The 88,292-nt window shown below is 44.0% G+C and carries 81 protein-coding genes, 3 tRNA genes and 1 pseudogene; 41 read left to right on the top strand and 44 right to left on the bottom strand.

Annotation, left to right across the window (positions count from 1 at the left end; genetic code table 11):
* Positions 1–123: 123 nt before the first annotated feature.
* Genes ABZD21_RS06335 through ABZD21_RS06325 form a run of 3 tightly spaced genes read right to left on the bottom strand, consistent with a single transcriptional unit; the run spans position 124 to position 3,865 of the window.
* Positions 124–1,512, bottom strand: a complete 1,389-nt coding sequence (locus tag ABZD21_RS06335) for a bifunctional UDP-3-O-[3-hydroxymyristoyl] N-acetylglucosamine deacetylase/3-hydroxyacyl-ACP dehydratase (protein WP_372773759.1) — start codon at positions 1,510–1,512, stop codon at positions 124–126.
* Positions 1,513–1,530: 18 nt separating this feature from the next.
* Positions 1,531–2,577 (bottom strand): UDP-3-O-(3-hydroxymyristoyl)glucosamine N-acyltransferase, encoded by a 1,047-nt coding sequence (gene lpxD / locus ABZD21_RS06330; protein ID WP_372773758.1) that lies wholly within the window; start codon positions 2,575–2,577, stop codon positions 1,531–1,533.
* A gap of 37 nt (positions 2,578–2,614) precedes the next feature.
* Positions 2,615–3,865 carry an HD domain-containing protein gene (locus ABZD21_RS06325; RefSeq protein WP_372773757.1) on the bottom strand — a complete coding sequence of 417 codons (1,251 nt, stop codon included), beginning with the start codon at positions 3,863–3,865 and terminating at the stop codon, positions 2,615–2,617.
* 208 nt (positions 3,866–4,073) lie between these two features.
* Between ABZD21_RS06325 and rimP the strand changes: the two genes are divergently transcribed.
* The 3 genes from rimP to infB all read left to right on the top strand — a co-directional run bounded on the left by rimP (position 4,074) and on the right by infB (position 8,916).
* Positions 4,074–4,535 carry a ribosome assembly cofactor RimP gene (gene rimP / locus ABZD21_RS06320; protein ID WP_372773755.1) on the top strand — a complete coding sequence of 154 codons (462 nt, stop codon included), beginning with the start codon at positions 4,074–4,076 and terminating at the stop codon, positions 4,533–4,535.
* Between the two features lie 12 nt (positions 4,536–4,547).
* Positions 4,548–5,783 (top strand): transcription termination factor NusA, encoded by a 1,236-nt coding sequence (gene nusA, locus ABZD21_RS06315; protein WP_372773753.1) that lies wholly within the window; start codon positions 4,548–4,550, stop codon positions 5,781–5,783.
* A 112-nt stretch (positions 5,784–5,895) separates the two neighbouring features.
* Positions 5,896–8,916: a translation initiation factor IF-2 gene (infB, locus tag ABZD21_RS06310; RefSeq protein ID WP_372773752.1), complete on the top strand. Its 3,021-nt coding sequence runs from the start codon at positions 5,896–5,898 to the stop codon at positions 8,914–8,916.
* Positions 8,917–9,228: 312 nt separating this feature from the next.
* On the opposite strand, the gene gcvH is transcribed toward infB, so the two are convergent.
* A complete protein-coding gene (gcvH, locus tag ABZD21_RS06305) occupies positions 9,229–9,609 on the bottom strand; it encodes a glycine cleavage system protein GcvH (RefSeq protein ID WP_372773751.1) in 381 nt (126 codons plus the stop codon).
* 220 nt (positions 9,610–9,829) lie between these two features.
* Here gcvH and tsaE point away from each other — a divergent pair, with 220 nt between their 5' ends.
* The gene (gene tsaE, locus ABZD21_RS06300) at positions 9,830–10,252 is read left to right on the top strand and encodes a tRNA (adenosine(37)-N6)-threonylcarbamoyltransferase complex ATPase subunit type 1 TsaE (RefSeq protein WP_372773750.1); all 423 of its coding nucleotides are present in this window, start codon (positions 9,830–9,832) and stop codon (positions 10,250–10,252) included.
* Between the two features lie 56 nt (positions 10,253–10,308).
* Positions 10,309–11,517: an alanine dehydrogenase gene (locus tag ABZD21_RS06295; protein WP_372773749.1), complete on the top strand. Its 1,209-nt coding sequence runs from the start codon at positions 10,309–10,311 to the stop codon at positions 11,515–11,517.
* 99 nt (positions 11,518–11,616) lie between these two features.
* Here ABZD21_RS06295 and pulA read toward each other — a convergent pair whose 3' ends face one another.
* The 7 genes from pulA to ABZD21_RS06260 all read right to left on the bottom strand — a co-directional run bounded on the left by pulA (position 11,617) and on the right by ABZD21_RS06260 (position 19,046).
* Positions 11,617–13,554: a type I pullulanase gene (gene pulA / locus ABZD21_RS06290; RefSeq protein WP_372773747.1), complete on the bottom strand. Its 1,938-nt coding sequence runs from the start codon at positions 13,552–13,554 to the stop codon at positions 11,617–11,619.
* Positions 13,554–14,093 carry a hypothetical protein gene (locus tag ABZD21_RS06285; protein ID WP_372773745.1) on the bottom strand — a complete coding sequence of 180 codons (540 nt, stop codon included), beginning with the start codon at positions 14,091–14,093 and terminating at the stop codon, positions 13,554–13,556. Before ABZD21_RS06285 ends, pulA begins: the two co-directional genes overlap by 1 nt.
* 90 nt (positions 14,094–14,183) lie before the next feature.
* Positions 14,184–14,933 (bottom strand): LytR/AlgR family response regulator transcription factor, encoded by a 750-nt coding sequence (locus tag ABZD21_RS06280; RefSeq protein ID WP_372773743.1) that lies wholly within the window; start codon positions 14,931–14,933, stop codon positions 14,184–14,186.
* 7 nt (positions 14,934–14,940) lie between these two features.
* Entirely contained in the window at positions 14,941–15,981 is a 1,041-nt protein-coding gene (locus ABZD21_RS06275; protein WP_372773742.1) for a sensor histidine kinase, read from the bottom strand.
* A gap of 5 nt (positions 15,982–15,986) precedes the next feature.
* Positions 15,987–16,691, bottom strand: coding sequence for a LiaI-LiaF-like domain-containing protein (locus tag ABZD21_RS06270; protein ID WP_372773741.1), 705 nt, complete (start codon positions 16,689–16,691; stop codon positions 15,987–15,989).
* 80 nt (positions 16,692–16,771) lie between these two features.
* A complete protein-coding gene (locus tag ABZD21_RS06265) occupies positions 16,772–17,176 on the bottom strand; it encodes a hypothetical protein (protein WP_372773739.1) in 405 nt (134 codons plus the stop codon).
* Positions 17,177–17,348: 172 nt separating this feature from the next.
* A complete protein-coding gene (locus tag ABZD21_RS06260; protein WP_372773738.1) occupies positions 17,349–19,046 on the bottom strand; it encodes a glutamine--tRNA ligase/YqeY domain fusion protein in 1,698 nt (565 codons plus the stop codon).
* 264 nt (positions 19,047–19,310) lie between these two features.
* Here ABZD21_RS06260 and folB point away from each other — a divergent pair, with 264 nt between their 5' ends.
* Together folB and ABZD21_RS06250 are read left to right on the top strand one after the other, a co-directional pair.
* Entirely contained in the window at positions 19,311–19,664 is a 354-nt protein-coding gene (folB, locus tag ABZD21_RS06255) for a dihydroneopterin aldolase (RefSeq protein WP_372773736.1), read from the top strand.
* Between the two features lie 64 nt (positions 19,665–19,728).
* Positions 19,729–19,802: transfer RNA gene (locus ABZD21_RS06250), tRNA-Cys, on the top strand.
* Positions 19,803–19,884: 82 nt separating this feature from the next.
* On the opposite strand, the gene ABZD21_RS06245 is transcribed toward ABZD21_RS06250, so the two are convergent.
* From ABZD21_RS06245 to rbr, 6 genes are all read right to left on the bottom strand, one after another.
* Positions 19,885–21,087, bottom strand: a complete 1,203-nt coding sequence (locus ABZD21_RS06245; protein WP_372773734.1) for a formylglycine-generating enzyme family protein — start codon at positions 21,085–21,087, stop codon at positions 19,885–19,887.
* Between the two features lie 378 nt (positions 21,088–21,465).
* Positions 21,466–21,654 (bottom strand): 4Fe-4S binding protein, encoded by a 189-nt coding sequence (locus ABZD21_RS06240; protein ID WP_372773732.1) that lies wholly within the window; start codon positions 21,652–21,654, stop codon positions 21,466–21,468.
* A 24-nt stretch (positions 21,655–21,678) separates the two neighbouring features.
* Positions 21,679–21,978: a thioredoxin gene (gene trxA / locus ABZD21_RS06235; RefSeq protein ID WP_372773730.1), complete on the bottom strand. Its 300-nt coding sequence runs from the start codon at positions 21,976–21,978 to the stop codon at positions 21,679–21,681.
* Positions 21,965–22,195, bottom strand: a complete 231-nt coding sequence (locus tag ABZD21_RS06230) for a DUF6132 family protein (protein WP_372773728.1) — start codon at positions 22,193–22,195, stop codon at positions 21,965–21,967. The genes trxA and ABZD21_RS06230 overlap by 14 nt, the downstream gene beginning before the upstream one ends.
* Positions 22,196–22,284: 89 nt before the next feature.
* Positions 22,285–22,947, bottom strand: coding sequence for a Crp/Fnr family transcriptional regulator (locus ABZD21_RS06225; RefSeq protein WP_372773727.1), 663 nt, complete (start codon positions 22,945–22,947; stop codon positions 22,285–22,287).
* A gap of 67 nt (positions 22,948–23,014) precedes the next feature.
* Positions 23,015–23,590: a rubrerythrin gene (gene rbr / locus ABZD21_RS06220; RefSeq protein WP_372773725.1), complete on the bottom strand. Its 576-nt coding sequence runs from the start codon at positions 23,588–23,590 to the stop codon at positions 23,015–23,017.
* Positions 23,591–23,792: 202 nt separating this feature from the next.
* On the opposite strand from rbr, the gene ABZD21_RS06215 reads away from it, so the two are divergent.
* The 13 genes from ABZD21_RS06215 (at position 23,793) to ABZD21_RS06155 (ending at position 39,406) form a co-directional block, all read left to right on the top strand.
* Positions 23,793–24,215: a SufE family protein gene (locus ABZD21_RS06215; RefSeq protein WP_372773723.1), complete on the top strand. Its 423-nt coding sequence runs from the start codon at positions 23,793–23,795 to the stop codon at positions 24,213–24,215.
* Between the two features lie 12 nt (positions 24,216–24,227).
* Positions 24,228–24,533, top strand: a complete 306-nt coding sequence (locus ABZD21_RS06210) for a metal-sulfur cluster assembly factor (RefSeq protein WP_372773722.1) — start codon at positions 24,228–24,230, stop codon at positions 24,531–24,533.
* Between the two features lie 78 nt (positions 24,534–24,611).
* Positions 24,612–25,586: a tRNA epoxyqueuosine(34) reductase QueG gene (queG, locus tag ABZD21_RS06205; RefSeq protein ID WP_372773720.1), complete on the top strand. Its 975-nt coding sequence runs from the start codon at positions 24,612–24,614 to the stop codon at positions 25,584–25,586.
* On the top strand, positions 25,583–26,068 hold the full coding sequence (locus ABZD21_RS06200; RefSeq protein ID WP_372773719.1) for a YdeI/OmpD-associated family protein: 486 nt from the start codon (positions 25,583–25,585) through the stop codon (positions 26,066–26,068). Before queG ends, ABZD21_RS06200 begins: the two co-directional genes overlap by 4 nt.
* A gap of 59 nt (positions 26,069–26,127) precedes the next feature.
* Positions 26,128–26,200, top strand: a tRNA-Gly gene (locus ABZD21_RS06195).
* A 226-nt stretch (positions 26,201–26,426) separates the two neighbouring features.
* Positions 26,427–28,439: an alpha amylase C-terminal domain-containing protein gene (locus tag ABZD21_RS06190; RefSeq protein ID WP_372773717.1), complete on the top strand. Its 2,013-nt coding sequence runs from the start codon at positions 26,427–26,429 to the stop codon at positions 28,437–28,439.
* 149 nt (positions 28,440–28,588) lie between these two features.
* Positions 28,589–29,590 carry a GSCFA domain-containing protein gene (locus tag ABZD21_RS06185; protein ID WP_372773716.1) on the top strand — a complete coding sequence of 334 codons (1,002 nt, stop codon included), beginning with the start codon at positions 28,589–28,591 and terminating at the stop codon, positions 29,588–29,590.
* A 110-nt stretch (positions 29,591–29,700) separates the two neighbouring features.
* Positions 29,701–31,647: an amylo-alpha-1,6-glucosidase gene (locus ABZD21_RS06180; RefSeq protein ID WP_372773714.1), complete on the top strand. Its 1,947-nt coding sequence runs from the start codon at positions 29,701–29,703 to the stop codon at positions 31,645–31,647.
* 30 nt (positions 31,648–31,677) lie between these two features.
* Complete coding sequence (locus tag ABZD21_RS06175; RefSeq protein WP_372773713.1) at positions 31,678–32,970, top strand: glycosyltransferase family 4 protein; 1,293 nt, start codon at positions 31,678–31,680, stop codon at positions 32,968–32,970.
* Positions 32,971–32,984: 14 nt separating this feature from the next.
* The gene (locus ABZD21_RS06170; protein WP_372773711.1) at positions 32,985–34,355 is read left to right on the top strand and encodes a glycoside hydrolase family 57 protein; all 1,371 of its coding nucleotides are present in this window, start codon (positions 32,985–32,987) and stop codon (positions 34,353–34,355) included.
* A 125-nt stretch (positions 34,356–34,480) separates the two neighbouring features.
* Positions 34,481–37,018 (top strand): alpha-glucan family phosphorylase, encoded by a 2,538-nt coding sequence (gene glgP / locus ABZD21_RS06165; protein ID WP_372773710.1) that lies wholly within the window; start codon positions 34,481–34,483, stop codon positions 37,016–37,018.
* A 134-nt stretch (positions 37,019–37,152) separates the two neighbouring features.
* Entirely contained in the window at positions 37,153–37,728 is a 576-nt protein-coding gene (locus ABZD21_RS06160; protein WP_372773709.1) for a cupin domain-containing protein, read from the top strand.
* A 25-nt stretch (positions 37,729–37,753) separates the two neighbouring features.
* Complete coding sequence (locus ABZD21_RS06155; RefSeq protein ID WP_372773708.1) at positions 37,754–39,406, top strand: AMP-binding protein; 1,653 nt, start codon at positions 37,754–37,756, stop codon at positions 39,404–39,406.
* Between the two features lie 143 nt (positions 39,407–39,549).
* Here the strand turns inward: ABZD21_RS06155 and ABZD21_RS06150 are convergent, their stop codons facing one another.
* The gene (locus tag ABZD21_RS06150) at positions 39,550–40,803 is read right to left on the bottom strand and encodes a DEAD/DEAH box helicase (protein WP_372773706.1); all 1,254 of its coding nucleotides are present in this window, start codon (positions 40,801–40,803) and stop codon (positions 39,550–39,552) included.
* Between the two features lie 338 nt (positions 40,804–41,141).
* On the opposite strand from ABZD21_RS06150, the gene ABZD21_RS06145 reads away from it, so the two are divergent.
* The 3 genes from ABZD21_RS06145 (at position 41,142) to queF (ending at position 43,145) form a co-directional block, all read left to right on the top strand.
* Complete coding sequence (locus ABZD21_RS06145) at positions 41,142–41,822, top strand: queuosine precursor transporter (RefSeq protein WP_372773704.1); 681 nt, start codon at positions 41,142–41,144, stop codon at positions 41,820–41,822.
* A 113-nt stretch (positions 41,823–41,935) separates the two neighbouring features.
* Positions 41,936–42,595 (top strand): 7-cyano-7-deazaguanine synthase QueC, encoded by a 660-nt coding sequence (queC, locus tag ABZD21_RS06140; protein WP_372773703.1) that lies wholly within the window; start codon positions 41,936–41,938, stop codon positions 42,593–42,595.
* A 79-nt stretch (positions 42,596–42,674) separates the two neighbouring features.
* Positions 42,675–43,145 (top strand): preQ(1) synthase, encoded by a 471-nt coding sequence (gene queF / locus ABZD21_RS06135; protein WP_372773701.1) that lies wholly within the window; start codon positions 42,675–42,677, stop codon positions 43,143–43,145.
* Positions 43,146–43,221: 76 nt separating this feature from the next.
* Here queF and ABZD21_RS06130 read toward each other — a convergent pair whose 3' ends face one another.
* Positions 43,222–43,872 (bottom strand): hypothetical protein, encoded by a 651-nt coding sequence (locus ABZD21_RS06130; protein WP_372773699.1) that lies wholly within the window; start codon positions 43,870–43,872, stop codon positions 43,222–43,224.
* A 12-nt stretch (positions 43,873–43,884) separates the two neighbouring features.
* The gene (locus tag ABZD21_RS06125; RefSeq protein WP_372773698.1) at positions 43,885–44,703 is read right to left on the bottom strand and encodes a metallophosphoesterase; all 819 of its coding nucleotides are present in this window, start codon (positions 44,701–44,703) and stop codon (positions 43,885–43,887) included.
* 258 nt (positions 44,704–44,961) lie between these two features.
* Between ABZD21_RS06125 and purT the strand changes: the two genes are divergently transcribed.
* On the top strand, positions 44,962–46,128 hold the full coding sequence (gene purT, locus ABZD21_RS06120; protein WP_372773696.1) for a formate-dependent phosphoribosylglycinamide formyltransferase: 1,167 nt from the start codon (positions 44,962–44,964) through the stop codon (positions 46,126–46,128).
* A gap of 72 nt (positions 46,129–46,200) precedes the next feature.
* On the opposite strand, the gene ABZD21_RS06115 is transcribed toward purT, so the two are convergent.
* The 5 genes and pseudogenes from ABZD21_RS06115 to lipA all read right to left on the bottom strand — a co-directional run.
* Positions 46,201–46,452 carry a hypothetical protein gene (locus tag ABZD21_RS06115; protein ID WP_372773695.1) on the bottom strand — a complete coding sequence of 84 codons (252 nt, stop codon included), beginning with the start codon at positions 46,450–46,452 and terminating at the stop codon, positions 46,201–46,203.
* Between the two features lie 69 nt (positions 46,453–46,521).
* Entirely contained in the window at positions 46,522–47,169 is a 648-nt protein-coding gene (locus tag ABZD21_RS06110; RefSeq protein WP_372773694.1) for a class I SAM-dependent methyltransferase, read from the bottom strand.
* A gap of 171 nt (positions 47,170–47,340) precedes the next feature.
* Complete coding sequence (locus ABZD21_RS06105) at positions 47,341–48,243, bottom strand: D-hexose-6-phosphate mutarotase (RefSeq protein WP_372773692.1); 903 nt, start codon at positions 48,241–48,243, stop codon at positions 47,341–47,343.
* 34 nt (positions 48,244–48,277) lie between these two features.
* Positions 48,278–48,946: a lipoyl(octanoyl) transferase LipB gene (lipB, locus tag ABZD21_RS06100; RefSeq protein ID WP_372773691.1), complete on the bottom strand. Its 669-nt coding sequence runs from the start codon at positions 48,944–48,946 to the stop codon at positions 48,278–48,280.
* A gap of 132 nt (positions 48,947–49,078) precedes the next feature.
* A pseudogene (lipA, locus tag ABZD21_RS06095) lies at positions 49,079–49,993 on the bottom strand (lipoyl synthase); the annotation flags it as partial.
* Positions 49,994–50,143: 150 nt separating this feature from the next.
* Between lipA and ABZD21_RS06090 the strand changes: the two are divergent.
* The 5 genes from ABZD21_RS06090 to ABZD21_RS06070 all read left to right on the top strand — a co-directional run bounded on the left by ABZD21_RS06090 (position 50,144) and on the right by ABZD21_RS06070 (position 55,726).
* Positions 50,144–52,018 (top strand): tetratricopeptide repeat protein, encoded by a 1,875-nt coding sequence (locus ABZD21_RS06090; RefSeq protein ID WP_372773690.1) that lies wholly within the window; start codon positions 50,144–50,146, stop codon positions 52,016–52,018.
* A complete protein-coding gene (locus tag ABZD21_RS06085) occupies positions 52,019–52,948 on the top strand; it encodes a DMT family transporter (RefSeq protein ID WP_372773689.1) in 930 nt (309 codons plus the stop codon).
* Positions 52,949–52,951: 3 nt separating this feature from the next.
* Positions 52,952–53,506: a crossover junction endodeoxyribonuclease RuvC gene (gene ruvC / locus ABZD21_RS06080; protein WP_372773688.1), complete on the top strand. Its 555-nt coding sequence runs from the start codon at positions 52,952–52,954 to the stop codon at positions 53,504–53,506.
* A gap of 153 nt (positions 53,507–53,659) precedes the next feature.
* Entirely contained in the window at positions 53,660–54,322 is a 663-nt protein-coding gene (locus ABZD21_RS06075) for a uracil-DNA glycosylase (protein WP_372773687.1), read from the top strand.
* 135 nt (positions 54,323–54,457) lie between these two features.
* Positions 54,458–55,726: a DEAD/DEAH box helicase gene (locus tag ABZD21_RS06070; RefSeq protein ID WP_372773686.1), complete on the top strand. Its 1,269-nt coding sequence runs from the start codon at positions 54,458–54,460 to the stop codon at positions 55,724–55,726.
* A gap of 79 nt (positions 55,727–55,805) precedes the next feature.
* Here the strand turns inward: ABZD21_RS06070 and ABZD21_RS06065 are convergent, their stop codons facing one another.
* The 3 genes from ABZD21_RS06065 to ABZD21_RS06055 form a co-directional block, all read right to left on the bottom strand.
* Complete coding sequence (locus ABZD21_RS06065; protein WP_372773685.1) at positions 55,806–56,885, bottom strand: 3-oxoacyl-ACP synthase III family protein; 1,080 nt, start codon at positions 56,883–56,885, stop codon at positions 55,806–55,808.
* Positions 56,886–56,918: 33 nt separating this feature from the next.
* Entirely contained in the window at positions 56,919–57,671 is a 753-nt protein-coding gene (locus tag ABZD21_RS06060) for a UDP-2,3-diacylglucosamine diphosphatase (RefSeq protein WP_372773684.1), read from the bottom strand.
* Positions 57,672–57,762: 91 nt separating this feature from the next.
* Positions 57,763–58,911 carry a thioredoxin-like domain-containing protein gene (locus tag ABZD21_RS06055; protein ID WP_372773682.1) on the bottom strand — a complete coding sequence of 383 codons (1,149 nt, stop codon included), beginning with the start codon at positions 58,909–58,911 and terminating at the stop codon, positions 57,763–57,765.
* A 152-nt stretch (positions 58,912–59,063) separates the two neighbouring features.
* On the opposite strand from ABZD21_RS06055, the gene ABZD21_RS06050 reads away from it, so the two are divergent.
* The 3 genes from ABZD21_RS06050 (at position 59,064) to ABZD21_RS06040 (ending at position 62,285) form a co-directional block, all read left to right on the top strand.
* On the top strand, positions 59,064–60,002 hold the full coding sequence (locus ABZD21_RS06050) for a bifunctional riboflavin kinase/FAD synthetase (RefSeq protein WP_372773681.1): 939 nt from the start codon (positions 59,064–59,066) through the stop codon (positions 60,000–60,002).
* 269 nt (positions 60,003–60,271) lie between these two features.
* The gene (gene ahcY, locus ABZD21_RS06045; RefSeq protein WP_372773761.1) at positions 60,272–61,693 is read left to right on the top strand and encodes an adenosylhomocysteinase; all 1,422 of its coding nucleotides are present in this window, start codon (positions 60,272–60,274) and stop codon (positions 61,691–61,693) included.
* 163 nt (positions 61,694–61,856) lie between these two features.
* The gene (locus tag ABZD21_RS06040; RefSeq protein WP_372773680.1) at positions 61,857–62,285 is read left to right on the top strand and encodes a hypothetical protein; all 429 of its coding nucleotides are present in this window, start codon (positions 61,857–61,859) and stop codon (positions 62,283–62,285) included.
* Here the strand turns inward: ABZD21_RS06040 and ABZD21_RS06035 are convergent.
* Entirely contained in the window at positions 62,282–62,707 is a 426-nt protein-coding gene (locus ABZD21_RS06035) for a hypothetical protein (RefSeq protein ID WP_372773678.1), read from the bottom strand. The genes ABZD21_RS06040 and ABZD21_RS06035 overlap by 4 nt on opposite strands.
* Positions 62,708–62,776: 69 nt before the next feature.
* Between ABZD21_RS06035 and ABZD21_RS06030 the strand changes: the two genes are divergently transcribed.
* From ABZD21_RS06030 to rmuC, 4 genes are all read left to right on the top strand, one after another.
* The gene (locus tag ABZD21_RS06030; RefSeq protein ID WP_372773676.1) at positions 62,777–63,238 is read left to right on the top strand and encodes a hypothetical protein; all 462 of its coding nucleotides are present in this window, start codon (positions 62,777–62,779) and stop codon (positions 63,236–63,238) included.
* 158 nt (positions 63,239–63,396) lie between these two features.
* Positions 63,397–63,870, top strand: coding sequence for a transcription elongation factor GreA (gene greA, locus ABZD21_RS06025; protein ID WP_372773674.1), 474 nt, complete (start codon positions 63,397–63,399; stop codon positions 63,868–63,870).
* A gap of 6 nt (positions 63,871–63,876) precedes the next feature.
* Entirely contained in the window at positions 63,877–64,275 is a 399-nt protein-coding gene (locus ABZD21_RS06020) for an HIT family protein (protein WP_372773673.1), read from the top strand.
* 197 nt (positions 64,276–64,472) lie between these two features.
* Entirely contained in the window at positions 64,473–65,786 is a 1,314-nt protein-coding gene (gene rmuC, locus ABZD21_RS06015) for a DNA recombination protein RmuC (RefSeq protein WP_372773671.1), read from the top strand.
* Positions 65,787–65,804: 18 nt separating this feature from the next.
* Here the strand turns inward: rmuC and ABZD21_RS06010 are convergent, their stop codons facing one another.
* The 9 genes from ABZD21_RS06010 to tatC all read right to left on the bottom strand — a co-directional run bounded on the left by ABZD21_RS06010 (position 65,805) and on the right by tatC (position 73,794).
* A complete protein-coding gene (locus tag ABZD21_RS06010; RefSeq protein WP_372773670.1) occupies positions 65,805–66,812 on the bottom strand; it encodes an alpha/beta fold hydrolase in 1,008 nt (335 codons plus the stop codon).
* 109 nt (positions 66,813–66,921) lie between these two features.
* Positions 66,922–67,710, bottom strand: coding sequence for an ABC transporter permease (locus ABZD21_RS06005; RefSeq protein WP_372773668.1), 789 nt, complete (start codon positions 67,708–67,710; stop codon positions 66,922–66,924).
* Positions 67,707–68,327, bottom strand: a complete 621-nt coding sequence (locus tag ABZD21_RS06000) for an ATP-binding cassette domain-containing protein (RefSeq protein ID WP_372773666.1) — start codon at positions 68,325–68,327, stop codon at positions 67,707–67,709. Before ABZD21_RS06000 ends, ABZD21_RS06005 begins: the two co-directional genes overlap by 4 nt.
* A gap of 57 nt (positions 68,328–68,384) precedes the next feature.
* Positions 68,385–69,599 carry an ATP-dependent Clp protease ATP-binding subunit ClpX gene (clpX, locus tag ABZD21_RS05995; RefSeq protein ID WP_372773665.1) on the bottom strand — a complete coding sequence of 405 codons (1,215 nt, stop codon included), beginning with the start codon at positions 69,597–69,599 and terminating at the stop codon, positions 68,385–68,387.
* A 26-nt stretch (positions 69,600–69,625) separates the two neighbouring features.
* Positions 69,626–70,297: an ATP-dependent Clp endopeptidase proteolytic subunit ClpP gene (gene clpP / locus ABZD21_RS05990; protein WP_372773663.1), complete on the bottom strand. Its 672-nt coding sequence runs from the start codon at positions 70,295–70,297 to the stop codon at positions 69,626–69,628.
* A 131-nt stretch (positions 70,298–70,428) separates the two neighbouring features.
* Entirely contained in the window at positions 70,429–71,784 is a 1,356-nt protein-coding gene (gene tig / locus ABZD21_RS05985) for a trigger factor (RefSeq protein WP_372773661.1), read from the bottom strand.
* 139 nt (positions 71,785–71,923) lie between these two features.
* Positions 71,924–72,005, bottom strand: a tRNA-Leu gene (locus tag ABZD21_RS05980).
* Positions 72,006–72,188: 183 nt separating this feature from the next.
* Positions 72,189–72,911, bottom strand: coding sequence for an LPS export ABC transporter ATP-binding protein (lptB, locus tag ABZD21_RS05975; protein WP_372773660.1), 723 nt, complete (start codon positions 72,909–72,911; stop codon positions 72,189–72,191).
* 31 nt (positions 72,912–72,942) lie between these two features.
* Positions 72,943–73,794 (bottom strand): twin-arginine translocase subunit TatC, encoded by an 852-nt coding sequence (gene tatC, locus ABZD21_RS05970; protein ID WP_372773658.1) that lies wholly within the window; start codon positions 73,792–73,794, stop codon positions 72,943–72,945.
* Between the two features lie 227 nt (positions 73,795–74,021).
* Between tatC and recQ the strand changes: the two genes are divergently transcribed.
* Complete coding sequence (gene recQ, locus ABZD21_RS05965; RefSeq protein WP_372773657.1) at positions 74,022–76,205, top strand: DNA helicase RecQ; 2,184 nt, start codon at positions 74,022–74,024, stop codon at positions 76,203–76,205.
* A gap of 132 nt (positions 76,206–76,337) precedes the next feature.
* On the opposite strand, the gene ABZD21_RS05960 is transcribed toward recQ, so the two are convergent.
* Entirely contained in the window at positions 76,338–77,549 is a 1,212-nt protein-coding gene (locus ABZD21_RS05960) for a pyridoxal phosphate-dependent aminotransferase (RefSeq protein ID WP_372773655.1), read from the bottom strand.
* Between the two features lie 252 nt (positions 77,550–77,801).
* Between ABZD21_RS05960 and ald the strand changes: the two genes are divergently transcribed.
* The 3 genes from ald (at position 77,802) to ABZD21_RS05945 (ending at position 80,581) form a co-directional block, all read left to right on the top strand.
* Positions 77,802–78,914, top strand: a complete 1,113-nt coding sequence (gene ald / locus ABZD21_RS05955; protein WP_372773654.1) for an alanine dehydrogenase — start codon at positions 77,802–77,804, stop codon at positions 78,912–78,914.
* A gap of 332 nt (positions 78,915–79,246) precedes the next feature.
* Positions 79,247–80,056, top strand: coding sequence for an amidohydrolase family protein (locus ABZD21_RS05950; RefSeq protein WP_372773652.1), 810 nt, complete (start codon positions 79,247–79,249; stop codon positions 80,054–80,056).
* A 153-nt stretch (positions 80,057–80,209) separates the two neighbouring features.
* Positions 80,210–80,581 (top strand): winged helix-turn-helix transcriptional regulator, encoded by a 372-nt coding sequence (locus ABZD21_RS05945; protein WP_372773651.1) that lies wholly within the window; start codon positions 80,210–80,212, stop codon positions 80,579–80,581.
* On the opposite strand, the gene ABZD21_RS05940 is transcribed toward ABZD21_RS05945, so the two are convergent.
* Positions 80,557–81,078 (bottom strand): lactoylglutathione lyase family protein, encoded by a 522-nt coding sequence (locus tag ABZD21_RS05940; protein ID WP_372773649.1) that lies wholly within the window; start codon positions 81,076–81,078, stop codon positions 80,557–80,559. The genes ABZD21_RS05945 and ABZD21_RS05940 overlap by 25 nt on opposite strands.
* 352 nt (positions 81,079–81,430) lie before the next feature.
* Here ABZD21_RS05940 and ABZD21_RS05935 point away from each other — a divergent pair, with 352 nt between their 5' ends.
* A complete protein-coding gene (locus ABZD21_RS05935) occupies positions 81,431–82,777 on the top strand; it encodes a sensor histidine kinase (RefSeq protein ID WP_372773648.1) in 1,347 nt (448 codons plus the stop codon).
* Positions 82,778–82,912: 135 nt separating this feature from the next.
* Here the strand turns inward: ABZD21_RS05935 and ABZD21_RS05930 are convergent, their stop codons facing one another.
* The 4 genes from ABZD21_RS05930 to secDF form a co-directional block, all read right to left on the bottom strand.
* Positions 82,913–83,566 carry an ABC transporter ATP-binding protein gene (locus ABZD21_RS05930; RefSeq protein ID WP_372773646.1) on the bottom strand — a complete coding sequence of 218 codons (654 nt, stop codon included), beginning with the start codon at positions 83,564–83,566 and terminating at the stop codon, positions 82,913–82,915.
* 127 nt (positions 83,567–83,693) lie between these two features.
* Positions 83,694–84,734 carry a calcium/sodium antiporter gene (locus ABZD21_RS05925; protein ID WP_372773644.1) on the bottom strand — a complete coding sequence of 347 codons (1,041 nt, stop codon included), beginning with the start codon at positions 84,732–84,734 and terminating at the stop codon, positions 83,694–83,696.
* A gap of 12 nt (positions 84,735–84,746) precedes the next feature.
* Complete coding sequence (locus ABZD21_RS05920) at positions 84,747–85,073, bottom strand: twin-arginine translocase TatA/TatE family subunit (RefSeq protein WP_372773642.1); 327 nt, start codon at positions 85,071–85,073, stop codon at positions 84,747–84,749.
* 203 nt (positions 85,074–85,276) lie between these two features.
* Positions 85,277–88,267, bottom strand: coding sequence for a protein translocase subunit SecDF (gene secDF / locus ABZD21_RS05915; protein ID WP_372773641.1), 2,991 nt, complete (start codon positions 88,265–88,267; stop codon positions 85,277–85,279).
* Between the last annotated feature and the right edge of the window lie 25 nt (positions 88,268–88,292).

The raw sequence follows: 88,292 nt of genomic DNA, 5'->3' as shown, positions 1-88,292 counted from the left end.
TCACCAATGACAACATCCTTATCAACAGTAACAAATGGCTCAATAACCACATTGTCTGCTACTTGCGACTCGGGATGTACATAAGATAATGGTTGTTTCATTTTATATTGTTTTCAATACTTTTTAATTTTTGACAATCTGTGCCATAAACTCACCTTCGGCCACTAAAGATTTGCCAACATAGCATAAACCTTTCATATTTGCAATACCCCGACGAATCGGAGACGTTAGTTCCATCTTGAATATCAGCGTATCGCCGGGCACAACCTTGCGTCTGAACTTCACATTGTCGATACGAATAAAATAGGTTGAATATTTTTCCTCTTTGTTGTGCAGAACATACAGACCGCCACATTGGGCCATTGCTTCGACCAGCAAAACCCCCGGCATAACAGGCTCATCGGGGAAGTGACCGGTAAAGAATGGCTCATTTACCGTTACATTCTTAATTCCGATAATATGATCGTCGGTTATTTCTGTAACTTTATCGACCAAGAGGAAGGGGAAGCGATGCGGTAAAAACTGCTTCACTTTATTGACATCCATCACCGGTTCTTTTTCCGGATCGTACTCCGGAATATCATTCCGCTTCCGGGTTTGAAATTCCTTTTTCAACAGTTTGGCAAACTCTGTATTGACGCCATGCCCGGGTTTGGTGGCAATAATTCTCCCTTTAATCCGAACGCCTGCCAGACTCAAATCGCCAATCACGTCGAGTAGCTTATGGCGGGCGCACTCGTTTTCAAAATGTAGGTCCAGGTTGTTTAAAATACCTTTGTCCTTTTGAACTTCAATGCGTTCGTGATGAAACAAATCCGCTAAACGATCCATCTCTTCCTGGCTAACTTCCCGATCCATAATCACGATCGCGTTATCCAGATCACCGCCTTTAACCAGATTGTTCTGAAGCAGGAACTCTAATTCACGCAGAAATACGAAGGTACGGCAAGGAGCCACTTCCTTTTTAAAGTCTGCTAACGATTCGAGTGACGCAAACTGATTGCTCAAAACACTTGAGTTGAACGAGATCATCACATTCAAACGATAGTCATCGTCTGGCAATGCAATTAGCTCCGAACCGGTTTTGGGATCTTTATAAACTATTTTTTCTTTGATTTCGAGGTATTCCCGTTCAGCATCCTGCTCCACTACGCCGGCTTTTTCGATCGCTTCAGCAAACATGCGCGCGCTACCATCCATAATAGGCATTTCCTGGTTGTCGATTTCAATCAACACGTTATCCAGATCCATTCCAACAAGTGCAGCCAACGCATGTTCGATGGTACTTAGCCGGGCTTGGCCTTTTTGAATGACTGTTCCGCGAGAGGTGTCTCCAACGATATTCGCATCGGCCTCTAAAATTGGCTGGCCGTCTAAATCAACCCGTTTAAATTTGAACCCGTGATTTTCGGGTGCCGGCTTAAAAACAGCCGTTACCAGGCAACTGGTATGTAATCCTTTTCCGCTAATCGAAAACTCATTAGCCAAGGTTTTTTGCTTGTCTGTCATCATGCTAAAAATATCCGAAGCTTACTCTTCGTTTAATCTTGCTTTTAATTCCTTAACTTCTTTTTGAAGCTCACTGAGCGAATCACGCATTTCGGGCAAGCGCCGGTACACTACAAAGGTTTTCAGCGCCTTGTCGTGATCCATGGCCGGTGCGCCAAGCACAATTTTTCCTTCTTTAATGTTATTTGTAACACCCGCCATTGCACCAATTGTAACGCGATCACCAATAGTTAGGTGACCAGCGACTCCAACTTGTCCGGCAAGGACACAATTTTTACCAACTTTAGTCGATCCTGCAATCCCAACCAGAGCTGCCATCACGGTGTTCTCACCAATTTCGCAATTGTGGGCAATCTGAATCAGGTTATCCAGTTTTACGCCTTTGCGAATAATCGTCGATCCCATGGTTGAACAGTCAATCGTGGTATTGGCGCCAACTTCAACATTGTCTTCAATGAGCACATTACCAACCTGTTGTATTTTCTTATAGGAGCCATCCGGAGTTGGCGCAAACCCAAATCCATCGGAACCGATAACAGCGCCGGCGTGAATAATGCAATTGTCGCCAATCACACAGTCGTCGTATATTTTAACACCGGCATAGATAATCGTATTGGCTCCAATTTTCACATTGTTACCGATAAAAGACTGAGGGTAAATTTTAGAACCATCACCTACCGAGACATTTGCGCCAATGTAGGCAAATGCCCCAATATAAATATTGTCGCCAACTTTAGCGCTTGAATCAATAAAGGAGGGTTGTTCGATCCCGAATTTCTGTCCCTTTGATTGTTGGTATAATTCCAACAAAGCTGCCATCGATTGATAGGGGTCTTCTACTCTGATGAGCGTACAAGTTACCGGTCTTTCCGCAACAAATTCGTTCTTAACTAATACGATAGACGCCGCAGTGTCGTACACATATTTCTCGTACTTTGGGTTAGCTAAAAAAGCCAAGGTGCCAGGTTTACCGTCCTCAATTTTAGACACATTGCTTACGCTAACATTTTCATCGCCTTCAATTGTTCCGTTCAGAAACTCGGCAATGGTGATTGCTTTAAATTCCATATTTTATTTCTTGGAGCGCTGCAAAAATAGGTTTAATTTACCTAATGTCCAATTCTTTCGGATAACAGACAAAATATTTCCTGACCGTGTGCGATAAACCAGACAAATTAATATCGGACGCCTCATTAATTTCGCAGATCCTGCCGTTTTTCTGCAAGATATTAATCTTGTTATCTTCTGTGAGATAGGCGTTATTTGTGATTGAATCCTGAACCAAAAAATAAGGAACATCCTGCTTCTCTACACCAAACTGTTGCACGACTTTTTCTTCCAGTAATTGAATCTGCTTTTTTCCAAAATTCTTGTTCTGCAGTTTTATGCGGAACAACTTGCGGTTAACCAGACATGCGGACAGATAGGCAAGGATCGGGTCGGAGTGATATTGCCATTGTTTTATGGAGGCTATAACATCGTCATCCTCAAGACTTGCAAAAACAGACAATAACGATCGTCCCATAAAAGTACTGCCATTTTGAAAGTGCTCCAGGCTTATTTTGTTCTCAAGAAACACCGATAAACTTGGTGTCGCGAACAATTTGTCACCTTTCATGGCGACCTCCTTCGCTCGCTTTAGTATATTAACCAACAGGAATTCTGCTGACAAAACAGTTTTGTGCAAATACACCTGCCAATACATCAATCGTCGGGCTATCAGGAATTTTTCGATAGAATAAATCCCTTTGTACTCTACCACCAGTTCATCGTTCCGGACATTCAACATTTTAATTATCCGATCCGATCCGATTATACCTTCAGTAACTCCGGTGAAGAAACTGTCGCGCCGCAAATAGTCCAGCCGGTCAACATCCAGCTGACTGGCAACCAGTTGGTGTAAAAATTTCTTTGGATATTCATTTTTAAAAATCTCAATAGCCAGCGACAATCGCCCTTCGAATTGCTGATTGAGATCCTCCATCAACAAAACAGAAATTCGTTCATGAACAAGTCCTTCAACAATCGAATGTTCGAGTGCATGCGAAAACGGTCCGTGTCCAATATCATGCAACAAAATTGCCACGGTCACGGCCTCTGCCTCTTCTTCGGTGATCCTCACCCCTTTAATGCGCAAGTCGGTGATTGCCGCCCGCATCAAAAAAACAGCACCAATCGCATGCTCAAAGCGCGTATGGTTTGCTCCGGGGAATACAATGCACGACAACCCGAGTTGTTTAATTCGCCTTAGACGCTGAAAGTAGGGGTGTTCAATCAAATCGAAAATCAATTCGGACTGGATGGTAATAAACCCAAATACCGGGTCGTTGATAATCTTTTTTTTGTTTGTCTTCAAACTATTGAGGTATAAATGTGTAAATTCGATGAACCAAAATTACGAAAACTTTTCAATCCCTATTGCCGGGGAGCGCAACTAAAGAACCACTGAAAATCATAAACTTCCCCATTTTGTGAATTCAATAAGATTTCTTACTTTTGCGCAGACAAACGAAAACATCCACAAGATAGGGGACCTGAAGTCCCCTATTTTATTAGCCAAAAAAATGATTGACAAGAAAAAAATCATTCAATTAATTGAGGATAAACTAACTGAAGATCAGTTCATCGTCGATGTTGAAATCAGCCCGGCTAACCAGATTTCGGTATTGATTGACGGCGAAAACGGGATCTCTATTGATCACTGTGTCGCTGTAAGTCGACAAATTGAAGGAAATCTGGATCGCGAAAGCGAGGATTTCGAGCTTCAGGTTTCATCGGCTGGATTAGGACTGCCATTTAAAGTTCTGCGTCAATATCTAAAAAACATCGGACGTGAAGTTGAAGTTGTTTTAAAGGATGGTCAAAAACGTGAGGGCATCTTAAAGCATGCCGACGAAAATGGTTTTGAGTTGGAAACCACTCAAAAAGAGAAAATTGAAGGAAAAAAGAAAAAGGAACTGGTAACACGGCTCCTCCAATTTTCGTTTGAACAAACAAAAACAGTAAAGAATATTATAAAATTTTAAAACCGGGGCAAGATGGATACGATTAATCTTATCGATACCTTTTCCGAATTTAAGGACCTGAAAAACATTGACAGGGTCACAATGATGAGCGTTCTTGAAGACGTTTTCCGCAATGTTCTGCAAAAGACTTACGGGACGGACGAGAACTACGACATCATTATTAATATTGACAAAGGTGACTTAGAAATTTGGCGAAACCGGACTGTCGTGGCCGATGATGAAATCAACGACCCGAATTTGGAAATTAGCTTAACAGCAGCCAAAAAAATCGATGCGGATTACGAAGTTGGTGAAGAAGTTACCGATGAAGTTAAGCTCAAAGATTTTGGTCGCCGTGCCATCTTAAACCTGCGCCAGAATCTGGCCAGCCGAATTCTGGAACTGGAGAAAGACAATATTTACAATAAATATAAGACTAAGATCGGTGATATTGTTGCCGGCGAAGTGTACCAGATATGGAAAAAGGAAATCCTGATCCTGGATGATGAAGGTAACGAACTGTTGCTTCCAAAGCAAGAACAGATTCCTTCTGACTACTTCCGTAAGGGCGACACCATGCGTGCCGTTGTTTATAAAGTAGAACTGCGCAACAACAATCCGGTTATTATTTTGTCCAGAACATCTCCTGTATTCCTCGAACGTTTATTCGAATTGGAAGTGCCGGAAATTTTCGACGGACTGATCACGATCAAAAAGATTGTTCGTGTGCCGGGCGAACGCGCCAAAGTAGCCGTAGAATCCTACGACGAACGTATTGACCCGGTAGGTGCTTGTGTTGGGATGAAAGGTTCACGTATACATGGTATTGTTCGCGAATTGCGCAATGAAAACATCGACGTGATTAATTTCTCTAACAACCTGCAATTATTTATCCAACGTGCCTTGAATCCGGCGAAAGTTTCGTCAATCAAGATTCACGAAGACACCAAACGTGCCGATGTTTACCTGAAACCAGATGAAGTTTCACTGGCCATTGGTAAAGGAGGTCTGAATATTCGTTTGGCCAGCCAGTTAACCGGTTACGAAATTGACGTATACCGCGAGATGGAAGCCGACGACGAGGATGTAAACCTGGATGAATTTGCAGACGAAATTGAAGCTTGGATCTTGGACGAATTAAAATCGATCGGATGCGACACAGCGAAAAATGTGTTGAGCCTTAGCCGAAACGACTTGATCAAGCGTACTGACCTGGAAGAAGAAACAATTGATGAACTATTACGAATTCTGCGTTCTGAATTCGAGTAACCATTTATTTAAATTTCTCCTTTTGCCTGTCAGGTTTTAAATAATTTGAGTAAAATTGCAAAGTTTTCGGAGCCTTGTGCCCGGAAAGCATTAAAAATAAGAGATTGGGTTTATGACAATTGGCAACAAAAATACGCGACTGAATAAGGTAGCACGAGAGTTTAACGTTGGGATTCACACCATCGTTGAGTTTCTTCAAAAGAAGGGATTTGACGTGGATAACAATCCAAACACGAAGATTTCCGAAGACGCCTATCATCTCCTTGAAAAGGAATACAAGAATGATATTAGTCTAAAGAAAGAGTCGGAGAAAATCAACCTGAAAAGTCAGCGTACCAAAAAAGAAACTATCACGTTGGACGACATGCATGAAGAGGATGATTCGTCGGATGAGGAAGAAGAATTCCAAGCCGATGAGATCCGCATTACCGACCATAGTAGTTCCAAACATGATTTGCCAACGCCTAAACCAAAGCCGGCAGAACCCAAGCCGGAACAGGCCAAAACGACTTACACCACTCCGCTCGAACAGCCAAAGGTTTTAGGTAAAATCGATTTAGGAAAGCCTAAAACACCAAAAGAACCCGAAGTTCAAGCTCCTGCAAAGGAGGTTGAGAAAGAACCGGAAGCAAAGGTTGAAGCGCCTAAGGAAGAAGTTAAGGAAGTAGCAAAACCTCAGGAACCGGTCATCGCTAAAGAGGAACCGAAGCCAACTGAAGTTGAACCTGCGGAGGTACCACAAAAAGAGGAAACTCAAACGCAACCGGCAACACCGGAACAAATGCCAACCAATATCCCCAAAGTAGACGAAGTTAAAGTTGTTGGAAAGATCGATCTTTCCACCATCAACCAAAAAACCCGTCCGGCTAAAAAGTCTAAAAAGCAAAAAGAGGACGAACGCCGTGAACGTGAAAAGCAAAAACGTCAGGGACAAGGTGCTCCGGGTGAACAACCCAAAGAGCGCACAAAACCTGAGGTTCGTACAAACGTTAATAAACTTTCCGGTCCTACTGTAGTCGGAAAAATTGATTTACCCGACAACCAAAACAAGGGCAATCAATCGCAAAACGCCGATCCAAAGAAAAAGCGTCGCCGAATTCAGAAAGATGCTTCCGGACGGATCACAGTCGGGCCCAAACCACAAGGAGCGGGTCAGGGAGGACAGCAGAGACAAGGCGGTTCTGTCGCCGGGAAAGTCAAAAAACGTGTCATTAAGAACGAGGTCAGCGAAGAAGACGTACAAAAGCAAATTAAAGATACCTTAGCTCGTCTGACATCCGGAAAAGGAAAATCGAAAGGTTCAAAATATCGTCGTGACAAACGAAACGCAGCAACCGAGCGTGCAGCAGCCGATTTTGAAAAACAATCGGCAGAAAAGAATGTCCTGAAAGTTACCGAATTCGTATCAGTAGCTGAGTTGGCTACCATGATGGATGTAAGTGTGACTCAGGTAATCTCTTCCTGTATGAGCTTAGGCTTGTTTGTTTCGATCAATCAACGTCTTGACGCGGAAACAATGTCAGTTGTCGCTGATGAATTTGGCTTTGAAGTCGAGTTTGTGAGTGCCGACATCTTGGAGGCGATCGAAGAACATGACGACCAACCTTCTGAAGTACACTCGCGTGCTCCAATTGTAACGGTCATGGGTCACGTTGACCACGGTAAAACATCGTTGCTCGACTACATCCGTAGCGCGAATGTAATTGCCGGTGAGGCCGGAGGTATCACCCAGCATATCGGAGCCTACAATGTGACTCTTGAAGGTGGACGCCGTATCACTTTCCTTGATACACCGGGTCACGAGGCGTTTACCGCCATGCGTGCAAGGGGTGCTCAGGTAACCGATATCGCGATTATCATTGTCGCGGCCGATGACGACATTATGCCGCAAACAAAAGAAGCGATCAACCATGCTCAAGCAGCCGGTGTACCGATCATCTTTGCGATAAATAAGATTGATAAGCCCGGTGCTAACCCGGAAAAGATAAAAGAAGGATTGGCCAACCTCAACTTCCTGGTTGAAGAATGGGGTGGAAAATACCAAAGTCAGGATATCTCAGCAAAGCAAGGAACCAATATTTCCGAATTGCTTGAAAAAGTATTGCTCGAAGCTGAAATGTTGGATCTAAAAGCCAACAAAGACAAGCGTGCTACCGGTACAATTGTCGAATCATCACTCGACCGTGGTCGTGGTTATGTTGCGACGGTTCTAGTTCAGAACGGAACCTTGAAACAAGGCGATATCGTGTTGGCCGGGCAGTATTTCGGTCACGTGAAAGCGATGTTCAACGAACGAAACCAACGGATTCAGGAAGTTGGCCCGTCGGAACCGGTTATTATTTTAGGTTTGGATGGTGCGCCACAAGCGGGTGACAAATTCAACGTACTTGAGAATGAACGCGAAGCGCGTCAGATTGCTAACAAAAGGGAACAATTGGCTCGTGAACAGGGTCTCCGGACTCAGAAACATATCACACTGGATGAAATTGGTCGTCGGATCGCAATTGGTAACTTCCAGGAATTGAACTTGATTGTGAAAGGTGACGTGGACGGTTCAATCGAGGCCTTGTCTGACTCACTGATCAAGTTGTCAACCGAAGAAATTCAGGTGAATGTGATCCACAAAGCAGTGGGGGCCATCTCCGAATCAGATATCAACCTGGCAACCGCATCCGATGCGATTGTTGTTGGCTTCCAGGTTCGCCCAACTATGCAAGCGCGTCGTTTGGCAGAGAAGGAAGAAGTGGATATCCGCCTTTACTCGATCATCTACGATGCGATCAACGAGATCAAGTCAGCGATGGAAGGAATGTTGTCGCCTGAAATTAAGGAAGAAATTACCGGTACCGCCGAAGTTATGGAAGCCTTCAATATCACCAAGGTTGGAACAGTGGCCGGATGTATTGTCCGCGATGGAAAAATTGTCCGCTCTGCAACTTACAAGATTCGCGTTATTCGCGATGGTATTGTAATCTACTCAGGTAACCTGGGCTCACTGAAACGTTTCAAAGATGATGTGAAAGAAGTTGCCAAAGGTTATGAATGTGGTTTGAACATCGATGGTTACAACGACATTAAAGAAGGAGACTTTATTGAGTCGTTCCACGAAATCGAAGTAGCGAAGAAATTGTAATTCGACATTAAATACATTATAAAATCCGGCCACTCGCCGGATTTTTTTTGCTCCGTTAGCTATTGTTTTGGCCGCGGGTGAACCATAAACTGAGCCGATAATTTCTTCAACCCAAAGAATCAACAAACATCCAAACGATTTCCTTCCCGGTAATCGCGATTTAAGGCCTACGGAGCAGTTTCCACCATCTAGTCTACTCCAACGCTTAAGAGCCACAAAAGATGGCATATTCCTGCTTCCTGATATGCGACAGGCAAAAAAAATCCCCGAAGAAAATTCTCCGGGGACTTGACTATCTCAGTTATTCAATTTTTACGCTTCCAACATCGCTTTGTAAGCAGTTGCATCCATTAATTGATCGAGCTGCGCGGCATCTTCAATTTTCACCTTAACCATCCAGCCATCGCCGTATGCATCTTTATTGATTAATTCCGGACTATCTTCCAAAGCCGGATTAAACTCTAAAACCTCGCCTCCTACCGGCATAAAAAGGTCTGACACTGTTTTTACGGCCTCAACTGTGCCGAAAGTCTCACCAACTGCCAGCGTTTCACCAACGGTCTCAATTTCAACAAAAACAATATCACCCAGTTCGCCCTGAGCAAAATCGGTAATACCAACCACGGCGACATCACCTTCAACACGAACCCACTCGTGTTCTTTTGTGTACTTTAAGTTTTCAGGAAGATTCATAATTGCAAATTTCAAAAGTGTTTTCTCAAAAGTAATACAATTTTCTAAAAAAGGGCGAACAAAACTGGTTCCCCGATCAATAGGTGGGAAAAAACAAACTAATATTCATTTCCCGCAGAAGCAGGATCATCCCTTTCGTGTTAAAGCGCCGAAAATTCGACAATTAGTGCGGTAAAATATCACTAGAAGTTTATTATTTTGCGTCCACAAATAACCCGTTATGTTTTCAATACAAATTAATTCGCTTGACGACCTTCCTAAAGTTGCTGAAGAGTTCTTGGAAACGTTCAGCGATCAGCGACTTTTCGCTTTCTACGGTAAAATGGGAGCAGGTAAAACAACTTTCATCAAAGCGCTATGCCGGGCAATGGGCTCAACCGACAACATTACAAGTCCAAGCTTTGCTTTAGTGAATGAGTACGACACCAACCGTCCTGAAAAAATCTACCACTTTGATTTTTATCGGTTAAAGGATATGACAGAAGCGATGGACCTGGGCTTTGACGACTATGTTGACAGCGGGAACTACTGTTTTATGGAATGGCCCGAAAAGATTGAACGGTTGCTTCCCGAAAAACTTGTGGAGGTGCATATTGAGGAAATATCGGCAACCGTACGCGAGTTGAAAGCCTCAATCGTTTAGGCAATTTGCCTTTTTTATGCAGAAAGACTAACTTGGAAAACTAAGCAGTGTAAAAAATGACAGAACAAGAAAACAGACCCGGGATAGCGAGCTGGTACATGCCTCAGGAAGAGATGCTGGAAATACGCCGGAAAGGTAAAAAGATTACGATTGGTATTCCGTCAGATTTTGCCCGGGTTGAATCGCGCATTCCGCTTACCCCAGAAGCTGTTGAACTGCTGGTTTCTTATGGTCACGAAATTTGCATTGAAAAAGGTGCTGGGAAAGCGTCGAGCTATTCCGATGAGGAATACCGCAATTCAGGGGCTATTGTGCAGGAAAAAAGAGCCGATGTATTTCAGTGCGATATTATTCTTAGGGTGTCTCCTTTCAACGACGACGATATTGACTTGTTACGCGGGAATCAGACCTTGATTTCCAATATGCAACTAAACACCCATTGTGCGGAGTCGGTGCAGAAACTCATGCGTAAAAAAGTAACTGCCATTGCCTACGAATATTTGGAGGATGAGGAAAACTACCTGCCCGTTGTTCACTTAATGAGCCAACTCTCTGGTTCGGCTTCGATTATGGTGGCTAGCGAATACTTAAGTAACTCGAGAAATGGGAAAGGTGTTTTGCTAGGTGGTGTAACCGGAATTTCGCCCACGGAGCTGGTAATCCTGGGAGCAACAACAGCCGGTGAATTTGCCGCCCGGGCCGCAATCGGACTAGGAGCAAGCGTGAAAGTGTTCGACAATAACATCCTCAAGCTGCGTAAGCTCGAGGAAACTTTAGGGCACCAGGTTTTCACTTCCGTATTATATCCAAACGTGCTTAAAAAAGCGTTAAAATCGGCCGATGTTGTACTTGGCGCCATGTCGGTGAATAAAGCGCCAACGTTCAGAGTATCGAAAGAAATGGTGTCGCGTATGAAAAAAGGCTCGGTGATTATCGATCTAAACGTCAGTCAGGGCGGATGCTTTGAAACCAGTCGTTGTACCGACCTCAAAAATCCGACCTATACCGAATATGACGTGGTACACTTTTGCGCACCCAATATCTCATCGCTTGTTGCCCGAACGGCCTCAATTGCCTTAAGCAACGTACTGTCGCCCATTATTATTTCGGTTGGTGAAATCGGAGGAATTCAAAACTATATAAAATCGACCAAAGGGTTTCGCAAAGGGATTTACATTTACAATGGTATTCTCACCAATGACGATTTGGGCGAAACGTTGAATTTGCCCTCTAAAGACATTGATTTACTGTTGGCTGTATTTTAAAGCAACAGGATCTTTGCTGCATCCTGCAACAATAGAGCAGACAGGGTGAACTTAAGGATTCAGGATGTTGTAACAATCCATTGCCATGGCGTTTTCTGCCTATTGGACCAAAATCATCATCGAGATTGGAGGGATCATGACAAAATGGTCCTCCACCAAACGGATCCCATTCAAATCGATCGTGTTATCTTCTGCCACGACTTTCCATCCCAATTCATTTGGTAAATCAAACTGAAAAGGTTCTTTCCGGGCATTAAAAACCAGCTGCATTGTTTTCCAACGTGCCTCTCCAGGGAAGTTTTGAATCTGGTAGGAAACGACTCCCATGTGATAATCGGTTGAAAATTTCAGGTGATTTCGGATCAGGTCTGAGTTTTCCATGCGCATTCCCGGAACAGCCTTTCGTAAGGCAATTAAATCGCAGAAGTAGCGAAAAACATCTTCAAACTTCTTCTTACGAGACCAATCCAGTTGGTTAATCGTGTCGGGCGAATTATAGGAATTATGATGGCCATTTTTACTCCTGCAAAATTCGGTTCCACCACAGAAAAACGGAATCCCCTGCGACGTAATAACCAGTGCAGCTGCCAGCTTTTGCATTTTCTTTATTTGTTCCAGTTCGAGCCCGGGTTGGCTAATGCTCAGTTTGTCAAACAAGGTGAAGTTGTCGTGGCATGACGCGTAGTTTACCGTTTGCCAGGGATGCCGCGCCCAGGCAAAACCCGAGCCGCCAACGTAACTATAAACAATTTGCGGGTGGTAGCAAGCAGCAACAACTCCAAACTTGATGGCTTCTTCGTGAAATACTTTTCCACTCACAAAGCCCATCCCATTTCCTTCGAAATTATTTCCTTTTATCGCATCGCGAAAATCATCACTAAAACAGGCAACCCGCTCTAATTGAGAGATATTCCGTTTCACAGCCCGTTGATTTTCATCTAAGGGAGAGCGATCAGCGGTCCAGCCTTCACCATACATCAAAATTCCGGGTCGTAATTTATCCAGGGCCAGGCGGATGGCATACATCGTTTCCAGATCGTGAATGCCCATCAAATCAAAACGGAATCCATCGAGGTGAAACTCACTGGCCCAGTACACTAACGAATCGATTATGTACTTTCGAACCATCGCTCTTTCTGACGCCAATTCGTTTCCACAACCGCTGGCATTCGAGAAGTTCCCCGATCTGGTTTGGCGGTAATAATATCCCGGAACTGTTTGATTAAACCACGAACGACGCGTATAACCGGTATGATTGTAGACTACGTCCATCACAACTCCAATTCCGGCCTTGTGCAAAGCCATTACCAATTGTTTGAATTCGGTAATTCGGGAAGTGTCATCGGGATTGGTTGAGTAGCTACCTTCGGGGCTATTATAGTTAAGCGGATCGTAGCCCCAGTTGTATTTCTTGAGGGGATCGAATTCATCGACGGTGAAAAAATCGAACACCGGCAACAAATGCACGTGTGTAATGCCCAGCTCTTTGAGGTGATCGATACCCGATCGAAGTCCTTCGGGAGTCAACCGCCCCTCTTCAGTAAAAGCGAGGAATTGTCCTTTATATTTCATGCCCGAACTTTCCGACATGGAAAAGTCGCGAACATGTAATTCGTATAAAATTGTGTTTACAGCATTTTCAACCGGAATTGGCTGATCTTCAACCCAGCCATCCGGGTGAGTTTCTTCAGGATCGAAAAACAAGCCCCGGTGACCGTTAATGCCTACTGCCCGGGCATCAATTCCCGGCGTTTCATTCAGCCACTCGCCATCGTTAACGCGAATGGTATAATACAAACCTTTAAAATGCCCTTCGACTGACAAGGCCCAACATCCCGGCTCATCGGCATGCATCCAATACCGATGAATACTTTTCCCACCATGACTGTTTTGGTAGACTAATAATTCAACTTTGTGTGCGGTTGGAGCCCACACCTTGGCTTGAAAACCATTCGATGTAAGTTTTACACCAAGATCATCACCACCGTACCAGGGGTAGGTTGAAAAATCGATATGATTGAATTTCCAGTCGCGCATTAAGAGATCAAGCTTTTACGTAAAGTTATATAGTTGGTCGTATAAACCCTTCCAGTTGTATTCTTGATCCGTATCATGGCCCAATAGTATGACCGTAACGTAGGATCGTGTTTATGAAAAACATCCAACTTCAACTGAAGTTCATGTGTTTTGCCGGAATCCAGAAATAGAGGGTAAATTTCGGCGCGATTTATTCCTTTTAATTTAAACCGACGAATCGACCACAGTTTGCGGATAATTAGAATCGGTGCTTCCAGATCAACCGCGTTTGATTGATTATTTCGAACAGTCAACGTCAATGTGTCGGGGCGGTACCGCTTATTGCCGGTTAACCGAATTTCCAAATTGCCTTTCGAAAACCACGTTCTGCTTCTACCGTTCTTTTTCTTCCGGAAATAAGTTCCGGCAAAGAATAAAAGTGGAACAATCAGAATGACTGCCAGAAACAGAAAAAACTCAGGCGCATTTGATTTGACCTCATTCTGGCCAAAACACAAGGCAGGAGCGAAAAAGATAAGCCAAAAAATTCTTGCACGCATGTTTGTTCGTTTGGTCTGCAAAGGTATAAAAAGAATGAAAGGGAACAGATTATTTTGGACTTTAGCGAAAGTTATCGCCGGTGCCCGAGCTTAAAAATCAAGCGCTTCCTTTAAATTCTTATAGCCCGACTTACTTACTTTTAGTTTCGTTCTGTCTTTCAGGATGACAACATACGACTCTTTCTCGTATTGTTGTATTTCTTCAATCTCTGACACACTAACGATAAACGATCGGTGAATTCGGATAAACTCGCGCGGATCGAGATGAGTTTCGAAAAACTTCATGGTGTTTTGCTTTGTATGCCGCCCATCCGGTGTATAAATGAGCACATAATCATCCATCGACTCAATGTATCGAATGTGCGAACTTAGAATGATGTGAATCTTATGGCGATCTTTTACCACAATTCGTTCCAGGTATTCTCCTGTTGACAACTCACTCAGCCGGCTGATTTTGTCACTCTGTTCTTCGGCGTTCCCCCGTCTCTCCAGCACCTTGTCAATCGCTGCCAGCAAACGTTCTTTTGAGAACGGTTTTAGCAGGTAGTCGACCGCGTTAATTTCAAAAGCTTTCAGCGCATACTCGTCGTAGGCTGTGGTAAAAACAATATCCGGTTTGTGGTCGAGTAGCTGCAACATTTCGAACCCGGTTATTTTGGGCATCTGAATATCCAGAAAAACCAGATCGGGTTTCAATTCGTTGATTTTTTGTACGCCTTCGAACCCATTCTCGCATTCGCCCAACAGGTTTATCGAGGGGTGATTTTTGAGGTAAGACTTAAGCAGGTCGCGCGCCAACTCTTCATCTTCAACCAGCAGTACATTTAGTTTTTCGCTCATAACTCGTTTATTTTTGAGGAAGCCTTATTTCAACCTTAAAGCTCGTTTTTAAATCGGTAATTTGCAAGAGATGAGGATTTCCGTAGATCAGTTCCAAGCGTTGCCGAATATTCTTCAGTCCAATTCCTTCGCCTTTATTCTTCACGCTCTGCGCATCGTACTCATTCTCAACAGTAATTCTGAAGTAGTTGGACTCCGCCCGACAGCCAATCGCAATCGTAACCGGTTCGGTAGCCTCATACACCCCGTATTTGATTGCGTTTTCCAACAAGGGCTGAAGGATCATGTTTGGAATTTGGGCTTTCAGGCAGGCTTCATCGATATTGAACAACGGATTCAATTTTTTACCAAAGCGAACCTTCTCGATACTCAGATAGAGTTTAATGTGCTCCAGCTCATCCTTGAAACTCACCATATCGTCGCGGCTATGCTGCAATGAATAGCGCATAAAAGCCGATAAGTTGATCACCATCTCCTGCGCCTTTTCCGGTCGGCTCATCGTAAGCGACGAAATGCTGTTCAGGCTGTTGAATAAGAAATGTGGGTTAATTTGCGACTTCAAAGCGCTTAGTTCGGCATCGCGAATCAGCATTTTTAGCTCCGATTCCCGTTTTACTTTTTCCTTCAGCGAATTGTAGTAATTGACCGCATAGAAAAAGACGACATAGCCCACATATAGCAAGTATCCGGTTAATACTTTCGAAGGGAGGCCGTTACGTACGAACCCCATTTGTGATTCATCGAAAGTTTTTGCCAATACGTAGCTCAGATAAAGCCAAATAACGTTCAGGATGGTCGCTGCTACAAAGTGATAGAGAATATTCTTCGCCCAGTCACTCTCGTCGAGCCGGTTATATTGAATGATAAACCAAATACTTGCGCCCATAATTGGGTACAAAGCAAAGATGACGATCGACTCCAGCAGCCCGGCTTCAAAATTGAGGTCGTACCAGTAGACCTGAATCAGGAGGTTCACCAAGCCAATGAACAACCAAAACACCACATAGTAGCGGCTTAAAATGCGATTATTAATGAAGGGGTGCTTCATGCCGCTTAAACATGTTTAATTTCAACCCCGCCAAAAAGGGTGATTCCTTTGATGACTATTGTTTTCGATGTGTCCAGCTGTCCATGCCGGAAGGTATCGCCGCGTTTATCGGTGAACGCGCCAAAAATAGTGGTGATCTCGTTGCGAACCTGCCAGTCGAGCGGTACCTTGATTCCCGTACCGCCAAACACGCAAATACAATCAACAATTGCTCCCTCTGGCGCTAAGGTAGCTTGCCGGAGATCGTACTCAACTCCACCAAAAATAGATGTACTTCTGCCGCCTTTGAGGTTTGTTGAGTTGATAAAGATCTCGCGTCCTCCAAAGATCACAAAATCATCAAACTCATCGAACGACTTACCGACTGATCCGCCGGGCATGTGTAAACGGTTGCCATGCTGTCGGTAAATGAGTGCCGCACCAACCAGAACCAGCATAAATGGCCAGTATAAACGACGTATTTCGCGCGGAACATCGATAAATTCAGGCAGCAGAAAGAACACACCCAGTCCAATTAGTATAACGCCCCACACGCGGTTTCCGTTCATCAGCGAGATGGCACCAATAGCCACCAGTAACATTTGCCACGAAATCAACATTTCGGCCAAATCCCAGGGAATCAGGTTTAGGCGCTGCAACATCAGCAGGCCTCCAATAGCAATTAAAACAACTCCCAGATAAAATCGTTTATTTCCACTTCTTTCCATCATAAATCTTCATTAAATCCGAAGGCAGGCAGTACAACGAATCGACTGGTTGCCTTCGATCATTTATTCACTCCCTCAAACAACTATAACAAGCTCCGGATAACCAATATCCCCAAAATAATTATGAAAACCGGAAATAGAAATACCGCTATCACTCCGGGGACAAAGATGCCAGGTATAACGATCAGCAAAACAATCAGCACTAGGAGGCCTCCAACCTTGCGTTTTCCACCAACCAGCAAAAGGCCGGCAGCCAATAAAAGTATTGGTAGAAGCAAATCGCCCAAATGCTGATGCAGAAAACGGAACAAATCACCAAAGAGATCGCGAAATATTTCCCAGACAGGAAGAAGGTGTACAGACAGGCCAGTTTCTTTCAGAATCCAATACGCCCCAATGGCAATCAGGATGACTCCTAAAGTTGAACCTCCCTTTTTCTTTTCGCTGCGATCGGGGTCACCGTTTTGGTTCCAATTTGACTGATTCATTCTCGTTACAATTAAATTACCTTTCAAATGTACCTGTTTGTCTATTCGTCCTTCAGAAAAGATCGGTTAATAAACGACAAGCATCGGTAAATGCCATAAAATGAAAAGAACGAAGCCTCATCCAACTTCGTTCTTTTCATTTCTTATATTTCAAGCATCTCAATTGATGCCTTTATTTACCTTTCATCTTAGCCCAAGTGTCACGTAGTTGTGCGGTTCTGTTAAATACCAAACCATCCTGCGTGCTGTCCGGGTCGAGGTTAAAATAGCCTAAACGTTCGAATTGAAACGAATCCAGCGCTTTGGCATCTTTCACAAATGGCTCAACGTAGCAGTTCTCCAAAACCGTCAATGAATCGGGATTCATGAAGGTCTTAAAATCAACATCTTTATGACCATCAGGCTCTTCATCGGTAAACAAGCGATCGTACAAACGCACTTCAGCTTTCACATTTTCGCTAACCGATACCCAGTGCAAGGTTGCTTTTACTTTTCGTCCATCGGGTGAATTTCCGCCACGCGACTGTGGATCGTACGTACAATGCAGCTCTACTACTTCGCCGTTTTCATTTTTAACCACTTCGTTGCAGGTTACGAAATAGGCATAGCGCAAACGCACTTCGGTTCCCGGCGACAGGCGGAAGAATTTCTTGGGTGGATTTTCCATGAAGTCGTCCCGTTCAATGTAGATCTCACGGGTGAACGGAACCTGACGGGTACCGGCTTCCGGATTTTCGGGATTGTTAACCGCTTCCAGATGCTCTACCTGTCCTTCCGGATAGTTGGTAATCACCACCTTCAGCGGATTCAAAACTCCCATCACCCGTTGCGCGTTTTTATTCAGATCTTCGCGAATACTGTGTTCCAGAAGTGCAACATCGATGATCCCGTCAACTTTTGTAACCCCAATGCGATCGGAAAAATTACGGATTGAGGCCGGTGTATATCCACGTCGACGCAAGCCGGAGATGGTCGGCATCCGGGGATCGTCCCACCCTTTTACATGATTATCTTTCACCAGTTCGAGTAATTTTCGTTTACTCATAACGGTATAAGTCAGATTCAGACGGGCAAATTCAATCTGCCGTGGCCGATAGTCGGTATCTTTTAACTGGTCGACAAACCAATCGTACAACGGACGGTGAACTTCAAATTCGAGCGTACAAATCGAGTGCGTAATGCCCTCCCAGTAGTCGCATTGGCCGTGAGCGAAGTCGTACATCGGGTAGATACACCATTGGTCGCCGGTGCGGTGGTGCGGCGTTTTCATGATCCGGTAAATAATCGGGTCGCGCATGTGCATGTTTGGCGAGGCCATATCAATTTTGGCCCGCAACACACATTGTCCCTCGTTGAACTCGCCGTTTTTCATGCGCATGAAAAAGTCCAGGTTTTCTTCTACTGAACGGCTTCGGCAGGGACTTTCCAGTCCCGGACGGGTTGGCGTTCCCTTTTGGCTGCTAATGGTTTCGGCATCCTGATCATCGACATAGGCTTTTCCCTCGCGGATCAGTTTTACGGCAAACTCAAACAATTTACCGAAGTAATCGGAAGCATAAAACAAACGATCTCCCCAGTCGAAGCCTAACCAACGCACGTCTTCCATGATGGAATCAACGTATTCGGTATCTTCTTTCGAGGGGTTCGTGTCGTCGAACCGAAGGTTGGTAATACCCTTGTATTTCTGCGCTGTCCCAAAGTTCAGGCAAATTGATTTGGCATGTCCAATATGCAAATAGCCATTCGGCTCAGGGGGAAACCGAGTGTGTATCAGCCCGTTATTCTTACCCGCATTTATCTCTTCTTCAACAATTTGGTGAATGAAATTCTTCTTAACCACCACTTCTTTTTCAGGACTACTTTCGCTCATATAAGTCGTTGTTTATTCGCTTCTTGTTAAAGTAAAATCTCTTTCCGACAATTTTTCAGATTGTGTCGTTCTTTTGTTTTGTCAGTTCCGGATTCAATTCGTTTCGATTCTTCCGCAGCACCTTTGGCAACTGTAGATTAGGGACAAAAGTATAAAATGATTCCGCACATTGGCTTTTTACATTTCACAAAATTAACCATCTAAAAAAGAAAAATTAATTTTGCGGACAAACTGATCGAACAGAATCAACTAAAAAAGAAGAAAATGGCGGGAATTATTGAATTGGATGGCATGGAATTTTATGCCTATCACGGGCATTATCCGTTTGAGAAACAAGTTGGCGCCCGATTTATTGTTTCGGTGACCATACACACCGATTGTGAGAAAGCCGGACAAAGCGACCGCCTGGAAGACGCCCTGAACTATCAAAAAATTTACGACATCGTTCGCGAGGAGATGGCAATCCCGTCGGCTCTGCTTGAGCATGTGTGTACCCGGATTCTGGATCACATATATCGTTCATTTCCAGAGATCGGGCAGGCAATCGTAAAGTTGTCTAAAATGAATCCGCCAATGGGAGGGCAGCTCGAAAAAGTGAGTGTACAGCTCAGTAAATGATAAAATCAGGCAGCAGCTGTTGCACAGCAAAATATTTTATATAAATTTGCAGTCCGAAAAACAAGGTCTCTTGGCCGAGTGGCTAGGCAACGGTCTGCAAAACCGTGTACGGCGGTTCGAATCCGCCAGAGACCTCCACTTCAAAAGCCGTCTGTAATCAGTTGATTAGCAGATGGCTTTTTTGTTGGAACCAACTCGCTTAATTAAGTCAAGCGGAAGCTTACTCTGCCGACACCACACAGCGAAAGCCGGTATGTTCCAAGCTGGTATCAAAGGTGGTTTTCATGCGTGCGGCAACCCGAAAGCCCGAGCAATACTGGTCGCTACAAAGAAATGAGCCGCCGCGGGTTACCCGCTTTTTAGTGAACGGTTCGTCCGGATCGAACGACGAATCGGGCCCTTGCGGGTTCACGACCAATCCGTTTTCGGCACATTGCCTGTAGTAATCGGCATGATACCAATCGCTGCACCACTCCCATACGTTTCCACCCATATCATACAATCCATATCCGTTGGGTTGAAACGACTTGACCGGTGCCGCCCGCAAAAACCGGTCGTTAGCCGTATTTTGGTTTGGGAAATGCCCTTGCCAACTATTGGCTTTTACCGCTCCCTGCTCAATGGGTTCGTTCCCCCAAGGGTAAATCGTATTTTTGGCGCCTCCTCGCGAGGCATATTCCCATTCAGCTTCTGTCGGCAACCGTTTTCCGGCCCAGGCCGCATAGGCCATCGCATCGTCCCAGGTTATTTGCACCACCGGGTATTGATCTTTTCCTTCGATTGAACTATCGGGCCCTTCCGGATGACGCCAGTCGGCACCCGGTACCCAGCTCCACCACGCAGTAGCGTTGCTCAGCGGAACCGAATGATTAGGTGGCGTAAATACCAGTGAGGCAGCAACCAACGCATCGTCCGGAGGTTTTGGCGTTCCCGGAGGCAGTTGTTTTTTAATTTCTTCCCACTCAGGCTTTCGCTCGGCTGTTGTTACATAGCCTGTTGCATCTGTAAACTCCCGAAACTGTGCATTGGTGACCTCGTGCTCATCCATATAGAACGAATTAACTTTCACCTGGTGATGCGGGAACTCATCCGGACGCCCCCAAAGACTGTCGCCCCCCATTGTAAATTCACCTCCGGGAATAAAAACCATTCCCTCCAGCTGTTTGTCCGATTGTTGCTGAAGCGAATCAGCCGCACTGCCAGCGGCCTGAAGGAACGGGCGGGCAGGCAAACCGGAAGAGCAGCAGTCCATCTGGCCAGAATTGGCGGTAGGTTCTACCGCTTCAGTTAGTGTGTTTGTTTTCGACTTTTGTTGATTCGTACAAGCGACAGCGAGAACGCCGGATAATAAAAACAGGTAGCACAATTTTATCATCCGGAGCGCTGGCCGGCTCTTTCGAGGGGGAAGTATTTTCCGATTCATGATACAGATCTATTTTTTTCTTAACCAAAGGGAAACACAGTAAGTCGCGCGAATGTTTTGTCGATATCAGGATATTTAACTCTTTTATGGTTTCCGCATGGGGTCGGAGGGGCTTCGAATAATCCGGCTAACTCGTTCGGCTTTTCAATATTTTGAGATCGGAGTATTCTCGTAGTTTGTAGTTGTGTTCTGTAAGGATTTTGTATCTGAGCTTACAGGAAGCTTACAGAAAACATACAGAAAGCTTACAGAAAGATCGATGGGAAGGTGAGGATAAACAGACAGAAAATTCATGCCACTTTGCGCAACGCTCAAAATAAAAACAGGAACCCTTTCGGATTCCTGCATTTTCCCTCTTTCCCTTTTTGTTTTGGAGTATTAAATCGCCTGAAAGGCTCCAAAAGCACAGTATTTTGCACATTTCCCGCAGTTCGTACATCTTGTTTGATCGATGCTCGGTGCTTCGAATGGTGTACGCTGACTAATTGCACCGGCCGGGCATATTCTCATCACCGGGCAGAAATGATTTTGTGGGCAGCGTTGTTTTATAATTGTAATCTGTTTCATTGATGCGAATTTTAAATGGCGGGTCTACCGTGTTGTTGTTTTAATAATGCCTACCAGTTGGTCAGCCTGCATTACACCGTTGCCGGTCCATTTTACCTGTCCGTTTTTAAAAAGCTTGAGCGTGGGGACGCTTCGAATTTGAAATTGTTGCGCAATAGCCGGGTTTTTATCGACATCAATTTTGATAATCCGAACCTCGTCGCCTACCTGCGATTTTACCTGTTGCAGTATTGGCGCCATCATTTTACATGGAGCGCACCAAGTGGCAAAAAAGTCGACTAAAACCGGGGTATTACTCTGAATAATGGTATTAAACTGTTCCATCTGTCTTGTCGTTGTTTGTTTTAGGTCTCTTTTTCAGGTCGCCTACAAAATACCCCAGCAACCCACCATAGAGTGTGGAGGTGTGCCAGTTAGCCTGAATGGGGCAGGTTCCTGAGGTACAGCCAATGTAGTACCAATAGAGGTAGCCACCGATTAAGCCGATGCTAACCCCAATGGCCTGCCATTTATACCGTGTTAAAAGTTGTTTGAATTTCATTGCTGAATCGTTTCCTGCAAAGAAATAACACAGCGCGACAATGTTCTGTGACTTGAGTCACAGAAGCGAAGAAAAACTACGTTGAAGATTTAATTTTGGTCTTCTGTTTGTTTAATCAGGGGGGTGTAGTCGATTTCGTTACGGCTCAGTGACACCAGGTTTTTTTGTTCCATTTGTTTGAGAAGGCGTGATACCACTTCGCGCGAACTGTTTAAATGGTTTGCTATATCTTGATGAGTGCCTGTGAATTTTTGTTCGCCGGTTGCCTTAAAACGAGCATAGAAGAAACGGCTAAGACGTTCGTCCAACTCCATAAAAGCGATGGCGTCAATGGTGTCGAGTAGTTCGTCAAAACGTTTCCGGTAGGAATACATCATGTAGGATTTCCAGGAAGGGTATTGGGTCAGCCATTTGTCCAAACAGTCAACCGGTATGCGAATTATTGTACTGCTTTGTTCGGCTGTTGCGCTGATGTTGCTTTGTTGCTGCCCCATGCAGCAGGTGAGCACCATACTGCAGGTTTCGCCGGGGTTGAGGAAATAGAGCAGTAGTTCGCGCCCTTCCTTATCCTGTCGGCTAACACGTATGTTGCCCTCTAATAAAATAGGGAATGATTTTATATATTGGCCTTCACGCAAGAGCTCGTCGCCTGACGTTAGCTCCTGAACGGTTCCGTTTTGAAGGATGTCTGCGATCAAGTTTGCCTCAAAAAACGGAAATCGTTTCTCGAGTGATGATTGAATGCTTTTCATGTACCTATAGTTAACCTGTTTATCGGTAATGTCGCCGGGGCTAGTTTCATTCCCGGCGACAAATATATTAAAAGTTTGTAGCTTCTAGCTCAAAATAAGCTTGTTCGTGTTCACAGGCAGGGCATTTTTTTGGTGGACGGGCCGATTCATGCAGAAATCCACAAATCCGACATTTCCAGGTAACCTTACCTTCACGCTCAAATACTTTGCCTTCTTCAAGGTTGTTATAAAGCTTGCGGTAGCGTTCCTCGTGGTGCTTTTCAATTTTAGCAATGGTTTTAAAAACTGTTGCGACTTGTTTAAAGCCTTCTTCTTCTGCAATGCGGGCAAATTCGGGGTATAATTCAGTCCATTCTTCATTTTCTCCGTCGGCTGCAGCCTGAAGGTTTTCCAGTGTTGTGCCTACCTTGCCGGCTGGGTAAGCAGCGGTAATTTCGACCATTCCACCTTCGAGAAAACCAAAGAAACGGTTTGCGTGTGCTTGCTCGTTTAGAGCTGTTTCTTCGAATAGCGCTGCAATTTGCTCCAAGCCTTCGGTGCGTGCCTGTTTGGCAAAAAATTCGTATCTGTTTTTAGCTTGAGACTCACCGGCAAAAGCTTTTAACAGGTTTTTTTCTGTTTGAGTACCTTTCAATGAATTCATTTGAGTGATATTAATTGTTATTTGGTTTCTTGTGTCTCAAAAGTACGAAAAATAGCCCCGTTTTATTATGTTGCACTTTATTTAGAATTATTCAAAAAGATTTTTTAGTCTTTATTTTTCTTTAATTCTGCGATTGCTTCTGGTTAAAACGCTTTGCTTGCTCTATTTTTTTGCGACATTTGGGGCTTTAAACTGATTTAGCATGACAATAGATCAAATTCAGGACGAAATAAATGACGAGTTTTCGATTTACGAAGACTGGATGGATAAATATAGTTACCTGATAGAGCTGGGAAATGATTTGCCGGATTTAGACCCGATTCTGAAGAATGACCAATATGTAATTAAAGGTTGCCAAAGCAGGGTGTGGTTGGCACCGGAGTTTAAAGATGGTAAAATTTACTTTCAGGGAGAGAGCGATGCCGTTATTGTGAAAGGGCTGGTCGCACTGCTGTTGCGGGTGGTCTCGGGTCATACGCCCGACGAAATTTTGAACAGTGATTTACATTTTGTCGACGATATTGGCTTAAAACAGCACTTGTCGCCAACACGTTCAAATGGATTGGTGGCTATGATTAAACAAATAAAGTTGTATGCTGTTGCTTATAAGAAGATTTCAGAATAGGAGGAATTTGCGATGGATAAAAGAATTGATCTGATTATTGAAAAATTGAAAGATGTCTACGATCCGGAGATACCGGTCAATATATATGACTTAGGCTTGGTGTATAATGTGGATGTTGATGATACCAACAAAGCCACGATTATAATGACCTTGACTGCTCCTGGTTGCCCGGTTGCTGATATGCTGGTAGAAGATGCCCGTCAGGCTGCCTTATCGGCTGATGGAGTTGAGGATGCTCATGTTGAGCTGACTTTCGAGCCGCCCTGGGAAAAATCGATGATGAGTGAGGAAGCCCGCCTTGAATTGGGTTTCTTTTAGGAAAAAATAAGCGTTCGTATTAAAAGCTTTGCGACACAAACCCGGTCTGATCCGGGTTTTTTTATACCTTGTTGCCTGATGAATAAGAACGAACAAAGGGATCGGATTAAAGAAAAAGCTCGTGAGCTGGGGTTTTTGGCTTGTGGTATTTCAAAAGCTGATTTTTTGGCTGAGGAAGAATCCAGATTCGAGCAATGGCTGGTTGCCGGAATGAACGGTGACATGGATTACATGGCCCGCAATCAGGATAAACGACTCGATCCCCGTCTGTTGCACGAAGGAAGCCGATCGGTTATTTCGGTGCTGTTGAATTACTATCCGAAAGAAAAGCAGTTATCGCCCGATGCACCTGTTCTTTCGAAATATGCCTATGGTGCCGATTATCATTTTGTATTGAAAGAAAAGCTGCGTTCCCTGCTAGCGTTTATAAACGAGGAAATCGCCGCATGCAACGGGCGAGCGTTTGTCGATTCGGCACCGGTGCTCGACAAGGCTTGGGCTGTTCGGGCCGGCCTTGGTTGGATTGGGAAAAACTCCAATCTGATATCAGTTGAGCATGGGAGCTTTTTTTTTATCGGCGAGTTGCTGGTCGATCTGGAACTGGAACCCGATCGTCGAATTGTTAGCAACCATTGTGGCAATTGCACCCGGTGTTTGGATGCCTGCCCGACAAAAGCGATCGTAGCGCCTTATGTGGTCGATGCGAGGCGCTGTATTTCGTACCAAACAATAGAACAGCGAGGAGAAATTGACGAACGCTTAAAAGGACAATTTGATGATCGGATTTTCGGCTGCGATATTTGTCAGGATGTTTGCCCGTGGAACTTAAAATCGGAGGCTCACAAAGAACCCGCTTTCAACCCAAACCCAAAACTTATGGCTTTAACTCGGCACGAATGGCTGAGTATGGACGAGAAGCTCTTTGCCGAACTGTTCAGGAAATCGGCGGTGAAACGAACAAAATACAGCGGGCTTATGCGGAACCTGCGGTTTATTGAGCCGGTCGGCTCCGTTGAAGTCAACAGACCATCCGACAAAGATTTAGAGGAATGAGGCCAAAGCGATTTGAATACACAACAATTCTTTTCCAGTTGGATCGTGGTATTCCTGGGACTTTCGGCGGCTTTCCTTTTGATGTGCGCATTGAATTTGGAACAGGAGGGCCGGTGAGAATTAATTGTTGGGTCGACGGGGTGCATAAAACCGGGAGCCTGATCCCAATTGGCCATGGTGAGCACGCCATTCATATCCGAAAAGAAATTTTGAAACAGGTTGGTAAGCAACACGGCGATGAAGTGCACCTGGTTGTTGAGCAAGATTTGACACCACGAGTGCTCGAGATCCCGGACGACTTTCAATGGCTGTTGGACGAAGATCCCCGGTTGAGTGAGAAATTTGAGCAGCTCTCCTTTAGCAACAAGTCATCAATTATCAATTACATCAATCAGGCAAAACGCCCTGAAACCAGAGTAAAGCGAATCGAGAATTTTATACAACGCATAAAAAAAGGTTTCTCCCCGGGGCAAAAGCTTTAAAAAACTTCTGATTTTGGAGTGACGAATGATAAAATAATTTACATTTGGTCGAAAATATCGCGGAAGTAGCTCAGTTGGTAGAGCATCAGCTTCCCAAGCTGAGGGTCGCGGGTTCGAATCCCGTTTTCCGCTCCGTAAATCAGTCAGTTACCGTTTTGGTGGCTGGCTGTTTTTGTTTTAGCGAGTGCTTTTATGATACCACATTCGAACTGTTATCAACGTCAACATTTCGTCGTTTGTACAATAAGCAGGCTTATGTAAAGGCTATAAAAAATGTTTTAGAAACTTCGCGAAATGCCCGTTTTATTGAGCCTTCCGTAGCCTGAAATTCCTATCTTTATCAAAAACCCACGTTTGTATGGAAACTCTGAAACTAATTGAGAATGACCCTTGGCTAAAAAATCATGCCCCGGTAATATTGTCCCGCTATCATGCTGCGGTTAAAAAAGAGCACGAAGTAACTAATGGAGGCAACCTACGCGACTTTGCAAGCGGCTATTTGTGGTATGGCTTGCATCGCACTACCGATGGATGGGTATTGCGGGACTGGGCGCCCAATGCGACGGCTGTTTATTTGATTGGTCAATGTAATGACTGGTCAGAACAGGAGGCCTATCGGTTTCAGTCGATAGGAGATGGCAATTGGGAGTTGCTTCTGGATGAAAATCAGCTAAAGCATGGCGATTTGTACGCTTTTTCTATTCATTGGAACGGCGGCAAAGGAACTCGCATCCCGGCATGGGTAACCAGAGCGGTTCAGGACGATGAAACAAAAATTTTCACCGCTCAGGTCTGGAGTCCGGAGTCACCTTATGAGTGGAAAAATACAGGCTATAACCGAGGGGGAGACGCGCCATTGATTTACGAAAGTCATGTGGGGATGGCCGGTGAAGAAGCACGGGTACATACCTACAATGAGTTTCGGTTGGATGTACTTCCGCGAATTAAAAAGGCCGGCTATAATACGGTTCAGTTGATGGCTATTCCGGAGCATCCTTACTATGGAAGTTTCGGATATCACGTGTCCAGCTTCTTTGCAGCTTCTTCACGTTTTGGTACACCCGACGAGTTGAAAGCATTGATTGACGATGCTCATGGAATGGGATTGGCGGTGATTATCGATTTGGTTCATTCGCATGCCGTGAAAAATGAAAATGAAGGCTTGGGAAAATACGATGGAACAAAATATCAGTTCTTTCACGACGGTCCGAAGGGAGAGCATCCGGCATGGGATTCCTATTGCTTCAATTATGGCAAAAATGAAGTACTTCATTTTTTACTGTCAAATATTCGATACTGGCTTGAAGAATACAAATTCGATGGATTCCGTTTCGACGGAGTAACCAGTATGCTTTATTACGATCATGGTTTGGGTAAAGCGTTTACCGGCTACGACGATTATTACAATGGCGGTGTCGACGAAGAGGCAACCAGCTATTTTTATTTAGCCAATAAGTTGATTCACGAGATAAACCCAAATGCTTTGTCGATTGCCGAAGAAATGAGTGGAATGCCCGGTTTGGCCACGCCTTTGGCTGATGGAGGGTATGGCTTTGATTATCGAATGGCGATGGGAGTACCCGATTACTGGATTAAACTAATCAAAGAAGTTGCGGATGAAAATTGGGATGTTGGGCATATCTTTTACGAACTGACTTCGAAGCGCATGGACGAAAAGGTGGTCAGCTATGCCGAGTCGCACGATCAGGCTCTGGTTGGCGATAAAACCATCATATTTCGCTTAATTGATAAAGAAATGTATTTCAGCATGCGCAAGGATCAACCAAATTTGGCGGTTGAACGGGGCATCGCATTACATAAAATGATCCGTTTGGCAACAGCGGCCAGTGCGGGTGGTGCCTACCTTAATTTTATGGGGAATGAATTCGGGCATCCGGAATGGATCGATTTCCCCAGAGAAGGAAATAACTGGTCGTGCAAACATGCCAGGAGACTTTGGAGTATTTCTGAAGATCCGGAGTTGCGTTTTCATTGGTTGTCTGATTTCGATCGGGAAATGATGCAGTGGATTCGCGAAGCCAGACTGCTGGATATTCCGGAAGTTTACAATCGCTTCAACAACAAAGGCGATCAGATCCTGGCTTTTCAGCGTGGCGATTATTTATTGGTTTTCAACTTCAATCCGGTGAATTCATACACTGGGTACGGAATTCCGTTGGAAGCTTCAAAATATAAAGTACTGTTCGATACCGATGAGCAACGATTTGGAGGACAGGGCCGAATTGATCATGAAATGATTTATTATACACGGCCGTCAGGCGGAATCACCAGTCAGCACTATCTGAATCTATATCTGCCGGCGCGAACAGCGATGGTGTTGAAGAAAGAACCGTTCAGACGAATTCGCTAGTTCGACAAGAATTAAGCGAAACAATCGGATGTCGGATAGAAATTAGCAGTCCTAAATCATCGGGGCGAAATTGTAGATCCGAACTAGTTTGTGTTGGATAGAACTGAATTTGTAGTCGTTGGAAGTTGGTTGAAGAAATTTAGTAAATTATGAATCAGTATTATACCGAAGTCGAACTCGAAAAATACACTTGGAAACTGGACTACTCAGACCAGGTTCTGTTGATGGGCTCGTGCTTTACCGAAAATATTGGGGCCATCATGGAGGACTACAAGTTCCGAACGCTCATCAATCCCTTCGGAATTAGTTACAACCCAATGTCGGTGGCTGATAGTTTGAAGAACCTCATGCAGAAGCGAGTGTATACAACCGACGATTTGTTTGAGCAAGCTGGTGTTTGGGGGAGTTTCGATTTCCATAGCCGATATAGTGGCTGTTCAGAAAATGATGCGTTGGAGAAGATGAACGGACAGGTTGAGAGAGGACACGAATTTTTGAAAAATGCAGACTACCTGATCATAACTTTTGGAACGGCCTGGGTTTTCGATTTGAAAGCCAGTGGAAAACTTGTGGCGAATTGTCATAAGTTTCCGGCGGGTGATTTTAAGAGATACCGCTTGACTGCCGGGGAGATTGTTGGCGAGTTTAAAGATTTATTAACAGCGTTATGGAAATTTAACCCAAAGTTGAAGATCTTGTTTACAATTAGCCCAATTCGGCACTTGAAGGATGGTGCAAACGGAAACCAGGTGAGTAAATCTACGCTTCTTCTGGCGGTCGATCGCTTGGTAAATGGCTATGGAAAAGAGAGATGTAACTATTTTCCATCCTATGAAATCGTGATGGACGAGTTGCGTGACTATCGTTTCTATGCTGCGGATTTAGTGCATTTGTCACCACTGGCGGTGGAACATATTTGGTCTCGATTCAAGCAGGCGTTCCTGACGAATCAGGTTAGCGACTTGATGAAGAAAATCACAAAAATAAAAAAAGCGATGGGGCACAAACCGTTCCGGAAAGATGTCCCGCAGTATTCCGATTTTTTAATGAAGAATTTAAACGCGATAGAGGAGTTAACGATTAATTTTCCTTATCTTAACTTTCACGAGGAAATACAGTTTCTCGAAACGGAATTGAACGGATGTAAATAACGCTACAAAAGATGATTCAAAATGTTTGAGTAATTTTGTAGTAAAATCACCCAGTTTATTTCTGATAATTATCACAATTATGAATTTTGAGGCCTAAGTCTGAACTAGCTATGAGTTATCTGAAATTTGATAAAAGTAAATTAGTCAATCTGGAGTATTCACTGACCAGAGAAGTGCTTCGATCCAATCGGGCCGGTTCGTACATCAGTACCACGATTTCGGGCTGCAATACCCGAAAGTATCATGGTTTGTTAATTTGTCCCGTTCCGGGGTTGGATGGAGATAAGCATCTACTATTGAGTTCGTTGGATGAAACCGTGATTCAGCATGGAGCCGAGTTTAATTTGGGGATACATAAGTACGAAGGCGATCATTATGAACCGAAGGGGCACAAATATATCCGGGACTTCGATGCGGAGTTTGTTCCGAAAACAACCTGGCGGGTTGGCGGAGTTGTACTAACCAAAGAGCGACTTTTGGTTGAAAACGAAGAACAAGCCTTGATTCGCTATACGCTGGAAGAAGCAAACTCGCCGACCACTTTGCGTTTTAGGCCTTTTCTCGCTTTTCGAAGTATTCATCAACTAAGCAAAGCGAATATGTATGCCGATACCAAATACACCGAGGTGCCTAACGGTATTAAAATGAAAATGTACGAAGGCTATCCTTTTCTGAATATGCAGTTCTCGAAGGAATGCGAATTTGTGCCGGCTCCGAATTGGTATAACAATATAGAATATTATAAAGAAAAAGAACGCGGGTTCGACTATCAGGAAGACCTGTACGTACCAGGATATTTCGAAATTCCGATAAGAAAGGGAGAGAGTATCATTTTTTCCGCGTCAACCGGTGAAGTAAAAACAGCTTCGCTGAAAGCGAAATTTACAAAGGAAACTAACAAGCGGGTTCCACGAAACACCTTCTTGAACTGTTTGAAAAACTCTGGCCAGCAGTTTATCGTGCGCACCGACAAGTATACTGATATCATTGCCGGTTTTCCCTGGTATACAGGGATTACCCGGCAAACCTTCATTGCACTGCCTGGCTTAACCTTGGCTCATGGAGAGCGGGATACTTTCGAGGAAGTTATCGATTCGCAACTTGCAGGCTTGAGGAATGGTTTGTTCCCCAAGTACTTCGGTAGACCTGAAAAAGGATATGGAGCAATAGATATCTCACTTTGGTTTTTCTGGGCTATTCAACATTTGTATGTCGAGAAGAAATGCGCGATGTCTGTATGGTCGAAATATGGTGCGCCCATGAAGCAGATTCTGAATGCTTATCGGGATGGAACGGACTATGGAATCCACATGTACGAAAACGGACTGGTAGGTTCTGAATACAAGGACGAACCATTGACGTGGATGAACTCGATGGTCGATGGACGCCCGGTAGTTAACCGATTGTGTATGCCGGTGGAGGTGAATGCTCTTTGGTATAACGCGGTTTGTTTTGCGGTAGAGCTTGCTCAAGTTGCCGGAGATGAGAAGTTTGTTAAGAAATGGGAGAAACTGTCAGCGAAAATTGCCAAGTCGTTTGTCGATGAATTTTGGGACGACTCTGTCAATTGCCTGGCCGATTCAGTGAGCGCCACAACTAAAGACTGGACAGTTCGTCCGAATATGGTGATCGCCGCATCGATGGATTATTCTCCACTCGATCGTGAAAAACAAAAAGCGGTTTTGAGTGCTGCTAAAAAGCAACTTTTAACTCCACGTGGGTTGCGAAGTCTTACTCCGGAGAGTCCTTTTTACGAAGGACAGGTTGAAGGGAGTGTTATGCAGCGCGAGCGAATGATTCAGCAGGGAGCAGTTTGGCCCTGGCTGATTCAATTTTTTGCAGAAGCCTATCTGAGGATTCATAAACGTGGTGGTTTGTCAGTTGTCAAGCGAATACTGGCTGATTTTGAAAGTGATATGACAGAGCACTGTGTTGGTTCCATTGCCGAAATGTACGACGGGAACCCCCCTCATAATGCCAGAGGAGCAATTTCGCAGGCCTGGAGTGTTGCTGCAGTTGCCCGGCTTTTTCAAATAATAAATGAGTATGAAGATTAATATTATATAATTACCATAGTTCCGTAGCGTATGAAAGTTTTAATGTTTGGTTGGGAGTTTCCACCCCATATTTCAGGAGGTTTAGGCACCGCCTGTTATGGGCTGACGAAGGGGTTGGCCGAGTTTAAAGATGTTGAAGTGCTTTTTGTTGTTCCCAAAGCTTACGGCGACGAAGATCAATCAAGCATGGAGTTAGTTGGTGCGAATACCGTCCCAATTACCCGGAAGAAGGTTCATTTTGAGGATGTTCAGAAGAAAATCGATTATTATGAAGTGGAATCAGGAATGGTGCCCTATGTCGACCCGGAAGAATTCTGGAAAATGAGCAGTAAAAAGTACACTGAAAAAACACGTTTCGTAGAAACTGACGAGGGTGGGAGACTGGAGTTTTCAGGTAAATACGACAACAATCTTTTGCACGAAATATACAAGTATTCGCTGGTTGCTGAAGTGATTGCCCGGGATAATGAGTTCGACTTGATACATGCGCACGATTGGTTGGCCTATCCTGCCGGAATTGCTGCGAAAGAGATGAGCGGGAAACCTTTGGTGATTCATGTGCATGCAACGGATTTTGACAGAAGCGGGGGGAGTGTTAATCCACAGGTATACGATATTGAGAAGCGTGGGATGGATGCCGCCGACCAAATTATAACCGTAAGTAATCTGACCCGGAAAATTGTGATTGAACGCTATGGGGTTGATCCGGAAAAGGTTACAACAGTTTATAATGCCGTGGAGCCGGTGAGCGCCGAAGAAAAAGTTAGGCTGAAAAAGGGAGTTGATGAAAAGATTGTAACTTTTCTCGGCCGAATTACGATGCAAAAAGGACCGGAGTATTTTGTCGAGGCAGCCAATCTGGTTCTGAAAAAAATGAAAAACGTTCGCTTTGTGATGGCCGGTAGTGGAGATATGATGAATGCAATGGTAAAAAGAGCTGCGGCACTAAAAATCAGTGACCGGTTTCATTTTACAGGATTCCTGAAAGGCGACGATGTGTTCGATATGTTTCGTATGAGCGATGTTTTTGTTATGCCGTCAGTGTCGGAGCCATTCGGTATCGTTCCGCTCGAGGCTATGCAATCAAATGTGCCAGTAATAATTTCACATCAATCGGGTGTTTCCGAAATCCTTAAATATGCCGTAAAAATCGACTATTGGGATACACACGCTATGGCTGATGCAATCTACGGATTGTTAAATTACCCGGCCTTGTGGAACACTTTTATGAAGTATGGAAAAGAAGAGGTGGATAGCCTGCAATGGAAAAACTCGGCCAAAAATGTTCGCGATGTGTATTTAAAAGCAATGATTAACAGTTAATAAAGGAAAAGACTATGAAAGCCATTTGTTTAAACTTCCAGGTGCATCAACCCTTTCGGTTTCGTAGATATCGTTTCTTTGATATTGGGAATGACCATTACTATTATGATGACTACTCAAATGAAACCATTATAAGAAAGGCGGCAGATCATGTCTATTTGCCAGCGAATAAAATCTTGCTGGATTTGATCAGAAAGAGTAAAGATTTCTTTAAGGTCAGCTTTTCAATTTCGGGTACAGCCTTGGAACAGTTTGAATTGTATGCGCCGGAGGTGTTGGATTCATTTATTGAATTGGCTGAAACAGGACAGGTGGAGTTTTTGGCAGAACCCTTTTCCCATTCGCTTGTAGCGTTAAAAAAGCCGGAGTTGTTCAGGAAAAGTGTGGAAAAACACGCTGCCATGATTCAGAAATACTTTGGTCAGGAACCTAGCGTATTCTCGAATACCGAGAAAATTTATTCCGACGAAATAGGAAGTCTTGTTTCCGATATGGGCTATAAGGCCATGTTGACCGAAGGGCCGAAGCATGTCCTTGGTTGGAAATCGCCAAACTACCTGTATTGCAGTGCTGCGAATCCGCGCCTGAAATTGTTGATGAGAAACTTTCAACTAAGCGATGACCTGTCGTTCCGTTTTTCGAATCAAGCATGGAGTGAATATCCGTTGACACCTAAAAAATATGTTGAGTGGATGAATTCCAATAAAAAGGATGAAATCATCAACCTCTTTATGGAATACGAAGTCTTTGGTGAATACCAACGCGAGTCATCCGGCATTTTTAAATTTTTGAAAGAACTGCCGGCAGCGGTAGCAAAATATTCAACCTTCAAATTCGCTACGCCATCAGAAGTTGCCGAATCGTTTCAGCCGATTTCAGTGGTTAGCGTACCTCATCCAATATCGTGGTCGAACGAGGAACGCGATTTGTCAATCTGGTTGGGAAATGAGTTGCAACAAGAAGCATTCGATAAGCTGTATAAACTGGAGAACAGGATGATGAATGTTAGTGATCCGGCGCTTTGTAAAGACTGGGATTACCTGCAGGTTTGCAACCATTTTTATTACATGAACACAAGATTTTTCACCGATGGAAATGCACAACGTACTTATAATCCGTTCGAAAGCCCATATGAAGCTTTCATTAATTATATGAACGTGCTTAGTGATTTTGAACTTCGTTTGAATAGTTTTGTTCCTGAAAATAAGGTTGACAAAGAGATTGCAGCGTTAAACGATATACTAGCGGAGAAAGACGAAAAGCTTCGCCAATACGAACTGGAACTTAAGAATCTGCAAGTTGGATCTTCCAAAAAATTAAAAGCGAAGAAGCCGGCTGCGACTAATCAAAAGAGAACCGCAACTAAATCAACCAAGAAAGATTAGTATTAAACTCCAATTTGATGTAGTTCTGTCTGGGGCTTGTGATCTAAAAGGGCGAATGTGTCTTTTTGTATCGAATACAGCAAGAAAGCAGAAGCAGAGTCATTAAATTTTAAAAACAACTTGTTGTGGAAATAGGAAATTGGAAGAAACTGTTTGTTGAATCAAACATTCCCGGGAAATTGGCTCCTCTGAAAGAGTTGAGCAAAAATTTATGGTGGGCTTGGAATTCAGATGCCCGAGAGTTATTTGAGTTTATCGATCCGGAAATCTGGGAGGAAACTTCACACAATCCAATTGATTTGTTGGACAAAGTGAGCTACCAGCGTTTCCACGAACTGGAGAACGATGATGCTTTTGTGGCCAAAATGCAAGGAGTTTACGCTCATTTGCAAAAATATTTGGATGACAGGAGTAAGCCCGCTGGGCCTCAGGTCGCCTACTTTAGTATGGAATATGGTCTTCACGACAGTTTGAAGATATTTTCCGGAGGTCTCGGTATCTTAGCCGGTGACTACCTAAAAGAAGCCAGTGACTCAAAAGTGAACCTCGTAGCTGTTGGTTTGCTGTATCGATACGGATATTTTAAGCAGGTGATTTCCATTCATGGTGATCAGATGGCTAACTACGATGCTCAACAGTTCAATAAAATTCCGGTTCAACCAGCTTTTGATAAAGATGGAAATTGGATCAAGGTTGAAGTTGAATATCCGGGACGCACACTGAAAGCCCGCGTTTGGGAAGCTAAAGTTGGAAGCATAAGTTTGTATCTGATGGATTCCGATTTTGAAGAGAACAGTGACCAGGATCGTTTCGTAACTCACCACTTGTATGGTGGTGACAACGAAAACCGCTTGAAGCAGGAAATGCTGCTTGGACTGGGTGGTATTCGTGCGTTGAAAGCATTAGGTGTGGAATCGCAAGTCTATCATTGTAACGAAGGACACGCAGCCATGATTGGCTTGGAGCGTATGAAAGACTTCATGCACGAAAAATCGTTGAACTACGCTCAAGCTAAAGAAGTGGTTCGGGCATCAACTTTGTTTACGACACATACACCGGTTCCGGCCGGACACGACGCTTTCCATCAGGATTTGTTCCGTGGATACATGGACTTTTATTCTGAAAAACTTGGCCTTAGCTGGGAAGACTTTATTATGCTTGGTAAGTCGAATGCTTCCGAGGATCAATTCAATATGAGTTATTTGGCAGCTAACCTTTCACAAGGAATTAACGGCGTTAGCTGGCTGCACGGGGAAGTGTCGAAGGACATTTTGAAGCATATGTACGAAGGATTCCTTCCGGAAGAACTCAATATTGGATACGTGACGAATGGTGTTCACTATCCAACATGGACCGCCCCGGAATGGAAAGAATTGCACCTCAAATATTTTGGAAAAACATTTGTCGAAAATCAACTTGATTTCGACTCATGGGATAAAATCTATAAAGTGCCGGATGAAGAAATCTGGAATCTGAAAAAAGGATTGAAACTCAAAATGATTGAGTATATCAAAGCTCGCTTTACAGATAGCTGGATCAAACGTCACGAAAATCCAAAGCTGATTTCCGAAATTCTGAGTAAAATCAACCCAAACGCGTTGACAATTGGTTTTGCGCGTCGTTTCGCGACGTATAAACGAGCGCACCTGCTGTTCCGCGATCTCGACAGGTTGTCCAAAATTGTAAATAATCCGGAGCGGCCGGTTCAGTTCATCTTTGCCGGGAAAGCACACCCTGCAGACAGAGCCGGACAGGATTTGATTAAGTATATCGTAGAAATTTCAAAACGCCCTGAATTTTTGGGTAAGATCATTTTTGTGCAGAATTACGATATTAACCTGGCAAAGACACTGTTGCAAGGGGTCGATATTTGGTTGAATACACCAACTCGCCCGTTGGAAGCTTCAGGTACCAGTGGTGAAAAAGGAGTAATGAACGGAACGATCCACTTCTCGGTATTAGATGGCTGGTGGGTTGAAGGTTATAAGGAAAATGCCGGATGGATGTTGCCGATGGAACGTACCTACGATGTTCAGGACTTGCAGGATGAGCTGGATGCAGAAACAATCTATAACATCTTTGATGAGGAGATTGTACCTGCTTACTACGATCAGAATGAAAAAGGCTATTCTGAGGAGTGGGTGAACATTGTAAAGAATACGATCGGACAGGTTGCTCCAAACTTTACAACAACCCGCATGATTCGCGATTATCACGATCGCTTTTATAACCCACAAGCCGCACGCTACGAGCAGATGATTGCCAGCGATTATAAATTGGCGAAGGAGTTGGCTGCCTGGAAAGATCGAGTGGCTGCTCTTTGGGACTACATTGAAGTGGTTAATATTAATCTCGCTGATGGAATCACAAATGCCATGAAAATTGGTGAAACCTATTCTGCCAGCGTTGAGTTAGATCTTAAGTCGCTTTCAAGCGATGATATTGGACTTGAGATGTTGATTACATCGAAGGGATCCAATGGAGAAATGGAATTGGTAGAGACCTTAGAGTTTGAACCTGAAGCTTCAGCCACAGGTAGAAATACCTATAAGCTAAGTTTAAACCTGATGGAGCCGGGATTGTACAACTATGGATTACGTCTATATCCTAAAAATGCAGACTTGCCGCATCGTCAGGATTTTAAATTCTTACGTTGGTTATAAGAAGTGTTGAAAACATAATTGAAGAGGCAGCCGAAAGGTTGCCTCTTTTTCATGTTAAAAGATAGTCGCTAAGATTTGAGGACTTTCAAAATAAAATTAATTTTGTCAGTCATCATCTGAAAAACCAAAACAAAATGGCTGTAGAAAACAACCTGGGATCGAAGATTAAACGCATTCGGGAAACCCAAAAACTGAGTCTGGAAGGCTTAGCCGAATTGTCGGGACTATCTGCTGATCTGATCGATAAGATTGAAAAAGAAGGGGTTATCCCATCATTGTCGCCATTGCTTAAAATTGCCCGGGCGATGGGAGTTCGGCTGGGAACTTTTCTGGACGATAGCGATCACTTGGGGCCTGTCGTAGTTCGTGGCGAAGACAAATCTAAAGGAGTTCGTTTCTCCTCGTCGGATAGTGGTTCCCGTGAGCATTTAAACTTTTTCTCTTTGGCTGCCGATAAGGCTGGTCGAAATATGGAGCCGTTCATCGTTGAAATTGAACCAAGCGAACAGTCGGACTATAAACTTTCGACCCACGAAGGGGAGGAGTTCATTTATGTGCTGGAAGGACAGATTGAAATTAATTACGGAAAAGATCTTTTTACCTTGAGTGCGGGCGATAGTATTTATCTCGATTCAATTGTGATGCATAATATTCATGCCGCGAATAAGCAGAAGGCGCGCATCTTGGCAGTGGTTTACGCCCCGTTCTAGTTCATTCAACATCTAAATTTACCGCATGCAATTAATCGACTATACCTTGGGAGGCATTCTTGAAAAATATGCCTTCGAGACTCCGGATAAGGAATTCATGGTTTACCCCGATCGAAATCTACGTTTTACATACAGCCAGTTTAATGAGCGAGTCGACCATCTGGCTAAAGGGTTGATGTATATCGGGATTCACAAAGGTGATAAAGTTGGGATCTGGGCCAACAATGTTCCGGATTGGCTGACTTTTATGTTTGCCACCGCGAAGATTGGTGCAGTGTTAGTAACCATCAACACCAATTACAAACTTTCGGAACTCGAATTCCTGCTGAAAAATGCGGATGTTCAGACACTTTGCATGATTGGTGAATATCGGGACAGCGATTATGTGAACATGATGTTCGAGTTGATTCCGGAGTTAAAAACACATTCTCGTGGCGAGTTGAAGTCACCAAAATTCCCTGAATTGAAGAATGTCGTTTTCATTGGACAGGAAAAGCACAGGGGCATGTTTAATACAGCCGAGTTGATGCTTCTCGGTAGTCATTTGGATGATCTGGAGCTCGAAGATGTCAAAACTTCGGTGAACTGTCACGATGTTGTTAATATGCAATATACATCGGGTACAACCGGATTCCCGAAGGGCGTTATGCTCTCCCATCACAATATTCTGAATAATGGTAAAGCAACCGGCGAGTGTATGCGGTTTACTTCTGCCGAACGATTGCTTGTGTGTGTGCCTTTCTTTCACTGTTTTGGATGTGTTTTGGCGTTATGTGCCATTGTGTCGCATGGTGCCACGATGGTAATTACCGAGGATTTTGATCCGCTGATGGTGCTGGCATCGATTGAAAAGGAAAAGTGTACCGCTATTTATGGGGTGCCAACCATGTTTATTGCAGAACTGAATCATCCAATGTTTGATTTGTTTGATCTGACAAGCCTTCGGACCGGAATTATGGCAGGGGCACTTTGTCCGATTGAAACGATGAAACAGGTGATGGACAAGATGCATATCAAAGACATCATCAGCGTGTATGGGTTAACCGAAGCATCGCCTGGTATGACAGCAACGCGTACGCACAACGCACCGGAAGTACGTGCAACTACAGTTGGCTTTGAGTTTCCGAACGTTGAAGTGGCTATTTTTAACCCGGAAACAGGCGAGGAATGTGCTGATAATGAACAAGGCGAAATTTGTTGCCGTGGGTACAATGTGATGAAGGGCTATTACAAAAATGAAGAAGCAACCCGAAAAGCAATCGATAAGGACGGGTGGCTTCACTCCGGAGATTTGGCCGAGCGTACCGATGAGGGTTTTTATAGGATTACCGGACGTATTAAGGATATGATTATTCGTGGTGGTGAAAATATTTATCCGCGAGAGCTTGAAAACTTTTTGTTCAAACTTGAACCGGTTGAAGCTGTCGAAGTGGCCGGAATACCGAGTCCGAAATACGGCGAACAGGTTGGAGCTTTCATCAAATTAAAGGCTGGTAAAAATCTATCGGAAGCAGAGGTTCAGGAATACTGCCGCGGACAAATTGCCCGCTATAAAATACCGAAATACGTGTTTTTTGTTGATGCTTTCCCCATGACTGCAAGTGGGAAAATTCAGAAATATAAGTTGAAAGATTTGGGCCTCAAGTTGCTCGAGGAGCAGGGGATTCAAGTCGTTTAGGATGGGATGTGGCATCTCTGTCCTTTTGCGATGAGGATAGAGATGCTAGGTGCCGGTCGAAGATCAATGCAGGCGTTTACTTGCCTAAGTTAGTTCGTTGAAGTCGGAACACGATAATTGATTCGGATCACTTTGTCGCGAGGCTATCGGTTCTCACTTGAACTTTTAGGCTTACGTTTGAAGTCGCCACCGCCGCTGTTTCCTTTTTTACGGAAATTCCCTTTTTTGCCCCCTTTTCGTTTGTTGATGACTTTCCACTCAGGTCCTTCACCCAATTCGGGTGGCAGTGGAGCCTTGTATACTTCACTTTCAATCAGCGCTTCAATTTGCTGGAATTTGTACATGTCGTCGGCATTCACAAACGTGAGCGCAATACCGGTGGTGTTCGCCCGCGCAGTACGTCCGATTCGGTGAACATAGTCTTCCGCATCGCCGGGAACATCGAAATTAACCACCAGGTTAATGTCTTTGATGTCGATCCCGCGGCTTAGTACATCAGTGGCAACAATAATCCGGGTTTGTCGTGCACGGAACTTCATCAGCACTTCTTCGCGTTCTTTTTGCTCCAAATCCGACGAAATGCCTTGTGCGTCCAGACCTTTTTTTTGCAGGGCACGAACGATTAGGTTTACCTTTCGTTTAGTGGAGGAGAAGACAATAATGCTTTGGCAATCGTCTTTGCCGGAGATTAGTTGCTGAATGAGCGGTAATTTTTGCTCTTCGTGACAAATGTATGCGGCCTGTAAAACTCCTTCGGCCGGTTTGCTGATGGCTGAAGCAAATTCTTTTGGGTTGGTTAATACCTTCGATGCGAGCTGTTTGATCTTTGGAGGCATCGTCGCGCTGAACATTAATGTTTGGCGTTTAGTCGGCAAATGGCTGAAAATTCTAACAATATCGTCGTGAAACCCGATGTCGAGCATACGGTCGGCTTCGTCTAAAACAGCGAATTCAACATGACTTAAATCTGCAATGCTATTGTCGATGAAGGAGATTAGTTTTCCGGGAGTCGCAACAATAATGTCAACGCCTTTTTCCAGCGCTTTGCGTTGTACTTCCCATTCCTTTCCATCTCCGCCACCATAGATCGCGCATGAGGTTGTTCCGGCATAATACGAAAAGCCTTGCACTTGCTGTTCAATCTGTATCGCCAGTTCACGGGTTGGGACAACTATGAGGGCCCGCGTCTTGCCGGCTTCAAATTGCGATACCTTTTCAATGATGGGCAACATGAACGCGGCTGTTTTGCCTGTTCCGGTTTGGGCACATCCAATCAGGTCATGTCCTTCTAAAATAATAGGAATGGTATTTTCCTGAACTTGTGTGGCTTCGTCGAAACCCATGTCGTGGAGGGCATCTAAAATGTCGTCGTGTAAATCAAACTCGTGAAACTTCATAAAAAGCGGGAATAAATTTCGTTATCTCAAGAAAGAGAAGTGATCTGGTGGGTGACGCTCTCATTCTGTTCTACATGCAAAAATAGCAAATTTTGTTAGATAATACGCAGTCATGTTATCACGCCATTTGTGGGAGTATGAATAGGTATTGTTTTGAAATTAATCGTCTTATGCGTTAATGTAAAATGCGAACGACCTTTAGCTGCGTTTGGTTGTGTCGAAAATTTAAAAAACAGGATGACTGGTTGTTTACCCTATTTGTAGTTCTGGCGGATTCATTATCTTTGCACCCAATTATGAATCACGTGTTCTTGATAACCACGTAAAAAACAAGAGTCATGAAAAAGCAAGTATCTGTTTTATTCCTGTTGACTGGGGTTCTATTCGCTGCCAGTCTTTTAATCGCCAACATTTTAGCGTCAAAAATCATCATGATCGGCCCTTGGTCGGCTCCAGCAGGTGTGCTGATTTTCCCGATTGCCTACATCGTAAACGACGTAATTGCCGAGGTTTGGGGCTATGCTAAAGCGCGCCTGATTATATGGGCCGGTTTTGCCGTGAATATCATAGCCGCTTTATTTTTTGCACTGGCCATAGCTGTTCCGGCCGCACCTTTCTACGAAAACGAAGCAGCCTTTCAGACCATTTTGGGAAGCTCAATCCGGTTGGTAGTTGCCAGTTTAATGGCTTATATGGCGGGTTCGTTCCTGAATGCCTACGTTATGAGTAAGTTTAAGCTGATGACCAAAGGTCGAGGTTTTTCATTGCGGGCCATTGTGTCTACTATTGCTGGTGAAGGAGTTGATTCGCTGATTTTTATCACCATCGCTTTCGCGGGCATTTTCCCGCTGCCGGTAATCCTAACCATGATTTTGACGCAGGCAATGCTAAAAACAACCTACGAAATAATTATTTTGCCTGTCACCATTCTGGTAGTCCGAAAAGTAAAGCAGATTGAAGGGGTGGACGCGTATGACGAGGAAATTTCATACAATCCTTTTAGGTTGAAACAAATCTAGAATTCGAAGAAAAAATGGAATATGAAGCTATTCAATTTGACGAGGGAACAGGAAAGCATATTGGTGTTCTCCGATCTTGATTTTTAAATTGAAAAGCTGATAAGCGCAACGAAATGAGCAAAAGAAACAAGGCATTAGTCGTTTTCTCGGGGGGGCAGGATTCAACAACCTGTTTGTTTTGGGCAAAGCAGAAGTTCGCAGAGGTTGAGGCCCTTTCGTTCGACTACGGGCAGAAGCACCGACTAGAGCTGGAACTAGCGGCTAAGATCGCGAATGATGCTCAGGTTCCTTTTCAGGTTTTGAAGCTCGATTTACTCGGGCAAATTACCAACAATGCGCTGACGACACCGGGGATGGATGTTGAGGCTGAAAAACCGGACAATAGTCCTCCGAACACCTTGGTTGAAGGGCGTAATATGTTGTTTCTGACCTATGCTGCCATTTATGCCAAGTCGAAGGGAATTCATCATCTGGTTACCGGAGTTGGGCAGGCCGATTACAGCGGTTATCCCGACTGTCGTGATGAGTTTATCCGTTCGCTCAACCAAACGCTGAATTTGTCGATGGATTTTGCGTACGAAATACACACTCCGCTGATGTGGCGGAGTAAGGAAGAAGTCTGGCATTTGTCCGACGAACTAGGCGTTTTCGATTTAGTTCGTACAAAAACGCTGACCTGCTATAACGGTATTGTTGGCGACGGATGCGGAAACTGTCCGGCCTGTAAACTACGAAGAAATGGTCTGGAAAGCTATTTGGCGAAACGGCCTTAAGCGGCCAATCCGCATCATTGTGTTCGTGTCGTTTTAAACTTGTTTCTTCTCGCAAAAAATTAACCTCTTTTTTACCACTATGGACAATTTGAAACATTTAGGAAGTGCAACCAACTACGGATTCAACTATAATCCGGAAGTATTGGAAACCTTTGATAATAAGCATCCGGAGAACGATTATTGGGTGAAATTCAATTCGCCTGAGTTTACAAGCCTGTGCCCCATTACCGGACAGCCTGATTTCGCAACCGTCTACATCAGCTACATTCCCGGTGAGAAAATGGTTGAAAGTAAATCGCTGAAGTTGTATTTGTTCAGCTTCCGGAATCATGGCGATTTTCACGAAGATTGCATCAATATCATCATGAAAGATTTGGTAAAGTTGATGGATCCAAAATACATTGAGGTCTGGGGTAAATTCCTACCACGTGGTGGCATTAGCATCGATCCGTACGCGAACTATGGCAAAGCCGGAACAAAATTCGAGGCCCTGGCCTGGTACCGGATGGAAAACCACGACCTGAATCCGGAGATAATTACCAACCGCTAAGATTTTTGACGGTATTTTCGAGGGATGCGTTCCGGCTATTGCAGTCCGACTGCATCCCCCGAAAATCTCAGTTTAATTAAAGAACCCGGTATCTCAAGCCCAGAGAAAGGCTAACAATATCCCATGGCGAGATCGTTTTGTTTCCTATTGCGCTGATTAAGTACAAGTCGTTGGTGCTAAATTCATAGAAGAACGATAATTCCTTTCCGAAAAGAGGCGATCTGTTCAGTTTCACGGTAATAGCCTGTCCCATAAATAGATTGAAGCGCGTGTTAACAGCCCAGAAATAGTATCCTTCGGGGTAGCGCTCCGGGAGCTTTTCCCAAAAGTGTTCACCAAATATTTTATTGATGTAGATCCCGGTGGTTAGCGGTTCATAAGTTAAATCGTCATTCAACCGCAATCGCCAAGGGGTGTAGGTTTCTTTGAGTGTAATTGTTGTGTGTGCATCTTGATTGTCGATTTTAGGGATAAATCCCAAAAACAAATCAGTTTCCCATTGGTTCTTTTTGCCGTAGTACCAGCCAACCGATCCGGAAAGCATACCCATTGATCCGGCAAACTGAAGTTTGTTTTGGCGGGGGATTAAGCGAGCCCATCGATCTCGAATCCGTTCTTCTTTTTTATCTCTTTCAAGTTGTCGTTCTATTGCTGTTTGAGTTTCTTTCGCAACAAGATGACCGCCTAAAAGAAGCAGAATGAAGGTAAAGTATATCGTCTTTTTCATTGTCGTATTCGCTTAAAAGTATTCAATGGTGTAGCTGTAGGAGTCGGGTGTAACCGTAAATAGCATATAATTTCGTCCCGAAATATCGTCGCAGCCGTAGTAAATTATGCCATTGTTGAAGAAATCATTTACTTTTAAATTGTGGCCATGGGCGTGGATGCAAAAGCTAACATTGTTGTATTGCTCAAGAATGTAATTAAACATGAGCGCCGAATTGTTGTTGAATTGTTCATCATACGGAGCGGCATGCATGGCCACAATGGTTTGGTCCACTTCGGCGGAATCGGTCACGAATCCCAGCATGTAGTCGAAGTCGGGTACCGGTGTGGAATAGTCAAACTCAAGGGCGTTTGTATTTAAACAGATAAAACGGGTGCGATGCGAAACGAAGCTGAAATTGTATTCGCCAAACTTCTCCAGGTAAACGCTTTTACCTTCTCCCACAATATCGTGGTTACCTATGATGGTAACAAACGGAACATTCAGTTTTTTCAGAATGTCGTACATCCACTCGTATTCTTTAGCTAGCCCAAAGTCGGTAATGTCGCCTCCGTGAATCACAAAATCGATGTCGTTCCGTTTGTTGATATTGTCAACGAAATCCTGCGTCTCATCATAGTAGCGTTGCGTATCGCCCAAGAATGCAAACCGTAGAGTGTCCGACGAGCTGTCTTGATTTTCGATTAACTGAATATTCTTGGCGTTAACGTTGGTTTCATCCAAAATTTGGGTGTCATAAGGATGATATTCAAAAAGTTCGCAGGAGTTCAGGAGGAATAGCATGCCGATAAACAGCCATCGTCCTCTGATTCTGTAAAAAAATGTTTTCATGTTTGTTCAATGTTTTCTGTCGGCAAAAGTATTAAATGTCGTGTGCGATATTTGGCGCAACTGTGAAATTAATGTTTAAATAATATTAGTTGACAAGGTCAATCATTCATTTATTGATACCGAAAAAGTTGGTTTGTACCTATAACACAAAAGGTTATCGTAAGTTTATGAATCTGATAAGGATCATGTTGGTACCGATTTATTCATCCATCGAAAATTTTAACTTTGTGCGAAACAAAAATTAAACCAGAAAAGGGTATGCAAAAGAAGATCATGTTGCTTGGATCAGGCGAGTTGGGGAAAGAATTTGTAATTGCGGCACAGCGTTGGGGGCAAACCGTAATTGCAGTCGATAGTTATGCCAATGCGCCGGCCATGCAGGTTGCCGATGCATTTGAAGTAATTAATATGCTCGATGGAGCTGAGCTAGACCGGATAGTAGCCAAGTACCAACCGGATTTGATTGTCCCTGAAATTGAAGCCATCCGTACCGAACGTTTTTACGACTATGAGAAGGCGGGTATTCAAGTGGTTCCTTCGGCAAAGGCTGCCAATTTTACCATGAACCGCAAAGCGATTCGCGATTTGGCTGCCAAAGAGCTCGGATTAAAAACAGCCAACTACCGCTATGCCAAAACTTTTGAAGAATTGAACGCCGCAGTTGCCGAAGTAGGTATTCCATGTGTGGTTAAACCATTGATGTCGTCGTCCGGAAAAGGGCAGTCGACCATTAAAGTCGAAGCAGATATTGAAAAGGCCTGGAAAATTGCTGCTGAAAAGGGGCGTGGCGATGCCGGTGAAGTTATTGTGGAGGCATTTGTTCCGTTTTTAAGTGAGATTACTTTGTTGACTGTTACTCAAAAGACCGGCGAAACCTTGTTTTGCAAGCCAATCGGTCATCGTCAGGAACGCGGTGATTACCAGGAGAGCTGGCAGCCTGTAGCTTTACCCGAAGGCTTTGAGGAAGACGCACAGCAAATGGCAGCCAAAGTAACCAAAGCTCTGGGGGGAGCCGGAATTTGGGGTGTCGAGTTTTTTATTACAGCAGAAGGAGTTGTGTTCAGTGAGTTGTCGCCTCGTCCGCACGATACCGGCATGGTGACTTTAGCCGGCACTCAAAACCTAAACGAATTTGAACTGCATTGTCGCGCTATACTCGGAATACCAATTCCCGAAATCCGGCTCGAGAAAGCAGGCGCGAGTGCCGTTGTGCTGTCAGCCATTGAGACGGTTAATCCAACTTATACCGGAATTCAGCAAGTTTGCGAAAACCCACGTGCCGACTTCCGTATTTTCGGAAAGGAAGCTGCTCGTTTACACCGCCGCATGGGGGTTGTGGTGCTGAATGCAGAGCCGGAAGCCGATGTTCTTCAATTGCAAGCAGAAGCCAGAAAATTGGCTGATTTAGTTGAGGTGAAACCCTGATTTTACAACCTTGATTGTCGTTTATCTAAATCGTATTGAAAGAGGCCAAGTGCCTCTTTTTTGCTTTTTTAGTTAGGGCTGTTTCAGTTCGCAGGAATTTGATATTTTCAGGTTGAAGACCGACGGGTAGCTTTGCATCAGTTGTCGCATGCTGGTGGTCAATAAGTTCATCACGTCGTTGTATTCACCGCCTAGCAAAGTGCTCATGCCGCCAACTTCGGCTTCCACTTCGGGATGGTTTTCCAGCAAAGCCAGTAATTCTTTCACCGGTACTTCATAACGCTCAAGCAGTGGGTAGTAGCTAATTTCAACAGTGATGTGCATGATTTAACGGGTTTTATTGTGAAAACGTTCCGGAGCGAAGGCCGAATTGCGTCGGTAGCCTGCGACGGTTTAGTCGACTTTTTGGACACAGGCAGCCATAAAAACACCGGGTATGTTCGCTGCTTCGGGCGTTCCGTCCAGTAGTTCCAGTTTGTCGGACAAATGGACGCATTCCAAAATCTTTGGTGTTCCGAAACCTTCCAGGTACATGTTCAATTCGGCTTTCGTCATAAAGTTACCGTGACGATAAACCGGATCATCAGCTTTAGCTTTTCCCATAGCCGAGTTGGCATTCAGGCAGCCCACAATCAGCCAGCCTTTTGGTTTCAACACCCGATACATGTTGGCAAAAGCCTGCATCTGATCGTCGCAAAACTCCAATGCTGTCACAACCGAAATCGACTCAACAGATTCGCTGGTAAAGGAAAGGTTCATCAGGTCTGCTTTCAGGAATTCAACCCGTCCGGCGAGTTTACGACGGGCGTGTGTAAACATCGTATCGGCAATATCGGTGGCTGTAACCGAAAAACCTTCAGCAAGGAAAAATTCCGTCCAATGGCCGGTTCCGGCACCCAGCTCGAGCATTTTACCGCGGGGTATTCCTTGCATTACCTCAGTCAATGCAGCTTTCTCCAGCTCGTCTACCCGTTTCCCGAACTCTGTTTCGTAATACGCGTCGTACGAATCGGCAACGGCCTTATCTGTAAAAATATTCATAGCACTGTTTTAGGCTGGTAAAATTAGGATGAATCGTGAAACAAGCAACGACAAAACTTTAAATTGACAGAGCATTTCTCGCTTTCTTCGTATTTCATACGACTCTTTAACATTGAAAAGCTCCAACCTATAGATAGATTGGAGCTTTTCAATGTTGTAGCGATTGTTGAGTTAGTTCTCCAAACCGAAAATCTGGGTAGTTGTGAAACTTTCGCCTGCAGCCAATGTGATTGGGAAATTGAAGGCATTGGTTGCTTCAATACAAACGAAGTTCGCAAACCCATCGTCCGGAATGTCGCCAATACCGGCACAGGCCGCTTCTCCCGGATTCCAGACGGTCGTTACCTTGCTGCCCGATTTTTCAATCTTTATGCGGCGACGGTAGGCTTCGTCGGCCAGTACAACTGCCGATTCTGTGTCCAGGTAGTGGCGTGTCAGCCCCTCGTTAACGTGCAGAATCTCTTCGTTTTGCTGGTCGTTGTTGCCAGTCAGCTGGTTGAAATACGTGAGGCCTTGCAAGCCTTCAATCTGAATGTGGGCCAGATCAGACACGGCGAAATAGCTGTGCAACGCGCAGGTGTAGCTGAAGCTCTCTGTTGAGCTGTTCTTCACTTCCAGTGAAACGGTCATTTTTGCACCGATGACCATGTTTAGAACGGCTTCAAAATCGAACGGCCAAAAAGCTTTGGTTTCTTCCGAGGAGTTCAAGCCTAATTTAATTTCAGTTTCGCCATTGGGGAGACTGGCAGTGCTTAGCACATTCCAATACATTAGGCGTCCGAATCCGTGTTGCGGTAGGTTGCTGTCGGTTTTGTGCGGACCAAACCAAGGGAAACAAACCGGAATTCCTCCCCGAATAGGCTTGCCAACTTCGTAACTGGTTTCCGGGCTCATGTAAAGCATCTCCATGGTTCGCACCGGCCGGAAACTGGTAACATGGGCGCCATACAAACAAATGTCGGCATCGGCATATTTATTCGATACATTGATGAAAACCAGGTCGCCGTCCATTTCCATGAAGCCAACTTCGCCTTCAATTCCAAACTGATCGTCTAATTCGTCGGTATCTATCATACGATTTGAAATTTGATTTTTGGTTATTTGGTATTTAGTAGAGTTCGTTGAATTTTGCTTTCACAATTTCTTTCACCTCTTGCATATCCATTTTGCGGCCCAGTTCGCGTTCGAGCGAAGTGACCCCGTAGGTGAGAAATCCGCAAGGATTGATGTAGCTGAAATAGCGCATGTCGGTGTTTACATTGAGGGCAAAACCATGCATGGTAACGTAGCGGCTCACACGAACACCAATTGCGCAAATTTTGCGGGCTTTTGCCGGAATGTCGCTGTCTAACCAAACGCCTGTAGCACCGGGGTTTCGGCCTCCGGTGATGCCGTAGTGGGCCAATGTGGCGATAATGGCATCTTCCATTTTTTCAATATACTCGCGTACCCCAATTTTGAAATATTCCAGATCGATAATTGGATAGCCGACCAACTGCCCCGGTCCGTGGTAGGTGATATCGCCGCCCCGATTGATTTTATAGAACGTGGCGTCGATTTTTTTTAAAAATTCGCCATGGACAAGCAGGTTGTGTTCATCGCCACTTTTCCCCAGCGTGTATACATGAGGGTGCTCAACCAGCAAAAAGCGATTTAGTGCCGTCGGGCCGTTTTTGACTTTCTTTTCAGTCTGAACGTCAGCCAGAATTTGTTCCTGATAATCCCAGCATTCTTTATAGTCTTTCAGACCAACATCTTCGTATGTAAATTGTGCCATAGGTTGTTAAAGTTCCAAATTAAATGATTTCAAAATTCAAACGCCGGGAAACGCGAGTCGTTAAAAGCTCGGAGATGGGCAGTCAACTTTTATTGGTTTTCTTCCGAACGATGTGTGCTTTTATTGTTGCGACTATGCTCCGGCATGCAGCTCAGCGCGATAACTCGAACGAACCAGCGGACTGCTTTCAACGAAAGAAAAACCCTTTGCGAGTCCAATTGTTCGGTATTTTTCAAATTGTTCGGGTTGAATGTAGGCGACAACCGGAATGTGGCCTGTTGTTGGTGCCAGGTATTGCCCGATTGTTACGACCCGACAACCCACTTCGAGTAAATCGTCCATGGTTTGCAACACTTCCTCTTCGGTTTCGCCCAGCCCCAGCATAATGCCCGATTTTGCTGCCAGCCCGCTTTCGGCAATGGTGCGCAGTACCTCAAGGCTTTGGCGATATTTAGCGACACTTCGGATTTGCGGTGTTAGTCGTTCAACTGTTTCCAGATTGTGCGAAACAACTTCGGGACGGGCGGCTGTAATTTGTTGTATCAATTCTTCTCGCCCCTGAAAATCGGGAATCAGAACTTCCAGTTTGGTGTTGGGGTTTTCCGCTTTAATTTCATTGATGGTTTCCACCCAGGCTGAAGCACCGAGGTCGGGCAAGTCGTCGCGGTCTACCGACGTAACCACTGCATGTTTCAGCTCCATAATCCGGATCGATTGGGCAACGCGCTTGGGTTCATGGGGGTCAACGGGGAGGGGTTTTCCGGTTTTCACGCCACAGAATTTACAATTGCGGGTGCAAATTTCACCCAGAATCATAAACGTCGCCGTTCCCCGGTTCCAGCATTCTCCAATATTCGGGCAGTTGCCGCTACTGCAAATCGTGTGCAGGCCATGTTTGCCGACCAGGTTTTTCACTTTTGAATACGATTCTCCTTTCGGCATGTTCATTTTCATCCAGCGCGGTAAACGTGGACGGGGCTGCATTTCGTCGCTCATCGTTTTTTGATTATTTCGGGTAAAAATAGTCATTTCTTCCCGTTTCCGCTTATGATTATCAACTTCATCCTGCTACTTTCAATTTAAAATTAGTTAAAATCCGGGCGAAGGCTTATTGGCAATTCGCTAATTTAGGCTAATGGTTTTCTAAAATGAAATGAAAGGAAAATTGGTTCATTCATATTATTACTTTTGCACAAGATGAAACAGCACCTGTACATACGTTTACTTCTTGTTTTAGGATTTTTGTTGGCGGGGGAGTTGCTTTTTGCGCAGCAAATTCCTGACGCAAGCAAGGCTCAGCTGGCCAATCAGTATTACCAGTCGAAAGAGTTTGATAAGGCTGCTGTTTTGTACGACGAGCTTTATCAGGCAACCAGCAGCAGTTATTATTTCGATTTGTACCTGATTTGTTTAACCGAATCCGGCGATTACGAAACGGCGGAGAAAATCATCCGCAAAGCCCTTCGAAAAAATGAAAACGAGGCAACCTTGTATGTGCAGTGGGGACTGCTATTGAAAAAACAGAATAAAATAGCCGAGGCTGAAGAGAAACTTCAACAGGCGGTGAGCGTTGTTTTGCCTGCGCGAGCCGACTATACGCGTTTGGCCAACGCGTTGCTTACCCGGGGCGAATATGCCTATGCCGAACAGCTTTATTTGCAAGCACCACAGAAAATTCCGGGCGAGAGTTTTTTATATGAATTGGGCCGGGTTTATCTGTATCAGCGCGACTATCACAAAATGTTTGATGTTTTTCTGGATATGATTCGGGAAGACGAAAATACCTTGGCCCGGATGGAAAGTGCGTTGCAAAGCGCATTTCGGCTGGATGTTGACAATTCGCTTCGCAACCAGTTGCGTGGTCGGCTGATTCAGCGAATGCAAAAGGATCAATCGACAGTTGCCTACAATCGGCTGCTGATTTGGTTATTTATGCAGGAAAAAAATTATGCACAGGCGTTGCGTCAGCAGATTTCGCTCGACAAACGAGGGATCGATGAGTCGCCCATGATTATGGAGCTGGCTCGAATCGCGGCTCGGAATGAGCATTTTGAAGAGGCTCTGAAGGCTTACGATTACCTGATCGCGAAGGGAGAGAAGAATCCTTATTTCTATCAGGCCAAACTGGTGCGCATGGATTTGCTATATCAACAGTTTACGACTGATCCGAAACAGGCGCTGGAGCCGTTGGAGTTGCAAAAACAGTTCGAAGTTTGTTTCAACGAGTTGGGTTTTGTAGCCGAAACTCAGGTGCTGATACGCGATTTTGTCCATCTGTTGGCCTTCAACCTAAACCGGCCGGATGACGCGATATTGATGGCAGAAAAAGCCATCGAAATTCCCCGTTTGACTCCACTTGAGATTGACGAACTGAAAGTCGACTTGGCCGATGTGCAGGTTTTTAAAGGTGATATGTGGGAGGCTATTTTGGTGTATTCGCAAGTAATTGAAGCCAATAAAACCAATGAGCTGGGTGACGAGGTTAAAATGAAAAAAGCCCGGCTTGGCTACTATATGGGCGAGTTGTCGTGGGCCAAAGCACAATTGGATGTCCTAAAAGCCAGTACGTCGAAACTGATTGCCAACGATGCGATGGAGCTTTCGCTTTTTATTGGGAACAACCTGAATCTGGATACCACTAGTGTGCCGTTGCAGCTGTTTGCAGAAGCCGATTTGATGCAGTTCAGAAATCAACCGGAAGCCGCTTGGGCTATGCTTGATAGCCTGCAAAAGCAATACCCCTTTCATAGTTTGCAGGACGACATTTATTACCGGAAAGCCGCGGTTTTAAAATCGAAAGGAAATTGGATTGAGGCAGCGGCTCAACTTGAAAAAATAGTGACTGAATTTCCGTATGATTTGTTGGCTGACGACGCGATGCTGGAACTTGGAAATTTGTACCGAACAAAATTGAATAACCAGGAGCAAGCAAAAGCGTATTATTTAAAACTTTTGGAGCAGCATCCGGGGAGCGTGCATGTGTCGCAGGCGCGCGATTGGTACAGGCAACTGCGTGGCGATTTCGATGATCGGCCGCAGGAGGTCACTCCTTCAACTGAAAACCTGAATTAAATGAAGAACCAAAAAACAGCGATTGTGCTGGCTTTGTTGTCGGTTTTGCTTTGGTCGACTGTGGCCACTGCCTTTAAACTGGCGCTGCAAAATTTTAGCCCTTTTCAACTCATATTCGTAGCAGCAATTGTATCGCTTATTTTCTTTCTGGCGGCAGTTCTTGTTACCGGGAGGTGGAGCGAATTTAAGCAAATTTCTGCCAGTCAGTTGGGGCATTCGGCCATGCAGGGGTTTTTGAATCCATTTCTATACTATCTCCTATTATTCAAAGCCTATTCGCTTAATCCGGCTCAAGTTACGCAAGCCTTGAATATGGTTTGGCCGGTTACGCTGGCACTTTTGTCGGTTCCGTTGCTGGGGCAAAAGCTTAGCTGGAAAAACTTGGTGGCCATCTGCTGTAGTTTTGCGGGGGTGGTGTTTATTTCGTCGCAGGGTGGGGTCGAAGGTTTTGCCCGGACAAACACGTTGGGCGCTTTGCTCGCTTTGGGAAGCAGCGTGGTTTGGTCGTTATATTGGATTTTTAGTACCCGCGATACCCGCGACCGACTGGTGGTTCTTTCCTGGAATTTTATTTTCGGTTTGGTGTTCTTGGTCGCTTATAGCTTTTTCGAGCCCGGTGCCTTTCATATTTCGTGGACCGGCCAATCATTTTGGGCCGCTGTTTATGTCGGTTTATTCGAATTAGGGGTAACTTATATCCTCTGGATTTACGCCTTGCATAAAAGTGTAAACAACGCGGTTATCGGAAATTTTGTGTTCTTGTCTCCATTTATATCGCTGGTGTTTATTTATTTCATTTTACACGAAACGATTTATACAACCACCTTTATTGGCTTAAGTTTTATAATTTTAGGCATTCTGATCCAACAAGTCAGACTTCGTTTTCCGAAATTTTTGCGTGGCCTGTTGTCATTTCAACTGAAAAATTAATTCATGAGTTTAGAAGGAAAATTGATCTTAGGAATCGACCCGGGAACTGTTGTGATGGGCTACGGATTGATCGAAATTAAGGATAATACCCCTCGTATTCGTCATGTTGGAGTGGTTAAAACGGCGGGCTATAATAACCACTACCTGCGATTAAAACATATTTTCATTCGCACTCAGGCTTTGATTGATGAATTTAAGCCCGACGAGCTGGCGATTGAATCTCCATTTTATGGGAAAGACATTCAGGCCATGTTGAAGTTGGGACGCGCCCAGGGGATTGTTATGGGGCTGGCCTTGCAGCGTGATATTCCGGTGTTTGAATATGCCCCGCTAAAAGTGAAACAGGCGATAACCGGAATGGGGCGGGCAGCAAAAGAGCAGGTGGCCTATTTCCTGAAAAATATGCTGAAGGTTGACGATCTTCCTCTGGAGCTGGATGCCACCGATGCCCTTGCGGTAGCCATCTGTCACTATCTGCAAATGAAGAATCCGGTCTCGAAAGCCGGATACAAGGGCTGGGGCGATTTTGTAAAGAAGAACCCGGGAAGAGTGAAGTAGGCGTTTTTTTTTGTACTTATCAAACTAAGCCGAACAGCGGTAGTACTTCAGGAAAGTTGCAGATCCTTCATTCGCGATTCAGGCTTGCGTGTTCTTTGGCATTTCAACTGAATTCAATTATTTTAGCCCCTCTCAAAAGAAAAGCAATCACCGATGGATGTAAAAATAGACGAAAGCTGGAAAGCCATTTTAAGGGATGAATTTGAAAAGCCTTATTTTGATAAATTAACTGAATTTGTTCATCGTGAATATCGTGAATATACGGTTTATCCGCCAGCCAAGCTCATTTTTAACGCGTTCGATCAATGTCCTTTTAGCCAATTGAAGGTTGTAATTCTGGGGCAAGATCCTTATCATGGTCCCGGACAGGCCCATGGATTGTGTTTTTCAGTGAACGAAGGCATCGATTTCCCTCCAAGTTTGCGCAATATTTTCAAAGAGTTGAAAGGTGATATTGGCAAGGAAGTTCCAGGTTCCGGGAATCTTACCGATTGGGCAAAACAAGGTGTTTTGTTGCTAAATGCAACCCTGACCGTTCGGGCACAAAATGCCGGATCTCACCAGAAAAAAGGCTGGGAAGAATTTACTGATGCGGTGATTCATCAAATTAATGCACAAAAGGATCACGTGGTTTTTATCCTGTGGGGAAACTATGCCATTCGTAAAGGCGAATTTATCGATCGCAGTAAACATCTCGTGCTCACGTCGGTGCATCCTTCGCCTCTGTCGGCAAGTCGTGGTTTTTTTGGCAATAAGCATTTTAGCAAAGCCAACGATTTCCTGATTTCTCATCAACTTTCGCCGGTTGTTTGGTAGCTTTCGGTGTTTGTAGCGTTCTTGTATTGCTTCTGTTTCGGTGTAAGTTGCACATTATGAGTGATATTTGCGCTGATGGCGTCGGTGCTGTTTTATCCAAATTATTAATCTATCTTTACGGTCTTAATTTATTAGATGACTTTTAACGATTTAGGAATCTGTGATTCCATTTGTAAAGCGCTCGCAGACGAGGGCTACACCAATCCAACTCCTATTCAGGAACAATCAATTCCCATTTTGCTTAACGGACACGACCTGCTGGGATCGGCGCAAACCGGAACCGGGAAAACCGCAGCATTTGCGATTCCGATACTGCAGCAATTGGCAGAAGACCGCCCTCAAACTAAAGGGCCACGCAAAATAAGGGCATTGGTGGTAACACCAACACGAGAGTTGGCCATTCAGATTGCCGAAAGTTTCGATACTTACGGACGATATACCGGGCTTAGTAATACCGTCATTTTTGGTGGCGTAAAACAAGAAGCTCAAGTGAAAGCGCTTCGGCGCGGGGTCGATGTTTTGATTGCCACACCTGGCCGTTTGCTCGATTTGATGGATCAAGGTTATATTAGCTTGAAGATGCTTCGCCATTTTGTATTGGATGAAGCTGACCGAATGCTGGATATGGGCTTTGTACACGATATCAAAAAGTTGATCGCTCAGTTACCGCACAATCGACAGTCGCTGTTTTTCTCGGCTACCATGCCTCCTACGATTGTTGAATTGTCCGGAAAAATTCTGGGTGATCCGCAAAAGGTGGTAATTAAACCAGAGCAAACAACAGCCGAAAAAGTGGAGCAGTCGCTTTATTTTGTCAACAAGAAATGGAAAGCCAAGTTATTGGTTCACTTGTTGGAAAGCCTTTCGTATGACTCGGTGATTGTTTTTACCCGTACAAAACACGGCGCCGATAAAGTGGTTCGTTCGCTGGAAAAAGCTGGAATTAAGTCGGCTGCCATTCATGGCAATAAGTCGCAAAATGCCCGCCAAAAAGCATTGGGCGACTTCAAAGATGGAAAGATTAAAGTGTTGATCGCAACCGATATTGCCGCTCGTGGAATTGACGTGGAGCAGTTGTCGTTGGTAATTAACTTCGACCTTCCGAATATTCCTGAAACCTATGTGCATCGGATCGGTCGCACCGGACGTGCCGTTTCAAGTGGTGCTGCTCTGTCGTTTTGCGACGGAGAAGAACGTGTCTATTTGCGCGATATTCAGCGCTTGATCAGACAGGAAATTCCGGTGGTTCAGGATCATCCGTTTCCGGACGATGAAGAAGAAGAATTTGTTGTTCGCAAACCAGCTTCGTCGGGGCGAGGTGGTTCCGGTTATCGACCGAAGCCCACAAACCGATCGGGTGGAAGTCGTCCGGCAGGGAAGAACCGATTTCAAAGAAACCGCTAAAAACGGTTTGGGTTAAAATATAAAGAGCTGTTGACATTCGTTTTCAACAGCTCTTTTTTTGTTCTTTATATCGTTGGGATTATGCCCATTTATAGATAATCGAGTTGATATTCATTCCGGCACCAACAGAGCAAAGGATGATGTAGTCGCCCGAATTGATTTCCTGTCCTTCCATGTCACCCTTTACAATCAGATCGAGCAGGGTTGGCACCGTTGCGGTTGACGAGTTTCCAAGTTTTTCAATGCTCATTGGCATGATGCCTTTCGGGATATTTTTTTCCTTGTAAAGTTTGAAAACTCCCTTGAGGATTGCTTCGTCCATTTTTTCGTTAGCCTGGTGGATCAGCACCTTTTTAATGTCGCCTAGTGTCAGCCCCGCCTTATCAATACTGTCTTTAACAACTCCGGGGACATGGCTCAGCGCATAAACGTATAGTTTGTGACCTGCCATTTTAATGTAGAAGTCATCGCCTTTAAAGTCCGGATCAAGCGAATTGCCAAAGGTCAGTAAGTTCGCGTACGGATTGCAGTCGGAACGGCTGGAATGCGACAAAATACCCACAGGCTCATCGCTCCAAATTCCTTCAACAATGGTTGCACCTGCTCCGTCGGAAAAGATCATCGTGTCGCGATCATGTGGATCAGAAATTCGTGAAAGCGTGTCTGCGCCAATCACAACTCCTCTTTTAAAGGTCTCGCTGCGAATATAGGCGTCGGCAACAATCATACCCTGTGTCCATCCGGGACAGCCGGAGATCACATCGTGACAAATACAGGCCGGGTTTTTAATGTCGAGATTCTTTTTTACACGGTTCGCCAGACCGGGAAGTGTATCTACACGCGTTTGATTGGGATGAACATCGCCAAAGTTGTGCGCGAAAATGATAAAGTCCAGACTTTCGGGATCAATGCCCGAAGAGTCGCAGGCATCTTTTACAGCGATCGTAGCCAAGTCGGAATTAACTTGGTCGTCAGCTACCCACCTACGCTCAACGATGTTGGTGATTTCCTGGAATTTGGAGACAATCTCTTCGTTGGTCTTATCAAATAATTTGCGGGTGGAAGGATCGAAGAATTCATAATCCATAAAGTGAGCATTTGTCACCACTTTTGGGGGAATACATCGCCCTGTTCCAATAATTTTAGTGTAAAGTTTCATTGTCATAACGTTCAAATCTGCACACGCAAATGCCTATTTTTTATATGTCTTTAATTCAAATTTTTTACCATCAAATACGCCGTACGAAAAGTGAGTGATCCAGTCACCCAGATTGATGTAACGGCTTTGATTTTCAATCGGCAAATCTAATAACAAATGTCGATGCCCGAAAATAAAATAATCAATCTCTTCATTTTCAAGAATCGACTTTGCAAAAACAAAGAGACCTTCTTTTACAGGTCCCTTAAATCCATCGCCCATTCCTTTATCTAAACGGCTTTTTTTCGACCAGGCATGCGCAACCGCGATACCCAGATTGGGATGAATGCGGGCAAATACCCATTGGAAAAATCGGTTGGTGAATACCTTTTTCAAAAAATGGTATCCGGTATCAAAAGGATCGAGTCCATCGCCGTGGGCCAGAAAAAATTTCTTGCCCCCCAAGCTAATCCGAAGTTCGTTGTAATGAACCTGCACCCCCAACTCGTTGGGTAAATAGTCAAATACCCAAATGTCGTGATTGCCTGTAAAAAAATGAACCGGTATTCCGGAGTCGGCGATTTCCGCGATCTTGCCTAGCGAGCGGGTGAATCCGCGCGGGACAACACGCTTGTATTCGAACCAATAATCGAAGATGTCGCCCATGAGAAACAGCATGCCTGCATCCTTCTTAATTTCGTCGAGCCATCTCACGAAAAGCCGCTCGCGTTCTTCGTTGTTGGACAACGCAGGTGCACCAAGATGCACATCCGAAATGAAATATATTTTCTTACCTGCTTCAATCAAAACACTAAACGGTTATTAAAAATGCTGACAAAGATAGAATTTCCGGACGACCGATATTCCATTCCGCGTAAATGAGGGTGATTTTATCGAATTAATTTAAGAGTTCGCCCAGCATTTTATCCAGGTTTGGTCCTTTCAGGTCTTTCGCTATAATACGGCCTTCCTTGTCCAACAGGTAGTTGGTGGGCACTTGGGTAACATTGTAGTTTGTAACAGCATGGTAGCTTCCTTTCATGTCGCCGACATTTATCCAGCTAAGCTTGTCCTGATCGATGGCATCCAGCCATTCATATCGGTTTTCATCAACCGAAACCTGATAAATCTCAAAGCCTTTGGATTTGTATTTCTTGTATGCCTCTACCAATACTGGGTTTAATATGCGCGATCCGCGATCCATAGCCGACCAAAACTGAAGTAAAACATATTTGCCCTGGAGTGAGCTAATCGCAATCTCTTTACCATCCGAATTTGGCAACACAATGTCGGGGCTGTTAACCCCTCTTTCGTCGACAAGCTGTTTTATTTTGGCCGTTCGCTCTTCCTGCATTAATTTCAGGGTGTTTCCATAAAGCGCTTTTACGTGTTCCGACTCGGGATAGAAGGAATTTAGTGCCGACGCAGCTAGTTTCAACGATTGGATATCCTGAATGACGTAGGTGTCATCGTCGAATTTTTGATACAAGGCCAGCACATTAGCCATTGAAAACGCATTTTCAGCAACGAATTTCTGAGAATACTCGACTTGATTTTGGCGTACTTCATAATATACCTGATCCCACTGTTTCTTTTTCTCCGCGAAATCCGGATCATTTCGAAACGAAATCTGCAACGAACGAATTGAATCCAGTTGGTGTTTCGTTCGGCTTAATTGCTGATTTAACTGTTGCACATATAATGAGCCCTGCGATCCGCTTACCGAATAAGATCGGCTAAAATTTGCAGCATCGCCCATGACCTCGATTTGTTCTGCCGAGTCGACTAGTAACGTGATGAAATTGTTCGGATCCAGGCGCAAGAGAAGAAACGTAGGGTAACTTACGTCTCCTTCAAAGCTAAAGGTTCCATCCCGGTCGACCAACACCGAATCAACAGTTTCGGTCGTTGAAACTTTCAGTTCGTCAAGATAGATGTAATTGTCTTCGGCATTGCTAATGCGGCCTTTGATGGTATACTTCGACGAATCATTACAGGCAACAACAAGGGTTGCGATGGCTAATAGAAAAAATCCTAATTTTCTCACTGATCTCAAGTTTATTTTATTCGACCGGTAAAAATAATAATTTAAGCTTCATGCAGGGCGCTTATTCAAAGTTTTGAAACATGATTTTAAAGGGGAAGTAGCAATGTTCCCTTCAAAAAATGTAATTTTGGCGAGCCTGAAAGACAAGCAAAATGAAGATTTACCATGATATTAATGATTTTCACGTCGAAAAACCTATTTTGACGATTGGTTCATTCGATGGGGTGCATTTGGGACATTTGGAAGTCATTAGTCGTTTGAATGAAATTGCCAAGCAGAAAAACGGAGAGAGCGTTATTTTTACCTTTTATCCTCATCCGCGTTTGGTACTTTTTCCCGACGAAGGCAACCTGCGCCTGCTGACTACCTTACACGAAAAAATCCGACTTTTCGAAAAAGCAGGCATCGACCATTTGGTTATTTACCCGTTTACGAAGGAGTTTTCGCAACTGAACTACACCGATTTTGTACGCGAAATATTGGTTGAAAAGCTCAATATTAACAGCTTGGTGGTTGGGTATGACCACAAATTTGGTAAAAACCGCGAAGGTAGCTTCGATATGCTATTAAGTTTGTCGAAGGAATTTAATTTTGAATTAGAGAAGCTTGATGTGCTGTTAATCGACAACACAAATATCAGTTCAAGCAAGATTAGGGAGTCGCTGCAGAATGGGAATGTCGCTCGGGCTAATAGTTATTTGGGGTATCCATACACCCTTCATGGTACCGTAATTGAAGGGCAAAAGTTAGGGCGGAAGATTCAATTCCCTACCGCGAATATTTTAGCCTCCGATCCACATAAGCTCATTCCTGGCTATGGTGTATACGCGGTGTTTGTGTTAGTTGGCGGGAAGTGTTACGAGGGAATGTTGAATATAGGTACACGTCCAACGGTAAACTCGAATGCCGATCACCGAAGCATTGAAGTGCATATTCTTAATTTTGATGGCGATTTGTATCATAAGGAAATTGAACTGGAGTTTATTTCTAAAATCAGAGATGAAAAGAAGTTCGCCTCTATCGATGACTTGCGAGTCCAATTAGAGGAGGACAAACAAACAGTTTTGAATCATCTGTCGAGAAAAGACTGATCAGATGTTAATCCACATCTTTAAGGGCGTTTTTTTATTGTTCTGCCGAATATCTGGTTATGATTTCAGCCTAAATTGATTTCTGAAGTTTTGTATGAAAATTTTCCGCTGTGCTGGTCGCGAAACACTTTGTCGTCGTTTTTGTTCATTGTTTGTGCGGTGTTTTTAGGTGAAAAAACAGTCTAAATCAGGAGATTATCTTGTTGAGTCGAAAAAAAAAGCTGGTCAATTTAAGGGAAAGAATTATCTTTGCTATTCAAAATAATAGGATTATGATGACGATGACAGATACTAAAATGGACTACAAAGTAGCCGATATTTCCTTGGCCGAATTTGGCCGCAAGGAAATTGAAATTGCAGAAAAAGAGATGCCCGGTTTGATGGCAATCCGACGGAAATATGCGGATGAAAAACCACTGAAGGGTGCCCGAGTTATGGGCTCACTGCATATGACCATTCAAACAGCAGTGTTGATTGAGACCTTGGTTGAACTTGGAGCTGAAGTGCGCTGGGCAAGTTGTAACATCTTCAGCACACAGGATCATGCCGCTGCAGCGATCGCGCTTGCAGGTGTTCCAGTGTTTGCCTGGAAAGGTGAAACTCTGGAAGAATACTGGTGGTGTACCGAAAAAGCCCTCGATTTTGGTAATGGCCTTGGTCCTAATCTTATTGTGGATGATGGTGGTGATGCAACCATTATGGTTCACCGCGGAGTTGATGCGGAGAAAGATGCTTCAATCCTAGATGCGGAGCAGGAAGCAGAAGATGAAATACAGTTGAATAAGGCGCTGAAGCGAATTTTGGCCGAAAACCCAACTCGTTGGACAAATGCCGCGAAAGAGCTGAAAGGCGTTAGCGAAGAAACAACAACCGGTGTACACCGTCTCTATCAAATGATGGAAGAGGGGAAATTGCTGTTCCCGGCTATCAATGTAAACGACTCGGTTACTAAATCGAAATTTGACAACTTGTACGGATGTCGCGAATCGCTGGCTGACGGAATTAAGCGGGCAACCGATGTTATGATTGCCGGTAAAGTAGTTGTGGTTGCCGGTTATGGCGATGTAGGTAAAGGTTGTGCACGTTCAATGCGTGGCTATGGTGCTCGTGTTATTGTTACTGAAATAGACCCGATTTGCGCGTTACAAGCCGCTATGGAAGGGTTCGAAGTTAAAACAATGGAAGATGCCATCGAGGAAGGAAACATCTACGTAACAACTACCGGAAACAAAGATATTATCACAGCCGCACACATGGCAGCCATGAAAGATCAAGCGATCGTGTGTAACATCGGGCACTTTGATAACGAAATCCAGGTTGGACGCATGGAGCGGTGGCCAGGAGTTGTTAAAACCAATATTAAACCACAGGTTGATAAATATACCTACGAAGATGGACATTCAATCTATTTGTTGGCTGAAGGTCGTCTGGTAAACCTGGGATGTGCTACAGGTCACCCAAGTTTTGTGATGAGTAACTCGTTCACAAATCAAACGTTGGCACAAATTGAGTTGTGGAAAAATGACTATGCGATCGATGTGTATCGCCTGCCAAAGCAACTCGACGAAGAAGTTGCCCGTTTACATTTGGAACAGTTAGGAGTAAAGCTGACGAAGCTTTCAAAAGAGCAGGCCGCTTATATTGGTGTGTCGGCCGATGGTCCGTACAAACCTGAGCACTACCGGTATTAATCGGAGTGGAGAAGCGATTCCACAAATACTGATAAGATCAAAAGCAGCTTTCGAGCTGCTTTTTTTGTATCTTGAGGTCGTGAATCCGGTTTTTCCTGCCCGACACTTAGTCTTATTTTGCAGGCTATCAGTCAGCCGGAATCTTTTTTTTCTTCCGAAAAATATGGATAAGAAAAATGAACATATCATTCTGCAGCAGTTTGCCCGCCTATGGGATAACTTCCCGAAGGGGCGAATTGTGCCCGCTGAGTCTCCTGATTTTATACTGAAAATAAATCACAAAAAGGCGATTGGAATTGAGCTGACTGAATTAAAAGGGCAAGACTTTATTAATCACACCGGTCGGTTAGTAAATCCGTTATATCTGATAGATCATCTGAAGGAAACAATTGATGCAAAACAGGAAAAGCTGATCCTGTATCGAAGAAAGCGATTATTTCAGATCTGGCTTCTGATTCACCTTGCCGAATTGCGGGGGACGGTTAGTTTTAATTTGAAGAATAAGCTTGATAATTTGAAGTTATATTCCGGCTTCGATCGAATTTTTTTGCTGGAAACCAGAAATGATCGGGTAGTTGAGATAACCAACTAGTTGGAGATGTAGAGTCGGTTCCCGGAAGCGGTTGCCTGATATTGCAACAGCGGCTCGGTAGACGTGCCTGACATGACAAAACCTCCATCCCATAAGTTGTACTGCGATCCGCAGCACGAGCAAGTTCCAATTCCCCCCTCAACCGTAATCAAACAAGTCTGGCTTGCTTCGTATGGGCATGAGGCATCGTAGGCGAAATACTGAATGCCGTTAAACAAAACGATGATACCACCATAGCCACTTCCAAAAGCTACAGAGTTGCCTGCTACCGTGAGGTCGTTGTAGTTTATCAGGTTGATCGAAAAATTGACCGGTACGTAAGGAATCGAAGATTCAAAATTATCGGAGCAGGAAGACGTGCTAAATGCGACTGTAAAAAGGGCGAAAGTAATTCTTAAGAAATATCGTTTGATGCCATTCATTTTTTATACCTTTATATGCAAAACTAAAACGGTCGGCAATTTATTTCATCGAGAGCAAAATTTAATCGTATGGAAGATTATATTTTTATTATTATAGCGCTAGTGTTGTCGGTTTTTGGTGCGTTAAACCAGCAAAAAAAGAAGCGGGAGCAAGAACTGCAAAAAGAGGATGACATGGAGATCCCTTCAAGAAGTGTTTTCGAAGAATTTTTTGACGGTGATCCAATTATGTCAGACCGAACGTCTGAAAATTCGGTTCCGCCGCCGGTTGTAAAACAAGTATCATCCAAGCGGGAGAAATTGAAAGCACCACCTCCAATGCAAGCTCCTTCAAAACTTAAATATAATGCGTTGAAGCACGAAAGCCTGACGCATTCTTATCGAAGAGAGGAACGTAAAACACAAGCGCTGCAACTGGAAAAGCTGAAAGTTGAAGACGATTCAAAACTGACTCCCCGAAATTTAATTCGTCAGGATTTTTCGTTGAGAAAGGCGGTTGTCTACTCCGAAATCCTCAATCGAAAGTATTAGAACAATTTAATTACTAGTGCTTTAAAATCATTTTTGAAGGATAGCGTTCGTAAAAATCAAATATTTTATATAGCTTTGTCTCCACAAAGAGTTCCGCTCGTCGGAATTCTTTTTTGTTTATAATGAAGTCACGTAACAAAAAAATAAAAGTTTAAGAAATGGGAAAGGTGGCCTATATCACTCAAGAAGGTTTAAATAAGCTGAAAGCAGAGCTTGATCAGCTTATGAACGTTGAACGCCCGTCAATCTCAAAGCAAATCGGTGAAGCCATTGAGAAAGGTGATATTTCGGAAAACGCGGAATATGATGCGGCGAAAGATGCACAGGGAATGCTGGAAGCGAAAATCGCGATTTTGCGCGATAAGATCGCTAACGCTCGGATTATCGATGAATCAAAAATCGATACCGATAAAGTGCAGATACTGAATAAAGTAACGATCAAAAATAAGAAGAATAACGCGACGATGGTTTACACCATTGTTTCAGAACATGAAGCGGACTTTAAATCGGGGAAAATCTCGATTGAAACACCGATCGCCAAAGGACTAATTGGTAAAAAAGTAGGCGATGTGGTTGATATTAAAGTACCATCGGGTATTATTCCTTTTGAAATTGTCGACATTTCACTCTAATACATTATGTCCAGTCTGTTTACACGAATCGTACAAGGAGAGATCCCGGCCTACAAAGTAGCTGAGGATGATAACTATTTGGCTTTTCTTGATATTTTCCCCGTTGTAAAAGGCCATGTTTTGGTGATCCCGAAAACAGAAGTAGACTATCTGTTTGATCTGGACGATGACGTTTTTATTGGTCTTCAATTGTTTGCCAAGAAAGTGGCCGCCGGGCTGAAGAAAGCTATTCCATGCCAAAAAGTAGGGGTAATGGTGTTAGGTCTGGAGGTGCCCCATGCGCACATTCATTTGGTGCCAATGCAAAGTGAAGCTGATTTGTTAAACTTTTCGAATAAGAAGAAATTCACTCCCGAAGAGTTTACGGAAACAGCAGCTTTAATCGCGCAACATATTAGCTTGTAAAAGCATTGAACCATCAGCATTCCTGATGGTTTTTTTGTACTTTCCCATCACACTTCTCCGTTCGAACTTCAGGTTGAAAAATGCTTTCGTTTCAGTCTGAATCGATTTTGTTGGTTTTGTACTGGATCGATCGTGAACATCTTTTCCTTTTCCCGTGTGAGAGTTCTTTGTACTTTTAGCATTCAAATTTTACATTTATGGAAATCATCTATCTGCTTGCTGGTTTCGGCTTGGGCTTTATTGTCGCGTTGCTGGCGTCTAGGTTGAAGGCGAAATCAACTGAAGCTGAGAACTTAATCCGTCAGACTGAGTATGAAAAAGCGAAGGCACAGCTCGAAGAGCGAGTGTCGAACTTGCAAGCGGATCGCGATCGGTTGGATGACCGACTTCAGTTTGTTGAAACGGAACACGAGCAGAAGTCACAGCGACTCGCCAAAGCTGAAGTTGAGTTTGCCAATCTGCAAGAAAAACTGGCATCGCAAAAGCAGGAAATGGAAGACCTTCAGAAACGACTAACCACCGAATTTGAGAATGTTGCCCACAAGATTCTTCGGCAAAATTCGCAGGAGTTCACGCAGGTGAATCAGAAAAATATTAGCGAGATTCTGAATCCGCTTCGAGACAAGATCCAATTATTCGAGAAGAAGGTTGAAGACACCTACGAGAAGGGATTGAAAGATCAAACTGACCTGAAAGCTGAGTTGAAAAAGCTGCACGATTTGAATCTGAAAATTAGCGACGAGGCTAATAATCTGACCAAGGCTCTGAAAGGAGATGTGAAAAAGCAGGGAAACTGGGGAGAGGTTATTTTGGAAAAGATTCTGGAGCGCTCGGGTTTAAAAGAAGGACAGGAGTTCAGCAAGCAGTTCAGCACCATTGGCGACAACGGACAGCGTGTACAGCCCGATATTGTGATCAACCTGCCCGGGCAGAAGCATATTGTTGTTGACTCAAAGGTCTCGCTCGTCGCTTACGAACGTTGGGTGAATGCACCGGATGATGAAGGCAGAGTCCGGTTCATAAAAGACCACCTGTTGAGCTTAAAGTCGCACGTGAAGCTGTTGAGCGAAAAACACTACCAGGTTGCGCAGGGCATTAATAGCCCCGATTTTGTGCTGTTGTTTGTTCCGATTGAGTCGTCATTTAGTGTGGCCATCCAGGCAGACCAGGATTTGTTTTCGTACGCGTGGGACAATAAAGTTGTAATCGTGAGCCCTTCGACCTTACTGGCCACATTGCGTACCATCGCGTCAATCTGGCAGCAGGAGAACCAGACCCGAAACGCCATTGAAATTGCTCGGCAGGGTGGTGCGCTGTACGATAAATTTGTCGCTTTTATCAACGATTTGGAAAAGGTGGGAAGCAACCTTGATTTAACCCGCAAAAACTACGATTTGGCTATGAATAAGCTAAATGATGGTCGGGGGAACTTGGTTCGGTCGGCCGAAAAACTGAAAGAACTTGGAGCCAAAGCCAGTAAGGAGTTGCCCGCAAAGTATTTGGATGAATAGGAAGTTGATTCCTCCTAATTATTCCTCCAGAAATTCGATAAGTGGTTCGATAAAGCGGTTAAATGCTTCAATGTGTGGTAAATGACCGACATTATCTAGTTCAATCAAACGGCTTCCTTTAATCTCTTCACGGGTTTTGCGACCCAGCTCCGGATAGTTGCCCATCGTTTTTCTGACATCCTCGCTCACCAGTGGCTTGCCGAGAGCGGTGCGGTCGCGTTGTCCGATAATTAGCAATGTAGGTGCGGTCACGTTCTTAAACTCGTAACAAACCGGTTGGGTGAAAATCATATCGTAGGTGAGTGCGGCGTTCCAGGCGATTAGTGGATAGGCTTCATTCAGAGTCCATCCGGCCAAAAGGTTCACCCATTCGTCGTATTCGGGTTGCCAATTGTTATCGTAATAGCTTTCTAACTGGTACTTTTTAATGCCTTCATACGATTTCTTCAGTTCGTTCTGATACCACCAATCAACTGTATTATATGGCACTATCAGTTTCCAGTCTTCCAAGCCAATAGGGTTCTCGAGGATGAACTTGTCGGTAAGTTCCGGAAACATCAAAACAAAACGCGTGGCCAACATACCACCCATTGAGTGCCCCAAAACGCTCGTTTTTTCAACCCCGAGCGTATCTAAAATCGCTTTCGTGTTTAGTGCCAGTTGTTGAAAGGTATATTGGTAATGTTCCGGTTTGGTCGATTTCCCAAAGCCAATCTGGTCAGGAATAACGACCCGAAATCCCTCCGTCGCTAATCGGTTAGCGGTTTGTTCCCAATAAGCTCCATTAAAATTTTTGCCGTGTAGCAACATCACTGTCTTGCCATTTGGTTGCTCGGGAAGAACATCCATGTAGGCCATCCGCAACGGTTGTTGCTGGTTATATATCGTAATGAAATGCACAGGGAATGGATAGTCGTAATTTTCGAGGTTTATTTCCAGTTCCATTAGCTTGCTATCTTGAGCGGAAGCTGTACCCACCAGACAGAACGCAACCAAAGCGGCGCTCACTATTTTTTTCCAATTCATATCTTCTTTTTTAACCTATTAGGAGTACAACAGTCCATTGCTTGCTTGGTTGATGCAAGCAGGTCAATTTATTTGTTAATAAATTGAAAGAAGCCGAATCGCCTTTTAGCTAGGAACGAATCAAATTTCTGTCTAGCCGGTCGTGTTTATCGAAGCTTTGACGGATAGCGAAGAGCAGTTGTAGAATGATGCTCAGCAGGCCTGTGAAAGTTAGTACGACCATGATCATTACCTGGTATTTGACAGCCAATGCCGGATCGCTGCCTCCCAGAATTTGGCCGGTCATCATTCCCGGTAACGACACCAATCCTACGGTTGCCATTGTTGCAATGTTCGGAGCCATCGCAGTTCGGATTGCCTCTTTAAAAAACGGACGCAGCGCTTCTTGTCTGCTTGCTCCGGCAGCCAGCAAATAGAGATAGACTTTTTCCTCTTTTTGAGCCAGATTGAAAAAGGTTTTTAACGCTACAATGTTCGATTTAAGGATATTCCCCAGCATCATTCCACCAATCGGAATCAGAATGTCAGCCCGGAATAAATTTGGGATTTGGACAATAGCCAGGTTGAAGTAAATGAGTGTTGCCAGTGTTGGAATAAACATTGACAAAAAAGTTGGGAGAATGAAGCGTTTGAGGCGAAGCGATGAATTTCGAATGCCTGAAAGCGCCGCAAAAAAGACCATCATACAGACGTAAGCTACGTTAACAAAAGCATTGTCGAGCTTGAAAATATAGATGAGGTAAAATGCCACAAATCCTAACTGCGCCAGCATTCGCCCAACCGAGATCAACAGGCGCTTGTTGAAGCCTAGTTTTAGTTTCCATACCAACGCAACAACCGGGACAACTAAAATAAGGCCGGCCAGAATTCCGCTTGTTGTAATTATTGGGGTACTCATGAGCGTAAGTTGGTGATGATCCGCATAGGCTCGGTATGCCATTCTATATCGTGGCTGGCGCAAATGACGGTTTTTTTACTGTGTCTGACAAAGTCGATGAGAAATTCCTTCATGGAGGTGTCGAGTGCAGAGGTAGGTTCGTCGAGTAGCCAAACCGGACGATTGAGCAGCATGATCAGTACCCATCCCAATCGTTGGCGTTCTCCACCTGAAATGTCAATCGTATTTTTCGACAGGATGTCGTCGCTTAGCTGCAACAGCTTTAATTTCTCCAGCAAAAGCTCTCGGTTATATGGCAAGCTTTTATTGGACGAATATTGAAAAATTTCGTTGAAAACGTCTTCAATTCGCCCGTTTGGCAAGTCGATATCCTGACTGAGATAGCCTATTTGACTGCGAATAAATCGCATGTTTTCAGGTTTTACTTCCTTTTGGTTAAAGATAATTTTACCATTGTCGGCCTCGAAGAAACCAAGAAGCAGCTTTAATAAACTTGATTTCCCGGTACCCGAGGGAGTCGAAATGACAACTTTATCACCCTTGGCGATTTTTAAATCGTAGTGTTCGAGCAATTGCTTATTCCCCAACTTCAGGGACACATTTTTAAAACGAATCATGAAGAATAAGTGAGGTTAGACAAAAAATGCCGGAAAATATCCGGCATTGAAAATTATTTAGCTTGCTTTTAATCGCTGGTGGTCTTCCGTATCGAATTTCGATTCGGCATATTCGCGCGAAATTTTAAGGGATTTAACACCGTCCGACGGGCTGTCGTACATGGCGTCAATCATGATGTTTTCGCATATTGAACGTAATCCGCGGGCTCCAAGATTAAACTCAACTGCTTTGTCAACGACGAATTCCAGCGCATCCTCATCAAAGCTTAATTCAATTTCATCCAGTGCAAAAAGCTTGACGTATTGTTTAATCAGCGAGTTTTTAGGCTCCGTTAAAATATTTCGCAACGCTTGTCGGTCGAGTGGTTTCAAGTAGGTTAATACCGGCAAACGACCAATGATCTCCGGGATCAGTCCAAAGCTTTTCAAATCCTGTGGTGCGACATATTGCAGCAGATTATCACGATCAACATTCTCATGTTTTTTCTGTGCTCCATATCCAACTACCTTGGTGTTCATTCGGTTGGCAATTTTCTTCTCAATTCCGTCGAATGCTCCGCCACAAATAAACAGGATGTTCTTGGTATTAACAGCAATCATTTTTTGCTCCGGATGTTTGCGACCTCCTTGAGGTGGTACGTTAACAACCGAACCTTCGAGTAATTTCAGTAATCCCTGCTGAACACCTTCGCCTGATACGTCGCGTGTAATGGACGGATTGTCTCCTTTGCGGGCAATCTTATCCAATTCGTCAATGAACACAATTCCTCGTTCTGCAGCTTCAACATTATAGTCGGCGGCCTGTAGTAGTCGTGTTAGCAAACTCTCAACGTCTTCGCCTACATAACCAGCTTCTGTCAGTACTGTCGCGTCGACAATCGTGAAGGGGACATGCAGCATTTTGGCAATTGTCCGAGCCAGCAGAGTCTTGCCTGTTCCGGTTTGGCCAACCAAAATGATATTGGATTTTTCAATTTCAGTTTCGTCGGTTTGTACCTTTTGGTTCAATCGCTTGTAGTGGTTATAAACTGCCACCGACAGGATTTTTTTTGCCTGATCCTGGCCAATTACATACTGATCCAGGAAGTTTTTAATTTCTTTTGGTTTCAGGAGCTGGACGCCCGTCAGGTCGAAATCGTTATCTGTTTTGAATTCTTCTTCAACAATGGCATAAGCTTGCTCAATACAACGATCACAGATGTGACCTTCCATCCCCGCAATCAACAGGTTGACATCTTTTTTCTCCCGTCCGCAAAAAGAACATTTATCCATAGTATTTTTTCTCCTTAGTCAAATGCTTAGCTTCTCACCAAAATCTCGTCAATCATTCCGTAGGCTTGTGCTTCTTCCGAAGTCATCCAGTAGTCACGATCAGCGTCGCGTTCAACTTCTTCGTATGATTTACCGGCATGTTTGGCGATAATGTCGTATAATTCTTTTTTCAATTTTAAGATTTCACGAGCCGTAATTTCAATGTCAGAGGCCTGACCTTGAGCACCTCCCATTGGTTGGTGAATCATTACGCGTGAATGTTTTAGAGCAGAGCGTTTTCCATGTGCTCCGGCAGTTAACAGTACAGCACCCATTGAGGCGGCCATTCCGGTACAAATTGTTGAAATGTCTGGCGAGATGTACTGCATCGTGTCATAGATCCCCAATCCGGCATGAACTGATCCTCCAGGGGTATTGAAGTAGATCTGAATATCTTTTGACGGATCGGTTGATTCGAGGAAAAGCAACTGAGCCTGAATGATGTTGGCGATATAGTCATCAATAGGCGTGCCCAAGAAGATGATGCGATCCATCATTAAACGGGAAAACACGTCCATTGAAGCCACATTCAGTTGGCGTTCTTCGATGATGTAGGGAGTCAGGCTATTGGTAAAGATTGAATCATACCGGTGCATTGTTAAGCTGCTGATTCCCTTGTGCTTGGTTGCATATTTGTTAAATTCCTTTGCGTCGTTCATTTGTTATCCTCCGATTAAAAAAAAAACTTTGTAAAACCCGGTGCCAGATAACTCCACTTAGAATGTTTGGAGTTTTTTCGAACCGAGTTCTACAAAGTTAAGAAAATATGCTTTTGCCCTAGTGTTGAGGACTACTTTTCGAGTAGTTTGTTAAATTCGTCGTAACTGATTGGTTTTTCATCCAGGGTTACTTTCGATTTAATCACTTCCAAAATTTTATCTTCAATAGCTTTGTTTGCCAGGCGTTTCTTCTCTTCTTCATTTTGAAGGATGTGTCCGGCGTAGTTTTCCAGATGTTCTTCCGGTACGTTGTGCATGCCGTATTGCGCGAACTGCATAGCAGCTACCTTCTTCGCCAATTCTTTAATTTCACCTTCTTCAATCTTCAGCTCGTTGTCGCGAACCAAACGATCTTTGATCAATTGCCAACGCAAGTCTTGCATGAAGTTATCGAAGTCGCCATCGATTTGTTCGTCAGTCAGTTCGTTGTTTGTTGCTTTTAACCAGCGCTTTAAGAATTCTTCAGGTAGTTCCATGGCTGTTTTTTCAACCAAGGCGTCGCGGCTATCCAACGCAAATTTATAGTCGCTTGAGTATTGGAAATTTTCCGACAGTTCGGCTTTCAATTTAGCGTGGAATTCTTCTTCGGTTTTAATCTCCGTTTCTTCGCCGAACGCTTTTTTGAAAAGCTCTTCGTTTACTTCCGCAGCTTTGAATGATAAAACTTCAATGATTGTGAATTTGAAGTTGCCTTCAATGTTTTCAGCTTCCTCGTGAGAAACGTTCAACATGTTCGCTACTTCATGTTTGTTGTCGTAAACAGCAGCAGGGTTGAAAACTAAAACATCGCCGGCTTTTTTGCCGATCGCTTCGTTTTTAACCGCTTCGTCTTTCATTTGGTCGATGGCGATCACTACTTTTTCAGCTTTGATTCCGTCTTCCAATTCATTGCCGTCCGCATCCAGCTGAACGATGTCGCAACGCAGTGTGTCTTTTTCGCCTGCAATTTCAGCAACTTCGTTTTCGCCAAAACGGCTGGTGTATGATTCAATCTGCTTGTTCAGCATCTCTTCGTCTACCTCGATGTTGTAGTAGACAAACTTTTTACGCTTGTCGAGTTTTACGTCAACTTCGGGTGCAATCGCAATGTCAAATACAAATTCGAAATCTTCGGTGGTGTCCCAGTCAATTACAGGCTGTTTTTCTTCGTTTGGAAGAGGTTCGCCCAGAATATTTAGTTTCTCGTCAACCAGATATTTTGACAAGTTATTCGACAACATCTTGTTTACTTCATCGGCCAAAATGGCTTTGCCATACATTTTTTTGACCAATCCTGCAGGAACTTTGCCTGGGCGGAAGCCCGGCATGTTAGCCTTTTTACGATAGTCTTTTAAAACTTCGTTTACCGTTGCTTCGTAATCGTTTTTTTCGATTTTAACGGTAATTGTAGCATTTAGCTCGTTGATGTTCTCTTTTGTAATATTCATAAAAGTTCCACTTAATTTTTTGGAAAAAGATCGGATAACCAATTAGTTACCAATGTTTGTTGGTGGTTTACCAACGTCATAAATCAATAAAAACCGCATGCTTGGCGTTTACCAAGCATAGCGGTTGAGCTTTGTTTTGTGCGGACGAAGGGACTCGAACCCCCACGCCGTGTGGCACTAGATCCTAAGTCTAGCGCGTCTACCAATTCCGCCACGTCCGCTAATCGAGGCGCAAATGTATGGCATTTTTTTAATATCTACAAACACCTGCGCCTAACTTTTTTTGAAAAAATGTAAAAAGATTAAAAACTGTCTGTTTTTGATCCAGATATTGAGCTTCTTAGGGTGATTTTGGGTGCCATGGAAAAATAAGGTCATTAAACGAAGTGATGCTATTTCGCGTTTTAACGCAGCGTAAAGTTCTGACCGAGGTACACTCGGCGTACATCTTCGTCGTTCGCTAAATCTTCGGCTGTTCCGGCTTTTAGAATTGATCCTTCAAATAGTAAATACGAACGGTCTGTGATGGACAGCGTTTCGTGAACGTTGTGGTCGGTGATTAAAACACCAATGTTTTTCTCAACCAATGTTCGTACAATTTCCTGGATGTCTTCAACAGCAATTGGGTCAACGCCTGCGAACGGTTCGTCAAGAAGTACGAATTTTGGATCGATAGCCAGTGCGCGTGCAATTTCGCAACGACGACGTTCGCCACCGGAAAGCTGATATCCTTTGCTTTTTCGAATGTGTGTCAGGCGAAATTCTTCGAGCAGCGTTTCAATTTTCTCCGTTTGTTGTATTTTGCTCAGGTCTGTCATTTCCAGTACAGCACGAAGGTTGTCTTCAATGCTGAGTTTTCGAAATACGGAAGCTTCCTGTGCCAGGTAACCAATTCCCTTTTGTGCACGCTTGTATACCGGCATGTTGGTTATATCCATATCGTCCAGAAAAACCTGTCCGCTTAGGGGTTGAACCAAGCCTACAATCATATAAAATGAGGTTGTTTTTCCGGCACCGTTAGGTCCCAGAAGTCCAACTATTTCACCTTGATTAACTTCGAAGGAAACCCCTTTAACAACGGTTCGCTTCTTGTATTTCTTTACAATATTGTCTGCTCTTAATTTCATGGCTGAATTTTCGTGTTTCTACAAATTCAAATTAAATGGCATTGATGGCTTCTTGTGCCTTTTTCTGTACTCTCCGCGATATTACTATTCCAATCTCGTAAAGGAACACCAGCGGAAGGCAAACCATAATCTGGCTGAAAACATCCGGAGGAGTTATAATGGCCGACAAGATAAGCAGAACGATGTAGGAATGTCGTCGATATTTTTTCATCATTTCCGGGTTTAAAATGCCAACCCTGCTGAGGAAGTATACGAAGACCGGAAGTTCGAAAACGACTCCACTGGCTAAGGTGATTGAAGATACGGTGCTGATATAGGATAAAATATTGATCTGGTTTGCCACTTCGGTGCTGATGGAGTACGAGCCCAGAAAATGAACCGACAAAGGCACAATTAGGAAGTAGCCAAATAGTACACCTGAGAAAAAGAGGATGGTCATGTAGAAAATTGCACCAGTAGAGCTTTTGCGCTCGTTCTCGTACAAAGCGGGTTTTACGAATCGCCAAAATTCGAAAATGACATAGGGGGCAGCAAGGACAAGCCCGGCGATAATTGAAGTCCAAATGTGGGTCATGAACTGGCCCGACATAGAGATGCTGATAAGCTTGAGTTCGCTGGTGTTAATGCGTAGTGAATCGATCCCGGTAAAATCAGCCAGCATGCCAAACATCCGGTTGGTCCAGAAATCCGGCAGCTTCGGATTCATGATAATCTTGTCGAAAATAATGTCCTTGTTGACAAAGGCAATAATTGCGAAGAGGAAGATCGACCCGAATGCACGGATCAGATGCCAGCGCAGTACTTCAAGATGATCCAGGAAGGACATTTCGACCTCTTCAGCTTTTTGTTGTTTCCTTTTTTTAGTTGTCTGTTCTTCGGCCATAATACGCAAGTATATTCAGGATGAGTTGCCAAAATTGGTTTCGACAAACGGGAACAAATATAGTTTTATATTCAGAAAAGTGCCAGAGGGTAAAACCTTAAAATTTCTTAAGCGTTTTGAAAACAAATCAAATTCAAAAAAAATCATTGTATTTTGAAAATGTTTTTAGCATCTTAGATTCCCTTTAAAAAGTTTATTAATAAAGGAGATCAAAATTTAGCGGCTATATGGAGAATAATCTCACATTGACCGATCAGCTCCAGAAATACTTTGGTTTTGATCGTTTTAAAGGTCAGCAGGAAGAAGTAATTCAAAGTGTTCTGGATGGGAAGGACACTTTTGTACTGATGCCAACCGGTGGTGGTAAATCGTTGTGTTACCAGTTGCCGGCACTAATTATGGACGGTACAGCGATTATTATCTCGCCACTGATTGCCCTGATGAAAAATCAGGTTGATTCGATCCGCAGTTTTGGGACTGATGACGGAATCGCCCATTTTCTGAATTCTTCCTTATCGAAACAGGCAATTCAGCAGGTGAAGGAAGATGTGACCAGTGGGAAAACCAAGTTGCTGTATGTGGCTCCCGAATCGTTAACAAAGCAAGATAATGTTGACTTTTTGAAATCGGTGACAATTTCGTTTTATGCCATTGATGAAGCCCATTGTATCTCGGAATGGGGACACGATTTTCGTCCCGAGTACCGAAGGATACGTCCGATCATTCAGGAAATTGGCGCTGCACCACTAATTGCGCTGACTGCTACAGCTACCGCCAAAGTGCAGCACGATATTCAGAAAAGCCTTGGTATGTTGGGAGCGAATGTGTTTAAAGCTTCTTTCAACCGACCAAACTTATACTATGCCCTTAAGCCGAAAGCAAAACCCGAAACCCAGATTATTCGGCACATTAAAGAGAATGAAGGGAAAAGCGGGATTATTTATTGTTTGAGCCGCAAGAAGGTGGAAGAACTGGCTGAGTTGCTTGTGGTAAACGGAATTAAAGCTTTGCCTTATCATGCCGGAATGGACTCTTCCACTCGAAGTGGTAATCAGGATAAATTTCTGATGGAAGAGGTGGATGTAATTGTTGCAACCATCGCCTTTGGAATGGGGATCGATAAACCGGATGTGCGCTTTGTAATTCATTACGATATACCGAAAAGTTTGGAAGGCTACTATCAGGAAACCGGTCGGGCCGGACGGGATGGTGGTGAAGGGCAGTGTATTGCTTACTACTCGTACAAGGATATTCAGAAGTTGGAGAAATTTATGCAGGGAAAACCAATTGCCGAACAGGAAATTGGTCGGCAGTTACTTCTGGATACCGCTTCGTATGCCGAGTCTGCTATTTGCCGTCGGATAATTCTGCTAAATTATTTTGGTGAAACATTGGACGAGCCATGTGGAAATTGCGACAACTGCTTGAACCCGAAAGAGCAAATTGAGGCTTCAGATGAGGTTCATCGCGCGTTGCTGGCCATTCAGGAGGTGAAAGAAAAATACAAGGCAGAGCATATCTCAGATATTTTGACCGGACGCATGACTTCAGCGGTGAAGTCCTTTCATCATGATGATTTGCAGGCGTTTGGTAATGGCGATGATCATAGTCACAGCTTTTGGAATGCCGTTTTTCGTCAAAGTATGATTGCCGGTTTGATCAGCAAGGATATTGAGAATTATGGACTGTTGAAGTTGACAGACAAAGGAAACGAGTTTATCTTAAAACCGCAGCCTTTCCTCTTAGTTCGTAATCACAATTACAGCGAGCTTGAGGAGGAGTATAATACGGTTTCGGCACCATCAACCGGATCGGCAGGAGACCCGGAGCTGTTCGAGGCACTTAAGGACCTTCGAAAGAAAGTAGCCAAAAAGTTAAATTTGCCGCCATTCGTGATATTTCAGGATCCATCGCTTTCGGATATGTCCATTCAGTACCCGATTTCAATCGATGAATTGAAAAATATACAGGGAGTTGGCGATGGAAAAGCAAAGCGCTATGGTGCTGAATTTGTGGCTCTTATCAAGAATTATGTCGAGGACAATGATATTGAGCGGGCTCAGGACATGGTCGTAAAATCGGTTGCCAATAAGTCGAAGACCAAGGTTGAAATAATACAGGCTATCGATCGTAAAATGTCACTCGAAGATATTGCTGATTCAAAAGGAATAGAAATGACCGAGTTGATAGCAGAGATTGAAGCCATTGTAAACTCAGGAACAAAAATCAACATCGACTACTATATTGATGAAGTTTTAGATGATGAACATCAGGAAGAAGTTTTCGAATATTTCCGCGAAGCTGAAGATGATTCCATTCAAGCAGCGTTGGATGAACTGGGAGAAGACGAATATGATGAAGGAGAAGTACGATTGATGCGGATTAAATTCATGTCGGAGTTGGGGAACTAGTAACTGCGTTTGCCAGGTTACCTACTTTGATTTGTTTTTACGAAACAAGGTCCGAATTGAATAATACATTAATAGCAGAGGCTGTCCAATTTTTTTTGGACAGCCTCTTTTGTATTTGTTGTTTGAAGTTTTCTAGTGGTTGTGTTTATAAACGGTTCCCGGATAAACCTTAAGTGCTTCATCAAGAATCTTAAGGGCGCGAGCCAGATCTTTCTTTTTTAGCACATAGGCAATGCGCACTTCGTCTGTTCCATAACCCGGAGTGGTGTAAAACCCGGTGGCAGGAGCCATGAAAATAGTTTCGTTTTCATATTCGAACTCTTCAAGCAACCAGGCACAAAACTTATCCGAATCGTCAACCGGAAGTTGGGCAACGGTGTAGAAAGCACCCATTGGAATTGGCGAATAAACACCGTCGATACGGTTCAATCCGTCGATCAGGAATTTCCTGCGTTCAACATATTCGTTGTACGAATCCATGAGGTAGCCGTCTGTTTCTTCCAGCGAAGCTTCGGCTGCTATTTGGCCAATCAGAGGTGGACTCAGACGAGCCTGGCAGAATTTCATCACATTTCGTCGAACCGCTTCATTTTTCGAGATCAACGCACCAATCCGGATGCCGCATTCACTGTATCGTTTCGAGACAGAGTCAATCAGGATCACGTTTTGCTCAATTCCTTCGAGGTGAAAAGCAGAAATGTAAGGCGCTCCGGTGTAGCAGAACTCCCGGTAAACTTCGTCCGAAAACAGATACAAATCGTATTTTTTTACCAAGTCGCGAATGGCGTTCATCTCGGCCTGTGTGTACAGGTAACCGGTCGGATTATTGGGGTTGCAGATCATTATCCCTTTTGTTTTCGGGCTGATCAGCTTCTCAAATTCTTCAATTGGTGGCAACGCAAAGCCTTCTTCTATTTTTGATGGGATCGATTTAATAATCGCTCCAGCCACAATGGCGAAAGCTTCGTAGTTGGCGTAAGCCGGCTCGGGAACGATAATCTCATCACCCGGATCCAAACATGACATGAATGCAAAAGTAACCGCTTCACTTCCACCAGCAGTTACAATAATATCTTCAACACCAACATTGATTTTAAACTTGTGATAATATTTGGCCAGCTTTTGGCGAAGCGATAAAATACCTTCGCTGGGACTGTATTCCAGAATTTTCCGATCGATATTACGAATCGCATCCAACGCCCGCTGTGGAGTTGGCAAATCAGGTTGACCAATGTTGAGGTGATACACTTTTACCCCTCTTTCCTTCGCTTTGTTGGCCAAAGGTACCAGTTTCCTGATCGGTGAATCAGGCATTTTATTTCCCCGAATGGATGTTGTAGGCATATGTTGTAAAAAATTTTTGCTCGGAGGGCAAATATACAATTATCAATTTTAAATAGAACGAACTGTTAAGACATAAAAATGAAATATTTATGCAATGCTTTCTTTTAAATTGAAATGAGCTAAAGCGAGACGTTTTGCAGCATCCGAATTGTTTGACGAATTAGTTGTATATTCTTAATATCTTGTCATTTGTCATGTTTTGTACTGTGTCAAGTGTCTAGTTTCGTATTATCAAATTTAAATTATTGCAATATGATAGTTGGCGTTCCCAAGGAGATTAAGAACAATGAAAACCGGGTGGCTTTAACGCCTGCCGGAGTTGCTGAAATGGTAAAACGGGGTCGTCAGGTGTACGTACAAGAGAATGCCGGTATCGGCAGTGGATTCTCAAACGAAGACTATCTGCATGCCGGAGCACTGTTGCTGGCGAGCATCGAGGAAGTTTACGGAATTGCGGAGATGATTATTAAGGTCAAGGAGCCTATTGAGCAAGAATACAAGCTGGTTAGAAAAGGTCAGATATTATATACTTATTTCCACTTTGCTTCGTCGGAGCCCTTAACAAACGCGATGATTGAAAGCGGAGCGGTTTGCCTTGCTTACGAGACTGTTGAGCTGGACGATCGGTCGTTGCCTTTGTTAGTGCCAATGTCAGAAGTGGCAGGTCGCATGTCGGTGCAGGAAGGTGCAAAATATCTGGAGAAAACATATGGCGGCTACGGTGTTTTGCTCGGAGGCGTGCCTGGGGTGCCACCAGCTAAAGTATTGATTATTGGTGGAGGGATCGTTGGTACTGAAGCAGCAAAAATGGCTGCCGGATTGGGTGCTGATACAACCATTATGGATGTAAATTTGAAACGGTTACGTTACCTCGACGACATTATGCCCGCCAACGTGAAAACCATGATGAGCAACGAATATAACCTGCGCGAAATGGTGAAAAACCACGATGTAATTATTGGCGCGGTGTTGATTCCCGGAGCTAAAGCTCCTAAGTTGGTTACTCGTGATATGATTCCAACAATGCGCCCCGGAACCGTAATGGTTGATGTGGCGGTTGATCAGGGCGGCTGCTTTGAAACCACCAAGGCAACCACCCACGATAATCCAACTTTTGTGATCGATGATGTGATTCAATACTGCGTGGCTAATATGCCCGGTGCAGTTCCACGCACATCAACCTTAGCATTAACAAATGCAACTTTACCATATGCTTTGCAACTGGCGAATAAAGGCTGGAAACAGGCTTGCCAGGACAATATGCCACTTAGAAAAGGGTTAAACGTGGTCGACGGAAAAGTCGTTTACGAGGGGGTGGCCGAAGCTTTCGGTTTACCGTACACGCCTGTCGATTCCATTTTATAAATTAGGTGGATTTATTCTGAAGCGAAACCCTGTCGATCCGGCAGGGTTTTTTTTGTGCCTCCGAATCTCTGCTCCTAACGTAGTTTGTGCCGGCGTTTTTATCCCGGATTGAACCGTCTTAAATACACGGGGAATAATCGGAAATCACTGTGAACTAGGGATGTTAAGGATGCCTGTTTTTCGTTTTATGTATCGAAAATGGGTAGGTGAAATTCAATATTGCAGATGCACCGACTAACAAAAGATTCAATTTTTTCCGTTTTCCGGTCAGATCGAGAACTGAAAATAGTATCTTGCAATTAACAGGTAACGAGCAATAAACAAGAAGACATATGATAATAGACGCGCATACACACATTAACAATTACCACGAAGACAGAGTGATTTCCCTTGACGATAGTCTTAACCTGCTTACAGATACGATGGCAGAAAATAAAGTTGACTATGCGATGGTCCTGTCCTCCTACAAAGTGAATAAAAACAGGCCAAGTACCAAGCAGGTTGTTGAAGCTGTAGAGGGGCGAAAGAATTTGGGAGTCATTTCAGGCATTAGTTATCTGAATTATAATCACCGGGATATTCGGGAAATCGGAGAATATCTGGAGCGAGGGCTGATTAAAGGCCTGAAGTTTTATCCAGGCTATGAACCATTTTATCCCAACGATAGCCGGCTCAAAGTATGGTTCGAGATGGCCATCGAGTATGACGTACCTGTCATGTTTCATTCGGGCGACACTTATGCCCCAACCGGGAGAGTGAAGTATTCACACCCTCTGCATATTGATGATGTTGCGGTTGACTATCCGGATTTAAAAATAGTGATCTGTCACGTTGGCAACCCTTGGATTAAGGACTGTATGGAGGTTGTGTACAAGAATAAAAACGTTTATGCCGATATTTCCGGGTTGGTGCTTGGCGATTTTTCGGAGAAGTTTGAACGCTTCATGAAATCTGAAATTGAAGAAATGATCACCTTCGCCGGTGATGCTAGCTATTTGTTGTATGGAACCGATTGGCCAATCTCGAATATGAGATCCTACTTGAAATTCATGGATCAACTTGATCTTGCTGATGACAAAAAAGAGCTGATTTTTTGGAAAAACACCGCGCAGTTGTATAAAATAGATGTTGAGAATTTGTAATTATTTCAATCGGAATATTCGCGGGCGAACTTCTTGACGTTAATCGGCAGTCTGCTCCGGAGCTGATGTCATTAGGTACGGATTCGTTATGTGGAGAACAGAACTACCTTGTCAGAACAGAAAGAAATGCAGTGAGATTTAAAATATTTGGTGATGGTAAACGATAGCGAAAACAAAAGCATCAACTATAATGGCAAAGTATTCAATTGTTCGTTGGCTTTCGCGCTGCATCTGATTGGCGATAAGTACAAAAGTCTGATTTTGTTTCACTTAAAAGATGGTGCTCAGCGGTCGGGGGAATTGCAAAAAAGTATTACAGATATTTCCAATCGAATGTTTACCTATTCGATCCGGGCACTTGAAAAAGACAAACTTGTTCGTCGGAAAGTGTATCCGGTTACTCCGCCAAAAGTTGAGTATGAACTAACTGAGGAAGGGAAAACGCTTATCCCCATCATTCTCGAATTGGATCGATGGGGACAAGGTTTTGCCAACGATAATTACTTATATGCTCCGGCTGAATAGTGCAACTCATAAGAGTGCGAATAAATTTCGAAAACTGTTCCAAACGGATCTTCAACGTAACACATTCGGTAGGGTTTTTCACCCGGATAATAGGCTCTAACTGGCATCCGTTGTTTTCCACCGGCAGCAACAATTTTCTTAACAAGTCCTTCAACATCCGGATCCTGAACCGAAAAATGGAATAACCCGCTTCTAAAAGGTTCAAAGGTGGGTTTTTGCGTTTTACTTTCTTTAAATTCAAACAGCTCGAACCCGATTCGGTCGCTGCTTGAAAGATGGGCAATTTTAAATGTTCCCCATCCTTCGCCGAACACATCAATACACATTTGGCCGATAGCCGTTTTGTTTTCTTCTGTCACTACAGTTGGTTCCATAATCACGTAAAATCCCATCACTTCAGTATAAAACTTAACAGCCTCCTCAATATTTGGAACAGTAATTCCGATGTGAGAAAATGTCTTTGGGTAAGTTCTTGCCGGTTCGTTTAAATTGCTCATCTTATTTGTAGTTTATAATTATTAAATGTTGAGTCGTTCAATACGTACGGAAGGCGTTGATACTTTATTTCGCTTTTGTACGTTTAAAAACTGATGCAAGGATACAGGTTTACAAAGGGTTAAACAATATGATACATTGGTTGCAGATAGTTACATGTATGTGTATTATATTGATAGACAGTGGTGCTAGGCTGGGAAGAAATTGAAAGAAAAAGAGCCGTAGCAGTATTGGGCGTAGTAACAGAGGGGGGGGTATAGGCGATTACTTTCAAATATGTTTAACTTGAATACTATTCCGCGTAAAATAGGAGTTGGAAACGAAAAACTGAATTGGAATCTTTAAATCGCAATTATGGAGCAGAGTAATATGTTTGTGTTAAACGTCGTAAACTCTGGTATTAGTTTGATAATGGGCTTTTATCTGTTTTTCCTGCAACGAAATTCGCTTAAACATGGAGTCGGATACTGGGCCGCAGGAAGTCTGATTGTTGGCCTCGGACTATTGATTCGAATTATTGCTCCTGTTGACAGTTTTTTTGTGCTTGTTGGAACACGGGTCTTAATCACAATTGGTTTGTATCAATACTTAGCCGGAATTTGGAAATTTAAAGAATTAAAAATCCGGAAGGGGGTTGTCATTGGCATCCCAATTTTGGATCTGATTCAATCTGCTATTTTCATCGGGGTTTTCCACGCCTATAAAATTCAAATCGGTATCCATTTATTGTTTGTGATTATTTATTGTTCAGTCGCCATCTTTGAAATGGTTCATTTAAACGCAGATCAAAAGTATCTGACGAAAGTTTTCCTGCTGAACACGGTTGCGTTCATTGTTTTTCTGGTTCTGGTGTTGCTAAATGTATATGCGTTATTGATGAACCCCCGATATAGCCCGGCAGAAATTACACCTGAAGTTATTTCGATCCATCTCATTTCGGGCTTTATAATGATTGCTTTAACATTCGGCTTTTTATCTGCGGTGAATATGCGTTTGCGAAAAGAGTTGGAAGGGCAACTGAAATCGAAGGCTAAGTTTCTCTCGATCATTGGCCACGACCTAAGAGGACCGGTAGGGAATATCATGAATTTTTTGGATCTGATTCAAAACGACACCGACCTGTCTGAACGCGACAAACAAAACTACATTAAGGTTTTAGACAACCTGAGCCGGTCAACTTTCCACTTGTTGCAAAATTTGTTGGACTGGGCGACTAAATCCCAAAATCTAAATCAATATGAAAGTGAGAGAATAGAATTGAGCCGACTTGTAGCTAGTGATATCGGTGTGTTCGAAAGTTCAATGGTTTTAAAATCAATCGATCTCAAGTTTGAAGAAGGACGACATACGTTTATATCCGGGAACGCAAATATGCTGAAAACAGTTGTGCGGAATTTGGTTTCAAACGCAATTAAGTTTACGCCCAAAGGGGGTGTAATTACTATTAAATCAGAAAAGGCAGGTGAGAAAGTACGTTTGGTTGTTGCCGATACCGGACAGGGAATTAAACCGGAAAATATAAACTCGCTTTTTAAGTTCGAAACTAGCCGTTCAACAGTTGGGACTGCCGGAGAACTTGGGTCTGGGTTAGGGCTTCCGCTCTGTAAGGAATTAATTGCCAGTAATGAAGGAGCTGTTCGGGTCGAAAGCGAAATTGGTATCGGAACGAAAGTTATTGTTGAGTTTCCGTTTGCCGATTAAGTAAATCATTTGTCCCCAAAGCATTTATGGTGTGGTCAGAAAAGGACGTGCTCGCTTCGGGTTTGTAGTGCCGAATGCGAGGACGCAATTTTATCGCACTCCGGATCTGATGCTTTTTTCCGTTCAGCCCCTGATCTATTCTTCAATCCGACCATCGCGCATGCGGATGATGCGATCCGATTGGCGGGCGAAATTTTCATCGTGAGTTACGATGATCAGGGTCTGCTTAAATTCGTCGCGTAGTTTAAAGAAAAGATCATGCAGGTCGTCCCTGTTCTTACTATCGAGGTTTCCCGATGGTTCATCGGCCATGATTACCGCCGGGTTGTTAATTAGTGCCCGGGCAACAGCGACCCGTTGGCGTTCTCCTCCCGAAAGTTCCGCCGGTTTGTGAGTCAGGCGGTGTTCCAGTCCCAGGAAATGCAATAGCTCTTTAGCCCTTGTTTCTGCTTCCTTTTTACTTTTCTTGGCAATAAATGCCGGTATACAAACATTCTCCAACGCGTTAAACTCGGGAAGCAGGTAGTGAAACTGAAAAACAAAACCGATCTCCTTGTTTCGAAAAGCTGCCAATTGCCTTTCACCCAAGGCAAAGACCGATTTATCGAGAATATGCACTTCACCCGAATCGGGTTTGCTGAGCGTGCCAAGAATTTGGAGCAAGGTTGTTTTGCCGGCTCCACTTGGGCCAACAACTGAATACAGTTTCCCGGCAGGAATGTCGAGGTCAATTCCTTTTAAAACCTGAAGTTCTCCGAAGGTTTTGGTAATATTTCTGGACTGAATCAATTTTTGCTTTTTTTATTTCGGCTAAAGGTAATTAATTCTGTTCTGACATAGTTAGGAAATCGACCTGGTTTTTATCCGTTCGGGAGTCGGCTGAAAAAGCTGGCCGAGAAGTTCGTTAGCCAATCAGTCAGAGCATATAAATTTCGCGTGCGATGTAGATCACGTACATGCCTAACAGAACCAGTCCTGTTACCCAGTTGATATTCCAACGTTTGAAAATTAAAAGGAGGGTGAACGCAATGAGCGATGCGAACAGGATGAACGAGGAGCCTTCGAGGTTTTGACCACCAGCAACAATGTTGTTGCCATTGATGAGTATAACAAGCAGGAAGGGAAATCCCAGGCCGACAAGAATGTCGAAAATATTGGATCCGATTGCGTTGCTGATTGCCATATCGCCGCGTCCTTGTTTTGCCACAATTAATGATGACATGAGGTCGGGCACGGAGGTTCCGGCGGCTAATACGGTTAAGGCGATAATTGATTCGGGAATATCTAAAATGTGCGATACGTGAATTGCTGCTTCAACCAGCACCCAACTCATTCCTGCAATTAAAACGATGGCAATAAAAAATACCCAGTAATAGTGCTCTTTTTTTGGGAAGAGAATCGCTAAAAAACGATCGATCAAATTTGGTTTTTCATCTGTTTCCTCCTGTATGGCAGCGGAATTGTGGTGGTGTCCGGTGTCGGTATAAGTGAACCATTTTTTCCAGTTTACAACCGCGAAAACGTAAACCGCGTAGAGAGCCAGAAATGCGACAGCATTCGTTAGATTAAAGTCGCCGTCGATAATGCCCCATAGCAGCAGGATAACCGCCACGAAATAGAACAGGATATCACGTAACATGGGTTGCCAGGTGAGCGACGACTTGCGCACCAAAGCAACTAGTCCGCCAATAGCAAGCAGGTTGAACAGAGCGCTGCCAACAATGCTCCCAATGCCGATAGCACTGTGGTCTCCGGGGCGGAAAACAGCAAAAAGGGCGACGAACAATTCCGGGGCGCTGGAGCCAACTGCCATCAGGGTGGCACCTGCCGCGTCGGACGAAAGCTTTAAGTCGTGAGAGATTCGGTCGAGCGATGCAACAAAGAATTTATCGCAGATTCGGGCGAGAAAGACAAAACAGAGCAGCATGGCTGCTACTGATATAATTAATTCGATCATAACGGTCGGAGGCTAGTTTTTTTTCAACTCGTTTTCCACACTTTCACTGATTTTGTTGCCTTCTTTTTCAATGGTGGATGATGCTTCATTGATGTCAGCTGTGATGCGGTTTGATTCCTTTTTTACGGTTGATTGGACATTGTTGAATTCGCGTTTTATTTCGCTGGTGTTCGATTCAAACTCACGTTGAATTTCGTTGGTCGCTTTTTTAAATTCACGCAATCCTTTCCCCAGTGTTTTGGCGATGTCTGGAATTGCTTTCGAACCGAAAAACAAAAGAGCCATCATCATAACAATTACAATTTCGCCACCGCTGATAAATAAGAAAGAGTGCATCATGTTCGAAAATTTTAGGCAAATATACAAACAACTTTATGACTTCCTTGGTTTGGTGCCGATGGAATTTAAAAATCGGATGTGCTCTCTGTTCAAAAAAAAAGCCTCCGCAAGTGCGGAGGCTTTTCTACTTTTATGGTCGGTATTTTGCTTGAATTATTGAGGGGCCACTTTGGGTTAAGCCCTCAATGTCAAGAACTTGTAGTTTATTTTACAGCTTTTTTAGCTTTTGCTTTTTCAACGCGTTTGTATGTATCGTAAACGATTGGTGTGGCAACAAAGATTGAAGAATAAGTACCAATTCCAACACCCAACAGCAGAGCGAACGTAAATCCTTGGATTGATGTACCTCCAAATAGGAAGATCGCCAGGATTACTACCAAGGTACTCAGCGAAGTACTGAAGGTACGGCGAAGTGTTGAGTTCATCGCTTCGTTCATGTTAAGCTCGTTTGAGCGTTTTGGGTGAATTTGCAGATACTCACGGATCCGGTCATACACTACTACGGTGTCGTTAATCGAGTACCCTACTACGGTCAGAATAGCGGCAATAAATGCCTGGTCAATTTCCAACGAGAAAGGCAAGATGCCGTGGAACAGCGAGAACGCGCCAAGTGTGATAATGGTATCGTGAGCCAAGGCGGCAACCGCTCCAAAACCAAACTGCCAGTTGCGGAAACGGATCAGGATGTAAAGGAAGATGATCACCAGCGAGAAGAAGATCGCGATCAGCGCATCTTTCTTGATATCATCGGAAATGGTTGGTCCAACTTTTTGCGAACTCATCCGGTAATCCGAATCAAATTTCGCCATGTCCACATCGCCGGGCACGAATCCACCGTTCTGTAATCCGGTTAACAACAACTGCTCAACTTCGTCATCAACTTCACTTGATAATTCATCAATTTTGTATTCAGTTGTAATTTTTACCTGGTTGTCGCCACCAAACGTTTTTACCTCGGGTGTTTCGCCATAAACAGCAGCCAGCGCTTTGCCAACTTCAGCTACTTTTACGTCCTGTTCCATACGTACAACAAAGGTACGGCCCCCTTGAAAGTCGATACCGTAGTTGAATCCGCGGGTTGCCATCGAAATCAATGAAATAGCGATTAACGTACCGGAGATAATATAGGCGACTTTTCGTTTGTCGAGGAATTTGATTTGTGCATCACGCAACCACCCGTCGGTCATTTTAGAGGTAAAGGTGATGTTTTTACCTTTAGATAATTGACGTTCGAATGTCAAACGAGTCAGGAAGATGGCCGAGAACAACGATGTAAAGATACCGATGATCAGTGTTGTCGCGAAACCTTTGATTGGACCTGAACCAAACATGTAAAGAACGAAACCGGTTAACAGCGTTGTAAACTGTCCGTCGATAATAGCAGAGTAGGCGTTTTTATAACCATCGGCAATTGCCAGTTTTAAGCCTTTACCTGCTTTGATTTCTTCTTGTACACGTTCGTAAATAAGCACGTTGGCATCAACCGACATACCAATTGTCAATACAATACCGGCAATACCAGGCAGTGTCAACACGGCACCGATAGAAGCCAGCACGCCGATCACGAAGAATAAGTTGGCAATCAGCGCGATGTTCGAGGCCAAACCTGCTTTTTTACTGTAGAAGAACAACATGTAAGCCAATACAAGGATGAAGGCGATTACGAACGAATACATACCGCTGTTGATCGCTTCTTGTCCGAGTGATGGTCCAACAATTTCTTCCTGAATAATGTGTGCCGGAGCAGGCATTTTACCTGATTTCAGGATGTTTGCCAAGTCTTTCGCTTCTTCAACCGATTCCAAACCGCTAATGCTTGAACGACCTCCGGTGATTTCACCGTTTACAGTAGGGAACGAACGCACATACCCGTCGAGTACAATTGCGATTGATTTGCCAACATTTTCTTTGGTTAAACGAGCCCATGTTTTGGCTCCTTCAGAGTTCATGCTCATTGAAACTTCCGGACGGCTGCCGAATTGTTCGTAGTCCTGACGGGCATCAACAATTACATCACCATCCAGTGGAGCGCGACCGTCGCGGCCGGTTACTTTGATAGCGATCAAGCGGAAATAATTACCGCCTTCATCAATGGCTTTCGATGTCCAAAGGAATTTGAGGTTGCGGGGAATGATTGATTTTACCTGAGGTAATTTCAGGTAGTTGTTTACTGTTGCTGTGTCTTTAAAGTGAGAGGTACCAACAACCGGTCCGGGATACAATTGTCCGTCGGCAGTGGTGCTGGGTTGCATAACAGCAAATAACGGATATTCCTTTTTGAAATCAGCCATTTGGTCAACGTCTACCGAGTCGGAAGAGCTTTCCAATTCTGAAAGCAATGAGTTGCCGGTTGTGTCAGCAACTTCTGTTGTAGTTGTTTCAGTTGTTGCGGCTGTGATTTTTTCTTCCGAAAGGGCCTGTACTTCTTTTACTTTCTCATTGGCCTGCATGATTACCGAGTAAACTTCGCTGTTTTCGTATGTTTCCCAGAATTCCAGTTTGGCAGTTCCCTGAAGCAATTTCCGAACACGTTCCGGATTGTCAACACCAGGAAGTTCGACCAAGATACGACCCGGAGTTTGCAACGGTTGTACGTTAGGTTGTGCAACACCGAAACGGTCGATACGAGTACGAATAATGTTGAATGAGTTGTCGATTGCCGCTTTTGTTTCTGTGCGGATGACAGCCATTACTTCAGAATTGGTCGAATTGTATTTTACCTTTTCTTTCAGTTCCAGCGTGTTGAAGATCGCAGCCAATTGTGCGTTTGGATCAATTTCCTCAAAAGCTTTTCCGAACAAGGTCACAAAGTCGTCCTGGCTGTTGCGTTGCATTGCGGTTGCACGGGCCAGTGCGGCATTGAAAGTTGTATCGGTGCTGTAGTTTGAAAGCGACTTGATTAAGTCGGCTACCGATACTTCCAGTGTTACGTTCATCCCACCTTTAAGGTCAAGACCCAGGTTCATCTCCAGAGCTTTAACATCCTTATAGGTGTATTTTTTCATTCCAAGGAAATTGTATACGGTTGTCCCCGATACCGAGTCCAGGTATACCAATTCCTTCATTTTATCACCTTGAGCATATTCGCGCGCATCTTTTTCAACTTTGCGGGCTACAAATGTAAAGGCGAGCTGGTAAGCGCAAACCAATGCCAGCAGAATGGCAAAAGTTCTGATTAATCCTTTGTTTTGCATGAGTTATAAAATTTAAATCTATTGT

Origin of the sequence: Mangrovibacterium sp. (genome assembly GCF_041596335.1) — a bacterium.
Lineage (GTDB): Bacteria > Bacteroidota > Bacteroidia > Bacteroidales > Prolixibacteraceae > Mangrovibacterium.
Note: the sequence above shows the minus strand (reverse complement) of the source record. Positions and strands in the feature narration are given on the sequence as shown.

Excerpts from the sequence above, each read along its gene's own strand:
- ABZD21_RS06125 (WP_372773698.1), bottom strand. The coding sequence starts at position 44,703 with ATGAAAACATTTTTTTACAGAATCAGAGGACGATGGCTGTTTATCGGC.
- ABZD21_RS06175 (WP_372773713.1), top strand. The coding sequence starts at position 31,678 with ATGAAAGTTTTAATGTTTGGTTGGGAGTTTCCACCCCATATTTCAGGA.
- clpP (WP_372773663.1), bottom strand. The coding sequence starts at position 70,297 with ATGAACGACGCAAAGGAATTTAACAAATATGCAACCAAGCACAAGGGA.
- ABZD21_RS06210 (WP_372773722.1), top strand. The coding sequence starts at position 24,228 with ATGGATAAAAGAATTGATCTGATTATTGAAAAATTGAAAGATGTCTAC.
- ABZD21_RS05935 (WP_372773648.1), top strand. The coding sequence starts at position 81,431 with ATGGAGCAGAGTAATATGTTTGTGTTAAACGTCGTAAACTCTGGTATT.
- ABZD21_RS06180 (WP_372773714.1), top strand. The coding sequence starts at position 29,701 with ATGAGTTATCTGAAATTTGATAAAAGTAAATTAGTCAATCTGGAGTAT.
- ABZD21_RS06110 (WP_372773694.1), bottom strand. The coding sequence starts at position 47,169 with ATGAATATTTTTACAGATAAGGCCGTTGCCGATTCGTACGACGCGTAT.
- ABZD21_RS06260 (WP_372773738.1), bottom strand. The coding sequence starts at position 19,046 with ATGAGCGAAAGTAGTCCTGAAAAAGAAGTGGTGGTTAAGAAGAATTTC.
- ABZD21_RS06270 (WP_372773741.1), bottom strand. The coding sequence starts at position 16,691 with ATGATGGAAAGAAGTGGAAATAAACGATTTTATCTGGGAGTTGTTTTA.
- clpX (WP_372773665.1), bottom strand. The coding sequence starts at position 69,599 with ATGGATAAATGTTCTTTTTGCGGACGGGAGAAAAAAGATGTCAACCTG.
- ABZD21_RS06115 (WP_372773695.1), bottom strand. The coding sequence starts at position 46,452 with ATGCACATCACTGTTGAAATTAGCTACTACCCACTGCTTGAGCGTTAT.
- ABZD21_RS05950 (WP_372773652.1), top strand. The coding sequence starts at position 79,247 with ATGATAATAGACGCGCATACACACATTAACAATTACCACGAAGACAGA.
- tatC (WP_372773658.1), bottom strand. The coding sequence starts at position 73,794 with ATGGCCGAAGAACAGACAACTAAAAAAAGGAAACAACAAAAAGCTGAA.
- ABZD21_RS06065 (WP_372773685.1), bottom strand. The coding sequence starts at position 56,885 with ATGAAACTTTACACTAAAATTATTGGAACAGGGCGATGTATTCCCCCA.
- ABZD21_RS05945 (WP_372773651.1), top strand. The coding sequence starts at position 80,210 with ATGGTAAACGATAGCGAAAACAAAAGCATCAACTATAATGGCAAAGTA.
- ABZD21_RS06335 (WP_372773759.1), bottom strand. The coding sequence starts at position 1,512 with ATGATGACAGACAAGCAAAAAACCTTGGCTAATGAGTTTTCGATTAGC.
- lptB (WP_372773660.1), bottom strand. The coding sequence starts at position 72,911 with ATGAAATTAAGAGCAGACAATATTGTAAAGAAATACAAGAAGCGAACC.
- ABZD21_RS06035 (WP_372773678.1), bottom strand. The coding sequence starts at position 62,707 with ATGAATGGCATCAAACGATATTTCTTAAGAATTACTTTCGCCCTTTTT.
- queF (WP_372773701.1), top strand. The coding sequence starts at position 42,675 with ATGGACAATTTGAAACATTTAGGAAGTGCAACCAACTACGGATTCAAC.
- ABZD21_RS06070 (WP_372773686.1), top strand. The coding sequence starts at position 54,458 with ATGACTTTTAACGATTTAGGAATCTGTGATTCCATTTGTAAAGCGCTC.
- infB (WP_372773752.1), top strand. The coding sequence starts at position 5,896 with ATGACAATTGGCAACAAAAATACGCGACTGAATAAGGTAGCACGAGAG.
- ABZD21_RS06245 (WP_372773734.1), bottom strand. The coding sequence starts at position 21,087 with ATGAATCGGAAAATACTTCCCCCTCGAAAGAGCCGGCCAGCGCTCCGG.
- ABZD21_RS06145 (WP_372773704.1), top strand. The coding sequence starts at position 41,142 with ATGAAAAAGCAAGTATCTGTTTTATTCCTGTTGACTGGGGTTCTATTC.
- ABZD21_RS06050 (WP_372773681.1), top strand. The coding sequence starts at position 59,064 with ATGAAGATTTACCATGATATTAATGATTTTCACGTCGAAAAACCTATT.
- folB (WP_372773736.1), top strand. The coding sequence starts at position 19,311 with ATGGCGGGAATTATTGAATTGGATGGCATGGAATTTTATGCCTATCAC.
- trxA (WP_372773730.1), bottom strand. The coding sequence starts at position 21,978 with ATGGAACAGTTTAATACCATTATTCAGAGTAATACCCCGGTTTTAGTC.
- rmuC (WP_372773671.1), top strand. The coding sequence starts at position 64,473 with ATGGAAATCATCTATCTGCTTGCTGGTTTCGGCTTGGGCTTTATTGTC.
- lipB (WP_372773691.1), bottom strand. The coding sequence starts at position 48,946 with ATGGCACAATTTACATACGAAGATGTTGGTCTGAAAGACTATAAAGAA.
- ABZD21_RS06295 (WP_372773749.1), top strand. The coding sequence starts at position 10,309 with ATGACAGAACAAGAAAACAGACCCGGGATAGCGAGCTGGTACATGCCT.
- ABZD21_RS05940 (WP_372773649.1), bottom strand. The coding sequence starts at position 81,078 with ATGAGCAATTTAAACGAACCGGCAAGAACTTACCCAAAGACATTTTCT.
- ABZD21_RS06160 (WP_372773709.1), top strand. The coding sequence starts at position 37,153 with ATGGCTGTAGAAAACAACCTGGGATCGAAGATTAAACGCATTCGGGAA.
- ABZD21_RS06200 (WP_372773719.1), top strand. The coding sequence starts at position 25,583 with ATGAGGCCAAAGCGATTTGAATACACAACAATTCTTTTCCAGTTGGAT.
- gcvH (WP_372773751.1), bottom strand. The coding sequence starts at position 9,609 with ATGAATCTTCCTGAAAACTTAAAGTACACAAAAGAACACGAGTGGGTT.
- ABZD21_RS05925 (WP_372773644.1), bottom strand. The coding sequence starts at position 84,734 with ATGATCGAATTAATTATATCAGTAGCAGCCATGCTGCTCTGTTTTGTC.
- ABZD21_RS06285 (WP_372773745.1), bottom strand. The coding sequence starts at position 14,093 with ATGCGTGCAAGAATTTTTTGGCTTATCTTTTTCGCTCCTGCCTTGTGT.
- ABZD21_RS06230 (WP_372773728.1), bottom strand. The coding sequence starts at position 22,195 with ATGAAATTCAAACAACTTTTAACACGGTATAAATGGCAGGCCATTGGG.
- ABZD21_RS06090 (WP_372773690.1), top strand. The coding sequence starts at position 50,144 with ATGAAACAGCACCTGTACATACGTTTACTTCTTGTTTTAGGATTTTTG.
- tig (WP_372773661.1), bottom strand. The coding sequence starts at position 71,784 with ATGAATATTACAAAAGAGAACATCAACGAGCTAAATGCTACAATTACC.
- ABZD21_RS06105 (WP_372773692.1), bottom strand. The coding sequence starts at position 48,243 with ATGATAGATACCGACGAATTAGACGATCAGTTTGGAATTGAAGGCGAA.
- secDF (WP_372773641.1), bottom strand. The coding sequence starts at position 88,267 with ATGCAAAACAAAGGATTAATCAGAACTTTTGCCATTCTGCTGGCATTG.
- ABZD21_RS06150 (WP_372773706.1), bottom strand. The coding sequence starts at position 40,803 with ATGAAGTTTCACGAGTTTGATTTACACGACGACATTTTAGATGCCCTC.
- ABZD21_RS06005 (WP_372773668.1), bottom strand. The coding sequence starts at position 67,710 with ATGAGTACCCCAATAATTACAACAAGCGGAATTCTGGCCGGCCTTATT.
- ABZD21_RS06155 (WP_372773708.1), top strand. The coding sequence starts at position 37,754 with ATGCAATTAATCGACTATACCTTGGGAGGCATTCTTGAAAAATATGCC.
- ABZD21_RS06280 (WP_372773743.1), bottom strand. The coding sequence starts at position 14,933 with ATGAGCGAAAAACTAAATGTACTGCTGGTTGAAGATGAAGAGTTGGCG.
- pulA (WP_372773747.1), bottom strand. The coding sequence starts at position 13,554 with ATGCGCGACTGGAAATTCAATCATATCGATTTTTCAACCTACCCCTGG.
- ABZD21_RS05960 (WP_372773655.1), bottom strand. The coding sequence starts at position 77,549 with ATGCCTACAACATCCATTCGGGGAAATAAAATGCCTGATTCACCGATC.
- ABZD21_RS06275 (WP_372773742.1), bottom strand. The coding sequence starts at position 15,981 with ATGAAGCACCCCTTCATTAATAATCGCATTTTAAGCCGCTACTATGTG.
- greA (WP_372773674.1), top strand. The coding sequence starts at position 63,397 with ATGGGAAAGGTGGCCTATATCACTCAAGAAGGTTTAAATAAGCTGAAA.
- ABZD21_RS06265 (WP_372773739.1), bottom strand. The coding sequence starts at position 17,176 with ATGAATCAGTCAAATTGGAACCAAAACGGTGACCCCGATCGCAGCGAA.
- queG (WP_372773720.1), top strand. The coding sequence starts at position 24,612 with ATGAATAAGAACGAACAAAGGGATCGGATTAAAGAAAAAGCTCGTGAG.
- ABZD21_RS06170 (WP_372773711.1), top strand. The coding sequence starts at position 32,985 with ATGAAAGCCATTTGTTTAAACTTCCAGGTGCATCAACCCTTTCGGTTT.
- ABZD21_RS06185 (WP_372773716.1), top strand. The coding sequence starts at position 28,589 with ATGAATCAGTATTATACCGAAGTCGAACTCGAAAAATACACTTGGAAA.
- tsaE (WP_372773750.1), top strand. The coding sequence starts at position 9,830 with ATGTTTTCAATACAAATTAATTCGCTTGACGACCTTCCTAAAGTTGCT.
- lpxD (WP_372773758.1), bottom strand. The coding sequence starts at position 2,577 with ATGGAATTTAAAGCAATCACCATTGCCGAGTTTCTGAACGGAACAATT.
- ABZD21_RS06040 (WP_372773680.1), top strand. The coding sequence starts at position 61,857 with ATGGATAAGAAAAATGAACATATCATTCTGCAGCAGTTTGCCCGCCTA.
- ABZD21_RS06085 (WP_372773689.1), top strand. The coding sequence starts at position 52,019 with ATGAAGAACCAAAAAACAGCGATTGTGCTGGCTTTGTTGTCGGTTTTG.
- ABZD21_RS06225 (WP_372773727.1), bottom strand. The coding sequence starts at position 22,947 with ATGAAAAGCATTCAATCATCACTCGAGAAACGATTTCCGTTTTTTGAG.
- ald (WP_372773654.1), top strand. The coding sequence starts at position 77,802 with ATGATAGTTGGCGTTCCCAAGGAGATTAAGAACAATGAAAACCGGGTG.
- nusA (WP_372773753.1), top strand. The coding sequence starts at position 4,548 with ATGGATACGATTAATCTTATCGATACCTTTTCCGAATTTAAGGACCTG.
- queC (WP_372773703.1), top strand. The coding sequence starts at position 41,936 with ATGAGCAAAAGAAACAAGGCATTAGTCGTTTTCTCGGGGGGGCAGGAT.
- ABZD21_RS06215 (WP_372773723.1), top strand. The coding sequence starts at position 23,793 with ATGACAATAGATCAAATTCAGGACGAAATAAATGACGAGTTTTCGATT.
- ABZD21_RS05920 (WP_372773642.1), bottom strand. The coding sequence starts at position 85,073 with ATGATGCACTCTTTCTTATTTATCAGCGGTGGCGAAATTGTAATTGTT.
- rimP (WP_372773755.1), top strand. The coding sequence starts at position 4,074 with ATGATTGACAAGAAAAAAATCATTCAATTAATTGAGGATAAACTAACT.
- ABZD21_RS06130 (WP_372773699.1), bottom strand. The coding sequence starts at position 43,872 with ATGAAAAAGACGATATACTTTACCTTCATTCTGCTTCTTTTAGGCGGT.
- ABZD21_RS06020 (WP_372773673.1), top strand. The coding sequence starts at position 63,877 with ATGTCCAGTCTGTTTACACGAATCGTACAAGGAGAGATCCCGGCCTAC.
- ruvC (WP_372773688.1), top strand. The coding sequence starts at position 52,952 with ATGAGTTTAGAAGGAAAATTGATCTTAGGAATCGACCCGGGAACTGTT.
- ABZD21_RS06010 (WP_372773670.1), bottom strand. The coding sequence starts at position 66,812 with ATGAATTGGAAAAAAATAGTGAGCGCCGCTTTGGTTGCGTTCTGTCTG.
- rbr (WP_372773725.1), bottom strand. The coding sequence starts at position 23,590 with ATGAATTCATTGAAAGGTACTCAAACAGAAAAAAACCTGTTAAAAGCT.
- ABZD21_RS06075 (WP_372773687.1), top strand. The coding sequence starts at position 53,660 with ATGGATGTAAAAATAGACGAAAGCTGGAAAGCCATTTTAAGGGATGAA.
- purT (WP_372773696.1), top strand. The coding sequence starts at position 44,962 with ATGCAAAAGAAGATCATGTTGCTTGGATCAGGCGAGTTGGGGAAAGAA.
- recQ (WP_372773657.1), top strand. The coding sequence starts at position 74,022 with ATGGAGAATAATCTCACATTGACCGATCAGCTCCAGAAATACTTTGGT.
- ABZD21_RS06000 (WP_372773666.1), bottom strand. The coding sequence starts at position 68,327 with ATGATTCGTTTTAAAAATGTGTCCCTGAAGTTGGGGAATAAGCAATTG.
- ABZD21_RS06240 (WP_372773732.1), bottom strand. The coding sequence starts at position 21,654 with ATGAAACAGATTACAATTATAAAACAACGCTGCCCACAAAATCATTTC.
- ABZD21_RS06190 (WP_372773717.1), top strand. The coding sequence starts at position 26,427 with ATGGAAACTCTGAAACTAATTGAGAATGACCCTTGGCTAAAAAATCAT.
- ABZD21_RS06030 (WP_372773676.1), top strand. The coding sequence starts at position 62,777 with ATGGAAGATTATATTTTTATTATTATAGCGCTAGTGTTGTCGGTTTTT.